112 protein-coding genes and 1 pseudogene are annotated in these 115343 nt (G+C 35.5%); 85 read left to right on the top strand and 28 right to left on the bottom strand.

What is annotated here, in order from left to right; all coding sequences use genetic code 11:
* The first annotated feature begins 174 nt into the window (after positions 1-174).
* The 4 genes from ACFVT8_RS12695 to ACFVT8_RS12710 all read left to right on the top strand — a co-directional run bounded on the left by ACFVT8_RS12695 (position 175) and on the right by ACFVT8_RS12710 (position 3737).
* Positions 175-747 (top strand): class I SAM-dependent methyltransferase, encoded by a 573-nt coding sequence (locus ACFVT8_RS12695; protein ID WP_387080564.1) that lies wholly within the window; start codon positions 175-177, stop codon positions 745-747.
* Entirely contained in the window at positions 747-1340 is a 594-nt protein-coding gene (locus ACFVT8_RS12700; RefSeq protein ID WP_387080566.1) for a DedA family protein, read from the top strand. Before ACFVT8_RS12695 ends, ACFVT8_RS12700 begins: the two co-directional genes overlap by 1 nt.
* Positions 1341-1534: 194 nt before the next feature.
* Entirely contained in the window at positions 1535-2236 is a 702-nt protein-coding gene (locus ACFVT8_RS12705; protein ID WP_387080569.1) for a response regulator transcription factor, read from the top strand.
* Entirely contained in the window at positions 2220-3737 is a 1518-nt protein-coding gene (locus ACFVT8_RS12710; protein ID WP_387080572.1) for a sensor histidine kinase, read from the top strand. Before ACFVT8_RS12705 ends, ACFVT8_RS12710 begins: the two co-directional genes overlap by 17 nt.
* A 36-nt stretch (positions 3738-3773) precedes the next feature.
* On the opposite strand, the gene ACFVT8_RS12715 is transcribed toward ACFVT8_RS12710, so the two are convergent.
* On the bottom strand, positions 3774-4082 hold the full coding sequence (locus ACFVT8_RS12715) for a hypothetical protein (protein ID WP_387080575.1): 309 nt from the start codon (positions 4080-4082) through the stop codon (positions 3774-3776).
* A 239-nt stretch (positions 4083-4321) separates the two neighbouring features.
* The gene (locus ACFVT8_RS12720) at positions 4322-5200 is read right to left on the bottom strand and encodes a LysR family transcriptional regulator (RefSeq protein WP_387080577.1); all 879 of its coding nucleotides are present in this window, start codon (positions 5198-5200) and stop codon (positions 4322-4324) included.
* A 101-nt stretch (positions 5201-5301) separates the two neighbouring features.
* Here ACFVT8_RS12720 and ACFVT8_RS12725 point away from each other — a divergent pair, with 101 nt between their 5' ends.
* Together ACFVT8_RS12725 and ACFVT8_RS12730 are read left to right on the top strand one after the other, a co-directional pair.
* Entirely contained in the window at positions 5302-6516 is a 1215-nt protein-coding gene (locus ACFVT8_RS12725; RefSeq protein WP_387080580.1) for a YbfB/YjiJ family MFS transporter, read from the top strand.
* A 157-nt stretch (positions 6517-6673) separates the two neighbouring features.
* On the top strand, positions 6674-7516 hold the full coding sequence (locus ACFVT8_RS12730; protein ID WP_387080582.1) for a hypothetical protein: 843 nt from the start codon (positions 6674-6676) through the stop codon (positions 7514-7516).
* 371 nt (positions 7517-7887) lie between these two features.
* Here the strand turns inward: ACFVT8_RS12730 and ACFVT8_RS12735 are convergent, their stop codons facing one another.
* Complete coding sequence (locus tag ACFVT8_RS12735) at positions 7888-8748, bottom strand: YitT family protein (RefSeq protein WP_387080584.1); 861 nt, start codon at positions 8746-8748, stop codon at positions 7888-7890.
* A gap of 34 nt (positions 8749-8782) precedes the next feature.
* On the bottom strand, positions 8783-9328 hold the full coding sequence (locus ACFVT8_RS12740; RefSeq protein WP_387080587.1) for a helix-turn-helix domain-containing protein: 546 nt from the start codon (positions 9326-9328) through the stop codon (positions 8783-8785).
* 179 nt (positions 9329-9507) lie between these two features.
* Between ACFVT8_RS12740 and ACFVT8_RS12745 the strand changes: the two genes are divergently transcribed.
* From ACFVT8_RS12745 to ACFVT8_RS12770, 6 genes are all read left to right on the top strand, one after another.
* Positions 9508-9759: a PLD nuclease N-terminal domain-containing protein gene (locus ACFVT8_RS12745; RefSeq protein ID WP_387080590.1), complete on the top strand. Its 252-nt coding sequence runs from the start codon at positions 9508-9510 to the stop codon at positions 9757-9759.
* Positions 9743-10645 (top strand): ABC transporter ATP-binding protein, encoded by a 903-nt coding sequence (locus tag ACFVT8_RS12750; protein ID WP_387080592.1) that lies wholly within the window; start codon positions 9743-9745, stop codon positions 10643-10645. Before ACFVT8_RS12745 ends, ACFVT8_RS12750 begins: the two co-directional genes overlap by 17 nt.
* A gap of 4 nt (positions 10646-10649) precedes the next feature.
* Positions 10650-11429, top strand: coding sequence for an ABC transporter permease (locus ACFVT8_RS12755; RefSeq protein WP_387080594.1), 780 nt, complete (start codon positions 10650-10652; stop codon positions 11427-11429).
* A 268-nt stretch (positions 11430-11697) separates the two neighbouring features.
* Positions 11698-12423: an ABC transporter ATP-binding protein gene (locus ACFVT8_RS12760; RefSeq protein ID WP_387080597.1), complete on the top strand. Its 726-nt coding sequence runs from the start codon at positions 11698-11700 to the stop codon at positions 12421-12423.
* Positions 12413-14002, top strand: coding sequence for a hypothetical protein (locus tag ACFVT8_RS12765; RefSeq protein ID WP_387080600.1), 1590 nt, complete (start codon positions 12413-12415; stop codon positions 14000-14002). The genes ACFVT8_RS12760 and ACFVT8_RS12765 overlap by 11 nt, the downstream gene beginning before the upstream one ends.
* A gap of 2 nt (positions 14003-14004) precedes the next feature.
* Complete coding sequence (locus ACFVT8_RS12770) at positions 14005-14379, top strand: GntR family transcriptional regulator (RefSeq protein WP_387081507.1); 375 nt, start codon at positions 14005-14007, stop codon at positions 14377-14379.
* Between the two features lie 44 nt (positions 14380-14423).
* Here the strand turns inward: ACFVT8_RS12770 and ACFVT8_RS12775 are convergent, their stop codons facing one another.
* Together ACFVT8_RS12775 and ACFVT8_RS12780 are read right to left on the bottom strand one after the other, a co-directional pair.
* Entirely contained in the window at positions 14424-14975 is a 552-nt protein-coding gene (locus ACFVT8_RS12775; RefSeq protein WP_387080602.1) for a GNAT family N-acetyltransferase, read from the bottom strand.
* Between the two features lie 105 nt (positions 14976-15080).
* Complete coding sequence (locus tag ACFVT8_RS12780) at positions 15081-16478, bottom strand: hypothetical protein (protein ID WP_387080605.1); 1398 nt, start codon at positions 16476-16478, stop codon at positions 15081-15083.
* Between the two features lie 760 nt (positions 16479-17238).
* Between ACFVT8_RS12780 and ACFVT8_RS12785 the strand changes: the two genes are divergently transcribed.
* From ACFVT8_RS12785 to hblA, 6 genes are all read left to right on the top strand, one after another.
* A complete protein-coding gene (locus tag ACFVT8_RS12785; protein WP_387080608.1) occupies positions 17239-17706 on the top strand; it encodes a hypothetical protein in 468 nt (155 codons plus the stop codon).
* 512 nt (positions 17707-18218) lie between these two features.
* A complete protein-coding gene (locus ACFVT8_RS12790; RefSeq protein WP_387080611.1) occupies positions 18219-19136 on the top strand; it encodes a YncE family protein in 918 nt (305 codons plus the stop codon).
* A gap of 581 nt (positions 19137-19717) precedes the next feature.
* On the top strand, positions 19718-20761 hold the full coding sequence (locus ACFVT8_RS12795) for a Fic family protein (RefSeq protein ID WP_387080613.1): 1044 nt from the start codon (positions 19718-19720) through the stop codon (positions 20759-20761).
* Positions 20762-21205: 444 nt separating this feature from the next.
* Positions 21206-22519: a hemolysin BL lytic component L2 gene (gene hblC, locus ACFVT8_RS12800; protein ID WP_387080616.1), complete on the top strand. Its 1314-nt coding sequence runs from the start codon at positions 21206-21208 to the stop codon at positions 22517-22519.
* 24 nt (positions 22520-22543) lie between these two features.
* The gene (gene hblD, locus ACFVT8_RS12805) at positions 22544-23776 is read left to right on the top strand and encodes a hemolysin BL lytic component L1 (protein ID WP_387080618.1); all 1233 of its coding nucleotides are present in this window, start codon (positions 22544-22546) and stop codon (positions 23774-23776) included.
* 22 nt (positions 23777-23798) lie between these two features.
* Positions 23799-24911 carry a hemolysin BL binding component B gene (hblA, locus tag ACFVT8_RS12810; protein ID WP_387080620.1) on the top strand — a complete coding sequence of 371 codons (1113 nt, stop codon included), beginning with the start codon at positions 23799-23801 and terminating at the stop codon, positions 24909-24911.
* Between the two features lie 70 nt (positions 24912-24981).
* On the opposite strand, the gene ACFVT8_RS12815 is transcribed toward hblA, so the two are convergent.
* The gene (locus ACFVT8_RS12815) at positions 24982-25749 is read right to left on the bottom strand and encodes a sulfite exporter TauE/SafE family protein (protein ID WP_387080623.1); all 768 of its coding nucleotides are present in this window, start codon (positions 25747-25749) and stop codon (positions 24982-24984) included.
* A 462-nt stretch (positions 25750-26211) separates the two neighbouring features.
* Between ACFVT8_RS12815 and ACFVT8_RS12820 the strand changes: the two genes are divergently transcribed.
* Positions 26212-27096: a LysR family transcriptional regulator gene (locus ACFVT8_RS12820; RefSeq protein WP_387080625.1), complete on the top strand. Its 885-nt coding sequence runs from the start codon at positions 26212-26214 to the stop codon at positions 27094-27096.
* A gap of 153 nt (positions 27097-27249) precedes the next feature.
* Complete coding sequence (locus ACFVT8_RS12825; RefSeq protein ID WP_387080627.1) at positions 27250-27645, top strand: VOC family protein; 396 nt, start codon at positions 27250-27252, stop codon at positions 27643-27645.
* A 211-nt stretch (positions 27646-27856) separates the two neighbouring features.
* On the opposite strand, the gene ACFVT8_RS12830 is transcribed toward ACFVT8_RS12825, so the two are convergent.
* Positions 27857-28714 carry a LysR family transcriptional regulator gene (locus tag ACFVT8_RS12830; protein WP_387080629.1) on the bottom strand — a complete coding sequence of 286 codons (858 nt, stop codon included), beginning with the start codon at positions 28712-28714 and terminating at the stop codon, positions 27857-27859.
* 138 nt (positions 28715-28852) lie between these two features.
* Here ACFVT8_RS12830 and ACFVT8_RS12835 point away from each other — a divergent pair, with 138 nt between their 5' ends.
* From ACFVT8_RS12835 to ACFVT8_RS12885, 11 genes are all read left to right on the top strand, one after another.
* A complete protein-coding gene (locus tag ACFVT8_RS12835; RefSeq protein ID WP_387080632.1) occupies positions 28853-29827 on the top strand; it encodes a DMT family transporter in 975 nt (324 codons plus the stop codon).
* A gap of 638 nt (positions 29828-30465) precedes the next feature.
* Complete coding sequence (locus ACFVT8_RS12840) at positions 30466-32175, top strand: methyl-accepting chemotaxis protein (RefSeq protein ID WP_387080634.1); 1710 nt, start codon at positions 30466-30468, stop codon at positions 32173-32175.
* A 296-nt stretch (positions 32176-32471) separates the two neighbouring features.
* Positions 32472-33557 (top strand): sensor histidine kinase, encoded by a 1086-nt coding sequence (locus ACFVT8_RS12845; protein ID WP_387080637.1) that lies wholly within the window; start codon positions 32472-32474, stop codon positions 33555-33557.
* A gap of 200 nt (positions 33558-33757) precedes the next feature.
* Positions 33758-35119: an ethanolamine ammonia-lyase subunit EutB gene (locus tag ACFVT8_RS12850; protein ID WP_387081509.1), complete on the top strand. Its 1362-nt coding sequence runs from the start codon at positions 33758-33760 to the stop codon at positions 35117-35119.
* A gap of 15 nt (positions 35120-35134) precedes the next feature.
* Complete coding sequence (eutC, locus tag ACFVT8_RS12855) at positions 35135-35998, top strand: ethanolamine ammonia-lyase subunit EutC (RefSeq protein ID WP_387080639.1); 864 nt, start codon at positions 35135-35137, stop codon at positions 35996-35998.
* A gap of 80 nt (positions 35999-36078) precedes the next feature.
* Entirely contained in the window at positions 36079-36516 is a 438-nt protein-coding gene (locus ACFVT8_RS12860) for a response regulator (protein ID WP_387080642.1), read from the top strand.
* Between the two features lie 588 nt (positions 36517-37104).
* The gene (locus ACFVT8_RS12865) at positions 37105-37560 is read left to right on the top strand and encodes a hypothetical protein (protein WP_387080644.1); all 456 of its coding nucleotides are present in this window, start codon (positions 37105-37107) and stop codon (positions 37558-37560) included.
* 19 nt (positions 37561-37579) lie between these two features.
* A complete protein-coding gene (locus ACFVT8_RS12870; RefSeq protein WP_387080647.1) occupies positions 37580-37888 on the top strand; it encodes a hypothetical protein in 309 nt (102 codons plus the stop codon).
* Positions 37889-37890: 2 nt separating this feature from the next.
* A complete protein-coding gene (locus tag ACFVT8_RS12875) occupies positions 37891-39156 on the top strand; it encodes a glutathionylspermidine synthase family protein (protein WP_387080649.1) in 1266 nt (421 codons plus the stop codon).
* Between the two features lie 64 nt (positions 39157-39220).
* Entirely contained in the window at positions 39221-39634 is a 414-nt protein-coding gene (locus ACFVT8_RS12880; RefSeq protein ID WP_387080651.1) for a DUF350 domain-containing protein, read from the top strand.
* Between the two features lie 428 nt (positions 39635-40062).
* Entirely contained in the window at positions 40063-40506 is a 444-nt protein-coding gene (locus ACFVT8_RS12885; protein ID WP_387080654.1) for a GNAT family N-acetyltransferase, read from the top strand.
* A gap of 88 nt (positions 40507-40594) precedes the next feature.
* Here ACFVT8_RS12885 and ACFVT8_RS12890 read toward each other — a convergent pair whose 3' ends face one another.
* Entirely contained in the window at positions 40595-41809 is a 1215-nt protein-coding gene (locus ACFVT8_RS12890; protein ID WP_387080657.1) for an AraC family transcriptional regulator, read from the bottom strand.
* Between the two features lie 163 nt (positions 41810-41972).
* Between ACFVT8_RS12890 and ACFVT8_RS12895 the strand changes: the two genes are divergently transcribed.
* Positions 41973-42731: an SDR family NAD(P)-dependent oxidoreductase gene (locus tag ACFVT8_RS12895; protein ID WP_387080659.1), complete on the top strand. Its 759-nt coding sequence runs from the start codon at positions 41973-41975 to the stop codon at positions 42729-42731.
* Positions 42732-42914: 183 nt separating this feature from the next.
* Here ACFVT8_RS12895 and ACFVT8_RS12900 read toward each other — a convergent pair whose 3' ends face one another.
* Positions 42915-43880 (bottom strand): DMT family transporter, encoded by a 966-nt coding sequence (locus ACFVT8_RS12900; RefSeq protein WP_387080662.1) that lies wholly within the window; start codon positions 43878-43880, stop codon positions 42915-42917.
* Positions 43881-43965: 85 nt separating this feature from the next.
* On the opposite strand from ACFVT8_RS12900, the gene ACFVT8_RS12905 reads away from it, so the two are divergent.
* Entirely contained in the window at positions 43966-44538 is a 573-nt protein-coding gene (locus ACFVT8_RS12905) for a helix-turn-helix domain-containing protein (RefSeq protein ID WP_387080664.1), read from the top strand.
* 106 nt (positions 44539-44644) lie between these two features.
* Here the strand turns inward: ACFVT8_RS12905 and ACFVT8_RS12910 are convergent, their stop codons facing one another.
* From ACFVT8_RS12910 to ACFVT8_RS12935, 6 genes and pseudogenes are all read right to left on the bottom strand, one after another.
* Positions 44645-46306 (bottom strand): methyl-accepting chemotaxis protein, encoded by a 1662-nt coding sequence (locus ACFVT8_RS12910; protein ID WP_387080667.1) that lies wholly within the window; start codon positions 46304-46306, stop codon positions 44645-44647.
* Positions 46303-47289: a BMP family lipoprotein gene (locus tag ACFVT8_RS12915; RefSeq protein ID WP_387080670.1), complete on the bottom strand. Its 987-nt coding sequence runs from the start codon at positions 47287-47289 to the stop codon at positions 46303-46305. The genes ACFVT8_RS12910 and ACFVT8_RS12915 overlap by 4 nt, the downstream gene beginning before the upstream one ends.
* A 332-nt stretch (positions 47290-47621) precedes the next feature.
* A pseudogene (locus tag ACFVT8_RS12920) lies at positions 47622-48889 on the bottom strand (PTS ascorbate transporter subunit IIC).
* A gap of 49 nt (positions 48890-48938) precedes the next feature.
* Positions 48939-49202: a PTS sugar transporter subunit IIB gene (locus tag ACFVT8_RS12925; RefSeq protein WP_387080671.1), complete on the bottom strand. Its 264-nt coding sequence runs from the start codon at positions 49200-49202 to the stop codon at positions 48939-48941.
* Between the two features lie 5 nt (positions 49203-49207).
* Positions 49208-49657: a PTS sugar transporter subunit IIA gene (locus tag ACFVT8_RS12930; RefSeq protein WP_387080674.1), complete on the bottom strand. Its 450-nt coding sequence runs from the start codon at positions 49655-49657 to the stop codon at positions 49208-49210.
* Positions 49658-49721: 64 nt separating this feature from the next.
* Positions 49722-50633 (bottom strand): LysR family transcriptional regulator, encoded by a 912-nt coding sequence (locus ACFVT8_RS12935; RefSeq protein WP_387080677.1) that lies wholly within the window; start codon positions 50631-50633, stop codon positions 49722-49724.
* Positions 50634-50770: 137 nt separating this feature from the next.
* Between ACFVT8_RS12935 and ACFVT8_RS12940 the strand changes: the two genes are divergently transcribed.
* From ACFVT8_RS12940 to ACFVT8_RS12975, 8 genes are all read left to right on the top strand, one after another.
* The gene (locus ACFVT8_RS12940; RefSeq protein WP_387080680.1) at positions 50771-51736 is read left to right on the top strand and encodes an ABC transporter ATP-binding protein; all 966 of its coding nucleotides are present in this window, start codon (positions 50771-50773) and stop codon (positions 51734-51736) included.
* Positions 51733-52758: an ABC transporter substrate-binding protein gene (locus tag ACFVT8_RS12945; RefSeq protein WP_387080682.1), complete on the top strand. Its 1026-nt coding sequence runs from the start codon at positions 51733-51735 to the stop codon at positions 52756-52758. Before ACFVT8_RS12940 ends, ACFVT8_RS12945 begins: the two co-directional genes overlap by 4 nt.
* 60 nt (positions 52759-52818) lie before the next feature.
* On the top strand, positions 52819-54480 hold the full coding sequence (locus ACFVT8_RS12950; protein WP_387080685.1) for an ABC transporter permease: 1662 nt from the start codon (positions 52819-52821) through the stop codon (positions 54478-54480).
* Positions 54473-55540 (top strand): MBL fold metallo-hydrolase, encoded by a 1068-nt coding sequence (locus ACFVT8_RS12955; RefSeq protein ID WP_387080688.1) that lies wholly within the window; start codon positions 54473-54475, stop codon positions 55538-55540. The genes ACFVT8_RS12950 and ACFVT8_RS12955 overlap by 8 nt, the downstream gene beginning before the upstream one ends.
* A 20-nt stretch (positions 55541-55560) precedes the next feature.
* Entirely contained in the window at positions 55561-56358 is a 798-nt protein-coding gene (locus ACFVT8_RS12960; protein WP_387080691.1) for a CYTH domain-containing protein, read from the top strand.
* Between the two features lie 228 nt (positions 56359-56586).
* A complete protein-coding gene (locus ACFVT8_RS12965) occupies positions 56587-57912 on the top strand; it encodes a M48 family metallopeptidase (RefSeq protein WP_387081511.1) in 1326 nt (441 codons plus the stop codon).
* 108 nt (positions 57913-58020) lie between these two features.
* Positions 58021-58836 (top strand): YitT family protein, encoded by an 816-nt coding sequence (locus ACFVT8_RS12970; RefSeq protein WP_387080693.1) that lies wholly within the window; start codon positions 58021-58023, stop codon positions 58834-58836.
* 183 nt (positions 58837-59019) lie between these two features.
* Positions 59020-59379 carry an MmcQ/YjbR family DNA-binding protein gene (locus ACFVT8_RS12975; RefSeq protein WP_387080696.1) on the top strand — a complete coding sequence of 120 codons (360 nt, stop codon included), beginning with the start codon at positions 59020-59022 and terminating at the stop codon, positions 59377-59379.
* Positions 59380-59681: 302 nt separating this feature from the next.
* On the opposite strand, the gene ACFVT8_RS12980 is transcribed toward ACFVT8_RS12975, so the two are convergent.
* From ACFVT8_RS12980 to ACFVT8_RS13005, 6 genes are all read right to left on the bottom strand, one after another.
* Complete coding sequence (locus tag ACFVT8_RS12980) at positions 59682-60023, bottom strand: GIY-YIG nuclease family protein (protein ID WP_387080699.1); 342 nt, start codon at positions 60021-60023, stop codon at positions 59682-59684.
* 16 nt (positions 60024-60039) lie between these two features.
* Positions 60040-60795 (bottom strand): DUF2087 domain-containing protein, encoded by a 756-nt coding sequence (locus ACFVT8_RS12985; RefSeq protein ID WP_387080702.1) that lies wholly within the window; start codon positions 60793-60795, stop codon positions 60040-60042.
* Positions 60796-60918: 123 nt separating this feature from the next.
* Positions 60919-61794 carry an ABC transporter permease gene (locus tag ACFVT8_RS12990; RefSeq protein WP_387080705.1) on the bottom strand — a complete coding sequence of 292 codons (876 nt, stop codon included), beginning with the start codon at positions 61792-61794 and terminating at the stop codon, positions 60919-60921.
* A complete protein-coding gene (locus ACFVT8_RS12995; protein ID WP_387080708.1) occupies positions 61794-62714 on the bottom strand; it encodes an ABC transporter ATP-binding protein in 921 nt (306 codons plus the stop codon). Before ACFVT8_RS12995 ends, ACFVT8_RS12990 begins: the two co-directional genes overlap by 1 nt.
* A 5-nt stretch (positions 62715-62719) precedes the next feature.
* On the bottom strand, positions 62720-63124 hold the full coding sequence (locus tag ACFVT8_RS13000) for a DUF3021 domain-containing protein (RefSeq protein WP_387080711.1): 405 nt from the start codon (positions 63122-63124) through the stop codon (positions 62720-62722).
* A gap of 1 nt (position 63125) precedes the next feature.
* Positions 63126-63575 carry a LytTR family DNA-binding domain-containing protein gene (locus ACFVT8_RS13005; RefSeq protein WP_387080713.1) on the bottom strand — a complete coding sequence of 150 codons (450 nt, stop codon included), beginning with the start codon at positions 63573-63575 and terminating at the stop codon, positions 63126-63128.
* A 224-nt stretch (positions 63576-63799) separates the two neighbouring features.
* On the opposite strand from ACFVT8_RS13005, the gene ACFVT8_RS13010 reads away from it, so the two are divergent.
* From ACFVT8_RS13010 to ACFVT8_RS13045, 8 genes are all read left to right on the top strand, one after another.
* A complete protein-coding gene (locus tag ACFVT8_RS13010; RefSeq protein ID WP_387080716.1) occupies positions 63800-64828 on the top strand; it encodes an AbrB family transcriptional regulator in 1029 nt (342 codons plus the stop codon).
* 249 nt (positions 64829-65077) lie between these two features.
* Complete coding sequence (locus tag ACFVT8_RS13015) at positions 65078-65395, top strand: YjdJ family protein (protein WP_387080719.1); 318 nt, start codon at positions 65078-65080, stop codon at positions 65393-65395.
* Between the two features lie 408 nt (positions 65396-65803).
* Complete coding sequence (locus ACFVT8_RS13020; RefSeq protein WP_166672191.1) at positions 65804-65944, top strand: RAxF-45 family protein; 141 nt, start codon at positions 65804-65806, stop codon at positions 65942-65944.
* A gap of 103 nt (positions 65945-66047) precedes the next feature.
* On the top strand, positions 66048-67847 hold the full coding sequence (gene abc-f / locus ACFVT8_RS13025; RefSeq protein WP_387080722.1) for a ribosomal protection-like ABC-F family protein: 1800 nt from the start codon (positions 66048-66050) through the stop codon (positions 67845-67847).
* On the top strand, positions 67840-68631 hold the full coding sequence (locus ACFVT8_RS13030; protein ID WP_387080725.1) for a GNAT family N-acetyltransferase: 792 nt from the start codon (positions 67840-67842) through the stop codon (positions 68629-68631). Before abc-f ends, ACFVT8_RS13030 begins: the two co-directional genes overlap by 8 nt.
* Before the next feature lie 321 nt (positions 68632-68952).
* A complete protein-coding gene (locus ACFVT8_RS13035) occupies positions 68953-69687 on the top strand; it encodes a hypothetical protein (protein ID WP_387080728.1) in 735 nt (244 codons plus the stop codon).
* Positions 69688-69967: 280 nt separating this feature from the next.
* The gene (locus tag ACFVT8_RS13040) at positions 69968-70498 is read left to right on the top strand and encodes an NfeD family membrane protein (protein WP_370075968.1); all 531 of its coding nucleotides are present in this window, start codon (positions 69968-69970) and stop codon (positions 70496-70498) included.
* A 15-nt stretch (positions 70499-70513) separates the two neighbouring features.
* Positions 70514-72076 carry a flotillin lipid rafts scaffold protein FloT gene (locus ACFVT8_RS13045; protein WP_387080731.1) on the top strand — a complete coding sequence of 521 codons (1563 nt, stop codon included), beginning with the start codon at positions 70514-70516 and terminating at the stop codon, positions 72074-72076.
* A gap of 44 nt (positions 72077-72120) precedes the next feature.
* Here the strand turns inward: ACFVT8_RS13045 and ACFVT8_RS13050 are convergent, their stop codons facing one another.
* Complete coding sequence (locus ACFVT8_RS13050; RefSeq protein ID WP_387080734.1) at positions 72121-72663, bottom strand: GNAT family N-acetyltransferase; 543 nt, start codon at positions 72661-72663, stop codon at positions 72121-72123.
* 17 nt (positions 72664-72680) lie between these two features.
* On the bottom strand, positions 72681-73505 hold the full coding sequence (locus tag ACFVT8_RS13055) for a methyl-accepting chemotaxis protein (RefSeq protein WP_387080737.1): 825 nt from the start codon (positions 73503-73505) through the stop codon (positions 72681-72683).
* 299 nt (positions 73506-73804) lie between these two features.
* Here ACFVT8_RS13055 and ACFVT8_RS13060 point away from each other — a divergent pair, with 299 nt between their 5' ends.
* From ACFVT8_RS13060 to ACFVT8_RS13100, 9 genes are all read left to right on the top strand, one after another.
* Positions 73805-75010: an MFS transporter gene (locus tag ACFVT8_RS13060; protein WP_387080740.1), complete on the top strand. Its 1206-nt coding sequence runs from the start codon at positions 73805-73807 to the stop codon at positions 75008-75010.
* A gap of 130 nt (positions 75011-75140) precedes the next feature.
* On the top strand, positions 75141-75785 hold the full coding sequence (locus tag ACFVT8_RS13065; protein ID WP_387080743.1) for a peptidylprolyl isomerase: 645 nt from the start codon (positions 75141-75143) through the stop codon (positions 75783-75785).
* Between the two features lie 636 nt (positions 75786-76421).
* A complete protein-coding gene (locus ACFVT8_RS13070) occupies positions 76422-77549 on the top strand; it encodes a protein kinase family protein (RefSeq protein WP_387080745.1) in 1128 nt (375 codons plus the stop codon).
* A gap of 382 nt (positions 77550-77931) precedes the next feature.
* Positions 77932-79074, top strand: a complete 1143-nt coding sequence (locus ACFVT8_RS13075) for a hypothetical protein (protein ID WP_387080748.1) — start codon at positions 77932-77934, stop codon at positions 79072-79074.
* 991 nt (positions 79075-80065) lie between these two features.
* On the top strand, positions 80066-80416 hold the full coding sequence (locus tag ACFVT8_RS13080; RefSeq protein ID WP_387080751.1) for a cyclic-phosphate processing receiver domain-containing protein: 351 nt from the start codon (positions 80066-80068) through the stop codon (positions 80414-80416).
* A 104-nt stretch (positions 80417-80520) separates the two neighbouring features.
* Entirely contained in the window at positions 80521-81642 is a 1122-nt protein-coding gene (locus ACFVT8_RS13085; RefSeq protein ID WP_387080754.1) for a tyrosine-type recombinase/integrase, read from the top strand.
* Between the two features lie 13 nt (positions 81643-81655).
* On the top strand, positions 81656-83767 hold the full coding sequence (locus ACFVT8_RS13090; protein WP_387080757.1) for a tyrosine-type recombinase/integrase: 2112 nt from the start codon (positions 81656-81658) through the stop codon (positions 83765-83767).
* Positions 83760-84140, top strand: a complete 381-nt coding sequence (locus ACFVT8_RS13095; RefSeq protein WP_387080760.1) for a DUF6262 family protein — start codon at positions 83760-83762, stop codon at positions 84138-84140. The genes ACFVT8_RS13090 and ACFVT8_RS13095 overlap by 8 nt, the downstream gene beginning before the upstream one ends.
* A gap of 108 nt (positions 84141-84248) precedes the next feature.
* Positions 84249-84803: a carbon monoxide dehydrogenase gene (locus ACFVT8_RS13100; protein WP_387080762.1), complete on the top strand. Its 555-nt coding sequence runs from the start codon at positions 84249-84251 to the stop codon at positions 84801-84803.
* Positions 84804-84963: 160 nt separating this feature from the next.
* Here the strand turns inward: ACFVT8_RS13100 and ACFVT8_RS13105 are convergent, their stop codons facing one another.
* Positions 84964-85401 (bottom strand): hypothetical protein, encoded by a 438-nt coding sequence (locus tag ACFVT8_RS13105; protein ID WP_387080766.1) that lies wholly within the window; start codon positions 85399-85401, stop codon positions 84964-84966.
* Positions 85402-85569: 168 nt separating this feature from the next.
* Between ACFVT8_RS13105 and ACFVT8_RS13110 the strand changes: the two genes are divergently transcribed.
* On the top strand, positions 85570-86103 hold the full coding sequence (locus ACFVT8_RS13110) for a hypothetical protein (RefSeq protein ID WP_387080768.1): 534 nt from the start codon (positions 85570-85572) through the stop codon (positions 86101-86103).
* Between the two features lie 245 nt (positions 86104-86348).
* Positions 86349-87803 carry a WD40/YVTN/BNR-like repeat-containing protein gene (locus ACFVT8_RS13115; RefSeq protein WP_387080771.1) on the top strand — a complete coding sequence of 485 codons (1455 nt, stop codon included), beginning with the start codon at positions 86349-86351 and terminating at the stop codon, positions 87801-87803.
* 185 nt (positions 87804-87988) lie between these two features.
* On the opposite strand, the gene ACFVT8_RS13120 is transcribed toward ACFVT8_RS13115, so the two are convergent.
* Both ACFVT8_RS13120 and ACFVT8_RS13125 read right to left on the bottom strand, forming a co-directional pair.
* Positions 87989-88771 (bottom strand): enoyl-ACP reductase FabI, encoded by a 783-nt coding sequence (locus ACFVT8_RS13120; protein ID WP_387080773.1) that lies wholly within the window; start codon positions 88769-88771, stop codon positions 87989-87991.
* 268 nt (positions 88772-89039) lie between these two features.
* Entirely contained in the window at positions 89040-89288 is a 249-nt protein-coding gene (locus ACFVT8_RS13125; RefSeq protein ID WP_004232564.1) for a ferredoxin, read from the bottom strand.
* Between the two features lie 107 nt (positions 89289-89395).
* Here ACFVT8_RS13125 and ACFVT8_RS13130 point away from each other — a divergent pair, with 107 nt between their 5' ends.
* From ACFVT8_RS13130 to ACFVT8_RS13160, 7 genes are all read left to right on the top strand, one after another.
* The gene (locus ACFVT8_RS13130) at positions 89396-90424 is read left to right on the top strand and encodes a YpbB family protein (RefSeq protein WP_387080775.1); all 1029 of its coding nucleotides are present in this window, start codon (positions 89396-89398) and stop codon (positions 90422-90424) included.
* On the top strand, positions 90425-91867 hold the full coding sequence (locus ACFVT8_RS13135; protein ID WP_387080778.1) for a RecQ family ATP-dependent DNA helicase: 1443 nt from the start codon (positions 90425-90427) through the stop codon (positions 91865-91867).
* Positions 91868-92141: 274 nt separating this feature from the next.
* Entirely contained in the window at positions 92142-92894 is a 753-nt protein-coding gene (locus tag ACFVT8_RS13140; RefSeq protein ID WP_387080781.1) for a LysM peptidoglycan-binding domain-containing protein, read from the top strand.
* 159 nt (positions 92895-93053) lie between these two features.
* The gene (locus ACFVT8_RS13145; protein WP_387080784.1) at positions 93054-93809 is read left to right on the top strand and encodes a metallophosphoesterase; all 756 of its coding nucleotides are present in this window, start codon (positions 93054-93056) and stop codon (positions 93807-93809) included.
* Positions 93810-93929: 120 nt separating this feature from the next.
* Positions 93930-94895, top strand: a complete 966-nt coding sequence (locus ACFVT8_RS13150; RefSeq protein WP_387080786.1) for a YpdA family putative bacillithiol disulfide reductase — start codon at positions 93930-93932, stop codon at positions 94893-94895.
* A 302-nt stretch (positions 94896-95197) separates the two neighbouring features.
* A complete protein-coding gene (locus ACFVT8_RS13155) occupies positions 95198-95758 on the top strand; it encodes a glycerol-3-phosphate acyltransferase (protein WP_387080789.1) in 561 nt (186 codons plus the stop codon).
* Between the two features lie 4 nt (positions 95759-95762).
* Positions 95763-97304, top strand: a complete 1542-nt coding sequence (locus ACFVT8_RS13160; protein WP_387080792.1) for an aminotransferase class V-fold PLP-dependent enzyme — start codon at positions 95763-95765, stop codon at positions 97302-97304.
* 28 nt (positions 97305-97332) lie between these two features.
* Here the strand turns inward: ACFVT8_RS13160 and ACFVT8_RS13165 are convergent, their stop codons facing one another.
* Positions 97333-98301 carry an asparaginase gene (locus tag ACFVT8_RS13165; RefSeq protein ID WP_387080795.1) on the bottom strand — a complete coding sequence of 323 codons (969 nt, stop codon included), beginning with the start codon at positions 98299-98301 and terminating at the stop codon, positions 97333-97335.
* 374 nt (positions 98302-98675) lie between these two features.
* Here ACFVT8_RS13165 and prsW point away from each other — a divergent pair, with 374 nt between their 5' ends.
* The 18 genes from prsW (at position 98676) to ndk (ending at position 115265) form a co-directional block, all read left to right on the top strand.
* Positions 98676-99350 (top strand): glutamic-type intramembrane protease PrsW, encoded by a 675-nt coding sequence (gene prsW / locus ACFVT8_RS13170; protein ID WP_132359285.1) that lies wholly within the window; start codon positions 98676-98678, stop codon positions 99348-99350.
* A 95-nt stretch (positions 99351-99445) separates the two neighbouring features.
* Complete coding sequence (gene sleB / locus ACFVT8_RS13175; RefSeq protein WP_387080800.1) at positions 99446-100267, top strand: spore cortex-lytic enzyme; 822 nt, start codon at positions 99446-99448, stop codon at positions 100265-100267.
* A gap of 15 nt (positions 100268-100282) precedes the next feature.
* Complete coding sequence (locus tag ACFVT8_RS13180; RefSeq protein ID WP_387080802.1) at positions 100283-101566, top strand: PepSY1/2 domain-containing protein; 1284 nt, start codon at positions 100283-100285, stop codon at positions 101564-101566.
* A gap of 84 nt (positions 101567-101650) precedes the next feature.
* Positions 101651-102310, top strand: a complete 660-nt coding sequence (locus tag ACFVT8_RS13185) for a flagellar brake protein (protein WP_387080805.1) — start codon at positions 101651-101653, stop codon at positions 102308-102310.
* A gap of 260 nt (positions 102311-102570) precedes the next feature.
* Positions 102571-103245 (top strand): (d)CMP kinase, encoded by a 675-nt coding sequence (gene cmk / locus ACFVT8_RS13190; RefSeq protein WP_387081513.1) that lies wholly within the window; start codon positions 102571-102573, stop codon positions 103243-103245.
* A 102-nt stretch (positions 103246-103347) separates the two neighbouring features.
* Complete coding sequence (gene rpsA / locus ACFVT8_RS13195) at positions 103348-104484, top strand: 30S ribosomal protein S1 (protein WP_387080808.1); 1137 nt, start codon at positions 103348-103350, stop codon at positions 104482-104484.
* 235 nt (positions 104485-104719) lie between these two features.
* Positions 104720-106030 carry a ribosome biogenesis GTPase Der gene (gene der / locus ACFVT8_RS13200; RefSeq protein WP_387080810.1) on the top strand — a complete coding sequence of 437 codons (1311 nt, stop codon included), beginning with the start codon at positions 104720-104722 and terminating at the stop codon, positions 106028-106030.
* Positions 106031-106207: 177 nt separating this feature from the next.
* Positions 106208-107224, top strand: a complete 1017-nt coding sequence (locus ACFVT8_RS13205) for an NAD(P)H-dependent glycerol-3-phosphate dehydrogenase (protein ID WP_387080813.1) — start codon at positions 106208-106210, stop codon at positions 107222-107224.
* 435 nt (positions 107225-107659) lie between these two features.
* Positions 107660-107872, top strand: a complete 213-nt coding sequence (locus ACFVT8_RS13210; RefSeq protein WP_387080816.1) for a DUF2768 domain-containing protein — start codon at positions 107660-107662, stop codon at positions 107870-107872.
* Between the two features lie 21 nt (positions 107873-107893).
* Positions 107894-108685, top strand: coding sequence for a hypothetical protein (locus tag ACFVT8_RS13215; protein WP_387080819.1), 792 nt, complete (start codon positions 107894-107896; stop codon positions 108683-108685).
* 91 nt (positions 108686-108776) lie between these two features.
* The gene (spoIVA, locus tag ACFVT8_RS13220; protein ID WP_387080821.1) at positions 108777-110255 is read left to right on the top strand and encodes a stage IV sporulation protein A; all 1479 of its coding nucleotides are present in this window, start codon (positions 108777-108779) and stop codon (positions 110253-110255) included.
* Between the two features lie 199 nt (positions 110256-110454).
* Positions 110455-110727 carry an HU family DNA-binding protein gene (locus ACFVT8_RS13225; protein WP_004232618.1) on the top strand — a complete coding sequence of 91 codons (273 nt, stop codon included), beginning with the start codon at positions 110455-110457 and terminating at the stop codon, positions 110725-110727.
* A gap of 448 nt (positions 110728-111175) precedes the next feature.
* Positions 111176-111745 carry a GTP cyclohydrolase I FolE gene (gene folE, locus ACFVT8_RS13230; RefSeq protein WP_387080824.1) on the top strand — a complete coding sequence of 190 codons (570 nt, stop codon included), beginning with the start codon at positions 111176-111178 and terminating at the stop codon, positions 111743-111745.
* Between the two features lie 63 nt (positions 111746-111808).
* Entirely contained in the window at positions 111809-112027 is a 219-nt protein-coding gene (gene mtrB, locus ACFVT8_RS13235) for a trp RNA-binding attenuation protein MtrB (RefSeq protein WP_049666799.1), read from the top strand.
* 253 nt (positions 112028-112280) lie between these two features.
* Entirely contained in the window at positions 112281-113048 is a 768-nt protein-coding gene (locus ACFVT8_RS13240) for a heptaprenyl diphosphate synthase component 1 (protein ID WP_387080827.1), read from the top strand.
* 15 nt (positions 113049-113063) lie between these two features.
* Positions 113064-113768 (top strand): demethylmenaquinone methyltransferase, encoded by a 705-nt coding sequence (locus ACFVT8_RS13245; RefSeq protein ID WP_387080829.1) that lies wholly within the window; start codon positions 113064-113066, stop codon positions 113766-113768.
* A 19-nt stretch (positions 113769-113787) separates the two neighbouring features.
* Entirely contained in the window at positions 113788-114762 is a 975-nt protein-coding gene (gene hepT, locus ACFVT8_RS13250) for a heptaprenyl diphosphate synthase component II (protein ID WP_387080832.1), read from the top strand.
* Positions 114763-114848: 86 nt separating this feature from the next.
* Complete coding sequence (gene ndk, locus ACFVT8_RS13255; protein WP_132359254.1) at positions 114849-115265, top strand: nucleoside-diphosphate kinase; 417 nt, start codon at positions 114849-114851, stop codon at positions 115263-115265.
* The last annotated feature ends 78 nt before the right edge of the window (positions 115266-115343 follow it).

A 115343-nucleotide genomic window follows, 5' to 3' on the forward strand; every position in this document is an offset into this window, starting at 1 on the left:
ACTGCCTGCATAGAGAACATGAAAACATAGAATTAATCATAGTTAGCCTAATAAAAATACAGCTAAATAATGTCAACTCTTAAGAAAAATTTAAGAAATCTCCTCGCAATTCTTTAAGAAATGCACTTTATAGTAAAAGCATCTAATAATTACTAATGATCGGGGAGAAAATTTATGCAATTAATAACATTCCTTACTGAATTTATAAAACATCCAAAAACTATAGGTGCGATTTCGCCTAGTTCAAAAAAACTAGCCAAAAAAATGGTCGAAACAATTTGTTTTAAAAATGCCCAATGCATTGTTGAACTAGGTCCGGGTACTGGTTCATTTACTAAAGAATTAATAAAAAGAAAAGAACGGTCAACAAAGTTAATTCTTATTGAAAATAATGAGATTTTTTATGAAAAGCTACGTGAACAATTTGAACATGAGCCGAGTATAATCTTAATACATGGATCTGCTGAGGATATATGCAAATATATGTCAGCATTAAATATCAGAAAAATTGATTATGTCGTATCGGGGTTACCTTTTACGTCTTTGGATCCTGTCGTTTCCTCACGTATTTTACGAAATGTAAAGGAATGCTTAGAAGAAGGAAAATTTATTACATTCCAATATTCACTTGTTAGGAAATCCTTTATCCAAAACTATTTTGAGGATATTACACATGAAAAAGTATGGATTAACCTTCCACCTGCCTATGTGCTGAGCTGCAAACTTGGAAAAGTGAGGGCTGTTTAATGGGATTACAGGATTTAGTATCATATATCGAGCAATATGGTTATTTCGCTTTATTTTTTAGCTTATGGTTAGGAATCGTGGGTATGCCCCTTCCTGATGAGATGATCGTTATGAGCGGCGGCTTTATGTCTTCATTAGATAAAATGAGTGTGTTGAAAGCTTTTGTAATAACATATCTTGGTGCAGTTTCAGGACTTTCCCTAGGATTTATCCTTGGTAAAGTGTTTGGCCATAAAATACTTGATAAATTGGTGAAAAAGAACAAGGCTAAATATTTATTGAAGTCAAAAGAATTAATAGATAGATACGGGCATTTTGCTTTAGTTATAAGCTATTTCATACCAATTGTGAGACATATACTTCCATACTTGGTGGGTATGAACAACATGTCGTTTAAAAAATACGCTTTGTATTACTACACAGCAGGTTTTGTTTGGACATCGATTTACTTTACGCTTGGTTTGTTCTTTGGAAAACATATCGAAAATATTTCAATATTAGCAACAAAATACGGTATATATTTTGGTGTTTTCGTCTGTATTGTGGGGTGTTTTTATTATTTTTATAGACGAAAATTAAAGACGGTATTGTAGGATGTTTTTATTATTTTTATATACGAAAAATAAAAAAATAGTTAAAATTAGGAACTGTATTGTATGCAAAGTGGTTGTTTGGAGTGGAGATTGGACGCCCTAGGAAAGAGCCCAGTCGGAGCGGGAATCGAATCCATGTAATGATGCTGGTTCTGATTAACACATTTAATATATTTTGAAATTGGTGGGATTAGATGAGTAAAGAAACGATACTAATAGTTGATGATGAAAAAGAGATTAGAAATCTTATTGCAATTTATTTAAAAAATGAAGGCTATGGTGTTTTAGAAGCAAGTGATGGAGAGGAAGGCCTAACTCTTTTAAAGAAGCATCAAGTACATTTAATTGTCCTAGATATTATGATGCCGAACGTGGATGGCATTGAAATGTGTATGAAGGTAAGGGAAATAGCCGAGATGCCAATTATTATGTTGTCAGCAAAGTCTCAGGACATGGATAAGATCGTTGGATTATCATTAGGGGCAGATGATTATGTAACAAAGCCATTTAATCCATTAGAGCTGATTGCACGTATAAAATCTCAGCTTCGTAGATATATCAAAATGAATCGATTAGATAGGATGAATGAAAATGAGATAGAAATTGCTGATATGCGAATCAATAGAGACACGCATGAAGTAATCGTCAACAATGAAAAAGTGAAGCTTACGCCAAGGGAGTTTTCAATTCTTGAATTATTTGCAAGAAATCAAGGCATTGTGATGAGTGCTGAGCAAATTTATGAAAAGGTTTGGAAGGAAGAGGCTATTCAGTCTGAAAATACGGTAATGGTACATATTCGTAAAATTCGAGAAAGAATTGAGACAAACCCGAGAAATCCTCAATATATTAAAACAGTATGGGGAGTAGGTTATAAAATTGAGAAAGATCATTAAGCCATTCAAATATTTACTAAGCAAACTTAAAATACTTATAATGAGTGCTATAACAAAAGTTAGGGAAAGCATTAGAATCCAACTTTTAACAACTTTTATTCTTTGTGTATTTCTCGGTTTACTTGTGGCACGAGCTACTCTACCGTATGTTGGGAATTCAATACCTACCATTGACTACAGTGGAGATATGCAGCGAATAAATTTTCAAGCACAGCAAGCGGCAGATTTGGCTGTTAGTGAAAATAGTGTCGAAACTATACTGCAAATGATTGAAGCAGAAAATGAAAAACTGAAATTGGCAGAACAAGCGTTGAAAGTGTTAGTTACCGATGAGCACGGGAAAGTTTTGTATAAAACAAAGCAAGCGGAAGAGGAACAAATTGATGTACATAATAAGATTCGTCATGTAATGGATTTTGCAATCAATTATCCACTCTATAATTTTAATTATGATATACCTGCAGTCGAGCAATCGCAGAAAGAAATTATTGCCTTTTATCCAATAACTATAGAAGATGAAAATTTATATTTGTTTGTAAGTGGTATTCCATCAGGCGTACTTATTAAAAGCATTACAGAGGGTCCTGTTCCTGTATTGATTGGATTTGCTGTTTTCACTCTTTCGTTCCTTTATTTAACAAAAAGAAAAATGAAACAAATTGAGTCGCTGGCAAAGGGGGTAAAGGAAATCGCAAAAGGAGATTTATCCTATCGAATTGAGAAAAAGGGAATAGATGAAATCGCTTTATTAACAGAGAATGTTAATCATATGGCCGAAGCAATTATGACAAATATAGAGATGGAACGAAGGATTGAAAAACAAAAAAATGAATTAATTACAAATGTTTCACACGACCTCCGGACACCTCTTACCTCAATTATGGGCTATTTACGATTGTTAAGAGATGAAAGGTATGACACGAAGGAGCAATATGATGAGTATTTAAAGATTGCTTTCTCAAAATCCGAACAGTTAAAAAACCTGATTGAGGATTTGTTTGAATATACGAAACTAACGAATGATAGCATTGTCCTTGGGCAACAAGATATATGTATCAATGAACTTCTCGATCAGTTAATTGAAGAGTTGATTCCGCAAGCAGAGGAAAACCATCGTACGTTCAATAAAAATTTCTCAGAGGAGCGGATTTTTGCTACAGTAGATTCTGAAAAAATTGTCAGGGTCTTTGATAATTTATTAATGAATGCCATTAAATATAGTACAGGTGGCGGCGAGATTTTTGTTTCTCTTGAAAGAAAAGAAGATCATGTTCAAATCTGTTTTGCAAATGAAAGTAATGAATTTACATCCGAAGAGCTAATGAGCTTATTTGAGCGATTTTATAAAAAAGATCAATCTAGAACAAGTGTAGCAGAAGGTTCAGGACTTGGACTTGCTATTGCTAAAAGCATTGTAGAATTACATGGTGGTAAAATTGACGCAAAGTATACGGATGGTATGCTTCAGTTTATCATCGAGCTACCTGTTACAACTTTATAAAATTAGAAAGGTAGCATTTAATAGAGCTACCTTTTTTCATGGGTGATTTAGTTGCTCAATAGTGAGAATATGATTGGCATTTGAGTGGGGAAGAATCTTTTGTAAGTGCATTAAAATATTTTTGTCCTTAATAATAATTTGAATTTCTGTATAGCTATATTGTTGTTGGACTTCTTGAACATATTCAGTAATTTTCAATAAATGAAGTGGGTCTTGCATTTCTATTTCTACAAAAAAAGGCAGTGTTAATTGGTGTAAACTTAAGCAACCTCGACGAATCCAAATCGCTTCATTGACGTAATAACGGATGGGTAATTGACGATTACTTGCAATAAATAAGTCCATTTATTTCTCCTTTTTATATCTTCGTTAAAAGCGATGGATAGTCCGCCTCAAAGCGTGGATAGCCCCGTCAAAAAGATGGATAGCCCGCCTCAAAGCGATGGATAGAACCCTCAAAAAAATGGAAGCCCTGCCTCAAAGTGACGGATAGCCCGCCTCAAAACGCGGATAGCCCCGTCAAAAAGATGGATAGCCCGCCTCAAAGCGATGGATAGAACCCTCAAAAAGACGGATAGCCCTCTTCAAACCGAAGGATATTCGTATGCATCAATCGTCTCTAGAAAATATTTTAGCGCAGGTGATTGTACTTCGTCATTGCGATAAATAAACCAGGTCGGGATTTGAGCCTGCTTTGTTGCTAGTATGTGCAGCGACAGTGACTGAGTATCCATATATTTTTGAGCGATTGCACGAGGCAATAATGTTACACCTAGCCCAGCAGCAACGCAGCCAATGATTCCGTCGAGAGTGCCAAATTCCATACGCTTTTGTGGTTGAACACCGTCTTCACGCAACCAATGCTCCCAAATAGCTCTATATGAGCAGCCGTGAGGAAAAGTAATAAATGTGCTGTCCTCTAAATCTCGCTGGCTATCAATTCGTTTATGCTTGCTAGATGTGATGACAACAAGCTCCTCATAAACAAATTCCTTAGCAAGGATATTTTCTTTATAAACGGGTCCATTTACAAACGCACCATCCAGTTCATAGTTTTCTAACCGTTCAATATTTTGTTTGGATGGACTTGTCAATATAGTGATATCCACCTGATCATGTGCTTTATGGAAAGTAGTTAACAAGGTAGGTAAATGTAGTGCCGCAGTCGTTTCCATTGAACCGATACGTAAAAGCCCTCTATTTTCCTCTGTATCTTGAAGTATTTCAAAGGATTTTTCATAGAGAAGTAGCATTTTTAATACTATTTCATAAAATTGTTCTCCTTTTAGAGTCAATCGGATACCTCGATGTCCTCGATAAAAGAAGGTTGTTTGATACGTGGCCTCAAGATTTTGTATTTTCATAGAGATGTTGGATTGGGTGTAATTAAGTTCTGCAGCAGCCTTGGAGAAGCTACCTGTTTGCACGACTGTCCGAAAAATTAAGAGATCATTAATATTCATATATTCCCTCCAACCATCAATTTATTTGATATCTATTATAACGAATTCGGGCTATTTGTGATATCTGAATTTTCGTTATAGTGAGAGGGAGGGGGGGAAATATGCACAAGCACACAGTTCAATATTTAGTAGGTGGCATTTTTTCACTAGTCATTGCTATGAGTATTGGTCGTTTTTCCTATACGGTGATATTGCCGTATATGCAAGATACTTTTGCCTTTAGTCGTGCCACAGCTGGTTTTCTAGCAACGAGTAATTATTTAGGATACTTAGTAGGGGCATTAGTGGCTGGTCGCTTACAAATCGGGGATAAACGTATTCCTTTTTTACAAATAGCTCTCGTTATTAGTATTTTGACAACGGCTATGATGGGCCTTACAGATGCTATTATCGCATGGTATGTACTTCGTTTTATTTCAGGTGTAATGAGTGCGTTTATCTTTGTAGTTGCTGCTAGCCTTGTACTCGATCAGTTAGCTAGGAATGGCAAATCGCATTTATCAGGGCTTTTTTATAGCGGGGTAGGTACAGGAATTGCCTTAAGTGCGGTTATCGTGTCACCCATACATTCAATGTTTGATTGGAATGGAACATGGATTGCTTTGGCGTTATTTAGTGTCATATTGCTTGTATTCGTCGTATTGTTCATAAAACCAGTTACTCAACAATATACACAACAGAAGCCAAGTCAAACAGTAGCATCGCAAAAAGTCCCACCTACGACATGGATGAAGTGGCTCATTTTAGCTTATAGCTTTGAGGGCCTTGGCTATATTGTCACGGGAACATTTATCGTGTCAATTGCAAAAGAATCTACGAACTTTCATGGTGATGCTAGCTTTTTATGGTTTGTTGTCGGGATTGCAGCGATGCCATCCTGCATTGTTTCTTCTAAGCTGGCACAGCGATACGGCTATGTGAGAACATTATTGATTTCTATGATGTTTCAAGGGCTAGGCATTATTTTACCCGCATTTGCGACAAATACGATGACACTCTACACTAGTGCTTTTATTTTTGGAGCAACCTTTATGGGAATTACAACTGTGGCCACAACATTAGCGAGACAAATATTGCCAGTGAACAGTCATCGAATATTAGGTTATCTAACAGCTGGTTATGCTTTGGGACAAATGTTAGGCCCTTCGCTTGCAGGGGCATTAGCTAATTATACGAATAGCTATCAGTATGCACTATCTGGAGCAACAACCATTGTTGTAGTTGGAGCTTTATGTCTAATTAGTGGATTAAAATATGAAAAAGAGAAAGTCGGAGAGCTGGATGCCATAAGTGAATATAGAAGAAAGCCAAGTTAATTTCAGGAGCACTTTAACAATGCTAAAAAATACCTCTTTATTTACGTCCAAAGAGGTATTTTTTTATAAGAACAATTAAGCAAATTTAATAAAGAATTACTTATCCAATTACGTCAATACTAGAAGTTATATCTGGTTGTAAAAAGGGGACATATTTATGAAGAAAATTATGCTGCTTACATTATTGCTTCTCTTTGTAATTAACTTTAGTCCAATATTTGTTCACGCAAAAGAGAACCAGAAAGAAGACTTAATGAAAATCGTTAGTAGATTTATGCCTGCGAACTCATCACTTATAAGTCCTGAAAATCCTTTCTCCACACTGCCAATTCAACTCTATGACTTTGACCATGATGGACAGAAAGAAATAATATTTACTTTTAAAGTTAAAGCAAAAAATCAGCCATCTTCTTCTCAGTTTGGATCAATAGTGCTAAAAAAACACAATATGAGTTGGCAAAAGGTTTGGGAAACTAAAATTCAAGGAGTCGATTTAGATTTTTCAGGTTTGGTAGATATTACTGGCGATGGTACAAAAGAATATTTATTCGGTGTGACAATTGGTGCAGTAATAGGAAGTGAACTTCAAGTATTCCAATGGATTAATAACTCATTCCAAAAGATTGCGGATATTCCATATCATAAAATTGACTTTGTAAATGGAGAACAAAAAGTTGGTCTAGCAGTTTGGCAAATGTATATTGGTGAAAGTTATTTAGTCGAAGTACTAAAATGGAATGGTGAAAAGCTGGCTTATAATGAAGAGCTATATAGCAAATACTATCCAATCATCGAAACGTTTTATAAAGAAAAAATTTCAGAAATGGATGCCTGGTTTTATTGGTATTACCTTGCAGATGCCCAAATCAAAGCACATAAATTTGAAGAGGCATCTAAATCGATTCAAAAGGGAATATCGTTAGTTAAAAAATCATCAATGAGAGAAATAATCCAAGACTTTAATGATTTAACTGAAAGGCTGGAGAACATGAGAAAATAAAAGAAAGCTTAATAACACTGGCCATTAGAAATCTTTTCTTCTAAAGTAATTTTAGCTCTATCTTATATTTCTCCAATCGCATATGGTTTTGAGATTTTAAAAGGTGTGACGATTAATGCTAGTTCTTATATAGAGTTATTACAGCCTTTAAGCCTACTATTATTTATGACAGTCGTATTTATGGGCATTGGAATTAGTGTCTTTTCTTGCGAAAAGTTAGCTATTTTCCGTATTAGACCTGTTTAAGTTCTCTTAACCCATCGTATGTATCTTCAACTTTAAATTTAGTCATAAAAAATACTGCAGCCCAATTGTTACATATCTAACGATTGGGCTGCAGTTTGTGAACGACTTACTTTCTGACCTTTTATTTAGTGGATATCACGTTTTTTGAAGTTACCACCACGTACCTCTGATACATCAGAAATAACAACAAAGGCACCTTCATCGATGTCTTTAATAATCGACACAAGTTTATTTTCTTCCATACGGTTAATGACACAGTTTAATATATCAGTGGGTTCATTGGAGAAACCTCCACGCCCTTTTGTATATGTAACACCACGTCCTAAACGAGCTTGAATCGCATCACCAATCTCATCTGATTTTGCACTGACAACACGAACATCTTTTGATTTTTCTAAACCTGTTTGAATAACATCGATAACGTTTTTCGCAATATAGTATGTTAAAACTGAGTATAATGCGCTTTCTAAGCCAAAAATAAAGCTTGCTCCTAAGAAAATAAAGGCATTTATAAATAATATAATATCCCCGACTGAAAACGGAATCTTACGTGATAGTAATACGGCTAAAATCTCAGATCCATCTAAAGCGCCACCGTTACGTAAGACAATCCCAATCCCAACACCAAGTAATATACCACCAGATAAAACAATTAATAGTGGATCATTTGGACCTAAAATTGTTTTAACATCATGCATAAGTACTGTGGAAATAGATAGAGCTGCTATCCCAGCACTACTCATCAATGCAAAAGTTTTACCAATTTGTTTGTAGCCGATAAAAATAAATGGAATGTTTAATACAAAGAGGAGCGCACCTAACGGAAGATCAAAGAGGTGTGCTCCCATAATACTAATACCCGTCACGCCACCATCAATGACATCGTTCGGTATTAATACCGCTTCTAGTCCATATGCTGCGATGATGGCGCCAATTATAATCATGATAAATTTTCGTGTGTTTTCAACTGTCTTTCTTCTTTTCATAAATCTTCTCCATTTCTTTACGTAAAAATATTACTTAAGGTTTTGGAATAATATTTATAGCAATTGTTTTTGTTTCAGTCTCAGTCTCTTTGCTTGAGTCGGCCATATTATAGTATTTAATTATTAAATCGTTTAATTCATTTTCAAAGCTCATAAATTGATCAGTCGTTAATGTCAAATCAATAAATGAAAAAGTTGCTAAATCTGCAAGTCTTTCTTCTCCATCAAGTAAATTTAAATAATTTTGATATTGAGATAGTAAAGCTAATTGATAGTTGGAAACATAATTTAATTTTTGTTTGATCGTTAGTTGTGTCCAATCCTCCTGACTAAGTTTTTCTGCTCCTTCATTTAATGCATAAAATTTTTCTGTAACAGAACGTACTTTTCGCTCTTTCACAATTTTTATGATGTTTTCATCCATTAAAATTTGGATGTGACGATACAAAGTAGCTTGAGGAACATCCTTTATGATAGAAATCATCTCCAAAGTACTTAAGCCTTCTTCTTTATCGTGCATAAGAGCTTGTAAAATTTTCATTCTCACAGGGTGCATTAAAACCTCTGCTTTATTCCGCATAAAAACGATCCTCCTATCAGATGGAATCAAGGGAAGCACAATCAAATGTTATCAATATGAGAACATTATCAATAAATATACTATATATTTTTTTTACAGATGTACAGTAGAAAGGTAATGAAATTTTTTACATCTTCTGTTATCATTATCAATAATGATAATGAATGGAGGTTTTAAGAATGAAATTACACTATGGTTTTGATGAGTTAAGCCAACTGGATTGGGCAAGCATACTTCCAATCATTTTGCCATTTTTATTCGTAGGATTTGTTCTAATCATTGTTGCTTTATTCGATCTATATCGTCACCGACATATGCGGGAAAACATACTGATGTGGACAATTATTATTTTGTTCTTTAATTCAATTGGTTCCGTTCTATACTTCATTATTGGTAGGAAGGATGTAAATAAACATGCGCTTAGAAATTAAAAATATTACGAAAAACTTTAAACAAAAAACAGCCGTGAATGATTTTTCAATGATCATTGATTCCAATGAGTGTGTCGGATTAATTGGACCAAATGGAGCGGGGAAATCCACGTTAATTCAAATCATTGCCGACATTCTGAATGCCGACAAAGGAGAAATACTTCTTGATGGTCAAAAGATTTCATCTATGAGAAATCAAATTGGTTACTTACCTCAGTATCCTAATTTTTTCTCATGGATGACAGCATTTGAAACATTGTCCTTTATGGGAACACTTTCAGGCTTATCAAAAAATGAATTACAGAAAGAAATTCCATTACTTTTAGAAAAGGTAGGCTTAGGGAAAGAAGCACATATTCATGTTGGGACATTTTCAGGCGGTATGAAACAACGCCTTGGCATTGCACAAGCGTTGTTGCATAAGCCAGCCTTAATGATTATGGATGAACCGGTTTCAGCGCTAGATCCAATAGGGAGAAGAGAAGTGTTAAATCTATTAAAAGAGATAAAAAAAGAAACGACAGTTTTAATATCAACGCATATATTGAGCGATGCGGAGGAAGTTTGTGAGCGCTTTGTAATGATTAAAGATGGTCACAAAATAGAAGATGCTACAAAAGCAGAGTTACTTCAGCGCCATCAAGAATCCGCTATCTTTGTAATGATTCGCAAGGAAGATTTTCAGTGGTTAACAACGCTTGAACAATTATCTTATGTAAAGAAAATCGAAAGCTGTGGAAATGGCTTCAAAATACACGTTGAAAATATAGAAACAGATGCTAATCGATTAATACAGAACGGACTGGATTCAAAAGTGATATTTACTAAATTTGAAATGGGTATTCAAGACAATCTAGAAGAAATATTTTTAGAATTGGTGGTGTAAGTGAATGAATGCTTTTATCGAATTAAGCAAAAAAGAAGTACATCAAATGGCAAGGGAGTTTAAAATATTGTGGCTCCCAATTGTATTTATTTTACTAGGACTAACACAACCGATTATGATGTATTATTTACCTGTTATTTTACAATCAGCTGGTGGTGTTCAAGGTATAATAATTGATCCCACGATGGCAAAGCCTGTGGGACAGGAGGTACTTGCCTCAACATTAAATTCACAGTTTGATCAGCTAGGCATTATTATTCTAGTCGTTGCCACTATGAGTATTATCCAAGGAGAGAAAGCAAATGGCATGATGGCATTTATCCTAACAAGACCAGTATCGATATCTTCTTATTTAAATAGTAAAATCATAATCCATTATATTTTGGCTGTTATATGTTTAGCTCTTGGTTATGCAGTATCCTATGGCTATTCAGCGTATCTATTTACTACTGTTCCTTTGACACAAGCTATATGGGCTTTTGCATTTTATTGTGTTTGGCTGTTATTCATTATAACGTTTGTTGCGATGATGAGTACATTTTTTAAAAGTACTGCATTTATTGCACTAATAAGTATCGTTAGTCTATTAATATGTCGTTTTATCACTGGGCTACATCCAGTAATAGATGTTGTTAATCCTGCTAGTAATAGTATGTATGCAACAAATATTCTAATGTCGGGTGATATGGGGTCTTGGTATGGCATCAATATTGTAGTAACACTGCTGTTAGTTTTATTGATGATCGTTACGATGCAAAGTTTTATTGCGAAAAAGAAATTTTAACTTCTTTCAGCAAATGTTTTTTGTGCGAAAGCGAAGCGACAGCAACAAGATGTTTTCTGTGCGAAAGCGAAGCGACAGCAACAAGATGTTTTCTGTGCGAAAGCGAAGCGACAGCAACAAGATGTTTTCTGTGCGAAAGCGAAGCGACAGCAACAAGATGTTTTCTGTGCGAAAGCGACAGATACAGATGTCTCCCGCCACTTTATGGAGTGATGAATACGGTTTTAAGTCTCTTTTCCAGTAGGTGTTCAAATATTAGGTGGTATAAATGATATGGGATGAGGTGATGAAATTGTTATCGATACAAAATTTACAGAAATCATATGGACAGCATGAGGTTTTAAAGGGTGTAGAGTTAAAAATAGAAAAGGGAGAAATACAGGGGTTTGTTGGTGGGAATGGTGCAGGTAAAACAACGACATTAAATTGTATTGCTGGATTAGTAGAACAGAATTGCGGAAAAATAATGATTAATAATGTTGTGAAATCACAGTCACTTGAATATAAAAAGCAATTTTATTATATACCTGATACGATTCATGTATTTCCAAATATAGCTGCATATGATTGGATACATTTCGTTTTGAAACTATATGAAAAAACTGATGATGAAAAACTACAAAAATTCATTAACATCTTTGGCATGGAAAAAAGTATTTATAAACCGATGGGAACGTATTCTTATGGAATGCTTCATAAGATCGCGTTGATTACTGCTTTTACAATAAGTCCGCCTATCCTTATTATGGATGAGCCGATAAATGGCCTAGATCCACTAGCTGTCGTTGCTTTTAAAAATTGTATGAAAGAGTACGTTGAAAAGGGTGGAACCGTTCTCTTTTCTACTCATCTGTTAGATGTTGCTGAGAAAATTTGTAAATCAATTTCGTTTTTAAAAGATGGAAAGATTGTCTTGCATGATCGTGTTGAGAATTTGCTAGTCGATGGGAACTTAGAGACTATTTTTATGGAGAAACAAGCAAATGAAGGATAATATCCAATTAATCAAATTCTTTTTAACATCTTTTTATGCAAAGCCAAAGCAGCCAGTTATTCAAGTACTCCTATTGATTGCATTTATTTATGTAGCCACTCAGTATTTTGTGCTTACTCTAATTATTTATTTTATAGCGACCCCAGAGGAGTATTTATTTTACAATATACTTCTTTCAAATGGTGTGACGTATATATTGATTTCATTTTTTGCTATTTCGGTAGTGTTTAGTCAAAGTGATTTTGCTATATTTGCTCATTTGCCCATTTCTGCGAAGCGGGTTGTAATGTCAAAAATAATAAGTGGAGTAGCTTTTCCGTTGATGTTAGTAAGTATTCTATCAATACCGACGTTTTTCATATTACTGATAGAGTTTAAGCTAGTTGTCGCAGTAAAATCAATTGCATTATTACTTATCATGAATGTTTTGATTGTACTGTTCCTTCTATTTTTATTATCCATTTTGAATCATTATCGCAGTGTATTTATCAATACATTCGTGTATTTGCTTGTTAGGATGACTCTTATATTTGGTATTGGAATAAGCCCAATATTGTACTTTCTAATAAAAAATTATCATGAAATCAGCAATGTTTTAGCGAAATTAGATGCTTCAACAATATCATCCTTAAGTGCTTCAATTTCAGATTTTTTCGATTTAGGTTATCGTTTTGCAATGCAACGATCATTGGTGAAGACGCTTTTGCCATTGACTACTACAAAAAGTTTGATGTATTTCATCTTAGTATTCGCTCTATGTTATTTATTGTTTAAAGTAACTATAAAAATGATTGCGTCTAAGTATTATGAACATGGCTTGCTTGTAAGTAGAATAGAAAAAACGACCAAAGTTTGGGGGAGAGATATTCAAAGTAGTTTACTCAATTATTTGCAACGTGAATATTGGATTATCCAGTCTGAACCATACTTTAAAATGCAAGCTATTTTAGGGATTATTTTAACGCCAATTTGTACAATCATTTTTTTAACTTTACGGACGAACATTTTAAAGGCTGAATGGGTTGATAACAATGAATCTTTTCTTTTTGTCTATATGGTTTTGTTCATGAGTTGTATGAACAATATTAGTGGGACTCCCTATTCAAGAGAGGGGAAATACTATGCATCTAGTATGACGTTGCCATTTGATCCACAAAAAATTTACATGGCAAAAGTTATGATTTCATCATGCATCGGCACAATATCGGCTGTAATAAGCTATATCATTTACATGCTATTTGGTAGAGGCGATATTATCACGGGACTAAATTTATTGATTACATTACTATTAGTCATTACGTATAATTTATTGTCCCCGCTTTATGATAGAAGGCATCCATTACTTGAATGGTCTAATCCATCTGAAGCAATAAAATCAAATCCTACAGTATTAATAAGCCTGTTATATGGATTACCATTATTGATTGTTGTTGCGCTTCTTCATTTCTGCTTGCTTACTTTTAATATTTCTCCATGGATTACAGCCGTCATTGTTTTGATTATTGTAACTCTATGCATGATTGCATTAATTTATAAAATATTTGATACAAAGAATATGAAAGGATACGTAAACAATTGAATGTGAAAATAGATCCAATGAGTAAAATTCCTTTTTATCAGCAGTTAACCCAGCAACTACTTTGTGAAATAGCGACAGGAAATATTCAGAATGGTGATCCATTGCCCTCTATTCGTGATTTAGCAGCTAAAACAAACCTCAATCTTCATACAGTCCATAAAAGCTACAAGGAGCTTCAGAAGAAAGGAATAATCGATATAAAACCTAGCTCAAAAGCAATTGTTAAAAAGTCTGCTGAAGTAAAGGGTGTTAACCTTCAACAAATATCTATAATGGTGGAACAGATAATATGTGAAGCTTATGTTTTAGGGATTAGCGAACATCAAATACAGAAGATGTTTCATGAGAATTTGCGAAAATTTTATAATGAGCCTTAAAAGAAAAAGAGGTGGCTTCTGTAATATACAGAAGCCATCTCTTTCTAAGTAGAGTGTATTTTAGTATACTCATCTTTGGTCATTCCAAAATAGATCTCGTCATAAAAGGAACCATTTGTATAAATCATATTTCTTAATCGTCCTTCTTCAACAAATCGCAGTTTTTTATGTAGAGCTATAGAAGATGCATTAAAGGAATAAACACAAATTGTTGCTTTCTGATAGCGAAGTTCAAAGAAATAATGCTTTAAAATCGTCAAAATCATATCTTTAGCATACCCTTTTCCTCTATGTGAGGGAAATACCGTAATAGCATAGTCAAATGTCCCATTCTTCCCATCACAATCAGAAACCTCAATTGTCCCCACGGCATTGTTTGAAGCATCCTCCGCAATCCAGTAAAAATCATCACTATCAGTAGATGCCCCTTGTGATATTTCATTTATCCATTCTTCAATTTGCTGATTTGTCCGAGGGAAAGCGATTGAATCAAGATTTTTTAGTATATCATCATCTAAATCATCAAATATATGAATGTCCTCAGACTTAGCCGCCCTCAATCGTATTTTTTCTCCACGCCAATAGGAAACTTTCATTGAACTCATCTACCTTTCTAATTTATATAGTTAAATTATACCATTTTGAGTGTGTGGAAAAGAAAAAGTAAGAAACCACTAAAAGAGTTCCTTACTTTTACAATGTTATATTAAAAACACAGCAACAATAGTTGTAATCACAAGACCGATCGCCACTGGCAATAAATTACGCCTTGCAAGTTCAAATGGGCTAACATTACAAATTGCAGCAGCTGGGATTAGTGCCCAGGGAATTAACGTTCCTCCTCCTACAAAGATCGCTGTTATTTGTCCTAAAGCTGTTAACGTTGCAGTACCTCCACCAATAGCATTGCCAAACAGACTACCGACGGAACCTGCCAAGGAAATACCTGAGAAGCCAGAACCGTCTAAGCCTGTAATGGCGCCAACGACTGCTAAAGTGACGACTGCAATTCCCTTTGTTAATGGAACTACCGCAGCTAGGCCCACACCGAGATCGTTGACAATACCGTGTGAAGCGGCTGGTAAGTAGTCACCAATAATTTTCGTAAATCCGGAATCTCCTAGATAGAAAAAGGCTGCGATTGGAATAACCGGTCCAAACACTTTAAATCCGAATTGGAATCCTTGAATTAAATAGCTTGTTGTCTTTTCAAGCCCTTGTTTTTTATGAGCTACAACGCAAAGCAATAGTAGGATAAAGACAGAAGTCCCTCCTATTAAAGCTGTTGCATCTCCACCTTGTAATTTTAAGATAGACATGGCAATGACATCGAATACAAAGGCAATTGGAATAAGTACTGCGAAAAAGCGTTTTTGTCCGAGTGTCAGTAGGTTTTCAACAATTACTTGTTCTACGGCTTCATTTGTGTCATTTGTAGTATATAAATCCGCTGATCCACGCTTTATATCACGTCGTAAAAAGATATAGGCGACTAGCGTTGTTACAACGCCCATTGTAATAACAAGGGGAATACTAGCAGTCATTACCTCACTAACTGGGATACCAGCAGCATCAGCAGTTAGCTTCGGAGCTCCTTGTATAACAAAATCACTTGAGAGAGCTATTCCGTGACCAAATAAATTCATCGCCATTGCCACACCGAGTGCTGGTAAGCCTGCACGTAGAGCAACAGGTAACAAAACCGCCCCTAAAAGTGCGACAGCAGGTGAAGGCCAGAAAAACCAAGAAATAAACATCATTAACAGACCAATCGTCCAGTAAGCTAAAGCAGGTGTTTTTATGATTTTCGTAAATGGAGCAATCATGACTTCATTTATACCCGAGGCCATTAACACTCGACTCATGGCAACGATAATAGAAATTATGAGAATGGTCGACAAAAGCTCAGTGATGGCATAAATAAAACTGTTAAAAACACCACTAATGGACGAAGTTAAATCGCCTGTAGCAACGATTGCTAACATAAATATGCCTAGTACACAAATGAGGGTGGTATCGCGACGTTTAACCATAAAGCCAATGATAAGGACAATAAAAACAACGTAAATCCAATGGAGAGCCGTGAATTCAATCCCCATACGTTTCCCCCTCAAAATTCGATCTGATTCTATAGAATATGAAGGGGAAAAAAGTTGGTGATGGTTTTGAAAAATTTCGACTTAAGTAGCATTGAAATATGTATTAATAATGAAGAAGTATAGAGGAGAGGGAATATAAAGATTGCTAGCGCAGAAGGAAAACTTGCTAATGCGGTGAATAAATATTTATAGCTTGCTACAATAGAACTTTCTAAAGTTAAGCCAACTGGCCAACAACATATTAAATTAAATGAAATCGAATAAGGATTGGCACCATCTTTAGATGATTTGATACACAATAATACAAAAGATTGAAGGCTTAGGATATTTTTCTAAGTCTTTTTGGTGTGTGCCCTTCATTGTATGAACTACAGGGTACAAGTCCAAACTCGAAGACAAAATTTGAGGTTAGTTAAGAGCAAGGGCGTCCGTGGTGACAGGAATCTGGAGGCAAAACACCGGTCCGAGGAACACGAATTTCATAAAAGACTAGAAATGATTAGATAAGTGCGCACGACAACTTTTTTGATGTAAAAAAATACCAACTATATATTTCTATATAATTAGTAATGGAAACGATGATAATATATATTGGATGTACTTGGAAGGATACCTAAAAATATATGTTAAGTTTTGGGATGGTTGATGATTTGAGAAGTTTTTTAGAAAAATTATTAATTTGTAGTGTAGTACTTAAGTAATCGAGTATATTCCTTTTAAAAGTAAACATAATCTGATTAGATAAAGGAGCAAATTATCATTGAAAAAATTTCGTGGGAAAAAGCGTTATTTTCGTAATTTATCTAGGGAACTAGACGTAGCGCACTATGATTTAGATTTTGGAGAGGAAGGATGGTTTGATTTCTGGCATACTCATCTTGATTTTTATGGACTTGGAAATAGTAGTTTGAAGTTAAGAAGAGAGCATATAAAGGCTCATATAATTTTATACAATAACTTATTAGAAAATCTTCAAGTATTTGAAAAACCTTATCAATCTTGGATAGATTTAGTTGATGAAGACGCAGGATTAGATGCAGTTTTTATCCATACCCCTAACCCTAATGAAAACAACTTCCCACTTAAGTTAGAAAATATAAAGTGGGATTGTCCTATTCCAAAACATTATAAGGATTTAATAAATCTAAATGAGTTTAATGTAGGTCATTATACTGAAGAAACGAATCACTTCATAATTCAATCAAAAAATAATGGGATAAGATTATAGAGTTTTATATAACGAGAGACTACCATAAGGGGGTTATATTGTCTTAATTAACCCATACCGCTGTGCTCCCCAACGTATTGATGGAAATATTACGATTTGTACAAGAAGTTGAATTATTATTATGTTGCAAGTCATGTATTTAGAAAACACGGTACATCATGGTTCTAATCAATAGGAGATAGAAATTGAATATAAAATTAATAATAAGTTTTATAGGTATACTAACACTAAATATCGGAGGATTATATATTTACAGAAATAGCAAAGGCTGTTTAGTTACCCTAATGAAAGCATGGAATATTTTTTGTATAATCGGTGTCATTGTTGTTGTTGTTTTATTTGTAGTTTACGATGAATCCTTTAATTGAATAGCTATAGTTAGGGGAATAATAACCTAGTAATGATGGTCGATGAAATTGCCATACCACTTTTATATGCCCCTATACTTGCTGTTATAGCAGTAGATATGTGATACAGTATACAGAGGAAATTATCACCACTTTAAGGGGGATATGATGTTAGGTCTGAACCTTATTTATAAATTTAAAACGTCTTATTCATTATCATATGCGAAGAAAAAAGGATTGGTAGCCAGATGTAATGCGGGGAGCACTATGATCCATGATTTTCATTCAGGAGAAGAAATACATAGATTAAAAAAACCAGCTCATCCATCACAACTATTATTTTCAGATGATGAAAGATATCTTATAGTAAAAAATACGTTAGGAAATATTTATGTATACGAAACGAATAATTTTGAAGTGGTTTCGATTTTTAAAAATACTAAATCCGTCGAAATGATTGAAGGGAAATTTTTGTTTAACCATGAACAAAATAAAATAGTGGATGTTGTTAAAACGGATGGAATTGAACAAATTGTCGCAATAGGTCTGAAAGCGAATATGATTTCTCCAATCCTATCTATTCCTAATGAGGGTATACAATTCATCACCTGTAATCAACAAATTGAGGGTAAGTCCATTTTTACAATCGAAAGCGCGCGTAATGAGACGGAACGTTTCATCTTTAATGTACTTGTTGTAGATTTAAAAAATGATAAAATCGAACATGAGTTAATTAAAACCGAATTTGTTTGGGATAAGATTGTTTATATAAAATCAAAGGAACAATATCTTATTGTCTTAGGAAATAAAATTTTATTAGTAAATAATAATTTTAGTATTATTGAAAATAAAATAAAATTACCAAATGAAATTCCAAATTCAGTGGCAGATAGTATTCACCTTTCTAAATCAGAAGACTCTGTTCTAATAATTTACAACCATATTTTATATTTAGTACAAATAGAACAACTTGTTCTGATTAATTCGGTGCCAATCGAATATGTATGTTTTGCTGAATATATTAATAATGATGAACTGATATTTATTGGGACTTGGAAAAATGGATTTGTTTTAAAGAAGTGACCTGCACCGGGTGCAAAAACACTTCGGAAAATTAAATACAGTTTTATTCCTTTGACAATCATTAATTTCAAAAAGCTGTACCACTTCGATTAAAAGCGGTTTTTGGAACACACATAAAATAACCTTTAGGCTACTTAGTTCCCATATTCAATGGGCGTTAAGTAGCCTAATTTTTCTTGTGTCCGTTCCTCATGTTGCTCGGTACACCAAGTGCTGGGAAGTAAACATAGTGATTATACATTTCTAAAAATTAAGTAGTTTTAACTATAAGAAAAATACATATAAAAAATGTCACAAAAAATAATAAAAATCAGTACATTTAAAAGATAATATTCCGATATTTAATAATGTCCAACGTCTAACGTCTATATTTACGATACATCCACTTTTTGAAATAAATAAGTAATTTCAAAGTCATATTAACTTTATACAAAATAAAAATTATCCTCTTTTTTTAGAAAGTTAAAGCTCTATGAAACCGGATGTTATTCGAATAGTAATACTCGAATAACATTAGGAATTCCTAAAAAGTAAAAATTTATTGTAATAGAGCATTAAGAGATAATAACAGGAGGAACAAAATGAGAAATTTTTTCGATGACCCGTACATAAATATTGAGCAACAGCTAATAAGCTTAGTCAGTGAAATTAGTGAATATAAAGGTATGTTGACAGCTTATAAAGAGCAAAGACCTGATATATTCACTAGCCTTGAAAAAGCGATACCCTTACAATACATAAAAAACTATATTTCAGTTTATGAAGATATAAAAGTTTCAAATAAGCGATTAAAAGAACTTATTTTAGATGATATAATCCCCCAATCCATTTCGGAAGATGCGATATTTTGTTATTATGAGACACTGAATCTTGTACATAAAAAATCTTGTACTTTTTCTATTAGTCCAGATACTATACAAGAATTGCATTTTCAATTAATTCATTATAATACCTCTGACGGTGCAAAATGGCGCCAAAAGCCATTTTCTATCCCAGGGCTTCCCGAAAAAGGGATGCATACGATTTGCTATCGTCCTCTTTCACCTGAAAATATTCCACGGGCAATAGAACAATTATGTAACCAGTACAATTTATTAAATCGTAAAAAAGAGTTACCTTCACTTATATTGATAGCTCGTTTTATATTGAATTTTTACTGCATAATTCCTTTTAGTCAAGGCAATGGTAGATTAACACTTATGATCATGCAATTACTATTAGTAAAAAGCGGACATACATTTGTAAAATATGTTTGTTTAGATGAATATATAAAGAAAAGAGAATCAGAATACTATGAAGCTATATATAAATCATCGGTTAACTGGTACTGTGATGGGCATAATATTAACTTCTGGTTAAAAGAGTTCTTAATTATTCTGTTAGAGGCTTATAAAGATCTACATAGTAGAGTACTGGATTCTATATGTAAACATACAAAGGTAGAGCGAATCCAGAATTTTATTCATAATCAAAAACAACCTTTTACAAAAGAATGCATTCGAAGTATTTATCCAGATATAGCTGAAAGTACAATTAGTAAAGCATTAACTGATTTACAATTATTGGGCGAAATCAAACTTATTTCAAAAGGGAGAAATGCGCGCTGGATGAAAGTAGAATCTTAATCTACACCTTTTCGGGGCTTATCAGTTTCTACTAAACAAATCAAAAATCTAAGAACCAATTGCCAATCTTTAATCGGCAATTGGTGTTTTTTAAATTTCAAGGAATGAAAAGCTTTCGATTAATAAAATATTCCAACGAAAGTATTTGTTTTGCCTCTTTATCACAAAAAAAACTAATCATCCCATTGGAAAAAATATGTCAATATTGCAACTTCAATCTGTTGATTTCCACCATATTATGACACTTTCGTTTTTATTTTGTTTATATTAATCAATTTTAGAATTAAAAATACAGTTAAAATAAACTATTTTGCACGTAAAATAGTTTATTTTAACTGCAATTTGCTAAAAAATGTGACTATACCTAATATTTACATTACAGGAAGGCATAAATTTTTTGGCAAGAATCTTTCCTAAAACTATAAGTATAAGGAGGTAAACAAAATGAAAAAGAAAATTATTACAGGATTAATGATGACGTCTATTTTTACTACGGGGGTTATTCCTTTACATACTTTTACAACGCCTATAGCTCAAGCGGAAATTAAAGAAGAGAACATAGCTATTTCCTCATCTTTAAGAAAATTAGGTGCACAGTCTAAATTGATTCAAATGTATTTAGATCAGGCTTTAATAAGCCCTAATGTACAGCTAGAGGAAGTACCAGCTTTAAACACAGAGCAATTTCTAATAAAACAGGATATGAAAGAATGGTCATCGGAACATTATCCAAAGTTAATGCTAATAAATTCGAAAAGTAAAGGATTTGCCACAAAATTTAATAACTATTATCCAACATTAAAAGAATATGTAGATAATAAGGAAGATAAGGAAGGTTTCCTGGATAGGCTGGAAGTCCTTCAAGAAATGGTTATGACAAACCAAGAAAATGTTCAATATCAAATTAATGAATTAACAGATCTTCAATTACAGCTTGATAAAAAACTTAAAGATCTCGATACTGATGTGGCAAAAGCACAGGGAGTACTAAGTTCAGAGGGAACAGGGAAAATTGATAAGCTAAAAGATGAATTACTAAATACTAAAAAGTCAATTCAAGATGATTTGCAAAAAATCGCCTTTCTACCAGGAGCTTTAAATGAGCAAGGACTAAAAATATTCCAAGAGATCTATAGTCTTTCAAAAGATATCATTGAACCAGCTGCTCAAACAGCGGCGGTAGCGTATAACAAAGGAAGAGAAATTAACAACGCTATTTTAGAAGCAGAGAAAAAAGCAGAGCAAGAAGCAAAAGAAAGTGGTAAATCTGCTTTAGAGATTGAAGCAGCCAAAAAAGAAGTGCGTGAAGCAATTGAGAAAAATAATAAAGGTGAAATTGCAGCAGCAGCAGCTACAAAAGCGAAAGAGTATGACCTTATGAAAGTAATTGACCCAGAAAAAATCAAAAAAACATATAGTACCTTCGCTGAAGTAAATAAATTAAAGGCAGAACAACGAGCATATTTGGATGGTTTAGAGCAACAAAACCAAAAATTATATGATTTAACAACGAAACTATCGATAGCAGACTTACAAAAATCAATGCTTCTTTTTATGCAACATGATTTGCATACATTTGCTAGCCAAGTGGATGTAGAACTTGACCTATTGAAACGCTATAAAGAAGATTTGAATTTAATAAAAAATAGTATCGCAAAATTAAGTACTGAAGCTGATAACAATCTATCTCAAAAAGATACATTAAGACGATTAAAAAGTGTAATAAGTCAACTAGAAGAACAGGTTCATAAATTTTGATATGTTAATAGGGGGAAATTAGATATGAAGAAATTTTCATATAAAGTGTTAACCGTGGCTACTTTGGCAACGGTTATAACCGCAACTAATAGTGGCACTATTCAAGCGCTTGCGCAAGAACAGGTCACTCAAGAACAAAAAATAGGGAATTATTATACATTAGGACCTGAAGGATTGAAGAAAGCGTTAGCTGAAACAGGGTCTCATATTCTTGTAATGGATTTATACGCAAAAACTATGATTAAACAGCCAGATGTAAACCTATCCAATATTGATTTAGGTTCTGAAGGAGGAGAATTAATCAAAAATATTCACCTTAATCAGGAACTGTCTCGAATCAATGCGAATTATTGGTTAGATACGGCGAAGCCAAAAATTCAAAAGATTGCACGAAATATTGTCAATTATGATGAACAATTTAATAACTATTACGACATATTAATAGACACTGTAAAAAAGAAAGACAAGGAAGGACTAAAAGAAGGTATTGGTGATTTAATCAGTACGATTGATACAAATTCACAAGAAGTTACAGACGTCATAAAGATGTTAGAAACCTTCAAAACAAAGCTATATACAAATACTATAGATTTTAAAAATAATATTGGTGGTCCAGATGGGAAAGGTGGATTAACGGCAATATTAGCGGGAAAACAAGCATTGATTCCACAACTTCAAGCTGAAATTGAGAATTTACGTTCCACTCAGAAGGCCCATTTTGACGATGTATTAGCATGGTCAATTGGTGGTGGGTTGGGAGCAGCTGTTTTAGTTATTGGAACTATTGCAGGAGGGGTAGTCATTGTTGTGACTGGCGGAACAGCAACACCGGCTGTTGTAGGTGGTCTTGCAGTTCTCGGTTCAGCTGGTATTGGTTTAGGAACAGCAGCTGGTGTTACGGCATCTAATCATATGAACTCCTATAATGAAATTTCCAATAAAATTGGAGAATTAACGATGAAAGCCGATTTCGCTAACCAAGCAGTTATTGCACTTACAAACGCCAAAGATACTCTGACATATTTGTATCAAACAGTGGATCAAGCGATCATGTCTTTAACGAATATTCAGCAACAATGGAATACAATGGGGGCAAATTATAAAGATCTATATGATAATATAGATGAAATGCAAGAACACAAGCTCTCTTTAATACCTGATGATTTAAAAGCTGCTAAACAAAGTTGGAATGATATTCATCAAGATGCAGAATTTATTGCAAAAGACATTGCCTTTAAACAAGAAGAAAAGAACTGAAATACAGTAGGAGGAATTTAAAATGAATAAAACATCTCTTTACAAAGTACTCGCTGTATCGACGTTTTTAACTTTGACAACTACAGCTGTAGTATCTCCAGTAGCAACATTTGCTGAGACAAGTAAGATTGAGCAAACTAACACTAGTGAGACGTCTCTTTCAGCAAACGAAGTGAAGATGAAGGAAACCTTGCAAAAGGCGGGGCTTTTTGCAAAATCTATGAATGCCTATTCTTATATGCTAATTAAGAATCCGGATGTCAACTTTGAAGGAATAAATATTAAGGGCTATCCAGATTTACCTGGTAAAATTGTACAAGATCAAAAGGATGCAAGAGCACATGCTTTAACATGGGATACAAAAGTAAAAAAACAGCTAATAGATACATTGACAGGTATTATTGAATACGATACAAAATTCGAAAATTATTATGACATAATAGTAGAGGCCATTAATACAGGAGATGGAGAGACGTTAATAGAAGGGATTACAGATTTACGAGAAGAAATTCAACAAAATCAAAAGTATGCACAACAATTAATAGAAGAATTAACTAAATTAAGAGACGCTATTGGACAAGATGTTAGAGCATTTGGCAGTAACAAAGATCTTTTACAGTCGATTTTAAAAAACCAAGGGGTTGCAGTTGAGGATGATCAAAAGCGACTAAAAGAAGTTTTAGATTCTGTAAACTATTATAAAAAATTAGAGTCCGATGGAATAATAACAGTATCTGTGCCCTCTATTCCTACTTGGATTGCTGGTGGTATCATGCTGGGGGTAGCTAGAGATCAATTAGGTCAATTAGAACCGTTATTAGCACAATTAAATCAGACAGTTGATTATAAAACCACATTAAATCGTGTAGTCGGAATAGCACATAGTAATATTAGTGAGATGTACAATGCCCTCGATGATGCCATTAATGCTCTTACTTTTATGTCTGCACAATGGAATGACTTAGACTCTCAATACTCGGGCGTACTAAGACATATAGAGAATGCATCTGATAAAGCGGAACAAAATAAATTCAAATTTTTACTACCTAACTTGAAATCAGCTAAAGACAGCTGGAGAACATTAAAAGTAGATGCAGACACATTAAAAGCAGGGATAAAAGAATTAAAAATATAACCTGTTTTCAATAGAAAAGTAGATTTGGGGAATATTCCATTTTCCAAATCTGCTTTTTATTTTTGTTGTGTTATATCAATAAATCCGATACGACCTGAACGATCAGCAAGAAAAAAATGATGGGTAATAAATTTTGAATCCATTTAGTTTTGATATAAGGAATTATCTTTAAACCTAAGAATGAGCCAACGATAGAGCCAATTGAAACAGGAATGGCGATTCCCCAATTAACAATGCCTGTAAAGTAGTAAAAGAGAAATGCACCTGTACAACTTGAAAACGTAATAATTCTTGTTAACTCAACTGCTTTTATATAGGTATATTGCTTTTTAAGATGATAGGTTACATTCATTAGAGCTGAGCCTGGTCCAAAACCGCCATCATATATTGAAATCGCAAATGGAATGAGTTTATTAATTGGTTGTTCCTCTGTCTTTTTATTATCCTGTACCATAAATTTATTACTGCAAAGCACAATGAAAAATGCGAAAATTAAGAATACACAAGCTACAATATTCATGACTTGTTCTGATAATCGAGTGGCTAAAAATGCGCCCAATACACCTCCTAAACTAGATATCATTATTAAAGATGTGAATTTCTTTAACGATAAATGTCCTTTAATTATAAACGATACGACATTTGATAAGGCTGAAATTCCTGTCGCGAATTTATTAACAGCTACGGTTGTATGAATTGGAACCCCAATAAGTAACATTGCAGGTAACAAAACGAAGCCTGCAGCACCAAAAAGAACACCAATAACTGCTGCGAGTAAGCCAATTGTAAATAAAATAAATCCCTTTACTGATAACCATTCATGTAGTAAAATTTCCATCAAATCACCTCTACATCTAAATTACTGCTAAATAATACATAAAACAAATATATATAAATTGCTTATTCATAAATTAAATTTATCCTTCATTCAGTAGGTGTTCTAACACCCACTGAAATAGAGGAACTCAGTCTAAGAACGCCACATCCTGTGGCAACGACTGAGTGACCAACATCATGTTGGCCCAAAGCCTCCGGCGGATGTCACGGATTTTGAAAGGAATGAATATAAGGATGTTTTCCTAAAACCTTCGCATCCTGCGAAAACGGCTAACGGGCCTGCATCGGTAAAAACGCCACGTCCTGTGGCATTGCCATTGCCGAAATGACCGACATCGTGTCGGCCCTCGTGCAGGCCCGAGCACAATTTAAAATCCGGACGCATTGTTTATCTGTAGCGAAAGCAAAGCGTCAGCTACAATTACGCCAAGGCGAAATTGATTGATAGAAAGGTGTGAATGAAATGAATTTGCATGCATTAAGGATTTTTACGAATGTAGCAAAGCTTGGAGGAATTACCGCAGCAGCGAATAAAATGCTTCTTAGCCAGCCAGCTGTCACTATTCAAATTCGGAAATTAGAGAGCGAAATAGGGACAAAATTGATTGAAGGGAAAGGACGTGGCATTCAATTAACTCCTGAGGGGAAGTTTTTATATGAGCAGGGAATGCGGTTGTTTTATTTAGAAGCACAAATTGATGAAAAGCTCGGTAAATTTTTAGCGAAGGAAGAAAAAATACATATTGCTTCTTCTTATATACCAATAAACTATATACTCCCGCCTATTATAGCAGCGTATAAGCTTGCTAATCCTCACATTGAATTTTTTGTATCGTTGGGCAATGTGAAATCTGTGGAAGAGCAAGTTCTTAATTATGAAGTAGATTTTGGCTTTGTCGTACAAAATAAAATTGGCCACCCTGATTTACAGTTTGAAAAAATATTAGATATCCCTTTTTGGTTTGTTGTTCACCCATCACATTCTTTAGCAAATCAAACTGTCCCCATTTTCAAATTATCGAATGAGGACTTTATTTATCGGGAACGTGGTAGCTCGACACTTGATTTATTGAAGTCGGTTTTTTACACGTTTAACGGTCCATTACCTAAATTAGGACTTCAAATGCAGGGCTTACATGAATCGATTAAAGTAGTAGAAGCAGGGTACGGTATGACTTTAGCACCCTCCTACAGTGTAACGGAAAGTATAGCAAATGGGAAACTAGCTCGGGTATATGTAGAACATGCAGATATTCAGCAAAGTTTATTTATATGTACACGCAAATCAGATATAGAAGAGCATCCATTTATTCAGTTTTTAAAAGATCATTTAAACACTATAAATTAACAATGAAAAATCGGAAACAAGCAATTACTTAACGACTCCATTTTATATTCAGAATTATTTATTTCCTTTCCAAGTAATAATAATATATAGTTATTTTAGTTAGACACAGTTAATTCTAGTAAGAGTAAATGCTTTAATAACTAGGAGGATATGATGGGGAGATTAGTTCATTTTGAAATTCATGTAAATGACATGGAACGTGCAAAGAAATTTTACGGAGAGGTATTCGGATGGTCATTTCAAGACTGGAGTGATTACGCAGGAATGCCTTACTTTGGAGCGGTGACTGGCAATCAGGATGAGCATGGAATCGATGGTGCTTTAATGCAACGTCAAGGTGCTTCTCCGGAACCAAACCAAGCTTTAAATGGATTTGCTTGTACAATGGGTGTGGAAAATTACGATGTAACAGAAGCTAAAATTCTTGAGAATGGTGGCACGGTTGCAATGCCGAAATATGCTCTTCCTGGAATGGCATGGCAGGGATACTATATTGATACCGAAGGCAATGTATTTGGAATTCATCAACCCGATAAAAATGCAAAATAGCATCTAAATAATTGCATAAAATTATTTTTTAATAGGTTGTCTGGATCTTTTCTAGCCAAACAAATAATTAGCACTGATTAGAACAAAACGCTTGGTACTAAAAACCAAGCGTTTTTTGTTACTTCACTATTTTTTATCAGTGAATTACACCTTTAGATACGGTTAAAGATGACTGGCAGAAGAAAAGACGCGATAAATGATAGAAGTTACCCTATATACGCTGATGCTCAGCAATTGTTTTTAAAAAACATTCCATCGAGTTTGTCATGTATGCATCTTTTCGTCGTATAAAGACGGTTGAAATAGTACCGTATTTTTTAGGAATTGGATGACAATAAACCTTGCCGGTTGTAGAAAGATGTTCGGCAGCCGATTGTGGTACAAGTGTAACACCAAGACCAATTGCAACACTGTTTAAAATTGTCTCTAATATATTAAATTCCATGATTCTTTTTGGCAGTAAACCCTCATCTTTGAGCCAGAGTTCTAGCTTAGAACGATATCCGCAACCTTGATTAGAAACAAGGATTGGTGTAGTCATAAATTCCTCTATACGAAAGGATTTGTTTTGTGATAGGAGAACAAGGTTTTCGGTATATACATCATATTGGTCTAAAACCGGATGTTTAATTGGTCCAGTTATAAAAGCACCATCTAATTGGTGGTCTGCTACTTCTTTAATAAGTTCCTCAGTTAAACCAGCTTGTAGTGTTAAGTCGACATTAGGATACCCCTTATAGTAAGAAGCTAGAATGGTTGGTAATATGCTCACTGTTTCGACTGTACCGATTTTTAATGTACCAGTCGGTGTATCACTATCTAAAAATACTTGTTTCATTTCCTCGACATCTTGCAAAATTTTATTAACGTAAGCAAGCATTTTTCGCCCTTCTGGATTTAATGTCATCCCTTTTTTATGGCGATAAAAAAGAGGAGTATTGAGCTCCTTTTCTAATAGCTTAATACGTGCAGTTACATTGGATTGTACATAATTTAATTCTTTTGCAGCATGGCTGACGCTTTGGTGATTTGCGACGCTTTTGAAAATCTGTAAATCTCGCAGTTCCATCGAGCATACCCCCTCTAAAAACTATCATTATAAATGATAGTTAATATCACTTTCAATCATTTTACGTGATGTATTTTCTTTTTTATAATTCTCATTGTGATTTCATAGTAGTAGTTGTTTTAGAAACGAGGAATAACAGTGAGAAAAAGTCAAATAATAGTAGGGATGGTAGCTTGTTTAATTGCAAGTATGTCATGGGGGGCCATGTTTCCAGTTGCAGATCATGCACTTGAATATATAAATCCATTCTATTTTTCAATTATTCGATATGGTGCAGTATCGATTGTATTAGTCATTTTATTATGGATAAAAGAAGGTAAAAAAGCGTTTCGTTTAGAAGGGAAAGGTAAACTACTCGTCTTTTTTGGGACGATGGCGTTTACTGTTTATAACGTACTTGTTTTCTTAGGTCAGATGTTAATGGGGAAATCTGGAGTTATGGTAGCGTCAATTATGGAAGCACTCATGCCGATGATTTCGATTGCTATTCTTTGGGGGTATAAACATGTGAAACCGAAGAAGTATATGATTAGTAGCATGATTATTGCTTTTGTTGGAGCTACTTTTGTTATAACAAAAGGCGATATGAGTTTCTTTCTTACACTGAAATATAATCTTATTCCGCTAGCATTCATTTTAATTGGAGTTATAGGATGGGTCATTTATACAATGGGCGGTCAAACATTTAATGATTGGTCTACTCTGCGCTACTCTACATTAACTTGTGTATTTGGCACAGCTGTAACAGGTATTATCACAATGATCATCACGATGCAAGGGTATGTATCAGTCCCAAGTATGGAAACGATTTTTACTATTAAATATGATTTATTGTTTATGATGACACTGCCAGGTATTGTAGCATTGCTTAGTTGGAATTATGGTGTGAAAATCTTATCATCTATTAATGGAATTTTATTTATTAATTTCGTTCCAATTACTACATTGGTCATCATGATGATACAAGGATATAAAATAACAGTCTTTGATATAGCAGGTACTCTACTTGTAATTTCAGCTCTTATTTGGAATAACGTATGTCAGCGTAGAGAAGAAAAAAACACGAATCCGCAGATAATACAAGAGGAAGAAGAATTACGCCAGGCTGTCTGATGTTAGAAGATTTATTATTTTCGTTGAGAGAATAATTAAATTTATAGAAAGAGCGTGTTTTAATCAGTTTTCGATTTAAAACAGGCTCTTTCTTTTGTTCTTTGAAGCTGGAATGGCTCCTTGGGGAGAAATGTTAGCGGTGTATAGTTTTCGTGAAAATTCCTAAGAGAGTAGTAACTAGAATGTAACGACGCCTTCGTGGGGATGTCCTAAAAGTTTGTAAATGATTTTTAGGACATTCTTTTTTAGAATAGTGAACTACTTCTAAAGAACTACTTATTCAAAATAATATAGTGATTTAGGTTGATTTACTCAATTGTATTATTTTGTCGATTTTTTATTTAAAAATATCAAAATATGTCGTAATATAATGTGAATAGTTTGGAAAATAGATTTTCTAATGTTATTGAGAGGGGCTATAAGCAGGAGGATTCATTATTAATTTAAGTAAGTTATCAGAAAAAAGAAGAGAAAAGTAAAAATAATGAAAACATAGCATTAGACAAAGCAAGCAGGTTAGCCTCCATGTTGTCATGAAGCAAACAAACATGTATGCTCGCACCTTTGATAATGTACGATTCATTGTCTTTCATTAAAATGTGCACTAAAAATTGAATATAAAAAGGAGTGTATTAACCATGCTACGCAATCTATCTATATTTAAAAAGTTAGTCCTATTAATGTTTATAGCCATTTTAACAGTTGGTATTATCCAAGTGAATGGATATATCACAATGAAATCTTTGGAGAATAACACAGAGAATATTTTTAAAAACCGTCTAGAACCAAGTATAGTTTTGACTGATTATAGGCTTAACAATCGAATCATTGTTTCAAATATGTATCGTTCTTTCCTTATGACAGATGAATCAACTATTAAACAAATTAAAGATGAAATAATGCATGCTTTTGAAGAGAATGAAAAGAATATTCAAATACTTAAAGAAACCAATTTACAATCGGATGAAAATAAAATAATAAATGAATTGGTTCAGCAATATCCAAGCTTTAAAGAAAGTATGGAGCAAGTTTTTCAACTAAGTCTTGACAATAAGAATGAGGAAGCAATAAAATTCTTTGATTCAAGTGCCAAACCTGTATTGGATGAAATTACTGCAAAAGGATTAGAGCTATCAGAATTGAATAAAAAAAATGCAAGTGCATTGAATATGGAAAGTAAAGCTGAGGCAAGTAGAGGTATCACGATCTCTTTAATCATTTCAATTGTATTAGGAATTCTGTTTGTGGCAATCGGTTTTATAGGAGTACGAAAATATATAATTTCTCCAATTGAAAAATTAAAATTTGCTGTTCAACGAGCGGAAGCTGGAGAACTGAATTTTAGTGTAGACTATAATTCAAAGGATGAACTAGGTGTCTTAACGTCTTCATTTAGCCATATGATTGCTCAATTACGAGATCTAATTGGTCAGGTGAAACAATCATCTGAACAGATGGCAGCATTTTCGGTTGAGCTTTCGGCAAGTGCGGAACAAACGAGTGACGCAAGTGAGCATATCGCATCTGTTACTTTAGAGGTGGCAAGTGGCTCGGACGAACAAGTTAGAACAATTGTAGAAACATCAGATGTTGTTAATCATATGGTACAAGATGTACAAACAATAGCTAGAAATTCTACTAACGTTTCAGAGGCTACTGTCCAAGCAGAACAACTTTCAGTGGATGGAAATGATATTATTAAAACCGCTGTTCAACAAATGAACTCCATTCAAACTTCTATTGGCAGTCTAAGTAATGTAATTAGTGGTTTAGGTGAGCGTTCGGCTGAGATTGGACAAATCGTTGAAGTTATTACAAGTATTGCAGCACAAACTAATCTACTGGCATTAAATGCGGCGATAGAAGCAGCAAGAGCAGGAGAACACGGAAAAGGCTTTGCGGTCGTTTCGGAAGAAGTGCGAAAATTGGCCGAAGAATCTTCTGTATCGGCACAGAGAATCTCTGAGTTAATTACAGGAATTCAAACGGAAACGAATAGAGCGGTAGATTCAATGCAATTTACAACGAATGAAGTGGAAACAGGTATTAACAATGTGAACATCGCAGGTGAATCCTTTAAAAAAATTCAACATGCCATCAATGAGGTATCTGTTCAAATTCAAGGAGTGTCTTCATCAGTACAACAGATGGTTACAGGAGTTAATCAAATGACCAAATCTATGGAGCAAATCAATGGAATTGCCCAAAATTCTGCAGAAGGTACACAAAATATTTCAGCGGCTACAGAAGAACAGTTAGCCTCTATGCAAGAAATTACTGCATCTACTTCAGCGCTTTCAAAAATGGCGGAAGACTTACAGGAAAAAACAAATATGTTCAAAGTATAATGAAGACGAATTGTCATATTAAGTGAGAAAGTGCAGTCCAGAGGTAATGGGGCTGTTCAAAAAAAGCCTGTTATCTAAGGATAGCAGGTTTTTTTGTTTACATATGGGGTAAACCTTGTCACGAATTTCATATTATTAATTACAATAACAAAAAAGTGGATTTTTCAGAAACTTAAAGCGCCACATAGTAGCAAAAGTTTTATTTTGAAAATTCAATAACTCTATTGCATCACATTGAACACAATTTTGATTTTTGCTATAGTGTTTGGAAAACTAGAGAAAGAGGGGCGCATATCATGATGGGAGTTTTAGATTTAGAACGATTGACAAGTTTATCAAATGAACAGTGTGAAATTATTTTAGATGTAACCAAAAACCTTCAAACAATAGCTGACCTTTCTCAAGCAGATATTTTTATAGATTGTCTTTTAGAAGAAGATAACGCCTCGTTAATTGTAGCTGAGGCAAAGCCTACTACTATAGCATCTTTATATAAAAAAAGTTTGCTAGGGCAGATAGCATTTGAAGAAATGGAGCCGGGTGTATTATTTAGTTTAAAAACCGGTAAACCAGTTTTTGGATCAAGAGGAATTACGGAAGAGCGTGGAATCATGCAACAAGATATTGTTCCTATAAAAGACCTGCATGGGGAAACCATTGCGGTATTAATAAAAGAAAGAGATATCTCACAGGTAGTGCAGAACGAAAGAAAAATAGAGCAGCTTATGAAAGCGACTAATAGCGAAGACAAGAAAGGTGTCTTTCAAGCCATTGTCGTTCAGGAAATTCATCATCGTGTAAAAAATAATTTACAGGTTATTTCCAGTCTGCTGCGGTTACAAATGCAACGTACTTACTCGGAGGAAGTGGCTGAGGTATTTCATGACAGTATATCTCGTATATCTAGTATGGCTTTAGTGCATGATTATTTGGCACAGCGTGGAGTTGAGGAAGCGGATATTAAACTTTTAATTCAACAAATTTCTACTTTGCTAGTTTCCTCGTCCGTTATTCCAGGTCAACATATCACTGTGTCTGTTGAAGGGGAATCTGTATTCTGTCCTTCAGATAAAGCAACAGCCATTGCGTTGATTATTAATGAGTTAGTTCAAAATAGCATTAAGCATGCTTTTCCTTCACGAAATTACGGGAAAATTGCTATAAATTTGAGGCAACGAAAGCAAATGGTTACGATTACAGTAACAGATGATGGATGTGGAATTGATGATCGTTTTTCGATAGGCGATCTGTCATCTTTAGGATTACAGCTTGTAGATATGTTAGTAGAAGAGAAGTTACAAGGAGTTTTTTCATTCCCTATTTCTGAGGAAGGGACAAAAGTTTCAATAACCTTTCCGATAATATCTACCGAAGTTAATTAATACTAATGACACTTTTATTTGATGTTGTTATTGTTTTCGGACTATTTACAAAATATTTGCTAGTAGTGTAGAATGAACTAAAATAATATCTGAGGCAAAGGCGCCTTTCACGCCCGAAGAAAGTTTTCTTCAGGGATAAGTGAAAGCGCTTTTTTTTCGTTGTATTGCAATCTTAACCATATAAAAAGGGGTGTTAAATGATGAAATTGTCTTGTGTAGTAAAAGGAACTCATTATACGTTTTCGTCGGTAAGGGAGGTACTTGCAAAAGCAAGTGAAGCGAAGTCTGGAGATGTGATGGCGCGTGTAGCAGCGGAGTCATCGCTTGAGCGCATGGCAGCTAAAGTAGTACTTAGCGAGATGCAATTGAAAGAAATTTATGAGAATCCGGTTATTCCGTATGAGATCGATGAAGTAACACGCTTGATTTATGATGATATTAGCGACACGATTTACAAAGATATTCAAAGTTGGACTGTCGGTGATCTGAGAAATTATATTTTGTCATCTGATACAGGTAGAGATCAATTATTGAAACTTTCTAGGGGACTAACAAGTGAAATGATTTCAGCTGTGGCAAAGCTGATGTCAAGCATTGATCTTGTTCTTGCTTCACAAAAAATGAAATATCAAGCACATTGCAATACTACAATTGGAGAGCCTGGTCGCTTAGCTTTTCGCTGTCAGCCAAATCATCCAAATGATGATCCAGAAGGAATTTTGTATTCAATAAAGGAAGGGTTGTCCTACGGAGCAGGCGATGCCGTAATCGGAATAAATCCGAATGTGGATACGGTTGAATCCGTCAAAAAACTTTTGACAATTTCACATGAGTTTATTGAGAAATGGCAAATTCCAACACAAAATTGTGTTTTAGCACATATAACAACACAAATGGAAGCTTTAAAGCAGGGTGCACCTATAGCACTTATGTTTCAAAGCTTAGCAGGTACACAAAAAGGGAATGAAGCGTTCGGTATATCTAAAAAGATTCTTGATGAGGGCTATGAAATGATGGCTCGATATGGTACATCTACAGGTCCAAACTTTATGTATTTTGAAACAGGACAAGGTTCGGAGGTATCTTTAAATGCTGATTTTGGGGTAGATATGCAAACTCTTGAATCAAGAAGTTACGGTTATGCACGTCACTGGAAGCCTTTTATGGTGAATACCGTTTCTGGCTTTATTGGACCTGAGACACTTTATGATGGCCGCCAATTAATAAGAGCGGATCTTGAAGATGGATTTATGGGGAAATTACATGGTTTACCAATGGGGATTGCTCCAACTTATACAAATCATATGGATGCCGATCAAAATGATCAGGAGGTTGCCGGTATCATAACGGCAGTTGCCGGAGCGAATTTTTACATGGGGGTACCGGGTGGAGATGATGTCATGCTGAATTATCAAGATACAAGCTATCACGATGATGCTAGTTTGCGAGAGATTCTGGGCTTACGACCACTTCGGGAATTTGAAAAATGGTTGGAGAATATGGGTTTAATGAAAAATGGGAAGTTGACAAAACGTGCAGGAGACTTATCAATTTTTGATTGAGGAGGGAGGAGCAAAATGGATATTCAAGAAATTGTTCAAAGAGTAGTGGAAGAAGTAAAGAAAAACATGAATTCGCCAAAAACTGAAATCGATCAACATAAAGAAGAAATTATTTATTTTCCGGAAGAACGTATAGAAGGGGTAAAAGAGCCAAATAACGCTGCATCTATTGAGAGGGCGCAAAGTATTACACCTGCCCGTATTGGTATTGGTCGAACTGGAACGCGTATGTTGACGACAAGCTATTTACAATTTTTAATTGATCATGCAGCTGCACAGGATGCTGTATTAAGAGATGTAAGTGATGATTTTCTTCAACATATGGATTTATATAAGCTGGAAACAAAAGCTGGTGATATGAAAACTTACTTAATGGATTTAGATGCTGGTCGAAAGTTATCAGATGAGTCTATTAAGTATCTTGAAAAAAACGGGGATAAAGGCAAAGATGTTCAAATTATTATTTGTGATGGATTGAGTTCCTCTGCGGTAGAAGCCAATGTTGTTGATTTACTGCCTGCTTTAATTCAAGGGTTAAAATTAAAAAATATAAGCGTCGCTAAGCCGTTTTTTATTAAGCGAGGACGTGTATGGGTGCAAGACGAAGTAGCTGCTATTGTTAATTGTGACCTTATCATTTCATTGATTGGTGAAAGACCTGGCCTAAACACAGATGAAAGCTTAAGTGCATACATGATTTATCGGCCTACTGATAAAACAGTTGAAGCTGATCGGACGGTCATTTCAAATATCCATAGAGATGGACTGACTTCAGTTGAAGCTGGTGCCTATCTATCTGAATTAATCGAACAAATGCTTCATGCAAAGTGTTCAGGAGTTACTTTTGCTCAACAAAGAAATTTAACTTCTTTCAGCTGAAATCTCCCACCACTAAAGGTAGTGAGATGAATGCGGCGTAAAGTTACTTTTCAATGGATCCAGAAAGGTTGTGATGTTTTATGAAAAAAAGGATTCTGATTGCTGAAGACGAACCAATTATTAGACTGGACTTAAAAATGATGCTCCGGACTAACGGCTATGAGGTAGTCGGGGAAGCAGGAGATGGGGATCGAGCGATTGAACTCGCTTTTAAGTTAAAACCAGATCTTGTATTAATGGATATTGAAATGCCAAAAATTAACGGTTTAAAAGCAAGCGAGGTTATTGGTCGTCAACTAGATATACCAGTGTTGTTGATTACTGCATACAGTCAAAAAGAATTTGTAGAAAAGTCTAAGCAAGATAATATTATGGGGTATCTAGTTAAACCCGTTTCTGAAGCTAGCTTAATTCCAGCAGTGATGATTGCACTTCAACAAGCTAAGAGGACACAGACGATAAAACACTCTTTACAACTTACCCAAGAACAGATTCAAAAGCGAAAGATGATTAAATGAACAAAAGGGCAACTTGAAGGAAAGTAATCATCTATCTGAGCAGTAGGCATTTCCATTACGCGAAACTAAAAGCATGCTCATTAAGGATTTCAAGTAAATGGGGAGAGTTTTTGGGAATAGCGGTAAAAATTCGGTTTTCTATAACCCTAAAGTAAAGCAAGTAGTAAAAGATTTTTTCTGCTATAGATAAGCTTAATCTCACTTATAATAGAAAGGTTAAATCTTTCTGTTATAAGTGAGATTTTTTATATTCAAAATAAATACAGGTCATATTAAATAATAAAAATCCTTATATATTGCTCAATAAACCTATTTTTTCTTAATCAACACACCTGTAAGTTCAGTTTAGTAGAATAATATGAAACTATTTATAATCACAGCCGTATAAAAAAGGAGCCAATGGATAAGAAAATCTATTTATGAATATAAAAATACGGGCTCATCACCAGTTGTGGATGACCTTTGTATTGGAGTGGAGGCTGGGCGACTCTTTGGGGACAGCGTCACTGATGAGATCCTGAGCGAGCCGGCAGTATAACGAAGGCTAAAAGTAGAGGAAATCTCAATATTTATTAAGGGAAGTGTGTTATGCAATTTGAAGGTGCAATGCTAGAATATCGTTTGCAAAAAGAGAAAGACAAGTTTGAACCAATCTATTATTATACTAATATTGATTTACCACAAATTTTAACTAGAAGAGAATGTGAATTTTTTATTAAAGAAGGTAAGACTTATCAGCAATTGTCTTCTGCTATTGAGGATGAGTTATTTGTAATTTATGTAAAATTGTATGAAGAAACTCCAATTGAAGTCAATGAACCCTTATATGAAGGTATTAAACTCGAATATCGTGAATTAAATGCCTATAAAAACCACCCGCTAATAACATTTGAATATATGACGAATCATTTAGATATTTTAAGTATTATCGGCAGTATATTTACATATATCGAGGACAAGGAATGGGAGCGGGACTCAGCTGAAATTGATGAAGACCGTGGCGTATATGTTTTATATGTTAAGCCAACAGGATATAGGTTATAACGTAGGGAGGGATTTTAAAATGAAGAAGACAAAGAAGATGATGACAGGGGCATTAGCAGCAGCGGCTTTAGTAACGCTATCTGCCTGTGGGGACGAAAGGGGATATGCAGAGCCAACTGGAACGGATTGCGATGATTGGGATTGGGATAATGAGACGGGTACGTATTATTGTGATGATAGTCATTCAACACATGCCGGGAGTCACTATTATGGTGGAAATTATTATAAATCAAAAAATTCGTTACAAGAAAGTGCTGATTACAAAAGTTATGTATCGAATTACAAATCAGGTATAGGTAGCGGATCAAAAGGCGGTTTTGGAGGATAAAGATGAACCAATTTCGTGAGAATCGGCAACAGTTTTTTAGCCAGATAAAGGATTTTTGGCATGACATATATGGAATGGAATATGCCCTATTTGATATTAAGAGAGAAAGTGTTGAAACAATCAATAAGATTCGTCAAGCAACCGACCAGATTGGCCATATTTTTTATAAGTTGGCTACTTTGTTGCGTATGGTAGATGATGAGACACTTTTGCGACTTGGATTTCCCTCTGAAACTCACTCTTTCATCCGCTTGCAAACACTCCCAATAGAAAGTGTCATTGCTCGTTTAGATTTAGTAGTGACGGAGGAACAAGTAAAATTACTAGAAATAAACGCAGATACACCTACGTTTATAAAAGAAGCTTTTTTTGTGAATGGGAAAGTGTGCGAACAGTTTGAGATGGGAAATCCAAACGATGGATGCGAAGATCAATTAAAACAAGCAATTTTGAAAGCTATAACGTCGTCGCTTCGTTCGAGGAGAAGATATGGAGCTAACAATATTGTTTTCGCTGCACACTCGGAGCATGAAGAAGATAAACTTACAACGATGTATTTAAAGGAACTAACTGGATTAAAAAGTCAGTATATGGACTTTAATCAATTACAACTTGTAGATGAGCCGATTATAGAAAATGAAGTAGTTGTCCTACAACAAGGTCTTTATGATATATACAGAGAAAAAATCGATCTTTTATATAGACAAACGTATCCAATTGAACATTTAATATATGATGAAGATCCATTGACGAAAGAAAAAGTAGGTCAATCGTTAATGAAACTAGTGGAACAACATGACTTAGCCATTGTGAATCCTCCTTCTGCTTTTTTACTACAATCTAAGGCAATAATGGCGCTTGTTTGGGGGCTACATGAGGAACAGCATTCTTTTTATACACGTGAAGAACATAACGCGATACATAAATATTTTTTACCAACTTATCTAGATCCAGATATGTTTTTACAACAAGGACAAAGTTTTGTAAAAAAGCCTGCATTTGGCCGAGAAGGAGACACTGTCGAGATTTTTTCAAATACAGGTAAAATAATTGCGGAAGATATTCATAAAACATATAAAGATGAACTTCCTGTTTATCAACAGTTTATAGAATTACCACAAACTAATATTCAAACAGAACGGGGCTCCAAACGAGCGCATTATATGTATGGTTGCTTTTATATTAATGGTAAGGCAAGTGCAATCGGCATTCGCGCCGGGGGACAAATTACAGATAACGAATCTTATTTTTTACCAATAGGTTATTAGAAAATTATAAGAATTTAAGAGGTTGGATCAAACTAAAGTTATCCTAAAAGGAGTGTGTAAAGGAATGGGATATTTCTCATTAGATAGTTTTTTAAATTTTTTATTATATATTGGAACCGGATTTATTCTCATTTTGATTGGTATTGTTGCATTTGCTTTTACAACAAAATTTTCAGAGTGGAAATTAATTAAAGAAGGCAATTTGGCAGTAGCATTGAAGCTATGGGGAAAAGTGATTGGCTTAGGCATCACCTTGTATACAGTATGGTCTTCAAGTGTTCATATACTGGATGCTATTATTTGGGGGTTAATAGGAATTGCCACACAAGTAGTTGTTTATTTGATTATTGAATACGTGTTAACACCAAAAACAAGCTTGGAGAAAAAAGTTGAAGAAGGAAATACTGCAGTAGGCTTCAGCTTATTTGCAGTGGGCATTACGGTAGGATTAATTATAGCAGGAAGTTTGTCATATTAATAATATGTATTTAATAAAACTATAATAATACATTAAAGAGAGCATGTTTTTTATTTGAAAAGACATGCTCTCTCTTTATTTGAATGTTCACATCTGAGGCCATTCGCCACAAGTTGTGGATGACATTTGTTAATGTATATAAGAATCAGACGCGTTTAGTCGGAACGGTAATCAATGATACGTTTATGGTGATGAGTTGAAATTTAGAAGGGATATTACTCTGTATGTCGAAATAAACGAGGGTAGGGTACTAACAGTGAGAAAAATTTGTTTACTCTATATAAATGTATAGTTTAACGTTGACAATCTATGAGGAGTGATGTGGCATGTATATAAGAATAAATGTTGTTTTATCAGTAGGGGAATACTAATTTAGTAGAGAGTTCGGGATCATGGATTTCTCTACTACTTGAGGAGGAATCGGAAGTTTGATTAGTTTAAGATCAATTGATCAAAGCAATTGGGAAGCTTGTATTCAACTAAAGCCTAAGAAAGAACAGGAAGGTTGGATTGCCTCAAATCTGTATTCAATTGCAGAAAGTAAATTTTTACCGCACATGGAGATAAAGGCAATCTATTGTGGAGAAATACTTATCGGTTTCGCGATGTACGGGATAGATTCGGATGATGGGAATTATTGGATATACAGGTTTATGATTGCTGAGCATTCTCAAGGGCGTGGATATGGCAAGAGCGCAATGAAATTGATTATTGAAGACATCCGAAGTAAAGATGATCACACTGACGTCATCTGGCTTGGGTATCAGCCGGACAATGAGCAAGCAAGAAAACTATATGCCAGTATAGGTTTTGAAGAGTCAGAAATGGCTCCTTGGGGAGAAATGTTAGCAAAATATATATTGTTTAACTAATGATTACTTGGGATGTTCTCAAAGTCTACAAATTGACTAAAAGAACATCCCACTTTTTATTTAATTTTTCTATTTCCACTTTACCTCTTCACATTATCGTGTCGTTTCTGTTAATATGCTTATTCCTATACTGTTTTGGTGTGGTGCCTGTGAATTTTTTAAAGACTTTAATGAAATAGCTTTGATCAGTGAAATTTAGCAATGAACCGATATCTAAGATTGGATAATTTGTGAAAGTTAATAGCCTCTTTGCTTCATCAATACGTTGCTGTTGAATATATTCACTGATTGAAATGCCGACTTCCTTTTTAAATAATGATGATAGATAATTGGGACTTAAATGGCAAATATCTGCCAGCTGTTCCAAAGTAACTTCACCATAAATTTGATTATCAATATAATGCTGACAAGATGTGATTGTAGCAGAATACATTTCTTTATTTGCTTTAGATACTCGATTAGTAAAGTCGTAAATGGCTTCCTCTGTTAAAGCGAGTATTTTATGCCAGCTATCTTGTTCCTCGAGTTTTTGAATATAGAAATCGCTTAATGTGAATGCAGTTTCTTCACTTAATCCACCTTCTATGGCTGCACGACAAGTAAGGGCTATTCCAGTTATCATTAGATTTTGTAAACTTCTAAGCCGACTTTGTTTAGAAAGTACGCCAAGTTCAGCTTCTCCTACGATAGAGTAGTTCAGCACCTCAGTTAATTTATCTTTACGCCCGTTTTTTACATAGTCTAACAATATTTTTTCATAATATAGGTTTGTATGAACAATATAGTTTCTTCTTGCATTTGAAAGTTCAAGAATCGTATTTTCTTCTTGGATAATAATCGGCTTTAATGCTTGGTTGTTATGTATAACAATCGTTTTGTTTAGTTTTTGTCGATAAATAAGATAGTAAACGAATAAACTAATTGATAAAAATTGTTGGTAATTGAAAGAAGGGATGGATTGATCACCATCATAGAAATTTATCATTTTTTCATTAGACATTTCTGAGGAAAGTGAAGGTCCTACTATGATTGAACCTAAAAATTGCTGATCCATTTTCAAATTAATATAGAAAAAATTTAATTTAGCGTTAGAGAAAAAAATCGGGAAATCACTAGGAGTAGTATGAAATGGGTATGCTCGAATGTGATCTTTTAAAGGAGCAAAATGTGAGTTTTCTTGGAGATTTTTTGAAGTGTACTCAAAAGCAATTTCCCCAAATTGATCGATATAAAAAACAGAAAGATTATGTGTTTCATAAATTAGTTGACAAATATATTGAAGATCGATTGAGGAGATTTTCATCTTTCTAACCCCGTTTCTATTTTTAATAATAACAATGAAAGTAGTAATATTTTTGGCTAAACACAATGAGAAAATACTATTTTGTGTAGAATAATACAATAAAAAATGTTGATTTGGCAATAAAATAGACAGTGAATTAACTATATCAAGGGGGAAATTAAGTATGGATCTTTTAAATAAAATTGCAGTAGTAACTGGAGCTGGAAGCGGTATTGGTAGAGCTAGCAGTATTAAAATTGCTAGTAATGGCGCAAAAGTTGTAGTGGTCGACTTCAATAAGGAAACAGGTGAAGAAACTTTAAGCCTGATTAAGGAACAGGGTGGCGAAGGTATCTTCGTTCAAGCAGATGTTTCGAAAAGTGAAGATGTTCAGAAATATGTAAATGCTACGATTGAAACATATGGACGTATCGATGTATTTTTCAATAATGCTGGGATTATCCAAAAAATTTCACCACTTACAGAGATTGAAGATACTGAATATGATCGTATTATGTCCATCAATGTAAAAGGTGTATTTCTTGGCTTAAAACATGTTTTGAAAGTAATGGAAGGTCAAGGTAGTGGTTCAATCATTAATACAGCTTCAACAGCGGGTATCCGAAGCGAACACAGTATGGCTGCATATTCTGCAAGTAAACATGCTGTAGTTGGTTTGACTAAATCTGCTTCGTTAGAATACGTTAAAAAAGGTATTCGCATTAATGCTATTTGTCCAGGCGGTGTTCAAACAGCGTTAACAAATAGTGTTACGGAAATGTTTGAAACAACTGGCTATATTCCAGATGAACTTCCGAATATGCGAATGGGACGTTATGCAGCACCAGAAGAGTTAGCAGAAATGGTTGTTTTCTTAGCATCTGAACGCGCTAGCTATATGACAGGATCAATAGTTCTTGTTGATGGTGGTTTAACCTTATAATAAGAAAAATCCCGAATATTGAACGTATTCGGGATTTTTGTTTTTCATATCTTGTGTTTTTAATATATCCTAAAGCTTCTATTAAACATAGTTATATATGAATAATTCATTTGAGCGTGTTTTAATCAGTTTTCTGTTTAAAACACGCTTCTTAATGTAAAATGCTACTTTGAGAAAGAAAAACTATGCTATTTTCTTTTGTTTGGATACTGGAACAGATCGATTTAAAATACTATTTGCTATCATTCCAATCATGATAATGATCATACCGATTAAAGATACTCCAACAGGCCAAGAACCGTTTAAAAAAACAATTTCACCAAGAACAGTAAATACCATTGTTCCAGCTTGTGTTGCCTCCACTGCCCCTAACAAAGAAAGGTTATTTTTCGCTAAGTCAGTAGCGAAGAAAAATGTCATTGTCGCGATAACACCCGAACATACTGCCAATAGGAAACCTTGCATGATTTGCCCAGATGTTGGTATGCCAGTTGTAGTCCAACCATAAATCGCTAATATTATACTGACAGGAAGGCTTCCAATTGCCATGCCTAACACGCGTTGAAATGTATCTAAGCGACCAGCAACGACTTCCATCATTTTTCTATTACCGAAAGGATATAAGAATGCAGCGATAACTACAGGGAGGAAGCCAGATAAAAATTGAGAAATAGTAATATCTCCAGCTTCTGTTAATTGCATACAAATGACACCCGTTAATATAAATAAGGAAACGAGTAAGCTTCGCATTGGAATTTTACCGCGAACTCGTTTAACTCCTGACTTCGTCTCCAATGTAATGAAAAATAACGGAGATAATAACAAACCAGCTAAAATAGTTATTTGCCATGTACCTGCTACGAGCCATGCAGGACTAAATACAGCAGCGTAGCTTAATAAGGAATAAAATCCAATCCCGGCTATTGTGCCATAACCAAGCCAGGCCAAAGGATGTTTACGCATTTCTACCCATAGTGGACGAAGGTTTTTGCGAAATAGGACGATAAAGAATAAAATGGGTAAAGCGAATAAAAATCGGAAGGAAGCAGTCCAAGCCCAGCTTGTTCCTGATACGTTCATAACTCGATTTATAATAAATGTAGCTGAAAAAAACGCAGATGATAAAATACCTAATAAGATAGCACGCATTTCGTTCGCTCCTTCCTGAACATATATCATAATATAATTATTTGTATGAAAAGTAAACTATAATATACCGAAAAGAGGGATTTCTATGAAAGAACAAGAGGATATGCAAACAAAAGAAGTAATTCTGCAAGTTGGTCAATTGTTACGACAAATACGCAATGAGCAAAAATTAAGTTTAGAAGAGTTAGCAAAAAAAACGGGTGTTAGTAAATTAACGTTAGGGAAAATCGAAAGAGGAGAAACGAATCCTACATTAGGCGTCATTTGGAAGATTACAAAAGGATTATCTATTCCGTTGTCACGGCTTATGGTTATAGAAGATATAGTAAATGTTGCACGCTGCGGAGAAGGATTTATTATAGAAGAAAATCAAATGTGGCGATTAGAAACTATATTTCGTTACAACAAAGAAACAGGATTGGAAATGCATCGTGCTTGTTTGCAGCCCAATAGCATATATGAAGCAGAACCTCATCATGAAGGAGCTATCGAATTTGTAACAGTAATGAAAGGGAAAATTTCGATTCAAGTTGGACAAGAAATGTATGAATTAAATGAATATGATTCTATTCAATTTGAAGCAAATCGAAAGCATAGCTATGAAAACACCGGAAATGAAGTTGCAGTTCTCCATTTAACAATGAAATATTTATCTTGAAATAAGTAATCATATTTCATTAAGAAAAATCCCGAATAATGTCCGTTATTCGGGATTTTGTTTATCTTACCTTGTATTATTAATTTATCCTTAAGCTATATTTATTTTATAATGTGAACTTTTTTAGCTCTACAGACAATGTATTTGTCATTTCTTGAAGTTCTAAAACCTTTTCACTAATTTTTTGGAATGATCCTAACTGCTCTTGAGTAGAAGCAGAAATTTCTTCTGTTCCTGCTGCGGTTTCTTCCGTAATAGCTGAGATGTTTTCAATGGCACTGTTCATTTGCTGGCTCATTTCGCTTGTTTGTTCCATATCCTGCTTAAGGTGTTGTAACTGATCATTAATGTCTAAAACATGAGTTGCAATCGCCTCAAATGACTTTTCTGTATCGTTCATCGATTGTAATTGTTCTTTTGACAGCTCGTGTCCATGCTCTGCAGTAGAAAGAATGAGCGTAATACCATCTTGTATATGTGTCACCATCGAAGAGATGAAAGTAGTTGCTTTTTCTGTTTCATTAGAAAGTTTTTTGACTTCCTCTGCCACAATTGCGAATCCTTTTCCAGCTTCTCCAGCGCGTGCCGCTTCGATTGCGGCATTTAATGCTAAGAGATTTGTTTGATCCGCAATAGTGTGGACTGCATTAGCCGCTCCTTCTATTTCTGTTGTGAATTGAGAGAATTGAGTAACAGCCTCTTTGATATTAATCGAAGTAGCTGAAATATCCTTTGCGATAGAGGATTGCTTTTCTAGTGAGCTACGACCATTTTGAACTGCAGTAAGTGCTTTGTTACCGTTCACTGCTGATTGTTCACTTGTCTCCTGAACAGTAGTAAATTGATCTGCCATCGTATTCATAAGGATAGCAGTTGACTGGATATCTTCTGAAATAGTTAGGCTTCCCTTTGCCAATTCATCCGTTGATATAGCAATTTGTTTACTGCCTTCGTTAACGGTTTCAATATAGCTTGTGACATCTTTGGTAAAGAGGCCAACATTTTTGCCTACATGATCAATGGATTGTACGGTGCTTTTTAAGCTAACAATCATTTTAGAAAAGTTCTCAGTCAGTTGATCAACTTCATTTCGACTGTCTTTCTTATAGGAAAGGGAAGAAGTGTCAATTGTCAAATTCCCAGCAGCCACCAATTGTGCATAATCCACAATTTGATTAATCGGATTTGTTATTCTTTTCGCTGCGATAAACGAAAAAACGATTGTAGCAATAATTAGAAGGATACTTCCTATTATTGTAGTTGTGGTAATAAAAGAAATTTTTTGCGCTGCCAGATCATTCGTTTCTTTATACCATTCATTTGTTTCTTTTTTCAGTAGATACATATCGTTCAATATACCGGATATTCTGATTGCTTGTTTTTTTATCTCAGGACGATTGTGAGCAAGAAATCCTGCTTCAGTAGCTTTTGCTAATTCGTCGTATTTACCTTCAATTTTTTTGATGATTGCCTTATGCTCAGATATTTTTGCAATAGTGGAGAGTTTTTCTAAATTTACTTTCGTTTCTTTTAAAGTTGAGAGAGCTTCATTTTTATTGGCCTCACTATCTAAAAAAGTGTAATTGTTTAATGATTGGCTCGATACAACTAAACTTTGTTCAAGTTCTTTTACTGCTAGTAATAGTTCTGTATCATCTTGTGCAGTTGTTTGTATATCAAATGTTTGAACGATAATAAAACCAATCATAACCATTGCGAGGACAATGGGTATCAGTATGTTCATAAATAATTTTTTTCGTAGTGTCACTGGCTGTTCCCCTTTTCTGCAGTAACTTTTATTTTACCTGAGACAATATCATCTTTTGCTTTTTCAATAGCAGCCTGTTGTTCAGGTGTAAGTTTAATAACACGTATATCCGCAAGTCCAACTCCATTATCAGCTAAACCAAATAAAAACGATTTTTCGGAAATTTTCCCGTCATCAACTAATGTATTGGCCATTTTAAAAACAGCTTGGTCGACATTTTTTAACATCGATGTTACGACCGTCTTTTCGGCAATGTAAAATTGATCAGTATCAACTCCCGCTGCATATACGCCCATTTCTTCAGCTTTTTTAATGGCGCCAAAGCCTGTGAAGCCCGCTGCATGATAAATAAAATCTACGCCGTTCTTTATGTAACGTTCTGCAATTGCGGCACCAGCCTCTGTATCATCAAATGTGCCAGCATACTCACTAACAATTTCGATGTTTGGATTAAAATATCGAGCTCCCTCAATAAAGCCGTTTTCAAAATGATGGATAACTGGAACATTTGCACCACCAATAAATCCTATTTTTCCTGTTTTACTCGTCATTGCGGCAACCATACCAAGTAAAAAGCTACCTTCCTGCTCTTTAAAAGTGATTGAAATGATATTTGAAACATCTGATTGACCATCAATAAGAATAAATTGCTGATCAGGGTATTTTTTCGCTGTCTTTTCTAAAGCTTCTTGTACAGAGAATCCAAGACCGATAATGACGTTATACTTTTCTGCTACCAGTTCCTCTAGCTTCTGTTCGTAATTGCCATCAGGTGCCTCTTTATAATCAAACAAAATACCTAATTCATCTCGAGCCTTCTCGAGCCCTTTAAAAGCTGAATCATTAAACGATTCATCACCAAGCCCTGCATCTGAAAGCAAGATACCGATTTTATAATCGTTTTTCTCTTTTTCTGGCGAAGCTGTTGAACAGCCTGCTATTAGCAAAGCTATTAAACACAAGCCAATCATGATTTTTTTCAATATAAGTACCTCCAATTGTATGTATTATTTATATCGACAAATAGTTAATTTATGTCAGATGTCAGACGACGATTTTTGTTTTACCATTAAATACTATCAGATTATTTACAATTTACTACAGGAAAATGGGTTCAAATCATCCTTGATATTTTCTAAGCAATGAGTATTTAGTTTGTTTTGTAATGGATTTTCTCTATGTATATAGTGAAAAAGGTATGGAGATATTGTAAAGAATTTGTATATTTAACATAATCAACTCTTTATTTTAGACAATAAAAAAGCCTCGCAAACGTCCAAAGAGTTTGCAAGGCTCGCCGTTCAATAGTAATGAATTAAACCGCACCAAATAATTTCAATACATTTATAATAATGATCCCTACAATGCCGAAGTCTGAATCGCCAAAAGTAGTTCCTTCATAGCCGATATCCCCCATAAAGATAAGTAGAATCGCGGGGATAAAGCTAATAATTAATCCGTTAGCAAATGCTCCTACTATAGCACCGCGTCTACCTCCAGTTGCATTACCGAATACTCCTGCAGCCGCACCCGTGAAGAAATGTGGCACAAGCCCAGGTACAATCACTTTTAGCCCTATGAGGGGAAGGATAAACATGGACACTAAACCTGCTACAAAGCTAAACAGGAAGCCAATAATAACTGCATTTGGTGCGAAAGGAAAAATTGTAGGGCAGTCTAATGCAGGCTTTGTATTTGGCACTAGTTTATCTGCAATCCCTTTAAAGGCAGGAATAATCTCGGCAATTAGCATTCGCACTCCAGCCAAGATGATATAGACACCAGCGGCAAAGGTAATAGCTTGAATAATGGCAAAGACGATAAAATTCGAACCGCCAGATAACTGTGTCTCAATATAGGATGGACCTGCGACTAGGGCAACGATAATGAAAAATAGACTCATAGTTAAGGATACAGCTACAGATGTATCTCTTAAGAAACCAAGAGATTGTGGTACTTTTATATCTTCCGTTGATTTGGCTTTGTTTCCAAAGAGCTTCCCAATTTTAGCAGATACATAATAACCAACACTGCCAAAATGGCCAACAGCAAAATCATCACTGCCGGTTATTTGACGAACAGTTGGTTGTAAAATGGCAGGGAATATGACCATACAAAGACCAAGTATAATAGAGCCAACGATTATAAGAGGGGTGCCACTCATACCACCGACTGAGAGTGATGCTGCGATTAAACACGCCATAAATAATGTATGATGACCAGTTAAAAATATATATTTTAAAGGCGTAAATCGCGCGAATAAAATGTTCATAATCATACCGAAAACCATAATCATGGCAGTAGCTGTTCCGAAACTAGTTTGAGCAGCTGCTACAATCGCTTCATTATTTGGGATAACTCCTTGGACGCTAAATGCATGATCAAACATTTTACTAAAGTGATTTAAAGAACCAATAAAACGGTTGCACCTGCGCCCAATATAACAAAGCCCATAACCGTTTTTAATGTACCAGAAAGAACGGTAGAAGCTGACTTTTTTTGGATTAATAAACCGACAAAAGCGAATAGGCCGACTAATATAGCTGGTGTTCCTAAAATGTCATTCATAATAACATCTAACACATTAACACCTCATCCTATCCAATTTTTAATTAAGCTCAAATTTAATCCTTTATAACAGCGGTTGAAGCTTTAATTTAATTTCTGAAATACTCATCATATTAACAATACTAACAATATGACCTCTCTCTTCTGGCAATTGAGAGACAATATCTTCTGCGCCAATATAAATATCCGCTTTCTCTGCCTTGGCAGATGCTAAATCAGTGTGAGTTACTTCTGCAACTTTTCCAAGTTCTGTTAGCGCTTTTTTTACATTCAATTCCATAATAAAACTACTGCCTAAGCCATTCCCGCACACTACTAAAATCTTCATCAAGATTACTCCTTTGCCACAATTTGTTGAATTTCTTTGATAATATCGTCTTTATGCTGGCAGGCGATGATACTGTCTATTTGATTGGGTTCTTGCAAAATCTTTGTTAAGTCAACTAATGCCTGCAGATGCGACGAATGATCGGCCGCAGCCAAGATAAAAATTAAGAAAACAGGCTTTTCTGGTCCAAACAAAACTGGCTTTTGTAAGCTTAATAAGCTCATGGCTAGCTCATTGACTCCTTCTGTGTGCCGTGCATGTGGAATCGCTACTTTCGGTGTTATGACTACATAAGGTCCGTGTTTTTCAATGGAATGAATCATTGACTCAATATAACGTTCTTCGATTTTATTGTGTTTTAGTAGTGGACTTGCCGCTAAATGAATAGCTTCCTGCCAAGTATTTACAAAATTTGCGAGTTGTATAGTATCTTTTGTTAGTAACTCAGTTAACAAGTACAACCCTCCTTTCATAGGGATAAACATTCCCCATTCCATGTTATTATTGTTGATTATGGAATTATGTCATATAAGGATATATTTTTAATTTCCTGGCTAAATCATAAATTGAAGTTTTTACAAATAAGTCCATTTTGCTATCTAGACGACATTTAGAGTAAATAAGTTGGATCTTTCTATTAAGTGTCATATCGTGTAAGTCTTTTTTGATCAATAATCCTGATTTTAACTCGTCTTCAATAAGAGCAACTGACAAAAAGGCAATTGTTTTTCCAAAAGTAAGCATCTTTTTAATAGTACTAACAGAATCTAGCTCGATCGTATAAATGGATGGGTGAAATGAGTCCATCCATTTTTCTATAAAATGATTCGTTGAACTTGAGGAAGTGTGCAACAATACTTTGTTTTTTAGGACATCTGCTTTTGTGATGTCCTTTTTTGCTGCAAGTTCATGAGTAGGGCTTAATGCCAATATAAGTTCGTCTTCACCAATTGTTTCGTAAACAAGGGATGGGTTTTCTTGTTTTGTTTCCATAATTAGCCCGAAATCTAATTCTTGAAGTGCTACCTTTTGCTCTATTTCGGGTGCTGTTTTTACTTCCAGTGATATTCGGATATCAGGATAAGCTGTAGAAATGTGATGGATTATATCGGGCATAAAAATATGCGTAGGTAGCCCGCTTGCTCCAAGTCGAATGGAGCCGATATTCCCCGCCAAAAGATTTTCAACAAAACGGTTCATGTCTTTTTGTAGCTGTACAATTTGCCGAGCGTAATGATAGAGTCCTTCTCCTGCTTCTGTTAAACGGTATCCACCTGCATTTGTCCGAAATAAACGGATGCCGTATTCCTCTTCAATTGAACGAATATGAAAAGATACCGTCGGTGCAGTAATACCAAGCTCTTTGGCAACAGGAGCTAATTTTTTTAATTCTACAAGTAGGCAAAACGCCTGTAATTTCACATTATTCATTTTATCCTCCTAAAGTAAATTAGAAAAAATCTTCTATTTGCTTTAGTTTATTAGATTTTTTTTAACGAGTTATTAATAGTAGATTAATATTTTCTAAATATCTGGAATTTATAGTTGTAATTAGCAAGGAGGATACTATGAAAATTTCATTCACGAATATTGAAAAAAAATATGGGCAGGCTCAAGCGTTATGGCCTATAAATATTGAGCTGGATAGCAAATTCATTACAATCTTAGGACAATCAGGCTGCGGTAAAACAACGTTATTAAAAATATTAGCTGGACTTGAACAACCGACAAATGGAGAAATTCGTTTTGATGAAACCATCATTTATTCATCTAAACTCCGTAAAAATGTAAAACCAAATAAGCGAAATATTGCAATGGTTTTTCAGGATTTTGCATTATGGCCTCATATGACTATTTTCCAAAACATTGCTTTTGGTCTGAAGGGAATTGTTCAAAAGTCAGATATTCCGGCTCGAGTGGAGTATGTTATGCGATTGGTGAAAATGGAAGGGCTTGAAAAACGAAAGCCTGGAGAGTTATCAGGGGGACAGCAGCAACGGGTAGCACTTGCGAGGGCACTTGCGACTAATCCGCAGCTTATTTTGTTTGATGAACCTTTATCGGCGCTCGACGCAGTACTAAGAGAAAAAATGCAAGATGAAATCATGCATATTATTCATGAGCTAGATTGTCAGGCAATCTTTGTCACACATGATCAAACAGAGGCAATGGCAATGTCAGATCAAATTATCGTGATGGAGGCAGGGAGAATTGCGCAAGTAGGAACGCCAGAAGAAATTTATCATGCTCCATCAACGCCATATGTAGCGGATTTTATCGGCAAAGTGAACTGGTTTGATAAAGGCAATTATATAGTACGACCTGAAGGAGTTTCCAGAGTAGCACGCCCAGGAACAATTGCGAAACAAGCGATGATTGTAAAAAGTACCTTTGTTGGTGATCGATATTTAGTACAGGCACAGGTAGATGGTAAGCACTGGAGCTTTTACGAGCCAGAACCTATCGAACATGGAAAGCAGCTTGAGGTTTTTATTGATGAAAAACAAATATATCAATTGGAGGGTTTACATTGAAAAAACGAAGTGTAAAACTATTTGCTACAGCTGGGATTCTTTTAACATTAGCATTAGCGGGCTGTGGAAATAAAACAGTAGAAATTGATAAAAAATCAAGTGCAGCGCCGAAAGAAGAACAAACTTTAACGGTATATTCTGCTGGTCCAGATGGTTTAGCAGCGAATATTCAACAAGTATTTGAAGAGAAAACAGGAGTAAAAGTAGAGATGTTCCAGGGGACAACAGGCAAAATATTATCGCGTTTAGAAGCGGAGAAAAATAACCCTGTAGCAGACGTTGTTGTACTTGCCTCTGTCGCTTCTATGGATGGCTTAAAGGAAACAAATCAGCTTCAAAGCTATAAAAATGCTGTAAATGCAAAGAAAATCAATAGCGATTGGTCAGATGCAGAAGGTTATTACTATGGGTACAGCGCCTCAGCTTTAGGGATTGCTTATAATACCAAAAATACGCAACAGGCTCCAGAAGAATGGACAGATTTAGCAAAAGCTGAATGGAAAAATAAAATTAATATACCAGATCCAAGCATGTCAGGCTCTGCTGTAGATTTCCTATACGGATATACAGAAGCGGAAAACGCAGCTTGGACTACGATGGAGAAGTGGAAAGAAAATGGTTTACAGGTGAATGGAGCCAATAAGGAAGCATTAGATGCTGTTATTACTGGTGACAAAAATGCCACAATTTCAGGGGTAGATTATATGGCCTATAAAGTAAAAGCTGATGGGGAACCAGTAGAGATTATTTATCCAAAAAGCGGGACAGTTGTCAGTCCACGAGCTGTTGGTATTTTGAAGGATGCAAAAAATGTAGAGAGTGCAAAAGCGTACGTTGATTTTTTACTGTCAGATGAAGGGCAAAAACTTGTCGTAGATGCCTTCTTACTACCAGGTAACAAAAATATACCTGTTAAGGATCGGTCACCTTTAGATGAAATTCCTCAGCTAAACGTGAACTGGGAGGGTGCAGAAGCTAAGCAGCTTGAAGTATTAACTAAATTCAATGATATTTTTCGTTAAGTAGTTTTGGGAGGTTTTTTAGCCTCCTTTAAGTTTTTCTAGGGAAGGATTGAAATATCAATGATTATGGAAGGTAGACGAACTTTTGGATTTATTCTGACACTTGTCATCACGTTTGCTATCGCACCGTTAATTGCCACTGTGTTTTATACATTTATGAAAGATGGGCAATTAGATGTTTCACAAATTAATAGAATGTTTGCCAACGAGAGAGTGTGGCATACTCTTGGAAACTCTATACTATTAGGAGTTTTAGTTATTATAGGGACAACAATTATAGCATTTCCTATGGCGTTAATAAGAACGAAAACAAGCTTGTATAAATATAATTGGCTAGACATCGTTCTAACGATTCCGTTTATGACTCCACCGTATATTGGCTCGATGGGTTGGATATTGTTTATGCAAAATAATGGATTTCTCCAACAGCTATTTCCAAGTGCTGCTTGGATGTCTGAAGCTTTCTTCTCTTTGTCTGGAATGGTCATGATTATGAGCTTGCACCTTTTTCCTTTTCTATATTTAATGCTAAAAAATACGCTATTAAGAATTAATGGATCCTTTCTTGATGCTGCACTAATTTTTAGCCGAAGCCCTTGGAGAAATTGGACGAAAATAATTTTACCTTTATTGGTTTCTAGCTATGTTCTAGGAAGTTTACTAATTTTCATCAAAACGTTAGCTGAATTTGGAACACCTGCAACATTTGGTAATCGAATTGGTTTTCAAGTATTTACTACGGAAATTCATTCTTACCTATCTAGGTGGCCTGTAGATATTAGTATGGCAACATCGCTTTCATTATTTTTACTGTCGGTTTGTCTCGTGATCTGGTATTTTCAAAACCTTATTGGGCGCAAATATACATATAGCGTGCTTTCTGGAAAAACACCAGCAATTCGCGAGATTAAAGATAAGTGGTATGTCAAGCTTGGTTCGTGGCTTTTTGTGGGGATCGTTATTTTGCTATCGATCGGTATTCCTTACTTTTCGATTATCGTAACATCTTTGCAAAAAGTTAGGGGAGATGGTTTGCAAGCAGGGAATTTTAGTTTTGCCTCCTATCAGGAAGTGTTTACAAGTGGAAGTGCAGGATTGTCAGCATTTTTAAATAGTGTTGTTTTCTCCATAATCACAGCTGTCGTTACAGCGATTATTGGCTTGTTTATTGCCTTATACATTAAAAAAGGAGAAACAAAAAAGCAGCAAGTATTAGATTTCTTTAGTTTAATGCCTAATATTATTCCTGGAATTGTTTTTGTAGTGGGGTTAATCATGTTTTGGAATTCACCGTGGTTACCAGCGACCATTTATAACACAAAGGCAATGGTTGTGGTCACGTATTGTGTACTTTTTTTACCGTATTCCGTGCAATATATAAAGTCATCTTTATCACAATTAGATTCTTCGATATTCCAATCTGCAGCTATTTTTGGGCGAAGTAGTTGGGCTATTTATCGACAAATCATCATTCCATTATTAATGCAGGGAATTTTTGCTGGAATGACGATGACGTTTATTATTTCTATGCGTGAGCTTGTCGCTGGATTACTTATTTTGCCCCCTTCGGTAGAGACTGGTGCAACATTTATTTACAGTCAATTTGAACAAGGAAATGTCGGGGAAGGAATGGCTGTTGCAGTAATAACAGTCATCATGACTGTTATTTTCATGTTGTTGTTTGCCTTGTTACAAAAAGGGGGAGGACGTGTGGATGCTTAATGTAGAGATTTTAGGTGGGGTCGGTGAGTATGGCCGTAACTGCTTTTTCATTGAAAATAATGGACATGCTATTTTACTCGATTGTGGAGTGATGAACAATCGACAAAAGACTCTTCCAAATTTAACACAAGCTCATGTGGCGAAGCTTGATGCAGTGTTTATATCACATTCACATACAGATCATACAGGTGCTCTCCCTTTACTCGAGAGATGGGGATACACAGGACCGATCATTATGAGTAATATGACTGCGCAGCAATTAAAGCAGTTTTGCCAAAATACAAGAACCTTTCAATCAGAGTCAATTGGTGAGTGGCTAGATGTTAGTAATCATCTAGCTTTTCAATGGGGCTACAATGGGCATTTAATAGGAAGCGTATGGTATAAGATTCGTTTTTTTAAGGAGGTGATATTTTATTCTGGCGATTATGTAGTGGACTCCTATTTGTTGAAAGCGACGCTACCGATAGAGGACAGGAATGTTTATAATGTAGCCATTATTGATAGCGGCCATGTCGAAAAACGCATCGATAATTTAGAAGTATTGCAGCAAATGACCGAATATATCAATGTAAATCCAGGCCGCCCAATCATTTTCCCATCCTCTTTCTCAGGAAAAACAGCCGATATTGCAGCCTATCTTTTTCAGCATACAACAAGAGCGATACATGTAGATCCTGAATTGTTATCCTTATTTGAAAATTATTATGAGGCACCAGAAAATTTATTGTCTACTAAAAAAACTATTTTGCAACAGTTTAAATTAGAATGTTTGGCAAAGAAAACAGAAAGTGAAAACGTCATTTATTTTGTTCCTGAGCGTGATGAAGCTAAATTAGTGAAGCTACTTCATAAAAAACCTACAGCTATAGTCATCTTTACGGGTTATTGGAATAGAGGCAAATACAAATTGCAGCATTTCAAAAATCAACACAAGGAATTTTTTTACAAAACGCATCCGGATTTTCATGATATCGTCGCACTATCTAAGGAAATAAATGCACATAAAACAATCTATTTTCACAGTTCATTAACGAATAGCGAAACGACTTTCTTGTAATTACTAAAGGAGGAGACCATATGAAGAATTGTTTAGTGAATTTATGCTTAATTGGCATTGTACTTGTTAGCATTATTGGGTTCGGTTCCACAAAAGCGGAGGCAGCAATCGATCCAGAGCATGAGATTAAATTTAATATTAAATCTGAACTCTTTGCTGAATCAGATATTTTAAATGTTTTCCAAGCTACAAAAAAAGATGAGGTAAAGGTATATTTCTTTGATGCTCCAAGTAAAGATTTTTTAAATGAGGATTATATCCACCGTTTGCGTGTCTACAAAGGGAGCAATAAAATGGATATCACCTATAAAAAGAGATTTTTAAATACACCACTGGATGAAGCAATTGCAATAACAGAAAGTCATGGTTTTACTGGAGCAGAATCTAATTATAAATTTGAAATGGATATTAAAGGTGGCAATCGTACGTTTACGATAAGTCGTAAGGAATCATTAAAGACTACAACTAAAGTTTCCTATGATGGAGTGGATACAAGTGCAGCAAAAAAATTAATTTTAGAAAATGCTCCGAAGAAAATTTTTAATTGGGATTCCGAATCATGGTATCAAAATACTTTATCTCAAGCTGTAGTTTATGGTCCTGCAAAGGCTACAACATATAAAGGAAGCTTTGCGGGCTATGCGGCGGATATTGAGGTTTGGCAATACCAAGGAGAGACGATGGTAGAATTATCAACAAAAGAAGAGGGTGCATTAAAGGCCGCTGTTATAGAAAAAGAATGGCAAGATGAATTAGAATCCGCAGGGTATTTAAGTCATGATCAACGTGGCAAAACGGGATTTGTTATGGATAAGTAAAATATAAGTTTTTTAAAATTCGCGACACTTCTTGTAAAAGCGAACAAGCTGTGGTGCATTAGCATCCATGGTTTGTCACTTATTTGAAGAAGTGGGGCGAATTTTTTCTTTTAAGTGTCAAGTAGCGTAGAAGGTAAATAAAAACAAAGAAAAAATTGTTCTAACTTTTTCATTTTAGCTTACACTTACTATAGGACGAACTTAGTGTTGAACAAGGGAGGAAATGACATAGCGAAAAAAATGGGAATTGTCGCGCTACTTTTATTCGGTGTTTATGTGCTGTGTATGTATTGGTATATATTCCACAGCGGCGGTGGTACAATACCACGAGCGATGCAGGGAACAGCCGCAGATCCAGTGATGTTTATGTCTGAAAAAGAACTATATTTGAGCGGTGAATATTCTAAAATACGGAACTTCCTATTCTTTGTTGCTACACCTTTGGAATGGTTAATCTATTTCATGATATTAATTATGGGCGTATCACGTTATTTCGAAAAGGTCGCGACGTCACAAACAAAATGGAAGCTGTTACAAAATGCAAGTTACTTATTCTTATTATCACTTTTACTATATGTTGTACTATTTCCACTCGATTATTATCGTTACAATTTAAGCAAAACCTACGGAATTAGTACACAAGCGTTTTCGTCATGGATGCGAGATGGCATTATTGATTTTTGGGTCAACTTTGGCATGAGTTTTATTATCATATCTGTCCTTTATTGGCTTATTAAAAAAAGTGCTAAAAGATGGTGGCTATATGTATGGTTTCTAACGATTCCATTTACAATATTTGTTATGTTTATTCAGCCCGTAGTCATCGATCCTTTATATAATGATTTTTATCCACTGAAAAATAAGGAGTTAGAAGAGAAAATTTTGTCTATTGCTGCACAGGCAAATATACCAGCAGAGCACGTATATGAAGTCAATATGGCAGAAAAAACGAACGCCTTAAATGCCTATGTAACGGGTATTGGCAGTAATTCGAGAATTGTGCTATGGGATACAACTTTAAATCGTTTAACAGATAATGAAATATTATTTATCATGGCACATGAAATGGGACATTATGTTGAAAAGCATATTTATTTTGGTATTGCTGGATATCTTCTGTTGACATTGATAGGCTTATGGCTGACGGCGAAATGTTTAAGGTGGTTCATTGGACGTTACGGAAAGGTATTAAAAATAAAAAAAATCGGTGATATAAGTTCTTATCCATTATTTTTACTCCTAACATCTGTTTTATTATTTGCATCGAGCCCTCTGTCGAATTATGTTTCGAGGTATCAGGAAAATAGAGCTGATCAATATGCGATTTCACTAACGGGTGATCGAGAGTCGGCAATTACAGCATTCCAGAAACTAACGATATCGGGTTTAAGTGAGGTAAACCCACAATTACTTGTAAAGTGGTTCCGTTATACACATCCGCCAATGCTTGAACGTATTTATAAGGTAGCGGATAAAGCTGAAGAAAATAATGTGGAGCCATTAAAAGAAGTGCCGTTAAAAGAGGAGCAGAAAAAAGAACAACAGAAGAAATAACTACCGCTAAAAGCAGTAGTGCAATACTCTAGGTTTTGTGAACGAATTAGTTGGGTATTCTAAGGGAAAGAAGTACAAAACTCGTTCGTTAATGATAGGGGAATTATTATGCGTAATATTGTCGTAATTACACTTTCATCAATATTAGTCGCCTTTGCTTACAATTTTTTGTTAATTCCGCATGAGATTTTAAGTGGGGGATTAAGTGGGATTGCCATTATGCTAGGGATTATTACACCCTTGAATACGGGAGTTTTAAATTTACTATTGAATTTGCCGTTGCTTATTATAGGGGTTATGAAATTAGGGAAGCGTTTCATTAGCTATACCATTCTTTCAGTAGTTGTCTTGTCTGTAAGCTTGTATATTATTCCGATTTATAAAGCAACACAAGAGCCAATTCTTGCCTCGTTATTTGGTGGTGTTATTGTGGGCGTAGGGATGGGCATGATTTTTCGTGCGGCAGGTTCCTCTGGAGGTTTTGATATTATAGCAATGCTGTTAAGCCGCAAACGAGATTTTCCACTTGGTACATTAATCTCCGCGATGAATGGTATCGTTGTAGCTATCTCCGGCTTCGTTTTTAGCTGGGATGCAGCATTATTGACGCTCGTATCGATTTATGCCACTGGGAAGGTTGTTGACACCATTCATACGAGTCATATTAAATTGACACTGATGATTATTACGAGCAAGGGCGAGGATGTGAAACAGCAACTACTGAAAAAGCTTCATAGAGGTGTAACTATTATGGATGCTAAGGGTGCTTATTCAGGAGAAGGGCGAAAAGTATTGATTACCGTCATTACACGCTATCAGCTTGCTGAAGTTAAAGGTATGATCAAGGAAACAGATGCCAAAGCCTTTGTCAATATATTGCAAACTACCGAGGTCATCGGCATGTTTGATAGAGGCGTAAAGTAAAGGATGTCCTGTAATAACGCGTTTCGTGTGGCTAACGCAGCACTTTTTTAAAAAATAACCATATTACAAAGCGGCTCATCTGGCAATTTAAAATAAATAATTATTTCCTCTACACACGTTATTGATTATAATGAATATAATCGAACGTGTGTTTTTATGTTTATAATGAAAAGGGGCTAAATAATGAACAAAGAAACAATTCATGCCTATTGCCTAAAACTTCGTGGAACAACGTATGATTACAAAGAAGAATGGCAAGCGGATCGCTATCACATTGGTGGTAAAATGTATGGAATGATGGGCGAAGATGGTGCTAGAAGACCAGTACTTACTTTGAAATGTGAACCTAATCGAGCTGAAGAGTTGAGAGAAGCATATGAAGGTATTATTCCAGGTTACTATATGAATAAAACACATTGGAATTCAATCTATATGGATGCACATGACGTACCTATTGATTTAGTTGAAAATTTAATCAACCATTCGTATGAGCTAGTTTACGGAAAGCTAACAAAAAAAGCACAGCAGGAAATTAAGAAATGAAGTGTGAGAATAAGTAGGATGATCTCGCACAAAGAAGTGGGGGTAGACTGGCGAAGAACCCAGGTTTAAGAGAAAACTGCTAAGGTTAATCAAAGAAATGCTCGGGTCAGTTAGAGAACTGATCAGGTGCAAGGGAAAACTGCTCGGGTCCAACTGAAATTTGCTCTTCCGGCGAAAAGGAACCCTAGAAGTGGTGAATCCCCACGTATAAAACACAATATACGAAATTAAAAAAGAATCTGCAAGTTTCTCCATCTAAATTACGGAGAAAACAGATTCTTTTTTGTAGTCCCGCTCTATACCTAGTTATATCCGCGTTCACCAAATGGCTGAAGCTTGTCGAGCCATTTTTGTTCTAGCTTTTCTAGCTCTTTTTTGGCATCGAAATAGCCCTCTTCTTTTTTCTTTAAATACTCCACAACTTCAATATCAAAAGCATCATTGCCGAACGAGTTGTAATCAGCTTGTAGCTCTTTATTAGTATGTGTATTTGTTTTTAACATAAATTGAAAGCCGTTTAAGCGTTTTAAATTATTGAAGCTACCAACAAATACTTTACCATTTTGTTGATTGGTCATTGTAAAAACACCAGCTTCAATTTTTATTTCTTTATATATTTCCTTTAATTCTTTTTTATGATCCATTCGAAACCCTTCTTTCTTATTTTTTTATCCAGTAAGCACTGCCATCCTCTTGTCGATCCATGAAGCCGTATTCGATTAAATAGCGACGTATTTGCACATAGTCCTCATACATCGGCTGAATCATTTCGTTTAATTCTTTTTCTGAATACTGTTTTGTTTCATCGAAAAGTTTTGTGATTGCACGAAGTATCACAATTTTATGCTTTTCACGTTTTGGGAAGCGGACAAGCTCTTTGCCTATACCGTTTGGAAAGTACTTTTCAAGCAATTGCTGTTCTTCAGAAATCGTTATATTATAGCGATCGTCGACCATCGTAGCTGTTTTGTGAATAGGTACAAAGCTTTCTTCCTTTCGATTCTGTTCTTTTAATAGTTCCATCATTGCAAGAAAGGTTTTCGCTTGACGTTCCTTTTCTTTAAGGGTAAAGCGATGATGACGTATTGTTGTTGCACTACCGATCTCCAATTCTTCTTTAATGTCTTGGTCGGTTTTTCCTTCATAAAATAAGCGTAAAATATGACTTTGATGATCAGTAAGTCCAGTCATTTTTTTATTAAGGCTATTTAAATAATGAAATACGGATTGATGTGCAGCAGCAATATGATGTTGCATAAATTTTTCTGCCTCGTAGAGAACGCCTTCATGTGGATAAATAATACCCTTTTCAATCTTTTCCCCGCAAAGCAAACAAGTGAAGTGTGTTGCTTCATCGTTGTAGCCCTTTTTTATGTCATGAATCGAAGCTTGCCAAAATAATTCATTTACATCCATTGGAAGTCCTCCTGTAAAACAAACGATTATCTATTTTGTTTGCTTATATATTATTAAAATAACAAATTGTTTAAATAAAATCAATAAAAAACACATCGTTTTATAAACGATGTGCGAAAGCGTTTATTTATTTTTCTTTTTAAAAATAATGATTGATAAGATAGCTAGCGCAATAATTGTGACGACAATAATGATCATGCTTGTTGAGGTACTTAATATATTTCCATGAAGGTCATAGACAATACCATATACTTTTTTATATTCTTCTAACTGTAAAGCGGGCGCACCTTCGAAAACTTTGGAAATTGAGCTCTCCATAAAGGCATTGCGTAAGAGTAAAGTTGTATGGCTGATTGGGAAATACATAATAACATTTTGAGCAAAGCTTGGAAGTGCCCCAACAGGTACATAAACACCACATAAGAAACCAAGTGCTGTGCCGACGATCGTACTAAGCGTTGAAAATGAATGTTGGCTGTTAGCGAGTAATACAAGGAAGAGATTAAAAACACTGGCAAGTAACACAGATAAAAATAGTAAGCCTACTACTTTCATGAAATCTCCAAAGCTTAGTAGTTCACCGCCAGTTGATACGAGAAATATTTCACAGCCAATAAGGGCGATAAAGGAAAAGATGCAGCCAATGAAAAAGGCATTTAAGACATAGCTAAATTGAATGGTTGCTCGCGAGATAGGGGCTGTGAGAAAATCAGCTTGCGCTTTTGATTCAAGGTCTCTAACAGCAATGGCATACGCAGCGAGTGTAGTAGTAACAGCAATCATAGAGAGTAAACCTGCGACAATCCACTCATTGACCATTGTTACCACTTCTGGGGTAGCCTTTGTCACTGCTTCAATGGCATTTACTTGCGATTTTTGAAGAAATACTGCATAAAGGACAATAACAATAATGACAGAAAGTAGAGAGTAAAAGACTTGTGTTTTATCACGTCTGAAAACCTTATTATTTCGTTTTACTAAGCTAAATAATGCTTCCATTAAGCTACACCTTCTTCGGCCATAATATGAAGAAAGACATCATCCATCGTACCTTTGATTACTTCAAATGAAGCAATAAGCGATTCCGCCTTTTTTAATAGAGTTAAAGCATTTAGTGTCGATTCGACTCGAATGGAGAAAATACCTAGCTTTTCTGTATAGGAGATAGCATTTTCCTCGAGCCACTGGATCCCTTCGGAACTATTATGAAAAACAAGAGCCATTGAATCATAGGCGTATTTTGTTTTAAGTTCATCAGGTGTCCCTTCAGCAACAATTTCTCCTTCTTTTAAGACGATGACTTGATGAGCAACTGCCGCTTCCTCCATATAATGCGTTGTTAAAAAAACAGTCATGTTTGTTTCGAGCTGAAGTTGCTTAACGGCTTGCCAAACGAATTGCCGTGTTTGTGGATCAAGTCCAGTTGTTGGCTCATCTAAAAACAAAATTTTTGGTCGATGGATAAGGGCTCGAGCGATATCAGCACGTCTTTTTTGACCACCTGATAAAGTTCCATATTTGCGATTTTCTATATCAGCTAAATGCAAATATGTTGAAACGAATTGATAATTTTCGGCCAATTGTTTTTTCGATAAGCCATATGTTTTACCACGATGAAGGATATTTTCCCGCACCGTTAATCGTGCATCTAGTAAACTTTGCTGGAATACGACACCAATGGATTTTCGAATTTCCGCATTGTCATTGCTTGCATCAAGTGTATAGCCATTAATGTTTACTGTACCGTTTGATTTTTTTAATAAAGTACAGAGTATTTCAATAGTCGTTGATTTCCCCGCACCATTCGCGCCTAAAAAGGCGAAGAGAGAGCCTTGTTCTACCGTAAATGAAATACCTTTTACGGCTTGGTGATCGCCATATTGCTTACATAGATTTTCAACTTGTATAGCAAAGGTCATATTGTTTATTCCTTTCTTTTTTGAATTACTTGATTGATTTTTGCAATATCATTTTTTTGGATTACATAAATAATGCACCAAGCGAAAAAGAAAATAATAGCTTCGCTTATAAAAATAGACGAAATGCTTGAATGTTCAAACCAACGTCCGAAATAGCCAGCAATCATAACACTCAGCGTAACTGCAATGACATGTAAAATAAACTGAACAATAAAAGGTAAACGCTCTATATCAAAGATAATGGATAGTAGACCTATTACAGCTCCAAGTATGGCAGCGATGATAATTTGTTCAAGTAATTCCGGCCCTGTCATTACAGCGTTATTAGATATGACACTTAATGTTACTAAGATGTAGGAAGAGCTAAGTGATATGAGTATTCCAATAATCATCATGCGAATAAATTTCATATTATGAGTCCCTCCCAATCCCTAAGTGGTGTTTTAGTTCTTTTAAATATTTCCGGCTAACATGGACGGACACATCGTTTTCTAAAATCAGTTCTGTTGTACCGATTTTACCCATTTGAATAGAGGCAATTTTATTAATGTTGACAAGTGTCGATTTGCTGACTCGGGCAAAGTCTTTCGCTAATTGTGCTTCCAGCTCATATAATTTACGTTTTGTTTCGAATTCCTGTTCCTCCGTCTGCAAAAATACTTTTGCACCCTCTGCGTAAATAGAGTAAATATCTGAAATTTTTAGCATATGAATTTCCTGCTGAAAGTAGCCATCTAACATTGTTGTTTGTGAAGTTTGTAGTTGCTTCATCAGTCGTTCAATTTGCTCGGTATATTCCTTTGCGTGTATATGAACTTCAGTTTCTTCTAATGCACTATTGATTGTTAAGTGAATTTTCATTGGAGGCCTCCTTTACATATCTCCGCTATGGAGAAACACTGAATCAGGTAATAATAATGTAGCATAGAAAATTTTGGATTGGAGAAAATCTTGGATAAGAGGTTAAATTTTATAAATAACAGGTTCAATTTTAACGATATACTACATTGCAAAAAAGCAATGAAGTAGAAAAATAGGCAGGTTCACGGCATAATAGAATGATACAGTCATGAGGGGTTGCTTCTATGTTTATTTTTGACAAGCACATGTTTATTACACTATGTATTGGTTTAACAGGTGCGATTTTATTTAATGTATTACATATTCCGATGCCGTGGTTACTTGGAGCTATTGCGGCGGTTCTAATTGTTCAGTTATCGACAAAAGTACAATTGAAATGGCATAAATATTTTCGTAATTTTGGTTTAATCGTTGCGGGATATTCCATTGGTTTTGCGTTTACACCAGAAGCGGTGCAGGATATTAAACAATTTATAGGAAGTATGATTGTTTTAAACTTCTTATTTATTGTATTGTTTTTTGGCGTTAGTTTTTTAGTAGCAAAACGTGCGGATTTAGATTTTGCGACCGCGTTGACATGCTGTGTACCTGGTGGCATGTCACAGGTTGTTGCCTTTGCGGAGGAGCAGGGGGATATGGATATGGCCGTCATTACGTTCTTCCAAATATTACGGGTTCTTTTAATCGTTGGCTTTGTGCCATTAATGTTGTCAAGCTCTGGGGGAACTGATGTGGTTGTCAATGGAGCGTACACATGGAGCTTAGTAGTTTTACTTGCTGTTTGTGGAGTAGCGGGGTGGCTGGCGCAAAAGGTGAAAATTCCGACAGGCTATATGCTTGGTCCAGTGTTTTTATTAATGGGCATCAATATAGCAGGGATTGACGTACCAAAATTGCCATTGTCACTACTTCATATTGCGCAACTAATGCTCGGCATTTACATTGGGCTTTTATTGAAAAAAGACGATCTACATTTATCAAAGAAGCATGTATTTTACGCTTTTGTTTCGGCAGGGATCTTCATTGGCGCTGCTTATGGCTTAACATTTGTCATGGAGAGTTTTTACAGTATTGATTTTCGAACAGGATTTTTAAGTATTGTACCAGGCGGGCTTGATCAAATGGGGATTATCGCCGCTTCCGTTCATGCAAAGGTCACAATCGTCACCGCATTTCAGCTATTCCGAGTGCTAGTCGTATCCGTTTTCCTCGTACCGTTTGTTAAGATGTTTGTGAAAAAAGTGAAAACATAGAATACGGGTGGATATCACCAGTTTATTGTATGGAAAATATATAAAATAAAGATGATAATCACTGTCATGTATATAAGTTGATTGAAGTGTAGGCTGGGTGACTTCTTGAGTCTCATCGGAGCCTCCAGTCGGAATGGCAATCAACCAGACGTTATGATATTGATCCTAATATTGTAAAGAGTTGTTAATTTTGGAAACCGAAAACTTATTCTAACGTCTTTAACTTCAAAGGGAGAAGGGAGAAGAACATTGTTTAAATATGTAATTCAACTAATTCTTGGTTTCTTAACTTTATTGATGTCATCAGCTATTTCTTGGTATGAGGGAAGTGATATCATAGATAATACGCTGGAATGGAAGTATTCAACCCCGTTTTCTCAGATATTTAATATTGAGATAAACAATGGCCAGGATATTAGCCAGCTTGATTACTTTGTTTATGTGGCTAAATTCCAACCGTTTTTCCCGACTATTATGGCAGTAAGTGTTCTTTATATTTGTACTGTACTTATATTTTTCATTTTTCAACTAAATGGTCAGTTAGCCATTTTTTGTCAGGGATTATAAGTTGTGTATTTATTGTTATTAGCACTATATTTTTTAATTCATCAACTGTTGGAGGAAACGTATTTTTTTGGATTACGGCTGTCGGTGCATTAATTTTTATAAGTGTGGCGATAAGTTTATGGTACAAGAAAAAAATACAGTGTTTTAATTACAGCCATAATAGTTGATTAGTGCAACATAAACGTGCGAGCTATAGTACATTAGTATTTGTACAGGAGTTCGCATTTTTTTAATAAACATCTTGATTGGGGAATGAGTGATGAATTTTAGGATTGGTACTCGACCGGAACGGCAACCTTCGTTATGATGCAAGGCTGAAAAAATGTGAAAGAATGTAATTTACCCTTTTCAAAATTACCTGAATTATGGTAATATAAATTTAATTATATTGAACGGAGGTGAAAAAGAATGAATAAAAACGCTACGAAAACATGTGTAAAAGTGGATACAGCTATGTATTTTGCACGTGTGATTACTTTCGATTTTGCGAACAACGGGATAGGTCTGTCCATTTTTAAGCAAAATCAAATATCAAACGTAGCGAATTAACCATTCTTTTTCACAAAATAATGAGGAAAAGACTGCTTGTTAATCGAGTAGTCTTTTTTGTGTCTATAGATGTTTTTCGCACGTTTCATTGGAGGAAAAAACGATGCAAATTAAGGCTGAACAAATACAAAAAATTATTGGTGGAAATGTTTTATTTGAAGGGCTTCAATTAGAAGTAAATACAGGGGAGCATGTTGCCATTGTTGGCGTAAATGGCAGTGGGAAAACGACTTTATTACAGTTACTAGCTGGTTTGGATACGCCAGATAAAGGACGAATCATAAAAAGTAAGGAAGCGACGATTGGTTATTTACATCAAATTCCACAGTATCCTATGTTCTCAGTGAAGGAAGTGCTGGAGGAAGCATTTGCGGAAATTTATGCATTAAAGGCAAAAATGACAAAGCTTGAGCAGGAAATGCAGTTAGCTGTAACTGATAAGGTACTTCAGCAATACGGTCATGTGCAGGAACAATTTATGCTGCAGGGTGGCTATGAAATTGATGCGCAATTAGCTATGATTTCTAATGGTCTAGGTATAACACCATTGCTTGAACAATCTTTTAGTAGCTTAAGTGGTGGAGAGAAAACGAAGGTAATGCTAGGGCAAATCCTTTTAAGTAATCCATCTATTTTGTTATTAGATGAACCGACGAATCATTTAGATATGCACGCAATTGAATGGCTAGAAAATTATGTCCGAAATTTTGCAGGAATTGTTATTGCAGTATCACATGATCGCCACTTTATGAATCAAATGGCTCAAAAAATAATTGAAATTGAAGATGGAGAGGCATTTACGTACATTGGAAATTACGATGCGTTTATTAAACAAAAGGAAGCTAAGCTTGAACAGCAATTTGCTCAATACGAAGAACAGCAAAAGAAAATTAAAAAAATGCAGGAAACAATAAAGCGCTTAAAGCAATGGGCAAATGAAGCAAATCCGCCAAATGATGGCTTGCATCGTCGTGCTAAAAGTATGGAAAAAGCACTAGCCCGTATAGAGCGTGTGAAGAAGCCTTCAACAAAAAAGAAAATGAATTTAGCGTTAACGATGGCTGAGCGTAGTGGTAAAGAGGTTGTACAAATGAAGGGCATTAGCCATGCGTTTGAGAAACCATTATTTAAGGAAAGTAATTTAGCAGTTTACTTCGGAGAACGACTGGCGATTGTTGGTGGCAATGGCAGTGGAAAATCAACGTTATTAAAAATGATGTTAGGTGAGGTTGAACCTAGTGACGGTGCTTGTCATGTCGGCAGCAGTGTGAAAATTGGCTACCTTTCTCAGCAATTTGAACATAAAAATCCGACCATTCGCTTAATAGATGCCTTTCGTGAGAGCGTCTCTGTGTCGGAGGCTGAGGCACGTCATATTCTTGCGCAGTTTTTATTTTATGGCTATGACGTTTTTAAAAAAGTGAAGGATTTAAGTGGCGGTGAAAAAATGCGCTTACGTCTTGCACAATTAATGCATGAGGATATTAATTTATTGATGTTAGATGAGCCGACCAACCATTTAGACATTGAAGCGAGAGAGGTATTGGAAGATACACTGGAGTCCTTTGAAGGAACTATTATTGGTGTCTCACATGACCGTTATTTTTTACAAAAGATTTTTACAAAAGTAGCATGGATTGAGCACGAAATGATCCAAGTATTTGAAGGTGACTATGAATGGGCAAGACAAAAACGCTTAGAAATAGTAAAAGAACCAGTTATAAAAGAAGTGTCTGAAAAATCCTATGCTGTTAAAAAAGAAATAACAATTGAAGAACAAATTGAAAAGCTCGAAATGAGATTAAAGGAGCCGACACTTGCTAAGGAGCAACGTCAAAAGCTTGAACAGCAGCTTGAGGATTTATATGAAAAATGGATTGAAGGAGGAACAAAAGATGCATAAAATAGAGCATATCATGCAGTTAGATATTGATTATATTAAAAGTTTTAGTGAGATGGAAACATGTCATGAAGGAGTATTATTTTACAATAAGGAAATGCCAACATATTACGACGCCAATCATGCACACATTTGGAAGAAGATTGTCGAACCAGATATGTTTTTAAAGAAAATCAAGGATTTTTATCAAGCAAAAGCACTCACCCCAAGATTGTATTTATACAATGTGGAGGAAAATCAGTCATGTATAGAAGCTTTAGAGAATCATGGCTTTCAATATGAAAGTTTTACTGATGATGTACAGTGTTGGAATGGTGAATACTCGCAATTATCACATAATCCAGCCATACAGATTGAGCGGGTAACAGATGCAAATATGGAGGAAGCGTTAGCTGTAGAAATGAGCATTTCTACATTTGGTGAGCCTGCATTAATCAAAAAAGCATTTGAGGAAACCTATCATTCTCCGTATTTTACGTATTATTTATTAAGATTGGATGGCGCAGCTTGCTGTACTGCCAATATTTTCGTCTCAGGAAATCAAGGGAGAGTTGAAAGTGTAGCAACACTTGAAAGCCATCGAGGACGAGGATTAATTGGATATATTTTGCAACATATTCAGCAAGAGTCGGTAAAGAAAGGGTTAGAATATCTCTGGATTTTGCCTATCAATGAACAGGTCGCCAAGGTCTATGACAGGGCAAATTTCAAATCAGTAGGCACAATAAAATCAATTCATGCCTTTACTGAGGGTAAAAGCATTAAGCAAATACGACAAGAGACTTAATTAGGATGAACGAAAAAAATTTTGCCATACTCCTGTAGGACAGCAAACGTCATAGGAATGGTGCTTTTAGGGGTTTAATTTTTCGAATTTTAGTCGTAGAATATGTTCAAATTGTGTAAAACAAAGCTTGTCAGAGGTAAAGGGGGAAAACCTTCTATTTGAAAAATGGAGTGATCCAGAACAGTATCGACTACTCGGGATATTAGAATTGATGTTTCGAAAGAAGGATTTTCAATCTTTAAAAGTTTTTTACTTGAAAAAATGGCGAATTCGATTTACTCTCTTTAAAGATACTTGTTTAATGGACTTGGAGGATATGGAATGCACGGAATTTATATACGCTATAATGTCTTAGAAGAAACCCCAGCAGCACAATGGCCCCAAAAAATGGATGCATTTGCGTATGTTCAACGAGGAAAGCCACAACAAGACAATGACAACTTGCTATCAATGGATGAGCTAAAAAGCCATGCAATTCGCTATATTAAAAGCTTAAAAGACAATGCAGGTGATCATTTAGTAGAACAACGCAATGGTGAAATTGAGCACTTTGATCGACGCTATATGGAATCTTTAAAGCTAAAGGAAAGCATCGATTCACAACTTATTAATCTAGAAGAGATTCGTTTACTTTTACAGTTAATGAATGTATTGAATTTATCACATGGTTTTGGAGAAAATGCTGGAAAGCTACTACGTCAAATTACCCCATATGCAAAAGAAGTAGAGCACCCAACATTCCAAACAACACGTGTTGAGCGACATTTTTATTCCGAACTAATTGAACAAATTGAAGTAGTATATGCACGAATTATGCGTCACCACAACCCATCAACAACTGAAATGCAGCATTCAGAAAAGATATGGACAGCAGTTTGTGAGCAAGCAATTGAAAAGGTTGAATCGCGAATTGAACGCTTGTCTGCTATCAAGTTGAAGCATGAAAAAAATTTGCTAGAGTTTAGTCAATTAAAACAGCAAAATATTGAGGCAAAGGAACGCCTAGATATTGCTGTCAATGATCTTGACGCTATTTTAAATGTACTAGAATCTTAAAAAGCATGTCCGCCGATTGGAGCTTCCAAGTAAAGCCCAATCGGTGACATGCTTTTTATTTATTGGTTTTTACTAAAAGTTAGGTACTACATTGATTAAAACGTATGTAATATCTTCTTAGTTGCCATTATTCCTTTTGGTGTGATATGGCTAATAATGCTTTAAGAAGCTTACCATATTAAAAGTCATCATTCGAAAGTTGAGAAAATGTGAAAAATTACGAAACTTTTTGCAAGTTGCATCCGTATAGTAGGTAATACAATGAAAAGGGGTGAACAACTTGACGCTATTTGGCTATTCACTCGAGCAAATCTTTTTAGTGGGATTAATATTTGGGGGCCTTGCAACTCTTTTATTTACATTTTTTAGTGATGCTGTTGAGGGCATTGGAGAGGGGCTACCGATTTTTAATCCAAGTGTCATTCTATCTTTCATTACATTGATGTCAGCAACAGGATTTATTTTAGAAAAACTAGCCTTCTTCCCTAGCGTTTGGAACATTGTTGCTGCTTGTATTATCGGAGCTATTTTAAGTGCACTATTTTATTTATTTGTTCTTGTTCCGCTACGATCGGCCGATGTTTCGTTAGCTTATACGGAAGAATCACTTGGTGGCCAACTAGGAAAGGTTATTGTTCCAATCCCGACTGACGGTTTTGGAGAGGTAGTTATTGAAACGACTAGCGGTATGATATCGAAGCGAGCAACTGGTTATGACAATGAGGCTATCGATTATGATACGACGGTACTTGTTGTAGAAGTGAAGGAAGGAACACTGTTTGTAAGATCTTATGATAAGAAATTTTTATAGAGGAGCGATATTTATATGTCAACGGAAATTTTAATTGTTATAGGGATTGTAGCATTTGTTTTAATCGCACTAGTTGGACTTTATGTGACTAAGTATCGTACAGCGGGTCCTGATGAAGCACTGATTGTGACAGGTAGCTATCTTGGCTCAAAAAATGTACATAAAGATGAGTCAGGAAATCGTATAAAAATTATACGTGGTGGCGGTACATTTGTATTCCCGATTTTCCAACAGGCACATCCATTAAGCTTATTGTCAAGTAAGCTTGATGTAACAACACCTGAAGTGTATACAGAACAAGGTGTACCCGTTATGGCCGATGGAACAGCTATCATTAAAATTGGTGGTTCCATTTCTGAAATAGCAACGGCTGCGGAGCAATTTTTAGGAAAGCAAAAGGATGAGCGTGAAAATGAGGCGCGCGAAGTGTTGGAAGGTCATTTACGTTCGATTTTAGGTTCAATGACGGTTGAGGAAATTTATAAAAACCGTGATAAATTCTCTCAGGAAGTACAACGTGTTGCATCTCAGGACTTGGCAAAGATGGGTCTGACAATCGTATCCTTTACGATTAAAGATGTACGCGATAAAAATGGCTACTTAGAATCGCTTGGTAAGCCACGTATTGCACAGGTTAAACGTGATGCGGACATTGCTACTGCAGATGCTGAAAAGGAAACACGTATTAAGCGTGCTGAAGCATCGAAAGAAGCACAAAAGGCAGAGCTTGAACGTGCAACCGAAATTGCAGAAGCAGAAAAAGAAAATCAATTAAAAGTGGCTGAATATCGCCGTGAGCAAGATATTGCAAAAGCCCGTGCAGACCAAGCGTATGAGTTAGAAACAGCACGTGCAAAGCAGGAAGTAACAGAACAGGAAATGCAAATTCGCATTATCGAACGTCAAAAACAAATTGAATTAGAAGAAAAAGAGATTTTACGTCGTGAGAAGCAATACGATTCGGAAGTTAAGAAAAAGGCTGATGCTGATCGTTACGCTGTCGAGCAAAATGCAGCGGCTGCTAAAATGCGTGAACTAGCGCAGGCAGATGCTGAGAAATACCGTATCGAATCATTAGCACAAGCTGAAGCAGAGAAAATTCGTTTGGACGGTCTAGCGAAAGCGGATGCTGAACGTGCAAAAGGGGAAACAGATGCGGATATTATTCGCCTTCGTGGTCTAGCGGAAGCAGAGGCAAAACGTAAAATTGCGGAAGCCTTCGAATACTACGGTCAAGCAGCTGTCCTTGATATGATTGTACGTATGATGCCAGAATATGCGAAAGAGCTTGCGAGTCCACTTGGCAATATTGATAAGATTACTGTTGTTGATACTGGCGGTGGGGAAGGAAGCGGTGGTGCCAATAAAGTAACTGCCTACGCAACGAATTTAATGTCAACATTACAGGAATCGTTGAAGGAAACTTCAGGAATTGACGTTAAGGAACTAATTGAAAGCTATGCAGGTAAGCATACATTGCGCCCAGAGCTAGAGCAAATAGCAGTTGGCTTAGGAAAGCAAGCACCAGCACCAGCTATTGAGACGCAAGACGAGATAAAAGAAACAGTTGAACAATAATAGAAATAGCCACCTGATATGATTTCAGGTGGCTATTTTTGCTTCTATTTTTCCTTCCACTCACTAGCGAGTATGCCATAAGCAACATGGTCAACATAATGATCATAAAGCCATTCTGCTGCACGAATTGTTCCTTCTTTTGTAAAGCCTAGTCGCTCAGGGATGGCACGGCTTTTTTCGTTGCCCGTAGCAGCACGAATTTCGACCTTATTGAGCTGTAAATCCTCAAATGCATATTGTAATAATGCCTGTACGGTCTTTGTCATAATACCATGCCCTTGAGCTCCCTCACTTAGCCAGTAGCCAATCGCAGCAATTTTATTGCTAGGATTTATAGTATTAAAGCCAGCAATGCCTACTATTTTATTTCTAAACATGATGACAAAAGAGAGGCTGCTTCTAGCTTCATGTCCTTTTATACAGCCTTCTATATATGCCTTTGTATCGGCTACTTCTTTTGTAATATCTAGCCATGGCAACCATTCCCGTAAATATGTACGTGAGGCATCTGTTAAGGCAAAAACGGCATTAGCATCTTCTAATTCGATAGTTCGTAAGGATAATTCCGGATTAATTGTAATTTGCAATACTATTCACCTCTTTTCTATTTTAAGGCATCATGCATAAAGCCCTTCATTTCATGACTAAGAACTGTTAACTCCTCGATAATTTCACTAAAATCTTGAACGAGCTGAGCCTGTTCGTTCGTTGCGTCATTGATTTGCCCCATATTTTGCTTAAGATTATCAAGGTTTCTATTTATATTTCGTAGAGATGCTTCGATGTTTTCAGTTGCGCTTGATGTTTCAAAAGAGAGCTTTCTAACTTCCTGCGCTACAATGTTAAACCCAGCGCCATGCTGACCCGCACGAGCCGCCTCAATAGATGCATTTAAGCCGAGTAAATTTGTTTGGCGAGAAATGTTTTTTATTAAATCTGTTACTTCATTTGTTTTCTCTGAATCTTCAAGGGCATGCTGTGCTTGTTTGTTAATTTCCTCACTTGTTGCTGCTAATTCCTCGGAATGTGAGGCAATAGTATGTACTTTGTCTTGTAGGTTGTTTACAATGCTATCCATTGTACTCATATAATCTTCTAGTTTAAGCTCATTGTCGATTGGAAGTCCAAATGCTAGAGCACCTACGACTTTACCATTTTCACGGATTGGAAATGAAAAAGCATTGATGGCCACTCCGTATACATCCTTTGGTATAACGACATCAGCGTTTTTTCCATTAAAGGCAATGAAAACATTTTGGTCATTAGCATTTACCTTTTGTCCATCTTGATAGCCTGAATCTACACGTTGGCCAGCTAAATATTTTACAACTGTTTCACTTTCCTTCTCAACTACAGCTACGATTGCTTCTTCCTTTAATGCAAGGTGGATATAGGGTGCTGAAAGGGCTAAAGCTTCAATAATTTTCATGAAAATTCCTCCAAGTCTGTGCAAAGAAAATAGTTTAGTCATCGGAGCTCATGTTGCCAATGATTGCTTGATGATTACTTTCACTGTAACACAATATTTGCCAACTCAAAATAGATAAAAAATAAATTTATAAGAAGAAAATATAATTTGAAATCACGATAAAGTTGTCAAATAAAATAATACACATAACAATAAAAATAGAGTTAAATTTGTCTATTTTTTGACAAACTATCGTGTGTTTTGAAGATTATTGTATTAGAATAATAGTAGATTTGGAAGTACGTTAAGGAGAGAGAGAGATGGATTACATTCAAAAGGGGACAAAAGCGTTTCATAAAGCAAACTGGGCTTTATTTTTAGCAGGCTTTATCACTTTTGCTAACTTATATGTATCACAGCCATTATTACCAACGTTTGCGAAGGAGTTTCATGTATCACCAGCTGTTGCGAGTTTAACGCTTTCTGTGACAACCTTTGCATTATCCATAAGTATGATTATTGTTGGCTCATTGTCAGAGGCATGGGGCAGGAAATCTTTGATGACGATTTCAATTTTTGGGGCATCTATAATTACACTTGCACTTGCCTTTTCCCCTAATTTTGAAACGATACTAGTGTTACGTGTTATACAGGGAGTTGTTTTTGCAGGATTGCCGGCAATTGCGATGGCTTATTTAGGGGAGGAAATAGATCCTTCTAGTTTAGGTATTGCGATGGGTTTATACATAAGTGGTAATTCGGTAGGCGGGCTTAGTGGACGAGTGATTATAGGGACATTAACGGATCTTTATAGTTGGCAGGTAGGGATGATTGTACTGGGTATCATTAGTCTTATGATTAGCGTGTTATTTATCTGGATGCTACCTAACTCCAAGCATTTTTCAGCACGCCCATTACAGATAAAATTATTGGCGACATCTCTTCTACAACATTTAAAGGACCCATCTATGCTTTGCCTTTTTGGTATTAGCTTTGTATTAATGGGAAGCTTTGTGACTCTTTATAACTACATTGGCTTTAAATTAATGGCGCCTCCTTATAATTTAAGTGCTACGATTGTTGGTTGGATTTTTGTTATTTACTTAGTAGGTACATTTAGCTCTGCTTGGTTCGGTAGTCTAGCCGATCGATATGGCCGTCAAAAGATGTTATTATTGTCCATTACGATCATGCTTATAGGGGCGATTTTTACATTAAATGGGCTACTTAGTTTGAAAATTATAGGGATTACAATCTTTACATTTGGCTTCTTTGCAGCGCACTCGATTGCCAGTGGCTGGGTAAGTAAACGAGCCACTCATGATAAAGCACAAGCCTCTTCTCTCTATTTATTTTTCTATTATTTTGGTTCAAGTGTTGGAGGAACGGTAGGGGGTGTGTTCTGGATGCACTTCGGCTGGGAAGGCGTTATTAGTATGATTGCTGTATTTTTAGTCGTTGCATGCTTACTTTCATTTTTATTAAAGGGGATTATTGCTAAACAACGCATTGTACAAAGGTGCTAGGCATCTTTTTTATTTGTGGAGGGTTATTGAGCTTATTTCCTTCATTTACATGATCTTCATAAAAAATGATTTGTCTTATACTATCTGATAGTATAATGAGTAGACTGGATATAAAGAGGAGTTGAAAGATATGTTTACACGTAATAAAGGATTTTCTTTTGTCTTTGCTTTGCTGGCGGTAGTTTTAGTTTTGACAGGTTGTGGAGCCGCTAAAGAAAAATCGGAAGAAAATGTAGATTATTCATCAAAAGTGAAGGAAAATCCAATTGTGACGATTACGATGAACAATGATAAAAAAATCGTCATCGAATTAGAGCCTTCTACAGCGCCGAATACGGTAGCTAATTTTATTTCCTTAGTTAAAAAAGGTTTTTATGATGGTCTTATTTTCCATCGAGTAATCCCTGATTTTATGATTCAAGGTGGAGATCCTTCAGGTAATGGTACAGGTGGCCCAGACTATTCTATAGAAGGTGAATTTTCAAAAAATGGTTTTAAAAATGATTTGAAGCATGAACGCGGTGTCATTTCAATGGCTCGTTCGCAGGATCTGAATTCTGCGGGATCTCAATTTTTCATTATGGTAAAGGATACATCAGATCTTGATGGCCAATATGCAGCATTTGGGAAAGTAATCGAGGGAATGGAAACAGTTGATGCTATCGTTGCTGCTGAACGAGATGGTGCAGATAAACCATTAAAAGATCAGCAAATGAAAAAGGTAGAAGTAGATACAAAGGGCTTTGATTATCCAGCCCCAAAGGTAGTAAAATAACGGATGTGACAATTTCAACTGGCAATTTTTATGGATTATCACAACTTATGATAAAGGAATTGCATTGAGGTACATTATGTAGAACTTTATCTTCTAATTAGGCTCGATATAACTTGAATGTTGATTTTATTTAATTAAAAAAGCGTATTCGTTTTGGAAAACGAATACGCTTTTTCGAGCAAATAATTAAAAATCGCTTTCTAATGTAGCTCATTTATTATTTTCTAATTCATCTCTTAATATATGCAAAAGGATAAAGTCATAATACTACCCATTATAATAACGTGCTTTGCGAATTCTTTTTTCATTTGCATTTCCTGATCCTGTACAAATTTCAACATAAACTAAAAAGTAATATACTAATTAAGATACCAAGCGTTCTTCTCTAGTTATTTGATTCATGGGAAACAATTTTTAATCCCAGCTAGTGTGAAGGCTGGTGTTCTCATTAAACTGATTAATCCCTTGGAAAATATCATTCACTTCAAAAACTTAAAAGTTTTTTCCTTATCCTTTAATTTGACAAGTTTGATGTTACCAAACTTGTTTGTATGTATACTATTTTGCAATAAGAGACACTTATTTCCTAATTGTGTTAATATTATAATTATTAAGGATGAATTGGAAGTGAGATGCGTGCTACAACCAGGTACTCTAGTTGAGTTTGACAGAAAAAAACAATTTATACATGTTGATTCTCTAGGAGAAGGTGGAACGGGGGATACACATCTTTTTAAGGATGAAACAACTGATATGCTGTTTGCCTTTAAAAAATATTCACCAAAGGATACTAACTATATAGATGAACATTATCAACGATTTGTTGATGAAATTAAAATACTGTTTAAGATATCACACCCCAATATAGTTAGGGTATATAATTATTATTTATACCCCGAATATAAATTAGGGTATCTTCAAATGGAATATATAAATGGAGTCACAATTGCTGATTTCAAACCGGAATTTTTAGGTAAAAATCGGGTGGAAATTTTTACCGAGACTATAGCGGCATTTGAATACTTAGAATCGAATAAAATACTTCATAGGGATATTCGTCCAGCAAATATTATGATTGATAATAATGGAAATGTTAAGGTTATTGATTTTGGTTTTGGTAAAAAATTGACGGAAAGAGATATGGATGGAAGAAGTGTGTTTTTGAATTGGCCAGTGACACAATGGCCAGATGAAACGAATGATGAAGGAATATACAACCATCAGACTGAAATTTTTTTTCTTGGAAAATTGTTTAGTAATATCCTTGATAAGGAACTTCCTAATTTTAAATTTGAGCATATCGTTGATAAAATGATTAAACTAAGCCCTCATGAAAGATATGCATCATTTCATGATATTACAATTGACATTTCTCAAGGGGTTCTGGGGGAAATTAATTTTACAAGAAGGGAAAAGGAAACATATAGAGATTTTGCAGATATACTTTCAAAGTATATAAATAGTTATGTAAATCATTACGATCCTATCAATGATCTCAATGTTACAATGAGTAGGTTAGCAATTCTTATACGAAATAGTTCTTTAGAACGTTACATTCAAGATAATAGTGAATTAATACAATGTTTTATAAATGGTAATTTTTCGTATAATTCAACTAATGATATTGAACTATCAATTGTGATTGATTTTTATCAATTGTTGCAACGATTAGTTCCCTATAAACAAAAAATTGTCTTAGATAATATAAATATGAGATTATCTACAATAAAGGTTAAGATAGATTTTAATGAATTGCCGTTCTAATGAAGAGATTCCTAATTCACTTGATAATTTGGAAATTGAAGAATGAAAATAGAAAATAAGTCGCCCGTTGTTAGGGTGACTTTTATTTTTGAAAATCCCTATAACAAGGGGTTTAGGAAAGCTTTTAGCTATGGACAAGAAAAAAACAATCATTACAATGAAGTTTGGTCTGGTCAATTAGATGGATAGCATAAGTTTCAGTTGAAATATCCTAAGTAACGACTAAAATGGGTTAAAAATCGCAATAAATCCTTGTTCTTAGTATCTGAGTTATGAATTAACCATAGTAATAGCTTCCGAAAATTGTTATTTTAGTCGATAGGTTATGTTATGGGCATTCATCAAGTCCATAAAAATGAATTAAAAGTTGGAGGAATAATCAATGAAGTTAGCTTTGCATTTTAATGCTGATCACGCATCTATTACAACACCGTTTTATGGTATGCCAATACATAAGGCGACATTTTTACATCTGCTACAATATAGAGCACTGAACTTGTCGTGTAAAGTATTTATTGGTGACCTGTTGTTGGCAAATTCGGCGTATGAATTTGTGAGCACAGATAGCGGAAAGATGGGGAAGTTTAACAAGGAAAAGTATTTGGAAATTATTAATCAATGGATTTTCTCTAGTAACAACACTTGGAATAGTTTCAATTGGGATAGAATTGAAGAAGTTTTTGAATGTAATGTGTTTGTTATTTGTTTTGAAAATATAGAATTTGAATTGGCTTATTATTTGCATAAGAAACTACAAGAATTTGCACCTTATTTAGGATCAATTGAGGTTGATGACAGTTCCGAACTACATTGGGAAATTTATTCAAATTCTCTTTCACCTATGTATAGAATCATGAATGAAGAAATACATCTTTTCTGGGATGGCTTTTCTGAAGAAAGTAAGGATTATGGATGGTTAGATTTCTTAGCAAAATGCGGTTTTAAAAACGTGGCATTTGAAAGTCTTGAAGGTAAATATTCAATATTCGATAAGTATCATAATTATAAGCATGCTAGAAGAGTAGCTGAATGGAAGAAGATGAGTAGTAATTTACTTGCGTTTCTATCCGATGATGTAGTTTCAAGACTTTCTGATGCAGCCCCTGAGTTGGGAAATAAATTGTGGGCGGCATTTAAAACGTTTAATGAATCAGAAACCGAGGAGCAGTATGCTCAAGTAACAACCTCTTGTAGAAGGATAATTGAATATGTTGCTGATAGCCTTTTTCCACCCACGGACGAACAACTCGAAGGAAGGAAATTAAAGGGTCCACATTATAAAAATCGTTTACTAGCATTTGCAGATATTGAAAGAAGAAGTGATACCAATATAGACGTAGTTATAGCAAGTACTAATTTACTTAGCGAGCAAATCGATAAATTGGTTGATTTGGTGAATAAAGGAGTGCATGCCGAGGTTTATAGGGAGGAATCCAGGAGATGTCTTATCCGAACTGTTATGCTTCTCGATGATTTTATCTCTCTTAGAAAGGATCCATTTATAATTAAATCACCGACAAAATAAATAAATTTTGAGAAGAAGGTCTTTCCTTTATAAAAATAGACATATGTAGTTCTGATTCGTTTAAACTCTAGAATCAGTTTCCAAATTCTCAAACGACTTTATAATTAGAGAATATATGTTAAAAAAACAGAATAAGTGAAAAGATATGCAATATAGTTATTATATAATATTTTTCCAAGGAATCGATTGTTTCAAGAGAGCGTTTAAATTTAATATATTACTTATTGAAAATTATTGTTGTATAGAAATTAGAATAAAATTATAAAATTATCCTCTAAAAAATAATTTGAGTGTCTAGCCCAAGGCTAAACAGCTGTTAAGAATTTTAATTGTTTTACTGATACCAAGGTGTTGCTTCACAAGAACAATATAATTTGTCTGCTTTACAACAACCTCTTGTGCAATTCCTTCACAAGCTCGTATTTTTCTTATGAACGTATTATAGAGGACGGGGCACTTGTAAAAAGAAGATTTGTTTATTATAAAAAGGATGCTAATTATTCAACTGGGTAAGAAAGATAGATGATTCTGTGTTGCACGTTTATTGTCCATGTGAGTTTTCCTTGATTGATGGTAAGATTTATTCTCAATAATAAGGATTCGTGTACAAATTATAGGGAGTTCCGCTACCGATTAACTACGACATCTATACTCAATTAAAATTAAGACAAAAAAGCATGAGAGATCAAAAATCTTAAATAGACTAAACTAATAAGAGGATATTATGTTCAATATATGAGCATATATCCTCTTTTCCTATGCATATTATATTCGTTAATTAGATGTTGAAAATATCGTATAGTATGTATACAATAAACAAGAACATATGTTTGTTTTAGTGTAGGACGTAGCCCACAGCTGGAGGCGTAGTGAGATCTTTAGATTGAACGTTAATATCTTTGACTATTCGTAACAAGTAGTGGAAACTAATTTTTAAAAATTATATTTCACTACGCATTTGAAACATATTGTGGAGAAAGGAATTAATATTATGATTAATGTATATGTGGATGATTTAAGAGATTGTCCTATTGGTTTTGTCGTAGCAAGAACGTTTCAAGAAGCAATTCACTTACTTGAAAATCACGAAGTAGATATACTTTCTCTTGACCATGATTTAGGAGAAGATCTACAAGGTAATCTATTGCCAACAGGTTATGACTTAGTAAAATATATTTGTGAAAAAGGGTTACGGGCAAACAAAATATATATTCATACAGACAACCCTGTTGGTAGAGAGAATATGTATCAAACACTGCATGGAGCAAAACGAAGAGGTTTCATTGATTCAGATATTGAAATTTACCACTATTCTATTACCAAAAATAAATATACCGAATGAAATAATACTAAACGATTCGAACAAATTGTTTAGTAAGAAAAAGAAAAATAATGGGCAGTCCACTACTTATTACGAATGCCCATATCTTTTAGGAGAGATGTGCTATGAGGGTGCAAGAAGTTTTCATTGAGGATAACAGCAGGAGATACATATTACTTAATCAAGAAGGGTTCCCTGTAATGCCAGTTATGAAATATATAAAGTATTTAGATAAGACAGGAAAAAGTCCTAATACTCAAAAAACATATTGCTTTTCCTTAAAACATTTTTATACCTACTTAGAAGAAAAAGGGAAAGACTACAAGTTTATTAGATTAGAGGATTTAGTTGATTTTGTAGGATGGTTAAGAAGCCCTTATCAAAGTTCAAATGTTACTCCCCTTCAACAAGAGAGAGCAAAACGAACGGAAAAGACAATTAACCTTACAATTACAGTTATAGCAAACTTCTATGACTACCTTTATCGGAATGAAGAAGTGCAAAATGACATGATGGAAAAGCTGATGAAACAAGTGTTTACAGGGGGACACTCACGTTACAAAAGTTTTTTACATCATGTAAATAAGGACAAGCCCTCTATCAGAAATATACTTAAATTAAAAGAACCACGAAAAAAAGTAGACACACTCACAAAAGAACAAGTGCAGCAAGTATTAGAAGCAACCACCAATATCCGAGATAGATTCTTAATTAAATTGTTGTTTGAAACGGGATTGCGTATTGGAGAAGCTCTCGCTCTTTTCATGGAGGATTTTGTTTTTGATCATGGAAAGGGGCATCGGATTCGTTTAGTGGATCGAGGAGAACTAGAAAATGGTGCGAGGTTAAAGACTGGTGAACGAGAAATTTATGTTTCACAGTCCTTAATGGATTTATATGACGATTATTTGTATGAAATCTTTGATGAATTAGAATTGGACACAAACTTTGTTTTTGTAAAACTGCGAGGAAAAGATGTGGGAAAACCGATGGAATATTGGAACGTAGAATCCCTATTTAAGCGTTTAAAAAAGAAAACAGGGATAAACTTACACCCTCACCTATTTCGCCATACACACGCTACCATCTACTATCAGAAAACAAAAGATATCAAACAAGTGCAAGAACGGTTAGGTCACTCTCAAATTCAAACAACAATGAACCTATACCTGCATCCTTCGGATGAAGATATTCGGGAAGATTGGAATAAAGCACAATCCGAATTTAACTTAAAGAAAAATGACTGAAAGGCGTGACGGGATGAAACAAATCAAAAATGTTCAGGTAGAAGAAATAGGCTTTTACGAAGGATTACAAAGAGAGCTCTCAACTTATCCCGAAAAAACAATTCAAGAAGATAGCTCTGTTTCCATTGAACAAGTAAAAAATCCATATTTCTTAGTCAATAACAAATGGAATATTAACGTCATAGGTGAAATTAAGCAGTTTGGAGAAATCGTAGCGAACTATAACTTTTCAAGTAAAAATATTCACTTTCAATTCACCAACCCTTCTATCAATTTAGAAGTGAAATACGTTTATTTCCAACAATTATTTAACGATTTATGGACAATGAAAAATATATTTACGGCTCAAAATCGTTTAAGAAGACTGACCGAGTTCTTAAACGAACAATATCCTAAATTATCATCATTGTTGGACTTAGATATAGATAGAGCAGAACAAAAGTATATACTTTGGTTAAATGGAAAAGGTGTGAATACTCAACGTTTAGTAAAAAAAGAATTTCAAAAAGATTCCATAACTAAAACTGACTTAGTAACGTTTTTAAGAACCACTTACACTATGCTACTCCAATACACTGATTATAGAGAAGAATGGGAAAAAGATAGATGGAATGTTCGCATCTTACATGATAAATTCGGTATTGATTACAACAAAAGTAATAGTAGTTACTACATTGATTTTTCAAACATCAACCAAAGTATCCGTGAGCAAGTGAAGAAGTATATCAAACAACGATTGATTAGTAAAAATAATTTTTCATGGGGGACAGCTCAAAATTATCTAAAATATTTACCAAAGTTCTTTACGTTTATCTTTTCAATAGAACCAACGTGGAAGGATTTAAAGGGTTTAAAACGAACACACATCGTAAAATACATTGAATATTTACATAAATACGCTAAAAATAGTCTGAAAAGAAGGAACTCGCAACCTGAAAATTATGTAAGTCGATCATTATCAATCTTACAAAAGTTTCTTGAAGATATTCAACGGTATGAATATGAGTTGGCTCCCAAAACACATGTACGACTATTGATTTTTCCCGAAGATAAACCAAAATCACGAAAAAAATCTATTGACCAAATTGATTATATTCCCGACTTTGTATTAGAGCAATTATTCACTCACATCAATGATTTGCATAAAGATGTCCCACCCGTTGTTTGGGTAGCGTTTAAAACAGGGCTTAGGATATCTGATGTATTAGGCTTAACTACGGATTGTTTAGTCAAACTTAATGATCAATACTCTATTGAAACAGATATTGAAAAAACGTATGTAAAAGGGCATCGAATTCCCATTGATGATAAATTAGCAGAAATACTTGCAGTTCTTATCGACAAATCAAAAGAACTAAGCAATCAAGACAATAATCCCGAAGGGTATATTTTTGTTCGCTATCGTGGAATACGAAAAGGTAAGCCGTTTAGTCAACATTGGATTAGTGAACAACTAAACAACTTAGCAAAACAAAAAAACATTACTGACGAAAATGGCATTTTGTTTCATTTCAGATCTCACCAGTTTCGACATACATATGGAGTAAAAATGTTAAACGGTGGTGCAGATATTTTAACGGTACAAGAGTTATTGGCACATGCATCTCCCGAAATGACATTACGGTATGCCAAGTTATTAGATAATACGAAAAGAAAAGTGTTTGAATCCGTTATGAAACAAGGAGTTTTTAGTTTCGACTTAAATGGTGAAGTGCAAGAAATCAAAGCAGGAGAAGATATACCAACCGATATACTGGATGCATTATGGCAAGACCATAAACTCAATGCGATGGACAACCCTTATGGAACGTGTCACGCTCGTCTAAATGGAAATTGTCCTCACATGGAAGCCCCCCCATGTCTAACTTGTGGTGACAATCAAACACCATGTACGGACTTAGCTGTAGGTTTTTCAGAGTTAGATCAACAAAAGTATGAGCTTCATATTAAAACAACCATGAAGGCAATTGAAATAGCAAAACAACGAGGGCGAGCAGATATTGCAGAGAAGAACGAAAAGAACTTACAACGTTATCAAAACATTTTAAACACCCTCCAAGAAGGAAATATCATCTTTGGCAGACAGGATCGGATGAAAAGAAAGTTAGGTGTTCAAAATGACTGAATATGACCGTTCTTCTCACTTGAAAGCTATTCATGCCAGTCGTAAGGCTACTACTTCTCAAAAGGTTGATGAAGCCATTAAAAGGCTCATAAGAGCCAATGAGAAAATAAACTTTAACAGTGTAGCAAGTGAAGCTGATGTTTCAAAAGCAACCTTATATAACAATAAGGACTTCCGTTCGAGAATTGAAACATTACGAAATCAGCAATCGCAAGTGCCTACACCGAAACAAGTGAAGCGAGAAATGAACGAAAACAATAAAGATGCCCTCATTGCATCTCTAAAAAGAAAAAATCAAAAGTTAGAAGAAGAAAACAAGCAATTAAGGGAACAACTGAAAGTTGCTTACGCAGAAGTTTATAAGAAGTTATGAGGGAGACGTTGTTCTCCCCTTTTTCTTCAACTAACGGTGCAGGATATTTGAAGAAGGAATTATTGTAAATAAACAAGACATACTATACCTAAATAAAAAATTAGGGTGATGAAATTGGATAAACGTATTCCTCTTCTAATGGTTTTATTTAGTGTATTAATTTGTGTGTGGGGTTTTGGAACAGTAAATGCAAATTCGAGTGACACTCCTCCTTCTTTTGAGGAAAAGTACACTGAAGCTGGATATAAATCTGTAAAAGCTGCTGTTAATGAATTTGAAAATCATTGTAAATGTGATGTAAAGCTACCCGAAAAGTTGCCTTCTATTTCTTTCACACATCAATATGGAAGATTCTTTGAAGATAAGAACTATAATGTGAATGATTCCCTGGAAATTAGGTTTGTTAACAAAGATTTAAGTAATAATATTTATAAAATTGATATTCGTCCTTTAAAAAACAAATTGGACTTCACAGATAAACTGAATTTAAATGGAAAAGAGTATACACTTCAAGATGGTGCAAAAGCCATTTATTTTGAGCATCAACTATTTAACTTTTTTGTCTTTGAAAAAAATAATTTGCAGTATATGCTTGGAATTTATAACAAAGTAGCCAACAAAGTAACACCTGAAACTTTTGTTCTAATAGCTAACTCAATTTAATAATTAATTTAACTAATTTAGATGAAAATCATTGGGACCTTATAAAACTAAATAGCCATTTGGCTGAATTTTTCAACAGATGACTATTTAGTGTTTAAAGTATAGTTGACTAATTGATAAGGAGAAGATTGAAATCGATTAAATAAATTTATTTACAAAATTAATCTTCGTATTGAAGATCTATATCTCTTTTTGCTTGCATTTCTTGCTCCACATCTTGTTTTAAATATAAAACATAATCCATAACAAAATGTAAATCTACTTGCCCTTCATTGTACGCCGATTCCAGAGCTTCATAATTTTTAGCTACTAAATAATAAAATAGGTCATCTTTGTTTATGCCTTGAATTTCAGCGATTTCTATCATACTTTTATCTTCCCGCATTTGGAAATATTCATTCTCAGTAAGGTTGAAAAAATTTGCTAAAGATTTAAAATCTTTTTTGTAACTAAAAACAACTTTTCCTTCATCGTTATTTTCCATATGTGAAGAATTTCCAACGTTTTCTGAAGTCTGAGATTTCGCAGAAATTGAACTGTTCAGAAAAATGGAAATCAAAGAAATAAAGACTAGTGACGTATATAGAATTTTTTTCATATTGTACACTCCTTAATTATTTTAAATTTTTATTTCAACACAACTTATTATGTTCCAGAAATATTGATTTAAAACTGCGTAAGGAAAATCCTAACAGGGATATTTATGGTTAAGAATTTTGTGAATAGCTAAACTATATACACAGCGGAAAAGCGAGGAAGTTAGAAAATGACCAGATCTATTTCACTATTGTTGATTTCATTTTGTTTGTTTTTTTTCTTGACCATATATGCAACTGCAAACGATAAACCCAGTCCTTATGAAGAAATTTATCCTGAAATAGGTTACAAAACTGTGGAAGCTGCATTGGAAGATTTTGAACAACATTTCAAACAAAAACTTAAGCTTCCGCTTAGGGTACCACCAATAAGCTTTACACATCATTTTGGTAGGTTTAATGATTTAGATGGCGATATTAATGACTCATTTGAAGTGACGTTTATAAATGATCAATTATCCGAAAATCATTATAAAATTTACGTTCGACCGATAAAGAATAATATTCCTATAAGAGAGAAGTACGTGGTAAAAACCTTTGAATTAAAAAATGGAAGTGTAGCCACTTATATGACTATTTCAGGATTTAATGTGCTTGTTTTCGAGAGAGATGATTGGCAGTATATGCTAAGTATTGATAAACGAGTATCAGATAAAGTTACTCCTGAAACCTTGATAGATATAGCCAATTCAATTGATTATTGATTCAAATTGGAAGTTATGTTATTCAACTAACGGGTGCAAGAGTTAAACAAGGTGTTGCAGGAGCAACATCTTTTTTCTTGTTGTGCTAACGGGGCAGGTTAGTGCAAGAAGGATTCTCTGATAAATGGAGTATTTTGTTTGTTATATTGGCTCTAAGAGCATATAAAAAAGGATTTACTCCATCCTAAATAGGTATATAAATTATATGATTAATATACCTATTTAGTTATGGGATGGTGTTAATTTTGAGTTTCTTTAAAAAAATCTCCTGTTTGTTAGTTATTATTTTAGTTTTTGTAAATTTGATTGGTAGTGAAGGAATCGCTTCAGATGGTGAAATTACGTTAAAAGAAGCGATTAATATTGGATTACAGAGAGCAAAAGAATGGAATGAAAAAGCAACACTTATAAGTGTAAACAGTGTGGATGAAAACATGGGAGGCTCGAGAGGAGAAAAAGGGAAACGCTTTAATTGGTTTATGTTCTTTATGGTTCCAGGTACAGAGGATTATGTACTAATTGGTATCTCAGAAAAGAAAATTACCGTGTTTAGACCGAGCAAGCAATCTCAGGTTCCAACAATACCCTACGATGAGATTAGGTTCGATAGCTCTGATGTTATCCAACTGGCAAAGGATAAATTCAGACTGAAACAAGGAAAAGATTGGGCAACAGGATATCATTTTACACTTGATAGTATCGATGGTATGCCTATCCTAACAGTGTTTGGAAATGATCGAGATAACCGTTTTACTCGAATTTCATTCAATGTCCAAAACGGAGATGTGGTTAGTGCCATTCATAAATTACCATACGGTGGAGGACTAATATCCAAACGTTTTGGCATCGATAACCTAACAAAAAAAGGGATGGCTATTACGGGGGTTGTCGCTGGAAACAACAATTTAGTGGTATGGGGAGACAAAAAGCCAACACAATTTAGTACAAACAAGCAACCTTTTATTGAATGGAGCCATAACAATGGAGAAACATGGACAGAACTCCAAGTTAATAATTATGTAACACACGCGTGGTTTGATATAAACGATCAATTATATGTAGCTACGGAAAAAGAATTATGGGCAGGTATAACATCAAAAAGTAAAGGAACGAAAATTCTTTCATTAGACCAATCGATCGAGAAAATCGATTATTCAATCAACAACCATATAGCTGTGCTATCAAATGGAAAGGTTTACTATACGACCAATCAAGGGGAGAATTGGGAACAAGCTATAGTACCTAAACCATTTTATGTGATTCAAATATCGGATGATGGTGATTTGGTAGGACTTACAGAGGAAAGGAAGATTCTTCAAAAGACAAATGATAAGTGGAACGAGATAACTATGCCGAATAGAATTGATGAACCTCTAGATATGAAAGTAATTAATAATAGGCTATTTATTACCACACAAAGTGGAATTTGGATCCGAGATCTTCAAGAGGGAAATTGGAGAAAAATTAAAGTTGATGAAGAGATAGTTATATTCGTTAAAAAAGGAGAGAAATTATTCGGAACTACACATAGAGGTGAAGCTATTTATTCCATTAACACGAAAGATAAAAGAAAATCTGAAAAAGTGTTTGATGCGAGGGATTTCATCGTTTGGGATGTAGATATCATGGGAGATACTTTATGGATTGCAACTATACCCGATTATTCGTGGGAAGAAATGACGATTCCGCAGAGACGGTAAAAGTTTGAAGTATATATCCATGAAAAAAACAATGTGAAGCATTTCACTTAAACTAACGGGTGCTTAGTAAAAGAAGAAAGGGTTCTACATATTAGTCATATCTAATATGTAGAACCCTTTAATTTTTCTATCTTTTTTAAAATTAGGTCTTGATAAATTTAACGATCTTTCATGCTTCTTTGTATTTATCCCATAATATTGTAGCCTGCGTCGATGTAAATCGTTTCGCCTGTCACACCGCGTGATAAGTGAGAAAGCATCACGATTGTCATATCTGCTACTTCGTCTTGTTGAACATTTCGTTTTAATGGAGCTGTTTCTTCAATTTTGTGTAAAATTGTATTGAAGGAAGGAACGCCTTTTGCGGCAAGTGTACGAATCGCTCCAGCTGAGATCGCATTAACGCGAATATTATCTTTACCAACATCTGCAGCAAGATAGCGCATAGATGCTTCTAAAGCAGCTTTCGCTACACCCATGACGTTGTAGCCATCAAGGACACGCTCTGCTCCTAAGTAACTCATTGTTACGATAGAACCGCCTTCAGTCATATAAGGATGTGCGGCTTTTGCTGCTGAAATAAGAGAATAAGCACTTGTATCTTGTGCAAATGCATAGCCATCACGAGTTGTATTTAAGAAACGATTGTGTAAATCTTCTGCATTGGCAAAGGCTACCGAGTGCACGATACCGTGGATGACGCCTATTTTTGTACCGATTTCATCGAAAGCTGCTTTTGTGCTTTCGTCGCTATTGACATCACATTGTACGATCAGTGAATCAGATTGTCCGATATTCTCTAATTGCTTTTGTAATTTTTTTAATGAACGTTCTTGACGGTATGTGAAAATTACATTTGCACCTACGTCAAATAAACGTTTTGCGATGCCCCAAGCAATACTTCGATCGTTTGCCACACCCATAACGACAATATTCTTATCTTTTAATTGTAATAAATTATCCATCATCTATAAGAACCCCTTTATGAAATAATATCTGTTATTAGTACCAACTACTAAAATCTTATCATACATAAAAAATGGTTGCAATAACAAGATGAAAAGAGTGACAAACTTTACGTTAGAAAATAAAAAAATTCATCTCTGCTATGTTAGAGACGAATTCAAAATGTTATTTAATTGGTTCCACCAAGGGGAAATTAACTTTAGCATTTGTCACGTAGGAATAAAATAAAGGCACCCAGTTAAGGATGCCTTTAAAGATACTTATGAAGAACTATTCGAATTTTAAAGAGTCGCCATCAAAAGTTTCATCTGCTACTTTGATTGAGTCAGTTGGGCATCCTTCGAAAGCATCTTGCATGTCTTCTAGTAGATCTTCTGGAACTTCAGCAGTTCCCATGTTATCATCTAAAATAACGAAGGCAATACCTTCATCATCATAATCATAAATATCTGGTGCTGCGGCTCCGCAAGCGCCACAAGCGATGCATGTATCTTTATCAACAATTGTGTATTTAGCCATTTTTCATTCTCTCCTTTTACATGTTCCTACAAAGCTTCATACTCATTTTAAAGATGTTTATCTTACATTTCAACATAAATACTATTAAATTGGAGGAATTTGCGTCTATGTTTCATCAAATTTTATTGCAAATCTTTCAAAAACTAAATAACGAACGAACAATTTCTGCTGCTTATCATGTATTAAGAGGGAAGCGCTCAGGTCAGACTATTCAAGACATTGGCCTATTTCAGTTACATAATTATTTTGGGTTATTACCTAAGTTACCTAGGAAGACATTTGATGAAGCAGTAACTTCGTTTTTACAGTATAGTTGGTTAAATATGCAAGAATCTGGTCACTATTCCATGAAAAAGCTAGGTTTACAGCGAGCAGAGCAGACATCTGATTATTTATTTGACGGGTGGCACTATAGGGGAAATGAGCATATATTTTTTGCGAGGTTCTCGTTAATTGTTCAAACTTTATCCTATCAAAGCGCTGGGGTTCGTTCTTTTTCTCCAATAAGTCGGGATACGAATATTCAGTCTTGGGTTCGTACATTTTTAGTCGAGTCTAACTATCAAGATGGGCATTTACAGCAGCAATTATTGGAGGAATGTGAACGCGTGCTTTCCGTGTTACCTTTATCAGAAGCCAACAAACAGCTTTTCCTCTATAGATTGAGTGGTCATAGTTTACCAGGATGGACTTGGCAACAGCTTGCTAGTGAACGCCATGAAACAATTTTAGATTGTCAATTAGTGTTTATAGAATTGCTACATACATTATTAAATGAAGTTCATCAGACAAATGATTATCCGTTACTTGGTAAAGTGGCAGGAGGATTAAGAGTCAAGGCATTACTAACCGATTCAGCACAGCAAACAGCACATTTATACGAGCAGGGCTATTCAATTGAACAGATAGTACAAATGAGGAAACTAAAACAAAGTACAATTGAGGATCATTTGGTAGAATTAGCCATGAATGAACCGAACTTTTCGATTGGTCCATTCGTCTCTTATGAAGAAGCGGAAAAAGTTTGGCAGGCATCGAAACACTATCAAACTAAAAAGTTGAAAACATTGCATGAAGTGGTTGAAGGTATGAGTTATTTCCAGTTAAGGCTTGTCCTCGCGAAAGGAGAAGTATAGATGGAGCTTGAACAAACATTAACAAAGTATTTTGGCTATACATCATTTCGTCCCGGCCAAAAAGAGGTCATTGAAGCAATTCTAGAAGATAAAGATGTTATTGCTTTATTACCAACTGGAATGGGAAAGTCACTTTGTTACCAGCTATCAGGATATATACTGCAGAAGCCAGTATTAATTGTTTCTCCTCTACTTTCTCTAATGCAGGATCAGGTAGAGGAACTAAAACGCTTTGGGGAAAAGAGGGTAGTTGCCTTAAATTCATTTTTAACTGTAAGTGAAAAACGATATGTATTAAATTTTTTAGAGCAGTATCGTTTTATATTTACGTCACCAGAGATGCTTTTACAGCAGCAAGTTCAAGACAAGCTTTCACAAATGCAGCTAGGTCTTATCGTCGTGGACGAGGCACACTGTATTTCTCAGTGGGGCTTTGATTTTCGGCCAGATTATTTACGAATTGGACAATGGTTTTCACAAGTAAATCGTCCACCGATTTTAGCATTATCAGCGACTGCGACGAATAAAGTAGTCAGTGACATACGAGATACATTGTCGCTAGATACACCATTTGAGTTTTTGTACAATGTGGATCGTCCTAATATTCATCTTGGGCGTGTTGTATTTGAGGATAGGGCAGATAAAGTACACTGGATTATGCAGCATGTTAAAGAGACAGCAGGACCGGGTATATTATATATGTCCTCGCGAAAGCGTGCTGAACAATATAGCGAAGCGCTTATACAGGCTGGTATACGTGCGGCAGCTTATCATGCAGGCTATGGTGCTGAGGATCGCCAATTTATTCAGCAACAATTTATTGATGGGGAACTCGACTGGATTGTTGCTACAAATGCTTTTGGAATGGGTATCAATAAGCCAGATATTCGTCAGGTTATCCATGAATCGATGCCTGCTAATGTAGAAAATTACATGCAGGAGATTGGCCGTGCAGGGCGTGATGGTCAACCTGCGCTCGCAATTTTACTTTATAGTGATGGTGATGAGGAACTTGCGAAATTTGTTGTAACAGGCGATTTGCCAACATCCGTTCATGTCGATCGCTATCAGGAATTACTAAATCATCAAGTACACCCTTCCCAAATGTTGAAAAATGGAGAGCTGAGTGAGACTGCTTTTCGTGTGCTTGATTACTGGCTGCAACAAGAAACGATGGAACAAGTTAAAGAGCGTTTAAATCATTTAGCACTGGAAAAATATCGTGCTGTCGATAAAATGCATATAATTACTCAGACAAAAGACTGTATTCGCACACAGCTAGTCGGGTATTTTGGGCAAAAATTGTTGAAAAAACCGGAAAACTGTTGTGAAAATTGTGGAATCCATTATGATGAAATCAATAAGGTACGCTTGAAAGAAGAGAAGAAAATAGAAATGATCCCATGGAAAAGTCGGTTAAAGCAACTATTAATGGGTTGTTAGGGTTTATTCACCAGAAGTTTGGGATGACATTTTGTTACAACGATAGTCTTGAATTAGTTAATTGAGTGGAATATATGGAATTAGGCTTGTTTCAGCTAATGTCGTTCAGAAGTAGCTCATCGAATGCCACCAAGAGAACACAGAGTCGTAACGGAAATCAACCTCAAGTTAGGTGAGGAGCCTTTTTAGACTAAAACTGACGGTCATTTACTTTTTTCGCAAAATTCGTCATAATAGAATGATAGAAAGCGTAGTAAGGTTGGAGGAACGGCGAATGAGTAAAGAGGATTATCGCGATAAAATCGAAGAACATCGTCAATCTTTTGAAGAAGAACAAAAAGAACAGCAAAATTTATCTAGAGTTTCAAGAATGAATAAAAATGGGAGTAATAACAATAAAAAGCCAAAAAATACAAAGCGAAAACCGCCATTAATGACGATTCTTTTTGTAATTTTTATCTTAATTCCATTATCGATATTAGTCTATTTTTTAAAATTCTATGAACCTGGAACAACAATTGAAGAGGCTGAAAAAAAATCTACGGATAATCAAATTGTAGAAATTGACAATTCAGGGGATAAAGATAAGGTACCTGTGTCAACTGACAAAAACAAAGCAAAAGAAGACGATAAAGCAAACAAAGATAAAGCGGACAAAGCAAAGGAGCCTTCTAAGAAAGATGCTGAGAAAGTAGCAGCTGAGCAGAAGGCAGCTGAGGAAGCGAAAAAGGCAGAAGCAGCTAAGAAGGCTGAAGAAGCTAGAAAAGCCGAGGAAGCTAAAAAAGCTGAGCAAGCTAGAATAGCACAAGCAGAAGAAGCTAGAAAAGCGGAACAAGCACGAAAGGCCGAGGAAGCAAAACAATCTGCAAATGCAAGTACCCATACTGTAAAAGCAAATGAAAATCTATATCGTATTGCATTGAATCACTACGGTGATGGCAGTGAAGCAACACTAGCGAAAATTCGTGCTGCAAACGGTATGTCTTCAAATAATGTAATGATTGGGCAAGTAATTAAGTTACCATAAGAAAAGCGGGTGTCATTCTTTGGCAATGATGTTTTTCTAGTATAAAATAATGGACAAACGTTAACACCAAATAAGGTTGGGGCGTACGTCTGATTTAGTGAAAGGCGATTCTTCATTATAACGAATCGTCTTTTTGCTTTCGTAAGGAGATGTGAGGGAATGATTTATATTGGACTATTTGTTTTAGTAGTCATTGCGTTCCTGCTTTATATGTTGAAGGTGGCACATGAAAACAATGTTTTACATCATCAATTGCTATTAAAGGGCGAACAGGAAAAAATCCGACTATTTTTTATTTCGGATACACATTTACGCAAAATTAACCGCAAGATGATTGAGCAGTTAGATGGTCAATTTGATGCTGTTATTATTGGTGGAGATTTTGCGGATGGACGCACACCTATACAACGTATTCATGACAACCTAAAATTATTAACTCCTTTAGGACCAACTTATTTTGTATGGGGTAATAATGACAGAGAAGTAGGTGAAGAGCAATTACGAAGTATTTTACAGGAACATGGTGCTCAGATCATCGCCAATGATGCTGTATTACTACCTAAAAAGAACCGTTTTTGGCTAAATGCAATTGAAGACACATCTACAATGAAATATAGCTTTGATGAAGCGTTTGCAAAAGTAGGAGAGAAAGACTTAGTTGTTTTCATCTCACATAACCCTGGTGTTTTTGCAAGAGTCCGTGCAAAATTTAGAGCTGATTTAATGATTGGTGGTCATTTACACGGTGGTCAAATAAGAATTGGCCCATACGGTGTGCATCCTAACGGCTCATATCGTGAGCGCGAAGGTGTGATGACGTTAGTAAGTAACGGTTATGGTACGACATTATTACCTTTCCGACTTGGAGCGAGACCACAATGTCATATTATTGACATTGAAATTTCGGGTAAATAAACAACCAAAACTCAAATGAAGGCGTATAATAAAAGGATAAGGATTTATTCGGTAAAAGTCCGATTATTGAAAGTAAGTATGAGCAAATTGCTGATACAAAGTTGATAGGAGTGTCAAGAAATGCAGCAAGTAGATGCAATTATTGTTGGAGGAGGCCCTTGTGGTTTAGCAGCAGCAATAGCCTTGCAAAATATTGGATTAAAGCCAATTGTCATTGAAAAAGGAAATATCGTAAATGCGATTTACAATTACCCTACGCATCAAACTTTTTTTAGTACGAGTGAACGTCTAGCTATCGGTGATGTGCCTTTTATTATTGAAGGTCGTAAACCAAAGCGAAATCAAGCACTAGTATATTATCGAGAAGTTGTGCGTTTGAAGGATATTCAAGTAAACCGTTTCGAGAAAGTAAATAGCGTTGTAAAAAATGGTGCATTGTTTACAGTAACGACAGATAAAGAGATTTATACAACGCCTTATGTGGTGATTGCAACTGGCTACTATGACCATCCAAATTATTTAAACATCCCAGGTGAGAAATTACCGAAAGTCTTCCATTACTTTAAAGAGGGACATGAATTTTTTGATACTGATGTCCTTGTCATAGGTGGAAAAAATTCAGCAGTGGATGCGGCGCTTGAGTTGAATAAGGCTGGAGCTCGCGTCACAGTAGTCTATCGTGGTAGTGAGTATTCACCTAGCATCAAGCCGTGGGTTTTACCAGAATTTGAAGGAGTAGTACGAAATGAAGAAGTCCAAATGCATTTCAATACAAATATACTGGAAATCCGTGAGCATGAGGTCGTAGTAGAAATTGATGGTCGCAAGAAAACTATAAAAAATGATTTTGTTTTTGCAATGACAGGTTATCATCCAGATCATACGTTTATTCGAGCAATGGGTGTCTCTATTGATTATGAAACTGGTCGTCCTTTCTTTAATCAAGAAACTATGGAAACAAATGTAGAGGGATTATTTATAGCAGGTGTTATTGCAGCTGGAAATAATGCCAATGAAATTTTTATTGAAAATGGCCGTTTCCATGGCGATTGTATTGCTAAGACAATTGTAGAACGAGCAAAATAACAAGAGGAGCTGTATAGGCATGTAAGCTTATACAGCTTTTTTAAGCGACGGATGAAAAAGAGTTCAAGCGACGGAAAGAAAGGCTAGAGCGACGGATGAAAGAGCCGAAGTGACGGAAAGAAGTGTCGGAGCGACGGATGAAAGAGTCGAAGCGACGGAAAGAATGGCCGAAACGACGGAAAGAGAACGAATCGGCTCATTAGATGCCCCTAGAAACGCCGAGATGTAAAGAGAGATCAATCCCACGTTATGATGATAGTACATAATTTCTCTAATGGAATATGAAAAAAAGGTGTGAAAGAATGCTTGGGTTATATTGGATTTTGAGTTATATTATAGGGAACTTTATGACGGCATACGTCGTTGGAAAAGCATATGGTGTTAATTTACAAGAAGAAAGAAGTAAAAACTTAGGGGCTAGAAATGCTGGTAGTGTTATTGGGAAAGGTGCTTTTCTATGGACTTTTTTAGGGGATTCTTTAAAAGGTGCGCTCATTGTTGGGGTAGGGCGATTATTGCATTTCGAAGAATGGGAAATTGTTATTGGCGCTAGTTTGGGCATGCTTGGCCACATGTTTCCATTTTGGCTTAAGTTTAATGGGGGAAAAGGAGTAGCAACTTTTATAGGTGTAGGTCTGGCATTATCTCCGAGCTTATTTTTCATGATGGTTGTAGGAACAGCTATTACGCTTAGTGTAACTAGAAGTTTAACACTTAGTATGTTAGGTGGCTTTGTTTTATATATTGGAGCGATTATTTATACAAATAAATTACAGTTATACATACCGATACTAGTAGCAATAAGTTTAATGCTTATTAAACATATGTCGAATATTAATGAGTCTTTAGAGAGAAGGAAGTGAATATATGTATTGGTGTAAAATTGCGCATTCAGAAGCGGAGTTTGAGGAAATTGCACGATTAAATTATGAAACCTTTGTCGAAGAAATTCCACAGCATAAACCAAACTCTGAAAGGAAAAAACTTGACCGTTTTCATCATGAAAATACGTATATCGTTGTTTATAAAGGAATAGAACTAATAGGTATGCTTGCATTTAGAGATCAGAGGCCGTTCTTAATCGATGAAAAGATAGGAAAGGTTGAGCAGTATTTATCAAAAGAGATTAGTACTAAACTATGTGAAATTAGATTGCTTGCCGTCAAGAAGGCATACCGAACAGGAAGGGTACTGCTGAAATTGACACAGGCATTGACTACTTTTGCATACGAAAAAGGTTATTCGGCAGCGGTTATTTCAGGTACTACTCGTGAAGAGAAGCTTTATAAGCAAATGGGCTTTACCCAATTTGCACCTGCTACAGGGACAGAGGGTGCTTTATTTTTACCAATGGTATTAACGAGACAGCAGTTTGAAAAGTCTTTACAGCAAAGACTTGCGAAGGAGTGTCATACTTTCTATCCAGGTCCAGTGAAACAAAGAGAACCATTTATGTATTCAGAGCTTTCTCATCGTTCGTTAGGTTTTCAATCATTATTTGAGCAAATGAGAAATAAGTTGCTTCAATTATCAGGAGCAGAGCATGTAGCTACAATTGTAGGAACTGGGACATTGCCAAATGAAGTTATGCTTGGGCAATTGAAGGCTCAACAATTAGGGCGTGGACTAATTTTAACAAATGGTGAGTTTGGAGAACGTCTACGAAAGCAAGCAGAGAGATGGTCATTGGATTTTGATGTAATGGAGCAAGATTGGGGAAAATCGTTTGATATAAATATTTTGGACTCTTATTTACAAAAGAAATCTTATCAATGGCTTATAGCAGTACATGGGGAAACGTCGACTGGTACTTGTAATGATTTAAAGGAAATATCACAGTTGACTAAACGTTACGATATAAAGCTTTGTGTAGATTGCATTAGCTCTTTCGGAGCAATGCCATTTTCTTTAGAAGATTGTTATTTAGCGACTGCAGTGAGTGGAAAAGCTATAGGTGCAATTAGCGGCTTGGCTTTTGTTTTTTCGCAAAACATTGTCAAACCATCTACAACATTACCTACCTATCTCGATTTAGCTAATTACCAGCAAGGTGCGATTCCGTTTACGTTACCAGCAGTACTAGTTGCAAATGTTACTAAAGCATTACAAGCCTATCCAGAAAGATATGGACAGCTACAACAACGCTTTAAAACATTGCTGCAGCTACCATTCATGCACTATCAAGTTTCAACTAGACAGTATCCGATGCTAATCACTTTACAACTTCCTAAGACTTTGGCAAATCTACAGAGAGATTTAAATTTAAATGGTTATTATGTTCATGCAGATAGCCAATACTTACGTCAAAGAAATTTCATACAATTCTCGGTTATTCAGCCAGATTTTGAGATAGCAATCAATCATTTACATAATATCTTGAATTATTATAAGCAAATTGTAGATGCATAAGCTTAAGTGACCATTGAATACATTAGCCTTACATGAAAAATTCTTTTAAATCAAGAGGAGTCCCTACTTTGTTGAGCCCAATTAATAATTTTAATCGTGCCTTTTGACCATTAATACCAGTTGCAAATATAGCTCCTAAGTCTTCGAGCATTTTGCCACCGCCAACATAGCCGTAAACACCTTCTGCGATACCATTAAAACAACGGGATACGAGTATAACAGGGATACCGCGCTCTAAAAGACTTTCAATACCTTTAACAACTGTTGGAGGGACGTTACCTTGTCCAAGGCCTTCTAACACAACGCCATCATATTTACATGCGAGTACTACATCAAGTAAGTCTACCTCCATGCCAGCATACACTTTCAGCATGGCTACTCGTTTTGATAATCCATCAATTTCTACATATTGACGGCTGATAGGGGCATGATGAAACAATATTCTTGATTTTGTAATAAGTCCGATCGGGCCATATTGAGGTGACTGAAAGGTGTTGACTGAACTAGTGCTTGTTTTTGTAGTGTTAACAGCTAGATGAACCTCGTCATTCATGACAACAAGTACACCTTTCTCACGGGCTTCTTCGTCTACGGCTACACGGACGGCTTCTACTAAATTATAAATCCCGTCTGCACCAAGTTCGTTTGAGGAGCGCATTGCACCCGTTAAAACAATAGGAATTGATAAATCTGTCGTTAACTCTAAAAAATAAGCTGTTTCTTCTAATGTATCAGTACCATGGGTGATGACAACACCATCAATTTTCTTCTCTGCAACTTTATCGATAATAAGATTACGTAATTTAAGCATTTCTTTTGGTGTAATATGTGGTGATGGAAGGTTAAAAGCCTCCAATTCAATAATTGTTGCAAGTGCATCAAGTTTGCTACTTTCCTTCATAAGAGGATTTTCTTTGTTTGGCATAACGGCACCTTCATCACTCATCGCCATAGAAATTGTTCCACCTGTATGAATTAATAAAATTGTTTTTTTCATAAAAAATAATATCTCCTTTTAAAAAGTTTTATATCATAACATGGTATAATAATAGCAGTTTATCTTCGTGTAATAGATATTTTTTGTCGGAAACGAAAGTTCAATGTCACAGAAGTTTTCCACCTGAGATATACGAATGCTCTAAAAACCGACAGAAAGATAAACTTAGGCTAAAAAATTTTACATCCTATGAAAACGTCAATGGTGACCAACATTATGTGGCCGACGCTTCGCTGTAGCGCAAAAAAATATTGCGTAGCCGCTTCGCTTTCGCGAAAAGATGTTGGCCTAAAGCGTTAGAAGGATGTCACGAATTTTAAAATCTTAACATAATTATGTCAAGGCGAAATTGATTTTTGAAAGGAGCCGGCATCATGATCATTTTATTATCAGCTGCCATTGCTCCCGGTCTAGCGCTTTTTAGTTACTTTTATTTGCGCAATCAGATGGCGACGGAGCCAAGAAGAACTTTACTTCAAACGTTTTTGTATGGCGCATTTTTAACGTTCCCAATCTTGTTTTTACAATATGTACTAACAGAAGAAGGGGTCTTTCGTTATCTTTATCTACAAGATGTAGTTTTTTCTAGTGTAGTTGAAGAGTTTTTTAAATGGTTTGTTCTTTTGATCGCAATTTACAATCATGTAGAATTCGATGATCCTTATGATGGCATACTGTATGGTGCAAGTATATCTCTTGGTTTTGCCACGATAGAAAATGTGCTTTATTTATTTTCTTTCGGTTTGAATACTGCATTTATGCGTGCATTATTACCTGTATCAAGTCATGCTTTGTTCGGTGTTGTAATGGGCTATTATTATGGACGTGCCAAATTTTCAAAGCTTGCAAAGACGAAAGAAATGATTGCTATGGCGCTTTGTGCACCGGTAGTATTACACATTTTATATAATACAATTTTATCATTCAAAGGATATTGGGTATATTTAATGATACCTTTTATGCTATTTTTATGGTGGTTTGGGCTACGAAAAGTCAAGCTTGCTCATTATCATCTAGTACAACATTTGCATATGCATAAAAAAATATAAAGCGTAGAAATCTAAATAAGATTTCTGCGCTTTTCTTTTTTTAATGTATAAAATGAGTCGTTTGTTTCAAGCTATGAAAAAAAGGAGTGATGATAATGCGTTTTGTAAGCATAATTTTTGCTTTGATGTTGGGGATTAGTATATTTGCTATTCCGCAAAATGACGCCATTGCATTTACCGAGCAACAGATTTCTCGTGGTGCTTATGGAGATGATGTAATTGAGCTACAGGCAAGGCTACAATACTTAGGGTTTTATAAAAGTAAAATTGATGGCAAATTTGGCTATAACACATATTGGGCTTTACGAATTTTCCAAGAGAAATATGGTTTACCAGTAGATGGAATAGCCGGTTCTAAAACTAAAAAAACTTTATCAGGTTATTCAGATTATGATGAAGGATGGGTAAAAGCGCAATTAAATGCAGGAAATCAATTTACCTATTATGGTGGTATGCCACTTGAACAGCAAGTGAAAACAAACACTGGCGGCGGCGGTGGTGGAGGTAAAAGTAGTGGTAGTAGTAATAATAATGGAACTAAAACTCAAGTACCTCCAAAGTATACTGACAGAGATGTACAGTTAATGGCGAATGCGGTTTATGGTGAAGCAAGGGGAGAACCATATGAAGGTCAAGTGGCAGTAGCAGCTGTTATTTTAAATCGTTTAGAAAGTCCTGAATTCCCAAATACTATTTCAGGGATTATTTTCCAACCACTAGCATTTACTGCAGTGGCAGATGGGCAAATTTGGCTTGAACCAAATGAACGTGCAAAAGAAGCAGTTCTTGATGCAATGAATGGATGGGATCCTTCAGAAAATGCACTTTATTATTTTAATCCGAAAACAGCAACAAGTAAGTGGATTTGGTCTCGACCTCAAATTAAACGAATTGGAGAACACATTTTCTGTTCATAAGAAAGGAGGAAAAAAATGAGAACTATGCTCGTTATACTCACTGCAGCAGTTATTGGTTTAGGTGCATATAGCATTAATGTGCACGGAAAAAATGTAAGTTTACAACGTACTGTTCTAGCTCAGTACACGGATAATTTAACGGATGCATCTGAGAAATTATCACATCTACAAAGAGCTGTTTCACAATCTCTATTGTTTCGAGATGACGATGCCATTCACAGTGAGTTAGATTCTGTTTGGCGATTAAGCTCTGACGTTCGAACTTCTATGTCGAATATTCCTATTGGACAGGAAATGTCGAACGACTGGTTAAGTTACTTAGGGCGCCTAGGAGATGAGGCAAAGAAAACATCTAAAACTGGTGATTATAAAGCTTGGCGAGAAAAAATGCCGCAAATTTCCTCTAATTTACAATCGCTTTCAGATGAATGGTCAGCTGCAACAGTAGATTTTTATAAAAACAACGGTAAGATGGATGTCTGGTTAAGACAAGTAGATACTAAGAACCCAAATACAACATTTGATAATGTACAAAAGACATTAAAGGATTACAGTGAAAAAGACTTCCCACTTACATTAAGTGAATCTGATTGGCAGAAAAAGATAGATCTTAAAGCATTACAAGATTCAGCTATTACTGAAAAAGAAGCATTGGAAAAAGTAAAACATTTATTCCCTATCATAAAAGATGCAACATTTACTGTTACGAAAAGTAACGATACTGCATCATATCCGTTTTATCATATCCAATTCCATCAAGGTATTCGTTTAGGATATGTCGATCTTACAGAAAAGGGTGGGCATTTAATATCCTATTTAGTGGAACGTCCAGTAGATGAAGCAAGGCTATCACAAGATGAAATTATGAAAAAAGCTGAAGAATATGTAAAACTACTTGGCATGAATGATGTTGCATTTGTGGAATCTCGTGAAAATCATCAAGCATGGCATGTGACATTTGCACGAGTTCACCCTGGCGATAATGCATTGATATATGCAGATGGGGTGCAATTAAAGCTTGCCAAGGATACAGGTGAGTTACTTGGTGCAAATGCGATGGAATATATTCAGGCAGAGACGATTAAACCACAAACTGCAAAACCAATTGATTGGAAAACTTTCTTCGATGACGATGTGAAAGTAGAAGAAGTAAGAAATATTTATACAGATAACGGCCAATTCGAACAACGTCTTTGTTATGAAGTAATTGCGGTCCGTGATAAAAATGCGCAAGAAACATTTAGAATTGTTATTGACGCTGAAAATCACAATGTTTTAAAAGTGGAATATTTAACTTAATCTAAGAAAAAACTACCAGTTCATATAGCCAAAATGGGCATCTCGTGCGATAATAAATTTATATTTGTGTTCGGGGAGATGCTCATGGAAATAAAAATTGGTACACAATTAGAACTTGAACCAACTTATACAGAGCGTGTTGAAAAATTCCGCTGTAAAGTTGTAGAACAAAAAGAAAATATTATTTACATCGATTATCCAATAAATATTGCCACAAAGAAAACAGCTTTTTTAATTGATGGTTCTGAATTTAGAGCAACTTTTCGCACAGAGGATAAACTATCATTTGCTTTCAATACTGAAGTGATTGGACGTAAAGCTGGTAATATACCTATGATTATGATGCATTGTCCAAACGCAGATGACTTTATCAAAATTCAACGTCGTGAATATGTACGTGTGGAAACGCCTGTAGATGTAGCGATACAGTTTAAGGATTACAAATATCAGCTAGTAACATCGGATATTAGCGCAGGTGGTTTGGCAGTTACCTTAAAAGGGGAAACTGCTTTCCAAGATGATGATGAGGTTCAGTTAACAATCGTTTTACCATTTGCCAATGGGGATGTAAAATACGTGAACACTGTTGCGACGGTTGTACGTATATTCGAAAAAGATGACAAAAAAATTGCAACTATACAATTAACAGACACTGATGATGTAGACCAACAGCATATTGTTCGTTTCTGTTTTGAACGTCAGTTAGTGAATCGCCGTAAAGAAATAAATCCTTTTGATGCTTGATTTTTACACTTATTAACTTCTTTCAGCGGGTGTCTAAATACCCCGCTGAAAGAAATTAGCCTCAGGTGGATGTAACGGTATTATGCCGAGGCATAATTGATTGGTCTTCCCAACCTCTATTGATGAGTGGAAAATTTTCATGAATTTTCGCAAGGAGTTTATACAGCTTCAAATTGATAAGTAATTTGATTTAAGAAAGCCCTCTCCTTGAAGAGGGCTTTTTTATGATACAATATGGTGTGATAGAAAGTAGGGAGAATATGAAGAAAAACATTCAAATTGCGATTGATGGACCAGCTGGTGCCGGAAAAAGCACAATCGCGAAAATTGTTGCAGAGGCACTTGGATTTACTTATATCGACACAGGTGCTATGTATCGTGCTGTGACGTATAAAGCAATGCAACAAAACATACATTTAGATGATGAAACAAAATTAGCAGAAATGCTAGCATCTAGCACAATTGAATTAAAGCCTTCTTCTGAAGGACAGCTTGTCTTTTTAGACGGGAAGAATGTGTCGGCAGAAATTCGATCAAATGAGGTAACTTCATCTGTTTCACAAGTAGCTGCTCATGCTAAAATACGTGAACTATTAGTATCGCAGCAACAAAAGCTTGCGGATAATGGTGGTGTTGTTATGGATGGTCGTGATATTGCTACGCATGTATTAAAGAATGCAGAATTAAAAGTCTTTATGTCTGCAACTGTAGAAGAGAGAGCAAGACGTCGCTTTATTGACAATCAAAAACGAGGAATTGAATCTTCCGTTGAAAAGCTTCAAGAAGAGATTGCCCTGAGGGATAAAATGGATAGCGAGCGTGAAGCATCGCCACTAATTCAAGCAGAAGATGCCATTTTTTTAGACACGACGGCATTGTCAATTGATGAAGCAGCACAGGCCATTTTAAAATTAGCGCAAGAAAAAATGGTGTAAATCCAAAAATTTCAGACATTTTTTGAATTTAAAGGATTTATTTTTGTCTTTGTCTTCAATTTCGAATAAAATAGTAAGGGAAGATGCGAAGGAGGGTTACATATGTCTGAAGAAATGAACTATGCAGAACAAACGTTTAACGAAGGTGATATCGTCAAAGGTATTGCTGAGCAGGTTGATGAAAAAGCGGTAACTGTTTCAATTCCAGGTGCACCGTTTGACGGTATTGTGCCAATAAGTGAATTATCAAGCTTACACATTGAAAAAGCGTCTGACGTAATCTCTGTTGGAGATGAGTTAGAGTTGATGATTACAAAAGTTGAAGAAGGAAACTATGTATTATCAAAACGTAAAGTAGATGCTTTAAAAGCATGGGATACTCTTGAGCAACAATTCAACGCTGAGGAAATTTTCGAAGCGGAAGTAAAAGATATTGTTAAAGGTGGTCTTGTCGTAGATTTGGGAGTACGTGGCTTCGTTCCAGCGTCCCTAGTAGAAGACTACTTTGTTGATGATTTTGAAGACTATAAAGGCAAATCTCTTAGCTTTAAAATTGTAGAGCTTGATAAAGAAAAAAATCGCCTAATTTTATCACACCGTGCTGTGGTGGAATCTGAAAAAGCTTCTCAAAAGAAAAATGTCATTAATCAAATTAAAACTGGTGATGTTTTAGACGGTAAAGTACAGCGTATCGCATCATTTGGTGCATTTATTGACCTTGGCGGTATTGATGGCCTTGTGCATATCTCACAAGTATCTCATGAGCATGTGAGCGATGTAAGCGAGGTTTTATCAGAAGGACAAGAGGTGAAGGTGAAAGTCCTTTCTGTAGACCTAGAAAATGAGCGTATTTCCCTATCCATTAAGGAAACGATTCCTGGACCTTGGTCAAACATCGAAGAGCGTGCAGCGAAAGGTACAGTGCTAGATGGCAAAGTAAAACGACTTACTTCATTCGGAGCATTTGTGGAAGTTTTCCCAGGTGTAGAAGGTTTAGTGCATATTTCACAAATCGCGCATAAGCATATTAACACGCCACATGAAGCGCTAAAAGAAGGACAAGAGGTACAGGTGAAAGTGCTTGATGTAAATGCTGAAGATGGTCGCTTGGCATTAAGCATTAAGGATTTACTTGAAAATCCTGAGGCAGAGGAAGTAATCGACTATGAATTACCAGAAGAAAACACAGGTTTCTCTTTCGGTGATGTCATTGGCGATAAACTGAAAAATTTTAAATAAACTAGACAAGCGAGGATACAGTTTGTGTCCTCGCTTTTTTATGGAGGAAACGGATTAAAGGGTTGGATAGAAAACCACATCGAATCACTGAATTGAAGAGGTAACGATGAAAAAATTCCCAGAGAAATGAATAGAACCGTACATAGCGCGCTCTTTTATGGATATGATATGATATAATGGCATTTTTCGTGTATAATAGCGAAAGACAAGAAGTAGTTGGAAGGATGAAGTACAGATGACGAAACCAGTAGTAGCCATCGTAGGTCGTCCGAACGTAGGTAAGTCGACGATTTTTAATCGTATCGTTGGAGAACGTGTATCAATTGTGGAAGATATTCCAGGAGTTACACGCGACCGTATTTATAGTTCGGCAGAGTGGTTAACACATGATTTTAATATTATTGATACAGGTGGTATTGAGATTGGGGACGAGCCGTTCTTAGAGCAAATTCGTCAACAAGCAGAAATTGCCATTGATGAAGCGGACGTTATAATCTTTATGACAAATGGTCGTGAAGGTGTAACAGCTGCTGATGAGCAAGTTGCTAAAATTTTATACAAAACAAAAAAACCGGTCGTTTTAGCAGTAAATAAAATTGATAACCCGGATATGCGCGAGATGATTTATGATTTCTATGCGCTTGGCTTTGGTGAACCTTGGCCAATTTCTGGTTCTCACGGCTTAGGCTTAGGGGATTTATTGGATGAATGTGCAGAACATTTCCCTAAGGAAGATGAAGATCAATATGGTGACGAGGTTATTAAATTCTCGTTAATCGGTCGTCCAAACGTTGGGAAATCTTCATTGGTAAATGCTTTTTTAGGCCAAGATCGCGTTATTGTTAGTAATATCGCAGGTACTACTCGAGATGCGATTGACACGCCATATGAGTATGATGGTCAGGAATATGTCATTATTGATACTGCAGGTATGCGTAAAAAAGGGAAAGTATACGAAACTACAGAGAAGTATTCTGTTTTACGTGCGTTACGTGCAATTGAACGCTCTGATGTTGTTTTAGTTGTTCTAAATGCAGAAGAAGGCATTCAAGAACAAGATAAAAAAATTGCAGGCTATGCACATGAAGCTGGAAAAGCTATTGTTATCGTTGTGAATAAATGGGATGCTGTTGAAAAAGACGAAAAAACAATGAACGTCTTTACACAGCAAATTCGTGAGCATTTCTTATTCTTAGACTATGCTCCAATTATTTTTGTATCAGCCAATACAAAACAGCGTGTACATCAAATTTTACCGATTGTACAACGTGTGAGTGAAAACCACTCAATGCGTATTCAATCATCTATCCTTAATGAAGTGATTGAGGATGCAGTGGCACGTAATCCAGCACCAGCTGATAAAGGCCGCCGTCTTCGCATCTACTATGCTACCCAAGTTGCAATACAGCCACCAACTTTTGTGGTGTTTGTCAATGAGCCAGAGCTAATGCATTTCTCTTATGAACGATTTTTAGAAAATCGTATTCGAGAAACATTTGATTTTGAAGGAACGCCAATTCGTTTAATTTCCCGTGCTCGTGCTTAGGAAAAATATACACATACAATACGCCAACCCGACAACTATTGTTGGGTGGCGTCTTTTTACAAGAGAGGAAAGAGTAATTTTTCTAATGACTACTAATAAGATTGCTTTGAAAGCTTTACTTTTGTAAGCCTTTCTCAAGCATTTTTTTGTTCTTTTCTATACAAGGGAGGTTTTTGAATGGAAAAAGTTTGTGTGTTAGGGGCAGGCTCATGGGGTTCAGCGCTTGCGATGGTGCTTGCAGAAAATGGGCATGATACACTTCTATGGACTCATCGAACGGATCAAGCTGAAGAAATTAACAACTTGCATACTAATAGGAAGTATTTACCTGAAACGGTACTACCGACAAATTTGTATGCGACAAGCGATATTGCTAAGGCAGTTGCTCATTCTGAGACAATTGTCGTAGCAGTGCCTACTAAGGCTATTCGAGAAGTATGTGAAAAAATGATAGCAACACTCGATAAAAAAGTACTGTTTGTTCATGTATCGAAAGGAATAGAACCAGATACGTTAAAACGAATTTCAGAAATTTTAGTAGAAAGTTTACCATCTGAATTTGTGGAAGAAGTTGTTGTACTTTCAGGTCCAAGTCATGCGGAGGAAGTAGTCTTACACCACCCGACAACTGTTACAGCAGCTTGTGCAAACATTGAAGCTGCAGAAAAAGTGCAGGATTTATTTATGAACCAATTTTTCCGTGTCTACACAAACAAAGATGTGATAGGCGTAGAAATAGGCGGCGCATTAAAAAACGTAATCGCATTAGCTGCGGGTATTTCAGACGGCTTAAATTATGGTGATAATGCCAAAGCTGCGCTTATTACTCGAGGGTTGGCTGAAATTTCACGTTTGGGTGTTAAAATGGGGGGAAATCCATTTACATTCTCAGGACTTACAGGCATGGGGGACTTAATTGTTACATGTACAAGTGTTCACTCTCGTAATTGGCGCGCGGGTAATTTACTGGGACAAGGAATGAAACTGCCAGAGGTACTCGAACAAATGGGCATGGTTGTTGAAGGGGTACGCACAACAAAAGCTGCCTATCAATTAGCAGAGAAACATGACGTTGCTATGCCAATAACAACTGAGCTTTATAGTGTTCTATTTAGTGATATAGAACCGAAAGTAGCAGTTGATGCATTAATGATGCGTATGAAAAAACGAGAAATCGATGACATGATGTATTGATAATATAAATTTGTAGAGTAAAATAGGTAATCATTATACCTGATCTATAAAATTTGTCATAAAATGGACATAAATAAGGTGTCTCAGAATATAGCTGAGACGCCTTATTGTGTGTTTTTAGTTAAATAAACAATATAAATTACAAAGGTTGTCCATAACTTCTTTCAGCAGAAGTCTCCTATCTCTATAGATGTTGTGATGAAGCGGTTTTAAGCTACTTTTTCAGCGGGTGTCCAAACACCTGCCGAAAGAAGTTAAAGCCTCCGGCGGATGTCACGGAATCGGAAAGGAGTAAGCACAAAGCCGATTCCGGACGCAATTATGCCGAGGCATAATTGATTGATAGTTATTGGACAACTATTTCTTTTTAGCGAAAGCACATAGTATAATAGACTTTGATTGTTTCGTGACGTTAAAGAAAGGTGGTTGTCTTGAATGGGTCCGTTAGCACATTTGCCATCGCTTGATGTAATGTGGGTATCATTTTATTGTATCGGCTTTATGATTATATCTGTTGGTTTAATTTATTTAGCTCGTAATAAGGTTTCGAACGTTTTTTTACGTACAATCGTAAATTTAATTGCATACATACTATTTGGGCTAGGCACATTTTTAATGGTACTAATTGTAGCCACATGGCCAGCATAAAAATGATGAGGTGGAAGTGACATGAAAAAACTAAGTGCTTTTCTTTTGGTAATTGTAACCGCTGTACTTCTAGTAGGTTGTGCTTATCCAGAAGACGAAAAAAGGGCGAAATTAGTGCCTGATGCTGACCAATTAGCTGCGGTTCAGCGTGCGGTTGATGAATACCGTGAAGCAACTGGTGGACTAGTTCCAATTAAAAATAGCGAGCTAGATACAGATATATATATAAAATATTTAATTGATTTTGAAAAACTAATGCCTAAATATATTGCACAAATACCGGGGAACGCTTATGAAAAGGGTGGGATTTTCCAGTATATTATTTGGGATCCTGAGAATGAAGCTAAAGTAAAATTGGTAGATTTAAATGCAGCAGAACGAATTCGAGAAATTAATATTCGTAAACTTTCTACCCAATATTTACCGATAAAGGATGCAACTTCAGATAATGTATATCAAATTAACTTTGAAGAATTGGGCTATAAAAAAGATGTAACTGTGAAAAGCCCCTATTCTGGTACCGAATTACCAATATTTATGACAGGCGATGGCGAAATGCATGTGGACTATTCAATCGATTTAGGTCAACTACTAAAGGAAGACAAGCCTAATGTGAAGCCAGGAGATGATATTCGTCAGCTACTTGTTGATAAATATCCAGTAGTACCAGCTTATTCTATACCATATACAGTAGATGAAAAAGGTGAGCCAATTTATTTTATGGACGCCTATAATAGTGATGCAAAAAAAGCTAGAGAAAAAGCTAGAGAAAAAGCAATTCAAGAATCTGAATCCAAAACTAAAAAAGATTAGACAATAAGCTCCTTACATTTGTGAGGGGCTTTTCATATTTATCTATCCGCACGCATATAGTGAAAAAGCGTAGATAAAGGAGGCAGAAACCTTGAGTGAAGCAGTATTTAGAGAAATTGCAGAGCGCACAAATGGCGATGTTTATATTGGTGTTGTCGGTCCAGTACGTGTAGGTAAATCAACATTTGTAAAAAAGGTTATGGAATCGGTCGTGTTACCAAATATTGTGGATGATACAGAAAGAATGCGTGCACAAGACGAGTTGCCACAAAGCTCGCCGGGGCCAGTCATTATGACTGCTGAGCCGAAGTTTGTGCCTGCCCAAGCAACACGTATTGCCGTCGGTGATGATGAAATGACGTTCCAAATCCGTTTAGCAGATTGTGTTGGTTATATCATTGAAGGTACAAAAGGCTATGAGGATGAAAATGGGCCGAAATATGTGCATACACCTTGGCATACAGAGCCTATCCCTTTCCAAGAAGCGGCGAAAATAGGCACAGATAAAGTTATTCGTGACCATGCCAATATTGGAATTGTTGTAACAACAGATGGCACGGTAAATGGCATAAGTCGTCGTGCGGCAGAGAAGGCTGAAGAGGAAATTGTAGAGCAATTAATGGATATTGGAAAACCTTTTGTTATTGTATTAAATTGCCAAATGCCAGCGCGAGAGGAAACGGTACAGCTTCGAAATGAGTTGTTTGAGCGCTATAATGTTCCAGTAATTGCTACTTCAATTGATCAAATGCGTGCATCTGATATTCAGTATATTTTGCAAGAAGCATTATTTGAATTTCCAATTCGAACAATTGAGGTGGAAAAACCAGATTGGTTAGATGTTTTAGATGCAACACACCCATTGAATGTTGCATTAATTGATTCGATGGAAGAAGTGTTGTCATCTGTTATGAAAATTAGAGATGTACAGCAGGCGTCAGATGCCTTTAAAGCCATTGATTTTATTGACCAGAGTGAAGTGGTGCATGTGGATGCTGGTGTTGGGACAGCAGTCATTCGAGTGTCATTACAAGGTGAGCTCTATAAGTCGGTTTGCAATGAATGGCTAGATGAGCCGATTGAGACGAAGCGAGATTGGCTACTCTTTATTAAAGAGGCAGCAGAAGCAAAAGAGGCACAAAAACGCTTTAAAACTGCTATTAGTCAAGCAGATTCGACTGGCTATGGTGTAACATTGCCGATGATGCAAGAATTTGAGCCAACGGCACCAGAGCTTATAAAACAAAATAATTTTTATGGTGTGCGTATGAAGGCAAAAGCGCCGTCGTATCATATTATTCGTGTAGATATGGAATCAGAATTTGCGCCACTGATTGGCTCTGAATTCCATAGTCAACAATTGCTTAAGGATTTAAATCATGCTTATTTACATGATCGTGACGCTTTATGGAATACACAACTTTTTGGAACTCCGCTACATGAAGTGTTAAAAGAAGGAATACGCTATAAAATGGATGCTGTTCCATCTACGGCCAAAAAACGGATGCGACAAACAATTGAACGTATGGTGAATGAAGGTGATAGAGGATTAGTAACATTTATTTTGTAGTGAAAAAATGAAAAATAAAGCGCAAAAAATTATCACAGGGCTATTCGTTCTTATGCGAAAAGTCCTGTTATTTTTGTTTTTTGGGTGAAAAACGTATTTTTTGGTTATAATCATGAATGAATACAGTTGCGTAGCGGTTTTCTATGTGTTAATCTTTTTACAGAATTGGTTCATGACCCTTTGAGAGGAGGTGAATGGTGTGAATAAAACAGAATTAGTAAACTCTGTTGCTGAAGCTGCAGGTCTTTCTAAAAAAGACGCTTCTAAAGCAGTTGAAGCTGTATTTGATACAATTCAAGATGCTCTTGCAAAGGGTGACAAAGTACAATTAATTGGTTTTGGTAACTTTGAAGTACGTGAACGTGCGGCTCGTAAAGGTCGTAACCCACAAACTGGTAAAGAAATCGAAATCGCTGCTAGCAAGGTACCTGCTTTCAAACCAGGTAAAGCGCTTAAAGATGCTGTAAAATAATACACGTCTAGTAGTTACATAGGGCAGTCTTCATGTAAATGAACATGGAGGCTGCTCTTTTTAACTTATTACAGCGAATTCGGACGCAATTATGCCGAGGTATGATTGAATATCACTACGAAAAGTAGTGCACATAGCTAATTAAGATATTGGTACATAGAAAGATGTAATAAACATAAGCAATGTAGATAGCATATCAATTGAGAACCATCACTAAAAGTTGGTTCCTAGGAGAGCGCCCAGTCGGAACGGAATTCAAGCATACGTTATAGCAATGAGCCACAATTTATAAAATATGCTCCTAATTAGAGAGCGTTAAGTGGCTATATTGCTCATATAGCGTAAAATTTCTTTTGAATCAAGTAAGTCGTTTTGCGCTTACCATTTGGATATGCTACGATGCATAAGGAAATGTGTAATGTATTGATACGCAGGAGGGTTTTTACGGATGTCGAATGTTGATTTATTGAAAATAGAAGAAGCGGTAAAAATGATTTTAGAGGCGGTAGGAGAAGATGTAGATCGTGAAGGTTTACTCGATACCCCGAAACGTGTAGCAAAAATGTATGCGGAAATGTTTAGTGGCTTACATGAAGACGCAAAAGATTATTTTAAAACAGTGTTTCATGAAGACCATGAGGAATTAGTGCTTGTAAAGGATATTCCGTTTTATTCGATGTGTGAGCACCATTTAGTTCCTTTTTATGGGAAAGCTCATGTCGCATACATACCAAACGATGGCATTGTTGCTGGACTAAGCAAATTAGGACGTGCAGTAGAAACCATTGCTCGTCGTCCACAATTACAAGAACGCATTACTTCTTCAGTGGCAGAGACAATTATGGAAATGCTCTCTCCGAAAGGTGTTTATGTAGTGATAGAGGCGGAGCATATGTGCATGACTATGCGAGGGCTTAAGAAGCCAGGATCTAAAACTGTGACATCGGTTGCACGTGGTATTTACGAAGAAGATGAAGTAAAACGCAGAGAAGTTTTATCATTTATTCAAATGTCTTAAATTGCATGTTTAATTATGTTATGATGGACTAAGAATTTGTCGGATTTAAGGAGTGTACAGACAATGGCGCAAGATTATATTGTTATTCAAGCAGAGGAAGATGGCGTACATGTAATCGGTTTAACACGAGGTACAGATACAAAGTTCCATCATTCTGAAAAATTAGATGCAGGCGAAGTTATGATTGCTCAATTTACCGAACATACATCAGCCATGAAAATTCGTGGGAAAGCACAGATTCATACAGCTCATGGTGTTATAAATAGCGAAGCTAAAAAGTAATCAGAATATGGTTTCGTGTCGATGCAAATTAGTGAGGGCACATATAAATCGACTAGATGTGTAAAACTTAGTTTATGATTTTAAAGGCAGTTGGATTTCTTCCGTTTTTTAGCGGGGAAACTCTTCTGCCTATCATGTTGAATAAAGCAAAAATTTTTTATTCTGAATCGTCGCGTATGCTATAATGACTCAGTAAGCAAGCGTTAGGTCATGAAGTGTCTAACGTATTCGAAAGTGAAATGGAGTAAGGTCTATGAATGCAACATACATTCAAAATTCAATTGCACAATTAAAAACAGAGATTTTCATGGATGTTCGTCATAGAACTTTGCAAAAATACACAGGATTGCCTGTGCTCGATGAAAATCAATTATTTTACTTGTTAGTTCCTTTTTTTAATGGGGCAGAGTGGCAACAAGAGGAAAGAGAAGCTACAATCACTGTTGGAATTGTGCACGCAGCCTTAGCGGCGCACGATCATATTAAAGAATTAGATGCCACATCAAAAGAGCAGCAGCTAACTGTTTTAGCTGGAGACTTTTATAGTGGCCGTTATTATGAGATTTTAGCGATGTCGGGGAATGTCGCATTGATTAGAAATTTGTCACAAGGAATTGCTGCACGTTGTGAACACCAAATTAAAGTATATGAGGCAGAAAAACGATCAATCGAACAATGGTTTGCATCAATAGCTACCATTGAATCAGGATTAATCTCAAAGTTTTTTGAGCTTTATTCATTTAGTGATTATATTCCAATTATGGAGAAGAGCTTATTAATCTTACGTTTAGAAAGAGAATTGGCGACATATCAACGTGGACAAGTATCTTTAATGAGTAGGGTTCTTGAAGAAAGTGCGAGGTATGCAGGAGCAATCTATGGCAACGTCATACAGGACAAAATTGTGCAATTAAAAACAGAGCTGTTACAGGTGATAGAAGATGCATCGTTTTTACAAAGTGATGTAAAACAAGCTCTACAAGCACGTGTAGAGGCATCCATTGCTTCTACTAATGGATAAGAGAGGTTTTTCAAAATGGCTAAAACGAAAGAAGAGCACGTGCACGAAGTATTTGAAAGTATTTCGGAAAACTATGACAAAATGAATGGTGTTATTAGTTTCCAAATGCATGTAGGTTGGCGCAATGATACGATGAAGCACATGGCAGTAAAACCAGGAGCGAAGGCACTGGATGTTTGCTGTGGCACGGCAGATTGGACAATTGCATTAGCCGAGGCAGTTGGTGAAGGCGGAGAAGTAAAAGGGGTAGACTTCAGTAAAAACATGCTGAAGGTCGGTGAGGAAAAGGTAAAGCCATACCCACAAATTGAACTAATACATGGAAATGCTATGGAGTTACCGTTCCCAGACAATACTTTTGATTATGTAACAATTGGTTTTGGGCTTCGCAATGTACCAGATTATTTACAAGTTTTAAAGGAAATGAATCGTGTTGTAAAACCAGGGGGAACGGTTGTTTGTTTAGAAACATCTCAATCTGAAATTCCAGGCTATCGACAACTATTCCGTTTTTATTTTAAATATATAATGCCGGTATTTGGTAAAATATTTGCGAAAAGCTATAAAGAATATTCTTGGCTACAGGAATCAGCAAATGATTTCCCAGGTATGAAGAAGTTAGCGGCATTGTTTGAGCAGGCAGGTTTAGAAAAAGTAACGTATAAAGCATACAGTGGCGGTGCTGCGGCAATGCATATGGGCTTTAAAAAAGTACGTTAATGGGGGAAGGTTTTCACACGTGGAAAAGATGAAGTTAAAACTACTCTATTCCGATTTGAAATCAGATATCGATATCATTGAAAAAGAATTAGAAAAAGCAATAAACTCTTCTTCTTGTTTGATCAATGATGCTTCTCTCCATTTATTGCAAGCTGGTGGCAAACGGATACGACCAATTTTTGTGTTGCTTGGCGCGAAATTTGGCGAATATGATATCGAAAAGATGAAGGATGTAGCCGTGCCAGTAGAGCTTATTCATATGGCATCACTTGTGCATGATGATGTAATTGATGATTCCAATATGCGAAGAGGACGCCCGACTGTCAAATCACAATGGAATAATAGAGTTGCAATGTACACGGGCGATTTTATTTTTGCACGTGCACTTGAATATATTACAAAGCTTGAAGACCCATTAGTTCATCAAATTTTAGCACGTACAATGGTGGAAATTTGTAACGGTGAAGTCATTCAAATTGAAGATAAATTTAGATTAGATCAAGGATTAAAGGATTATTTTAGACGAATCAAACGGAAAACGGCATTACTGATTTCTTCTAGTTGTGAACTTGGTGCAGTGGCAGCAGGTGTCGATCCCAAAACGGTGAGACATTTGAAACGATTTGGCTATTTTGTGGGCATGAGCTTCCAAATTATCGATGATGTTTTAGATATTATGGCAACAGATAAAGAATTAGGGAAGCCAGCAGGTAGTGATTTACTGCAAGGCAATATCACATTACCGATTCTAATGTTAAAAGATGATCCCGAAATGCAACCTTATTTGGCAAAAGTATTTGCAGGCACATTGACGGAAACAGAACGTCAAAATATGCTGCAGTATGTGCGTAAATCCGACGCGATTGAGCAAGCTAATAAAATGAGTGATAAATATTTGAAAAAAGCATTACAGGAAATAGATGCATTACCAAAACATCCCGTTAAGAAAAAACTTCGTGATGTCGCTTTGTTTATGGGTAAGCGTAAATTCTAGCTTTTTGTTGTACAAAGGCTCATTTTTTGTTAATATTTATCGGTAGGTGTAAAACCTGTTATACGAATTTAAGGAGTGTTTTAAACATGGCAATCGAAAAAACTTTTTTAATGGTTAAGCCTGATGGCGTAGAACGTCAAGTAGTAGGAGATATCGTAGATCGTTTTGAACGTCGCGGTTTTGTATTGAAAGGTGCTAAATTAATGGTAATTCCTACAGAATTAGCAGAAAAGCACTATGCAGAACATGCTGAGCGTCCATTCTTTGGTGAATTAGTTGATTTCATCACTTCTGGTCCTGTATTCGCTATGGTATGGGAAGGCGAAAACGTAATTAAGCTTGCTCGTACAATGATGGGAGCAACTAAACCTGAAGAATCTAACCCAGGTACAATCCGTGGTGACTATGCAACAACTGTTTCTCACAACATCATTCACGGTTCTGATTCACTTGCTTCTGCTGAGCGTGAAATCGGCTTATTCTTCGGTGAAGATTTAGTTTAATTATTTGTGAATAGATTAAGCAATCTCAATTCAATTTGAGATTGCTTTTTTTATGCTCTGAAAATGGCTTTATTAAAG

It is taken from the genome of Lysinibacillus sp. NPDC058147, assembly GCF_042884205.1.
GTDB lineage: Bacteria > Bacillota > Bacilli > Bacillales_A > Planococcaceae > Lysinibacillus.

Excerpts from the sequence above, each read along its gene's own strand:
- ACFVT8_RS13075 (WP_387080748.1), top strand. The coding sequence starts at position 77,932 with ATGAAGTTAGCTTTGCATTTTAATGCTGATCACGCATCTATTACAACA.
- mtrB (WP_049666799.1), top strand. The coding sequence starts at position 111,809 with ATGGCGCAAGATTATATTGTTATTCAAGCAGAGGAAGATGGCGTACAT.
- ACFVT8_RS12775 (WP_387080602.1), bottom strand. The coding sequence starts at position 14,975 with ATGAAAGTTTCCTATTGGCGTGGAGAAAAAATACGATTGAGGGCGGCT.
- ACFVT8_RS13130 (WP_387080775.1), top strand. The coding sequence starts at position 89,396 with ATGTTTCATCAAATTTTATTGCAAATCTTTCAAAAACTAAATAACGAA.
- ACFVT8_RS12955 (WP_387080688.1), top strand. The coding sequence starts at position 54,473 with ATGCTTAATGTAGAGATTTTAGGTGGGGTCGGTGAGTATGGCCGTAAC.
- ACFVT8_RS12745 (WP_387080590.1), top strand. The coding sequence starts at position 9,508 with ATGAAATTACACTATGGTTTTGATGAGTTAAGCCAACTGGATTGGGCA.
- ACFVT8_RS13065 (WP_387080743.1), top strand. The coding sequence starts at position 75,141 with ATGTTTACACGTAATAAAGGATTTTCTTTTGTCTTTGCTTTGCTGGCG.
- ACFVT8_RS12705 (WP_387080569.1), top strand. The coding sequence starts at position 1,535 with ATGAGTAAAGAAACGATACTAATAGTTGATGATGAAAAAGAGATTAGA.
- ACFVT8_RS12875 (WP_387080649.1), top strand. The coding sequence starts at position 37,891 with ATGAACCAATTTCGTGAGAATCGGCAACAGTTTTTTAGCCAGATAAAG.
- ACFVT8_RS12905 (WP_387080664.1), top strand. The coding sequence starts at position 43,966 with ATGAAAGAACAAGAGGATATGCAAACAAAAGAAGTAATTCTGCAAGTT.
- hblA (WP_387080620.1), top strand. The coding sequence starts at position 23,799 with ATGAATAAAACATCTCTTTACAAAGTACTCGCTGTATCGACGTTTTTA.
- ACFVT8_RS12860 (WP_387080642.1), top strand. The coding sequence starts at position 36,079 with ATGAAAAAAAGGATTCTGATTGCTGAAGACGAACCAATTATTAGACTG.
- ACFVT8_RS12725 (WP_387080580.1), top strand. The coding sequence starts at position 5,302 with ATGCACAAGCACACAGTTCAATATTTAGTAGGTGGCATTTTTTCACTA.
- ACFVT8_RS12740 (WP_387080587.1), bottom strand. The coding sequence starts at position 9,328 with ATGCGGAATAAAGCAGAGGTTTTAATGCACCCTGTGAGAATGAAAATT.
- ACFVT8_RS13105 (WP_387080766.1), bottom strand. The coding sequence starts at position 85,401 with ATGAAAAAAATTCTATATACGTCACTAGTCTTTATTTCTTTGATTTCC.
- ACFVT8_RS13035 (WP_387080728.1), top strand. The coding sequence starts at position 68,953 with ATGCACGGAATTTATATACGCTATAATGTCTTAGAAGAAACCCCAGCA.
- ACFVT8_RS12845 (WP_387080637.1), top strand. The coding sequence starts at position 32,472 with ATGATGGGAGTTTTAGATTTAGAACGATTGACAAGTTTATCAAATGAA.
- ACFVT8_RS13205 (WP_387080813.1), top strand. The coding sequence starts at position 106,208 with ATGGAAAAAGTTTGTGTGTTAGGGGCAGGCTCATGGGGTTCAGCGCTT.
- hblD (WP_387080618.1), top strand. The coding sequence starts at position 22,544 with ATGAAGAAATTTTCATATAAAGTGTTAACCGTGGCTACTTTGGCAACG.
- ACFVT8_RS12975 (WP_387080696.1), top strand. The coding sequence starts at position 59,020 with ATGAACAAAGAAACAATTCATGCCTATTGCCTAAAACTTCGTGGAACA.
- ACFVT8_RS13085 (WP_387080754.1), top strand. The coding sequence starts at position 80,521 with ATGAGGGTGCAAGAAGTTTTCATTGAGGATAACAGCAGGAGATACATA.
- ACFVT8_RS12980 (WP_387080699.1), bottom strand. The coding sequence starts at position 60,023 with ATGGATCATAAAAAAGAATTAAAGGAAATATATAAAGAAATAAAAATT.
- ACFVT8_RS12830 (WP_387080629.1), bottom strand. The coding sequence starts at position 28,714 with ATGGAACTGCGAGATTTACAGATTTTCAAAAGCGTCGCAAATCACCAA.
- ACFVT8_RS12880 (WP_387080651.1), top strand. The coding sequence starts at position 39,221 with ATGGGATATTTCTCATTAGATAGTTTTTTAAATTTTTTATTATATATT.
- ACFVT8_RS12730 (WP_387080582.1), top strand. The coding sequence starts at position 6,674 with ATGAAGAAAATTATGCTGCTTACATTATTGCTTCTCTTTGTAATTAAC.
- ACFVT8_RS12900 (WP_387080662.1), bottom strand. The coding sequence starts at position 43,880 with ATGCGTGCTATCTTATTAGGTATTTTATCATCTGCGTTTTTTTCAGCT.
- ACFVT8_RS12865 (WP_387080644.1), top strand. The coding sequence starts at position 37,105 with ATGCAATTTGAAGGTGCAATGCTAGAATATCGTTTGCAAAAAGAGAAA.
- ACFVT8_RS12925 (WP_387080671.1), bottom strand. The coding sequence starts at position 49,202 with ATGAAGATTTTAGTAGTGTGCGGGAATGGCTTAGGCAGTAGTTTTATT.
- folE (WP_387080824.1), top strand. The coding sequence starts at position 111,176 with ATGTCGAATGTTGATTTATTGAAAATAGAAGAAGCGGTAAAAATGATT.
- ACFVT8_RS12960 (WP_387080691.1), top strand. The coding sequence starts at position 55,561 with ATGAAGAATTGTTTAGTGAATTTATGCTTAATTGGCATTGTACTTGTT.
- ACFVT8_RS13185 (WP_387080805.1), top strand. The coding sequence starts at position 101,651 with ATGGAAATAAAAATTGGTACACAATTAGAACTTGAACCAACTTATACA.
- ACFVT8_RS12950 (WP_387080685.1), top strand. The coding sequence starts at position 52,819 with ATGATTATGGAAGGTAGACGAACTTTTGGATTTATTCTGACACTTGTC.
- ACFVT8_RS13240 (WP_387080827.1), top strand. The coding sequence starts at position 112,281 with ATGAATGCAACATACATTCAAAATTCAATTGCACAATTAAAAACAGAG.
- ACFVT8_RS13095 (WP_387080760.1), top strand. The coding sequence starts at position 83,760 with ATGACTGAATATGACCGTTCTTCTCACTTGAAAGCTATTCATGCCAGT.
- ACFVT8_RS12750 (WP_387080592.1), top strand. The coding sequence starts at position 9,743 with ATGCGCTTAGAAATTAAAAATATTACGAAAAACTTTAAACAAAAAACA.
- ACFVT8_RS12715 (WP_387080575.1), bottom strand. The coding sequence starts at position 4,082 with ATGGACTTATTTATTGCAAGTAATCGTCAATTACCCATCCGTTATTAC.
- ACFVT8_RS12935 (WP_387080677.1), bottom strand. The coding sequence starts at position 50,633 with ATGAATAATGTGAAATTACAGGCGTTTTGCCTACTTGTAGAATTAAAA.
- hblC (WP_387080616.1), top strand. The coding sequence starts at position 21,206 with ATGAAAAAGAAAATTATTACAGGATTAATGATGACGTCTATTTTTACT.
- ACFVT8_RS12720 (WP_387080577.1), bottom strand. The coding sequence starts at position 5,200 with ATGAATATTAATGATCTCTTAATTTTTCGGACAGTCGTGCAAACAGGT.
- ACFVT8_RS12840 (WP_387080634.1), top strand. The coding sequence starts at position 30,466 with ATGCTACGCAATCTATCTATATTTAAAAAGTTAGTCCTATTAATGTTT.
- ACFVT8_RS12790 (WP_387080611.1), top strand. The coding sequence starts at position 18,219 with ATGATGTTAGGTCTGAACCTTATTTATAAATTTAAAACGTCTTATTCA.
- ACFVT8_RS13080 (WP_387080751.1), top strand. The coding sequence starts at position 80,066 with ATGATTAATGTATATGTGGATGATTTAAGAGATTGTCCTATTGGTTTT.
- ACFVT8_RS12940 (WP_387080680.1), top strand. The coding sequence starts at position 50,771 with ATGAAAATTTCATTCACGAATATTGAAAAAAAATATGGGCAGGCTCAA.
- ACFVT8_RS12735 (WP_387080584.1), bottom strand. The coding sequence starts at position 8,748 with ATGAAAAGAAGAAAGACAGTTGAAAACACACGAAAATTTATCATGATT.
- ACFVT8_RS13140 (WP_387080781.1), top strand. The coding sequence starts at position 92,142 with ATGAGTAAAGAGGATTATCGCGATAAAATCGAAGAACATCGTCAATCT.
- ACFVT8_RS12850 (WP_387081509.1), top strand. The coding sequence starts at position 33,758 with ATGAAATTGTCTTGTGTAGTAAAAGGAACTCATTATACGTTTTCGTCG.
- ACFVT8_RS12895 (WP_387080659.1), top strand. The coding sequence starts at position 41,973 with ATGGATCTTTTAAATAAAATTGCAGTAGTAACTGGAGCTGGAAGCGGT.
- rpsA (WP_387080808.1), top strand. The coding sequence starts at position 103,348 with ATGTCTGAAGAAATGAACTATGCAGAACAAACGTTTAACGAAGGTGAT.
- cmk (WP_387081513.1), top strand. The coding sequence starts at position 102,571 with ATGAAGAAAAACATTCAAATTGCGATTGATGGACCAGCTGGTGCCGGA.
- ACFVT8_RS13005 (WP_387080713.1), bottom strand. The coding sequence starts at position 63,575 with ATGAAAATTCACTTAACAATCAATAGTGCATTAGAAGAAACTGAAGTT.
- ACFVT8_RS13150 (WP_387080786.1), top strand. The coding sequence starts at position 93,930 with ATGCAGCAAGTAGATGCAATTATTGTTGGAGGAGGCCCTTGTGGTTTA.
- ACFVT8_RS13210 (WP_387080816.1), top strand. The coding sequence starts at position 107,660 with ATGGGTCCGTTAGCACATTTGCCATCGCTTGATGTAATGTGGGTATCA.
- ACFVT8_RS12995 (WP_387080708.1), bottom strand. The coding sequence starts at position 62,714 with ATGACCTTTGCTATACAAGTTGAAAATCTATGTAAGCAATATGGCGAT.
- eutC (WP_387080639.1), top strand. The coding sequence starts at position 35,135 with ATGGATATTCAAGAAATTGTTCAAAGAGTAGTGGAAGAAGTAAAGAAA.
- ACFVT8_RS13000 (WP_387080711.1), bottom strand. The coding sequence starts at position 63,124 with ATGAAATTTATTCGCATGATGATTATTGGAATACTCATATCACTTAGC.
- ACFVT8_RS12695 (WP_387080564.1), top strand. The coding sequence starts at position 175 with ATGCAATTAATAACATTCCTTACTGAATTTATAAAACATCCAAAAACT.
- ACFVT8_RS13055 (WP_387080737.1), bottom strand. The coding sequence starts at position 73,505 with ATGAAAATTATTGAAGCTTTAGCCCTTTCAGCACCCTATATCCACCTT.
- ACFVT8_RS12825 (WP_387080627.1), top strand. The coding sequence starts at position 27,250 with ATGGGGAGATTAGTTCATTTTGAAATTCATGTAAATGACATGGAACGT.
- ACFVT8_RS13020 (WP_166672191.1), top strand. The coding sequence starts at position 65,804 with ATGAATAAAAACGCTACGAAAACATGTGTAAAAGTGGATACAGCTATG.
- ACFVT8_RS13100 (WP_387080762.1), top strand. The coding sequence starts at position 84,249 with ATGAAATTGGATAAACGTATTCCTCTTCTAATGGTTTTATTTAGTGTA.
- ACFVT8_RS13090 (WP_387080757.1), top strand. The coding sequence starts at position 81,656 with ATGAAACAAATCAAAAATGTTCAGGTAGAAGAAATAGGCTTTTACGAA.
- ACFVT8_RS12990 (WP_387080705.1), bottom strand. The coding sequence starts at position 61,794 with ATGGAAGCATTATTTAGCTTAGTAAAACGAAATAATAAGGTTTTCAGA.
- ACFVT8_RS12760 (WP_387080597.1), top strand. The coding sequence starts at position 11,698 with ATGATATGGGATGAGGTGATGAAATTGTTATCGATACAAAATTTACAG.
- sleB (WP_387080800.1), top strand. The coding sequence starts at position 99,446 with ATGCGTTTTGTAAGCATAATTTTTGCTTTGATGTTGGGGATTAGTATA.
- ACFVT8_RS12700 (WP_387080566.1), top strand. The coding sequence starts at position 747 with ATGGGATTACAGGATTTAGTATCATATATCGAGCAATATGGTTATTTC.
- ACFVT8_RS12985 (WP_387080702.1), bottom strand. The coding sequence starts at position 60,795 with ATGGATGTAAATGAATTATTTTGGCAAGCTTCGATTCATGACATAAAA.
- ACFVT8_RS12890 (WP_387080657.1), bottom strand. The coding sequence starts at position 41,809 with ATGAAAATCTCCTCAATCGATCTTCAATATATTTGTCAACTAATTTAT.
- ACFVT8_RS13165 (WP_387080795.1), bottom strand. The coding sequence starts at position 98,301 with ATGAAAAAAACAATTTTATTAATTCATACAGGTGGAACAATTTCTATG.
- ACFVT8_RS13180 (WP_387080802.1), top strand. The coding sequence starts at position 100,283 with ATGAGAACTATGCTCGTTATACTCACTGCAGCAGTTATTGGTTTAGGT.
- ACFVT8_RS13135 (WP_387080778.1), top strand. The coding sequence starts at position 90,425 with ATGGAGCTTGAACAAACATTAACAAAGTATTTTGGCTATACATCATTT.
- ACFVT8_RS13120 (WP_387080773.1), bottom strand. The coding sequence starts at position 88,771 with ATGATGGATAATTTATTACAATTAAAAGATAAGAATATTGTCGTTATG.
- ndk (WP_132359254.1), top strand. The coding sequence starts at position 114,849 with ATGGCAATCGAAAAAACTTTTTTAATGGTTAAGCCTGATGGCGTAGAA.
- ACFVT8_RS12780 (WP_387080605.1), bottom strand. The coding sequence starts at position 16,478 with ATGGGGATTGAATTCACGGCTCTCCATTGGATTTACGTTGTTTTTATT.
- ACFVT8_RS13145 (WP_387080784.1), top strand. The coding sequence starts at position 93,054 with ATGATTTATATTGGACTATTTGTTTTAGTAGTCATTGCGTTCCTGCTT.
- ACFVT8_RS12870 (WP_387080647.1), top strand. The coding sequence starts at position 37,580 with ATGAAGAAGACAAAGAAGATGATGACAGGGGCATTAGCAGCAGCGGCT.
- ACFVT8_RS13110 (WP_387080768.1), top strand. The coding sequence starts at position 85,570 with ATGACCAGATCTATTTCACTATTGTTGATTTCATTTTGTTTGTTTTTT.
- prsW (WP_132359285.1), top strand. The coding sequence starts at position 98,676 with ATGATCATTTTATTATCAGCTGCCATTGCTCCCGGTCTAGCGCTTTTT.
- ACFVT8_RS13060 (WP_387080740.1), top strand. The coding sequence starts at position 73,805 with ATGGATTACATTCAAAAGGGGACAAAAGCGTTTCATAAAGCAAACTGG.
- ACFVT8_RS12815 (WP_387080623.1), bottom strand. The coding sequence starts at position 25,749 with ATGGAAATTTTACTACATGAATGGTTATCAGTAAAGGGATTTATTTTA.
- ACFVT8_RS13215 (WP_387080819.1), top strand. The coding sequence starts at position 107,894 with ATGAAAAAACTAAGTGCTTTTCTTTTGGTAATTGTAACCGCTGTACTT.
- ACFVT8_RS13010 (WP_387080716.1), top strand. The coding sequence starts at position 63,800 with ATGTTTATTTTTGACAAGCACATGTTTATTACACTATGTATTGGTTTA.
- der (WP_387080810.1), top strand. The coding sequence starts at position 104,720 with ATGACGAAACCAGTAGTAGCCATCGTAGGTCGTCCGAACGTAGGTAAG.
- ACFVT8_RS13045 (WP_387080731.1), top strand. The coding sequence starts at position 70,514 with ATGTCAACGGAAATTTTAATTGTTATAGGGATTGTAGCATTTGTTTTA.
- ACFVT8_RS13160 (WP_387080792.1), top strand. The coding sequence starts at position 95,763 with ATGTATTGGTGTAAAATTGCGCATTCAGAAGCGGAGTTTGAGGAAATT.
- ACFVT8_RS12755 (WP_387080594.1), top strand. The coding sequence starts at position 10,650 with ATGAATGCTTTTATCGAATTAAGCAAAAAAGAAGTACATCAAATGGCA.
- ACFVT8_RS13245 (WP_387080829.1), top strand. The coding sequence starts at position 113,064 with ATGGCTAAAACGAAAGAAGAGCACGTGCACGAAGTATTTGAAAGTATT.
- ACFVT8_RS12820 (WP_387080625.1), top strand. The coding sequence starts at position 26,212 with ATGAATTTGCATGCATTAAGGATTTTTACGAATGTAGCAAAGCTTGGA.
- ACFVT8_RS13125 (WP_004232564.1), bottom strand. The coding sequence starts at position 89,288 with ATGGCTAAATACACAATTGTTGATAAAGATACATGCATCGCTTGTGGC.
- abc-f (WP_387080722.1), top strand. The coding sequence starts at position 66,048 with ATGCAAATTAAGGCTGAACAAATACAAAAAATTATTGGTGGAAATGTT.
- ACFVT8_RS12795 (WP_387080613.1), top strand. The coding sequence starts at position 19,718 with ATGAGAAATTTTTTCGATGACCCGTACATAAATATTGAGCAACAGCTA.
- ACFVT8_RS12765 (WP_387080600.1), top strand. The coding sequence starts at position 12,413 with ATGAAGGATAATATCCAATTAATCAAATTCTTTTTAACATCTTTTTAT.
- ACFVT8_RS12970 (WP_387080693.1), top strand. The coding sequence starts at position 58,021 with ATGCGTAATATTGTCGTAATTACACTTTCATCAATATTAGTCGCCTTT.
- ACFVT8_RS13030 (WP_387080725.1), top strand. The coding sequence starts at position 67,840 with ATGCATAAAATAGAGCATATCATGCAGTTAGATATTGATTATATTAAA.
- ACFVT8_RS13155 (WP_387080789.1), top strand. The coding sequence starts at position 95,198 with ATGCTTGGGTTATATTGGATTTTGAGTTATATTATAGGGAACTTTATG.